The sequence below is a fragment of the Streptomyces sp. NEAU-W12 genome, from assembly GCF_026242095.1.
Classification (GTDB): domain Bacteria; phylum Actinomycetota; class Actinomycetes; order Streptomycetales; family Streptomycetaceae; genus Streptomyces.
This window is the reverse complement of record NZ_JAPJDM010000028.1, coordinates 1-102,144: the sequence shown is the minus strand read 5'-3', so window position 1 is coordinate 102,144 and position 102,144 is coordinate 1. Positions and strand designations below refer to the sequence as shown.

Genomic DNA, 102,144 nt, shown 5'->3' with positions numbered 1-102,144 from the left:
AGTCGGGCAGCCCCTGCCAGTGCGGCTGAGTCCACCCGCACCCTGTTCGCGCTGTTCGCGCTGTTCACATGCACACGCGCCGAGGGCCCCGGCAGGACCCAGACGGTGCCGGCCGCCGACCCGCTCCGGCTTGACGAACCCCGTCACCCCGTCACCCCGTCGGCCCACCATTCACCCACCGGACGGGGGCGACGGCCCACCCGGGGCTTCGATTACGCTCGGACCCATGGCCGACGCACCGTACAAGCTGATCCTCCTCCGCCACGGCGAGAGCGAGTGGAACGCGAAGAACCTGTTCACCGGCTGGGTGGACGTCAACCTCACCGAGAAGGGCGAGAAGGAGGCGGTCCGCGGCGGTGAGCTGCTGAAGGACGCCGGCCTGCTGCCCGACGTACTCCACACGTCGCTCCAGAAGCGTGCCATCCGCACCGCCCAGCTGGCGCTGGAGTCCGCCGACCGCCTGTGGATCCCGGTGAACCGCAGCTGGCGCCTCAACGAGCGCCACTACGGCGCCCTCCAGGGCAAGGACAAGGCGCAGACCCTCGCGGAGTTCGGCGAGGAGCAGTTCATGCTGTGGCGCCGCTCCTACGACACCCCGCCGCCCCCGCTGGACACCGACGCCGAGTACTCCCAGTTCGACGACCCGCGCTACGCCACCCTCCCGCCGGAGCTGCGCCCGCGCACGGAGTGCCTGAAGGACGTCGTCGTCCGCATGCTGCCGTACTGGTTCGACAGCATCGTCCCCGACCTCCTGACCGGCCGCACGGTCCTGGTCGCCGCCCACGGCAACAGCCTGCGCGCCCTGGTCAAGCACCTCGACGGCGTCTCCGACGCCGACATCGCGGGCCTGAACATCCCGACGGGCATCCCCCTGTCCTACGAACTCGACGCCGACTTCAAGCCGCTCAACCCGGGCGGCACCTACCTCGACCCGGACGCGGCAGCGGCGGCCATCGAGGCGGTCAAGAACCAGGGCAAGAAGAAGTAAACCCGCACGAACAAGCCCCCTCCCCTGCAGGTTCTCCGCAGGGGAGGGGGCATCTTCGCACTCTGGGGCCGCCTGTGGGCCCTCAGGGCGATGGGGCCGTGCGCTCTCCGGACTCCGGATCCTGTCTCCACTCCGCTCCGGCGCCGGCGCTCTGGAGCACAGCGACAGCGGACTGGGCGACGCCTGACCGGCTTCCAACCGGGCCCAGGAGGGCCGCATCACGGCCTCGTAGAAGCTGATCAGTGGCTCGGTGACGCGGTACTGCGACTTCCCGGCCCTGAAGATGTCCGCTTCCCGCGCCAGCAGGTGGCTGTCCTCCAGCACGTTGAGAGGGTGCGAGATGTCCACCGCCTTACGGCCGATGTACCCCGCGATCCCGCCCCGCGTGGTGTTGCCCTGAGCCACCGCGGCCAGGACCGAGTGATGCAGCGCGGTGTCCCGGATGTCCGCCTCCTCGGCGAGGAGGTACCGCGCCTCCCGGAAGAGAGGGCGGAAAGGCGACAGGACCGTCGGCCCCGGGCCGGGGTTCCCTCCTCTCCGCTGCGGCATGGACGGCTGCGGGCGGGGCCCGCCCCGCCGGTCGTGGGCGGGGCGGGGCGGGCCCTCTCCCGTCAGCGGCCGAGGGCGTTCTTCAGCTGCGTCTTGGTCATCGAGGAGCGGCCGTGGATGTTGCGTTTCCTGGCCTCCTCGTACAGCTGGTCCTTGGTCGGTCCTTCCGCGCCGCTGTGCGAGCGCTGTCCGCCGCGCTCGTAGGCCGACTTCGGGTCCCGCATGGAGGCTTTGCTCGCGGTCCTGGACTCGCCCGACCTGGCCCGCTCCTTGTTGACCGTCCGGGCCGCGATCTCCTCGGCCCGCTTCGACGACTCGCCGCGGTCCTCGGCGCTCTCCTTGATGTGCTCGTACTGACGTTCGCGCTTGGCGTTGGATCCGGCCGGCATGGTGCTTCTCCCTGTCTCGCGCCGTCGCTGGCTCGCGGTTTCGCGGTTTCGCGGTTTCGCGGTTTCGCGGTTTCGCCCGGCTGGTGTCGGGGCCGGGGCGTCGGGGTGGACGGGTTCCCTGCGGCGACCCGTCCGAACGCGCGGCCGCGGGTGTCAGTCCTGTACGAGTTGGTCGGCCAGGCGGTGTGCCTGGGCCAGCAGGGTTCCGTAGGTCACGAGCGCGGCCGGGTCGTCGGACACCGCCCCCGGCAGCCGTTGGCGGAACACGCGCAGGGTGCGGTGAAGTTCCTCGACCGCCTCGCGCAGCTGCTCCCCGGCGGAGTCGTCGTGGCCGCTCGGGCCGAACCGGGTCCGGCCGTACAGCCGGATGGCGTGCGCTGTCTGGCGGAGGAAGTCCGCGTAGGCACGGGTGAGCTCCGGGGCCGGCTGGGCCGCCTTCCCGCTGTCCGCCGTCTCCCACACGGTCCTGGTCACGCCCGCGGTGTGGACGGCGACGTAGTCGAGTACGTCCACCGCGTCCGTGTACCCCTCGCCGGGCGGGGAGAGGGTCCGCTCGCGGCGTCCGCGTGGATTGACCCGCATGCTTTCGCGGCTCCATCCGATCGCCGACCTGGCCTGGTCGACCAGGCGGCCGAGACGCAGTGCCCGCACGTGCCAGTCCCCGGCCGCATGGGCGTCCCACTCACCGGTGGCCAGCCCGTCGGCCACCGCACCCAGGAGCTCGTGCGCCTCGCGGGTCGCGTCCTCCAGCGCGGAGCGCGCGTCCCGCAGGTACACCGGAGGGCGGATCAGCACGTTGACCGTCACTCCGACCGCCGCGCCGAAGACCGCCTCCAGGACGCGGGCACCCGACGCGGCGACGGTCACGGGGCCACCGGTCAGCACGAACAGAGCACCGGTCGCGGCGTAGACGCCCTGGTTTCCCAGGCGCTGCCACTGCCCGAGGAGCAGAACCGCCGGGAGGACCAGGGCCATCGCGGCCATCGTGCTGTCCAGCAGCAGCGCCACCGCGGTCGCCACCGCCGTACCGACCGTGATGGCCGTGAGCTGCTGCAGGCCGTGCGCGAGGGACCGGTAGACCGTGGACTCCACCAGCACCACCGCGACCCACGGCGCCACGAACGCCATCGGCGCCGCGAGCCACCAGCCCACCACCGCCCACGCCACCCAGGCGGCCAGCGCCCCCTTGCCCGCCTGCACCGCCAGATCCCGCTCGCGGCCCGGCCCCTCCCAGGCCCGCCGCACCGCCGATACGGCTGTCCCGGCCCAGCGCCGGACAGCCCTGCTCACCCTGTGCGTCCGCTCCATGGAACAGCAAGTGCCACACCAGGGACGAGGCTCACCCGCGCGGGCGATACGTCCGAAAAGGTGGTTCCGTTCGCTCTCGTGCATAGGTGGCGGTGAGCCGGATACCCGCACGGCATGGCGCGGACACCGGGATGGCACAGGAAGCACGGCGAGCAGACCTCTGCGGAGAGCAGCAGGGGCGGGGACCGCGGGGCCGGGAGCCGCGCGGTCGGGAGCCACGAGGCCGAGGGTCGCCAGGCCGAGGACGGCCGAGCGGAGGAGTTCCGGGCCGAGGACCGCCGGGCCGAGGACCGTCGGGCCGAGGCAGAGCGCGCTCCTGACGCCGGGCCCGACGAACAGGTGGAGGAACGGGCACCGGACAGCCCGACGGACCTGCCCAAACGCTCCTGGATGGCGGTCCTGAAAGGCACCCTGAAGGAGTTCAAGAAGGACGAGCTGGCCGACCGGGCCGCCGCACTGACCTACTACTCGATCCTGGCGCTGTTCCCCGCGCTGCTGGCACTGGTGTCGCTGCTGGGGATCGTCGGGCAGTCGACCACGCAGACGGTTCTGGACAACATCGAGCAGCTCGCGCCGGGCGCGGTTCAGGACGTCCTGCGGACCGCGGTGCAGCAGATGCAGGGCCAGAGCGGGCTCGGCTCACTCGTGGCGATCGCGGGTCTGCTGCTGGCGGTGTGGTCGGCTTCGGGTTATGTCGCCGCGTTCATCCGCAGCGCCAACGGCGTCTACGACGTTCCCGAGGGCCGTCCGGTGTGGAAGGTGCTGCCGGTGCGGGTCGGTGTGACCGTGGTGCTGATGGTGATGGCCGTGGTCAGTTCGCTGATCGTGGTGTTCACCGGCAGCCTGGCCCAGCAGGTCGGCGGCGCCCTCGGAATCGGTGACACGGCGCTGACCGTCTGGTCGATCGCGAAGTGGCCGGTGCTGTTGCTCCTGGTCACCATCATGATCGCGATCCTGTACTGGGCCACCCCGAACGCGAAGGTCCGCGGCTTCCGCTGGCTCACGCCGGGCAGCTTCCTGGCACTGCTGATCTGGATGATCGCCTCGGCCGGGTTCGCGGTGTACGTGGCGAACTTCGGCTCGTACAACAAGACCTACGGCACATTCGCCGGTGTGATCATCTTTCTGGTGTGGCTGTGGATCACCAACCTGGCCATTCTGCTCGGCCTGGAGTTCGACGCGGAGCTGGCTCGCCAGCGCGCCGTCGCCGGCGGCCATCCGGCCGGCGAGGAGCCCTACGTCCAGCCGCGCGACACCCGGAAGTGGGACGAGGAGGACCGCCGCCGCCTCGGCAACGGAGGCCCGCGCGCGGACCGTCCGGACGATCGGCCCGACACCCGGCGGTGAGCCCGAAATCTCGGGGATCTCGGGGATCTCGGGGATCTCGGGGATCTTAGAGAGCTCGGAGACCGCAAAGGTCTCCGAGCTCTCCGGCAGGAGCCCGATCACCGCATGACGGCGTCGTCCGTGGATCGACCCTGAGGCGGCCCTCGCGGGAGGCGCCCCGTGCCGCCCCACCCCCCGCGAGGGCCTACGAGGGCGGTTCCCCGGCATCGTCGTCGCTCGCCGTGAAGATGCTCCGGACCAGCGCGCGGAGCCCTGTCCGCGGGTCCGTTCCGGGATGGTTGTGCAGGTGTTCCACCAGGTCGCTGCGTACGGCGGCCAGCAGGGCGTGGGCCAGGAAGTCCGCGGCGTCGGCGGTGCCGCGCGCGCGGGTGACCAGCGCCGCGAGGTGCGCGTGCAGCCGGTCGTAGCTGCCGTTCCGGTACGGGCTGCCGGAGCCGTCGCGCTCCAGCGCGAGAGTGAGGACCCGGTTCTGTTCCTTGAACCGCCAGGTACGGAGCAGCAGCTCCAGCGCGATCTCCGCGGGCTCGCCGTCGGCCGCCGCGGGCTCGTCGCCGACCGGGCCGAACGCCCGCGCGGCCCGCTCGTCGTAGAGCGCGCGGAGCAGCCCGCGCCGGTCGCCGAAGCCCCGGAAGACCGTGCCCTTGCCCACGCCCGCGGCGGTCGCGACCGCGTCCATGGAGACGTCGTCCGGGTCCGCGGCGTCGTCGAGCAGGCGGCCCGCCGCCGCCAGCACCACGTCCCGGTTGCGCGCCTTGTCCGCCCGCACGGCATGCCTCCCTCTCGAAACGGACCAGCAGTCCGCTACAGTGAATGCGGACCAGCGGTCCGAATTCTAGTGTGCCGCGTTCCCCGAGGAGGACCCGTGCCCGGACACCCCGAGAACCCAGGACACCCCGAGTGCCCCGAGCGCCCCGAGCGGCCCGGCGGCCCGGTGCCCGTCTTCCGCCGCGCCGTCGAGCACCTGCTCGCCCACGACATGGCCGCGTTCACGGCGCTGTACGCGGACGACGCCGTCATGGAGTTCCCGTTCGCGCCGCCCGGCCGGCCGCAGCGGCTCGACGGCCGGGCGGCGGTCGAGGCGTATCTCGACGGCTACACGGACATGGTCGACATCCAGCGCGTCCACGACGTGACCGTGCACGAGACCGCCGACCCGGAGGTCATCGTCGCGGAGATGGCCGCGAGCGGCCGGGTCGTCGCCACGGGCGCGCCGTACACGGCCCGCTACGTCGCGGTGCTGACCGTCGTCGACGGCCGGATCCGGCACTACCGCGACTACTGGAACCCGTTGATGCTCCAGGAAGTGGCCGCCGCATGACCGTCCTCGTCACCGGCGCGAGCGGGACCACCGGCAGCCGGCTCGCGCGGCAACTGCACGACCGGGGCACCCCGGTCCGCCGGGCCGGCCGGTCCGCGCGGGCCGACGTCCGCTTCGACTGGACGGACCCGGCCACGTTCGACCCGGCGGTACGCGGTGTGCGCGCCGTCTACCTGGTGGCGCCGCTCGGCGTCGCCGACCCGGTCCCGGTCGTGGAACCGTTCCTCGCCGCCGCACGGCACGCGGGCGTGGCACGGGTCGCGCTGCTGGGTTCGTCCGCCGTCCCGGTCGGCAGTCCCGGGTGGGGCGCACTCGGCACACTGCTGCCGCGCTACGTCCCGCAGGCGACGGTGCTGCGTCCGACCTGGTTCGCCAGCAACTTCACCGGCGACCACCTGCACGCCGAGTCCGTCCGCCGCGACGACGAGATCGTCAGCGCCACCGGCGACGGCCGCGTCCCGTTCATCGACCCGGAGGACATCGCGTCCGTCGCGCGCCACGTCCTCACGAGCCCCGCACCACCGGCCCCCGACCTGGTGCTGACCGGCCCGCGCCCGCTCGGCTTCGACGACGTCGCGGCAGCGCTGACCGGGTTCACCGGCCGCACCGTGCGGCACCGGCGGGTCAGCGCGCGGGAGCTGTCCGCCCACCTGCGGCAGCACGGGATCCCGGCCGCCTTCGCGGACCTGCTGGCCGGACTGGACACGGCGATCGCGGCCGGCGCCGAGGACCGGACGACCACCACGGTCGAGCAGATCACGGGCACCGCGCCGCGCCCCTTCGACCGCTTCCTGACCGCACAGCCGGCGGACGCCCTGGAACGCCCCACCGGCCGGCCGAACGGCGGCCCGCCCCGGCCGTCCCCGAACGAAAGCGCAGAGTAAGGGAGTTGACCGGAGGACGATAGAGCACGCGCCCCCCGTACGCCGGGGAAGCAGGGGATCTTCGTCCATTGTTCATCCGGGCGCCCGTCAGTGCGGGCGACCGGGTGCGACGATCCGGCCAAGAAGCCGGACTGCAACGGAGAGAAGATGCCCTCCAAGAGAACCAACGCCGCTCTCGCGGCCCTTGTCGTCGTCGCCGGCACCCTGGCCGGCACGGGCGTGGCGAGCGCGGACCACAAGGCCGCGGACCACAGGGCTGTGGACCACAAGGCCGCGGAGCGCGGGGCTCATGAGCGTCACCGGGCGGTGGCCTTCGAACGGACCGCCACCTACCCGGTCTTCCAGAACCGGCCGGCCGGGGAGGACCCCGCCGCCGAGACCGTCGCCGAGATCTCGGACACCAGCGAGGACGGCCGCACGCTCGTCTACACCGACGCCGCGGGCAAGCGGATCGGCTTCCTCGACATCAGCCGCGCCGACCGCCCGCGCGGACTCGGCACGCTGTCGCTGTCCGAGCTCGGCGACGCCGAGGACGAGCCGACCTCGGTGTCCGTGGTCGGCCAGTACGTCCTGGTGGTGGTGAACACCAGCGCCTCCTTCACCGACCCGTCCGGCCGGCTCGACGTGATCTCGCTGCGCGACCGCAAGCGGGTGGCGAGCCACGACCTCGGCGGCCAACCCGACTCCGTCGCGATCAGCGCGGACGGGCGGTACGCCGCCATCGCGATGGAGAACGAGCGCGACGAGGAGGCGACCCCGCCCGGCGGCGAGGAGGGCGACCTGCCCCAGCTCCCCGCCGGTTTCGTGCAGATCGTCGATCTCCGGGGCACGTCGCCGGCGAAGTGGCGGGTCCGGCCCGTGCCGCTGACCCGGAAGGACGGCAGCGCGCTGCCCGAGCTCGTCGCGGCCAAGATCACCGAACCGACCGACCCGGAGCCGGAGTACGTCTCCGTCAACGGCCGCAACCAGCTCGCGGTGACCCTGCAGGAGAACAACGGCATCGTCCTGGTGGACCTGCCGACGGGCAAGGTCACCAAGGCGTTCGGCGCCGGCACCGTGTCGGTCCACGGCATCGACACGGCCGACGACGGCACGATCGACCTCACCGGCTCGATCACCGGCGTACCGCGCGAGCCCGACGCGCTGAACTGGATCGACGACCGTTACTTCGCGACCGCCAACGAGGGCGACTGGCGCGGCGGTTCCCGCGGCTGGACCGTCTTCGACAGCCGCACCGGCAAGGTGGCCTGGGACGCGGGCAACACCTTCGAACGGCTCGCCGTGCGGTACGGGCTGCACAACGGGGGCCGGGCCGGGAAGAAGGGCACCGAGCCCGAGGGCCTGGCCGTCGCCGAGTACAACGGGGTGCGCTACGCCTTCGTCGGCTCGGAGCGGAGCAACTTCGTCGCCGTGTACGACGTCAGCCGGCCGGCCTCCCCCGTCTTCCGCCAGATGCTGCCCGCCACCAACGGCCCCGAGGGTCTGCTGCCGATCCCCGGGCGCGGTCTGCTCGCGGTCTCCAGCGAGGTGGACGACGCCTCGGCCGGCGTCCGGGCCTCGGTGAGCCTGTTCCGCCTCGGCAAGGGCACCCCGGCGTTCCCGAGCATCGTCTCGGCGTCCGACTCCACCGGCGCGCCGATCGGCTGGGGCGCCCTGGGCGCACTGTCCGCCGTGCCCGGCACGCGGGACCGGCTGGTCAGCGTGACCGACGCGGCGTACACGCCCACCCGCATCCTGACCGTCGACACGGGGCAGGGGGCCAGGCCGGGGTCCAGGAAGCCCGAGGGGCAGCCGGCGCTGATCACCGGTGAGCTGACCGTCAAGGACGCCGAGGGACAGCCCGTCGGCTACGACGCCGAGGGCGTCTTCGCGCGGCCGCAGGGCGGCTACTGGCTTGCCGTCGAGGGCAGGAACGGCGCCGGCAACAAGCTGGTCCGGCTGGACCGTTCCGGTGTCACCCGGCAGGTCGTCACCCTCCCTGCGGCTGTCGCCGAGGGTCTCGGGAGCCAGGGCTTCGAAGGCGTCACCGCCACCACCGACCGCCACGGCCGCGAGATCGTCTGGGCCGCGCTGCAGCGCGAGGTCGCGGGCGACCCGTCCGGGACCGTCCGCCTCGGCCGGTACGACGTCGCGGCCGGCACCTGGAGCTGGTACGGCTACCGCCTCGGCGCCACCACCACTCCCGGCGACTGGATCGGCCTCTCCGAGATCACCGCGGTCGGCGACAGGCTCGCCGTCGTCGAGCGGGACAAACTGAACGGCCCCGCCGCGAAGGTCAAGCGCGTCTACACCGTCGACCTGCCGAAATCGGCCGCGCCGTCGGACAAGCTGCCCGTCCTGCGCAAGAAGCTCGCCCACGACGTCCTGCCCGACCTGAGGTCCACGAACGGCTGGACGCAGGAGAAGCTCGAGGGCCTGACCGTCGGCGGTGACGGCCACGTCTACGCCGTGACCGACAACGACGCCCTGGACGACGCCTCCGGCGAGACCGTCTTCCTGCGCCTCGGCTCCAGCAAGAAGATCTTCGGCCGCGACTGACCCACGACCGGCGCACAGCCGACCCACCGGCATCACCGGCATCACCGGCCAGTCGGCTCCCGGGCGGCCGCAGACCACACCTCTGCGGCCGCCTTCGCCGTACCGGTCGCTGGCGTCACCGTCACCGTCACGGACATGGCCTGATGTGCCTCAGCCACTCCCCCACCGCCGCGAAGTCCTCCTCCGCGGGCCCTCTCGTCGGGTTCATCCGGTGCGGGAGGGCCGGGGCCGGGTGTATGGAGCTGCCTCCCCGAGCCGCCTGCAGAGGCCTGCTGACCGCAGCCGGCATGACCGTCCCGGACAGGAACAGCACGAAGCACGACCAGATCGAGGCGTCCTGGCGGGAGCGGGCCCTGAACGCCGGGACCGGGCCGACCCGCACCCAGAAGGAGGTCTTCGCCCAGCGGCAGCGGATCGGCGACCTCGGGGGACAGTTCCGCGACCTCGACCAGATGGCCCCCGGCGAGTCCGCCCGGCAACTGACCACCGAGAACACCGCCCTCAGACACCGCGTCCACCAGCTCGCCCAGGAGCACCGCAAGCTCCAAGAGCGGCTTGAGGACGCCCGCTCCAGCCTCCGGTCCACCGAGAAACGCATCGCCGACCTCGAAGCCCACCTCCTCGAACGGGGCCTGTCCTGACCGAAGTCCGTTGCCGCGCTACCTGCGCGTCAGCACACGGAACTCGTTGCCGTCGGGATCGGCCATCGCCACCCAGCCGGCCTCGTCGCCTCCCACGGGTTTCCCGCGTTCTCACGGGTTCTTCCGCGTTCTCACGGGTGCATGCGGGCTCCCTTGAGGATCTTGTCGACCGCGTTCCTCGGGCCGTGGACGGCCAGGCCGACCAGGTCCAGGTCCGCCGTCGGGACCGCCCGTACCGCCGCGCGGTTGGCGTCGTCGTGGCCCGTGGCGAACAGGTCGCCGGTGAACAGCGCGCGCGGCAGGGCGCGGGACAGCACACGCGTGTGGGCGGCCGTCAGGGTTTCCTCGGTGCCCTCGAAGACCAGCACCGGCTGGCGGAACATCGGCAGGTAGGCCACGCCGTCCGCGTCTTCGTAGGGCTCGCCGATCAGTTCGGGAACCTGGCTGCCCAGGCCGCTGACCAGGAACGCGGTGACGTTGAGGCGCTGCCAGGTTTCCAGGTCCTCGCGCAGCAGGACGGCGATCTTCGTGTCGAAGCGAGTGCTCATGCCCTGAGACTGCCGATCGGCGTACGTCCCCGTCTTGTACGTTGTTTGCATGGTCGCAGCGCGCGCGGATCGTCCCGAGCGGACCGTCTCCGCCTGGCGCCCCCGTGTCCCGGGGGTCGTCGAGGTGTTCCACGCCCGCTTCACCGGGTACGCCTATCCGATGCACGTCCACGACGCCTGGACGCTCCTCGTCGTCGACGACGGCGCCGTGCGGTACGACCTGGACCGGCACGAGCACGGCACCCCGCACGGCACCGTGTCCCTGCTGCCGCCGCACGTTGCGCACAACGGCGCCTCCGCGACCCCGGACGGCTTCCGCAAGCGGGTGCTGTACCTCGACGGGACGCACCTCGGGGACGAGCTGATCGGGGCCGCCGTGGACCGTCCCGACCTGCGTGATCCGCTGCTGCGGCAGCGCGTGGGGCAGGTGCACGCGGCGTTGTCGGGGCCCGGTGACGAGTTCGAGGCGGAGAGCAGGCTGACACTCGTCGGGGAGCGGCTGCGGGCCCATCTGCGGTCCCGGGCCGGCGCACCGGAGCCGCGGCGGGATCCCGTCCTCGCGCGTCGGCTGCGGGAGTTGCTCGACGAGCGGGTCGTGGAGGGTCTCGGCCTGGCGGAGGCCGCGGGGCTGCTGTCCGCGCATCCCGCCCATCTCGTACGGGCGTTCAGCGGCGCCTACGGCATCGCCCCGCACCAGTACCTGATGTCCCGCCGGGTGGGCCGGGCCCGTCGGCTGCTGCTCGGAGGGCGGTCACCGAGCGAGGTCGCGGTGGCCACCGGTTTCTACGACCAGGCCCATCTCACGCGGCATTTCCGGAAACTGGTCGGCGTCCCGCCGGGCCGTTACCGCACCGGGGCCGGCAACCCCTGGGAGAGCGGGTCACCGGCCCCGGACGGCCGGACGGACGGCGGCTGTACCGCCGCGTCACGTCACTTCACGTCGACGTAGTCACCCGCCGCCGTGGCCCCGCCCGTGGTGGACGTCTGGCCGAACGTCCAGCGCCAGTAGCCGTCGGTGGTGGCCGTCACCGTGGTCTTCAGGTATCCCGTGGAGTTCGCCCGCACGGTCTTGACCGTCGTGTAGGTGCTGGTGCCCGCCTTGCGGAACTGCAGTTTGGCCAGCTTGGAGCCGTAGCCGACGTACGCGTGCCTGACCCAGTCGGCGCGCGTCAGCTTGCCCGTCACGGTGAGCGCCTTGTTCTTGACGACCGGCTCCGGCGAGGCGTTGACCGTGGCCCGCGCGGCGCGCTTGACCTGGACCGTGCCGAGACCGGTCAGGTTCTCCTCGGCCTTGAGCCTGTCGTCGGGGGTCCAGAGGCGGACGTTGACAGCGATCTTCCACGTGGTGGCGTCGTTGTTGGAGTCCAGGGTCCAGGGGGGATCGATGTAGAGCTCGCCCTCGACGTCGGCCGCGCGGGGGGTGTCGTCGTAGTAGGTGACGAAGCCCGTGTAGATGCCGCCCTTGTCCCGGGCCTTGGCGGCCGTGGTGTCGTGGTACAGGTACGGGAAGGCGGTGATGTCACTGGAGGTGTGGCCCGCGGGCCAGGTCATGCGGAAGCTGACGCCGGGGTTCTTCTCCTCGGAAATGCCCACGACGATGGGCTTGCCCTTGTTCACGACCATGTCCGTCACCGTGACGCCGGTGTCGGCCGCGTGCGCGGGCGGGGCGGTGAACACCCCGAGGGCGAGCGCTCCCGTGAGCGCGGCCACGACCGCGGATCTGCCTGTGCGCATGCACATCCTCTTTTACGCAGGGGCCCCGACCTACGGGACCCGGATCGCGGCAGACTAACAGCCCGATCCCGTATGTACGTTCGGAACCCCTGCGGTGACCTGCACCGTCGTCACTTCTCCGGGGACCGCTCGATCAGCCGGGCGAACGCGTCGAGGTTCCGGGTCGATTCGCCGCGCGAGACCCGCCAGGCGTGCTCCTTGCGGATCGCGGTGGCGAACCCGAGCTCCAGGAGGGTGTTGAAGCTGCCGTCGGCGGCCTCCAGGACCTGGCCCAGCAGCCGGTCGACCTCGTCGGGGGTGACGGCGGCCAGCGGGAAACGCCCGGTGACGTAGATGTCGCCGAGCGGGTCCACGGCGTAACTCACGCCGTACAGCTTGAGGTTGCGCTCCAGAAGCCAGCGGTGGACGGCGGCCTCGTTCTCGTCGGGGTGCCGGACGACGAAGGCGTTGAGGGAGAGCGAGTGGCGGCCGACGATGAGGGAGACCGTCGTGGACAGCTTGCGGGCGCCGGGCAGCTTCACGACGTACGTGCCGGGCGCGGGACTCTCCCAGTCGAGCTCGGCGTCCTTCAGCACGCCCTCGACGACCCGGGCCGCCCCCTGCTCCGCCTCCGCCGCCCTGTCAGCCATGGTGCGAGCGTACGTGACGGCGGTGCTCCTGCGTCGCGGCCGTGTAGACGTCGGCCGTGGCGGCGGCCGACCTGTCCCAGCCGAAGGACAGGGCGTGCCGGGCGGCGGCGTCGCCCATCCGGTCGGCGAGGTGCGGCGCGTCGGCGAACTCGCGCAGCACGCGCGCGTACGCGCGCGGGTCGTGGCCCTGGACGAGGAAACCGGTGTCCCCGTCCCGTACGGCCACCGGCAGTCCGCCGACCGAGGCCGCGAGCACCGGCGTGCCGGCCGCCTGCGCCTCTATGGCGACCAGACCGAAGGACTCGCTGTAGGACGGCATGACGAGGACGGACGCGGCCCGGAACCAGTCGGCGAGCTGCTCCTGCCCGACCGGCGGGCAGAACCGCACGACGTCGGCGATGCCCAGGCGGGCGGCGAGTTTCTGCAGTCCCTCGGGCTTGGCGAGGCCGCTTCCGCTGGGACCGCCGACGACGGGGACGCAGATCTTCGAGCGCAGCTCGGGACGCTCGCCGAGCAGGACGGCCACCGCGCGGAGCAGCACGTCCGGAGCCTTGAGGGGCTGGATGCGGCCCGCGAAGAGCGGGATCAGGGCGTCCTGGGGCAGACCGAGGCGGGCGCGGGCCGCGGCCCTTCCGTCGGCGGGGCGGAACCGGGAGAGGTTGACGCCGGGGTGGACGACGGCGACCTTGTCCCGCCCGGCCGCGTAGTGCCGGACGAGTTCGTCCGCCTCCTCGGCGGTGTTGGCGATCAGCCGGTCCGCGGCGGCGACGATCTGGGTCTCGCCGATGACGCGGGCGGCCGGTTCGGGGGTGTCGCCGACGGCGAGGTTGGCGTTCTTGACCTTGGCCATGGTGTGCATGGCGTGCACCAGGGGAACGCCCCAGCGCTGGGCGGCGAGCCAGCCGACGTGGCCGGAGAGCCAGTAGTGGGAGTGGACCAGGTCGTAGTGGCCGGGACGGTGGCCGGCCCACGCCTGCATCACACCGTGCGTGAAGGCGCACAGCTGGGCCGGCAGCTCCTCCTTGGCGAGGCCCTCGTAGGGGCCGGCGTCGACGTGCCGGACGAGGACACCGGGCGCCAGGTCGACGGTGGGCGGGAGGGCGGCGGCGGTCGCGCGCGTGAAGATCTCGACCTCGATGTTGATCGCGGCGAGGCGCTGGGCGAGCTCCACGATGTAGACGTTCATGCCGCCGGCGTCGCCGGTGCCCGGCTGGTGGAGCGGGGAGGTGTGCACGGAGAGCATCGCCACACGGCGGGGGCGGCGGTGCAGGCGCAGCCGCGGGGGTGTGGCGGGGGAACGCCGCCCGAGCCTGGCCATGTACTGGCTCACGTGCCGGTCCTCCTCGCTGCGGGCATGGCGTGCGAGGGCGTGCGGAGCCCTCCAGCTCCCCAACACCGGGGGAGTCGCTCCCATTTCCGGACGGCCTCCCCGGATCGGTTTTTTGCCGGATCATTACCTGATATCGCTCAACCGTTCGAGCGTGAGGTGCGTGGTGGAAAGGGGCCCGGCACGCGGACAGCGGCTCCCGTCGCGGCTCCCTCGGGCCCGCTCGGTGCCGGTTCGGACCCGTCCTGGGCACCCGCATACCCTCGTACGCATGACCGCCCGCGCCACCCCCCTCCCCCACCCTCGACTCGGCTCGAGCGGGAGGGCCCCCATGAGCAAGGGGACCCCATGAGGGGGAGGACCACCCTCGTGGGCGCGGTGACACGCGGAACGACCAACCCGAACCGCCTGCGCCGCATGGACCGCTGGATCGCGGCCACGCACGGCGCCGAACTGCGCCGCGCGGAGACCTCCCTCGCCGTCGACCTCGGCTACGGCGCCGCCCCCTGGACGGCGGTCGAGCTGCTGCACCGCCTGCGCACCGTGGCCCCCCGCGCGCACGTGGTGGGCGTCGAGATCGAACCGGCCCGGGTCGCGGCGGCCCGTCCCTACGAGCGGGAAGGGCTGTCCTTCCGGCACGGCGGCTTCGAGATCCCGCTCCCCGGCCGGCCGACGCTGGTCCGCGCGGCGAACGTCCTGCGCCAGTACGACGAGGCCGAGGTCGCCGCCGTCTGGCAGCGGCTGTGCGGGCGGCTCGCCCCGGCCGCCCCGGAACGGGGCTCGCGCGGGGGACTGCTGGTCGAGGGGACCTGTGACGAGATCGGCCGGCGGCACGTATGGGTCGCCCTCGGCCCCGAGGGGCCGCGCACGGTCACGTTCGCGACCCGCCTCGGCTCCCTGGAACGCCCCTCCGACCTGGCGGAGCGCCTGCCGAAGGCGCTCATCCACCGCAACGTCCCCGGCGAGCCGGTGCACGCCTTCCTGCGCGACTTCGACCGCGCCTGGGCGGCAGCGGCGCCCTACGCCTCGTACGGCGCCCGCCAGCGCTGGATCCGCACGGTGCGGGATCTCGCGGCCGACTGGCCGGTGACGGACGGCCCGGCGCGGTGGCGGCAGGGCGAAGTCACGGTGCGGTGGGAGGCCCTGGCCCCTCGGGCGTGAGACGGCGCTCCGACGCCCCCCTGCGCCGGAACCGGCGCCGAAAACGGCCCGCGTGAGTCGTGCGTCGCACCAGTGGGGCGATCGTCATGACGAGGGGGAGGGAGACGGGGAGTGTCACCTCTGGTCACTTCACGGACCGGCATGGCAGCATCCCCCCGACGACGGGATGTCACTGACGGTTGATCAGTTTGGGGGCGGGGCCATGAGGACGGGCAGGCTCACTCTGACGGCGACGGCGGTGGCCGTGGTCTGCGCCATCACCGTGCTGGGGGCACCGGGCACGGCGTTCGCGGCCCCCGCTCCCCCGCCGCCCCCCGGTCCGAGCACGGGCACGGGCCCGGGCACGGGCACGGGCGCGGGCACGGGCGCGAGCGCCGGAGCGAACCCGGACATTGATCCGGGCGCGGCACCCGAGGCGGCACCCGACGCGGCCCCGTCCAAGGATCTCGAAGCCGTACGCGGGAAGCTCGACACGCTCTACCGCGCGGCGGCCGTCGCCACCGAGGAGTACAACGCCGCCGAGGAGAAGGCGGAGCAGCAGTCCGCCGGGATCGCCGAGCTGGCCGAGAAGATCGTCAGGGGCCAGGAGAAGCTGGACGACCTGAAGGCCCGCGCGGGCGCGTCGGCCGCTTCCCAGTACCGCGGCGGCGGGCTCCCGCCCGAGGCCCATCTGGTGCTGAGCGACACCCCGCAGGACTTCCTCGTCGGCGCGGGCCGGATCCGTCAGGGCCAGCAGGCGGCCAGGGGCCTGCTCGGTGAGATGAGGCGTACCCAGGAGGACCTGGAGCAGTACGCACACGACGCCGAGGCCCAGTGGCGGAAGCTGGAGACGGGGCGCAGGGCGAAGGCCAGGGCGCAGAGGAAGATCGAGAAGCGGATCGCGGCGGCCGAGAAGGTCGAGTCCGAGCTGGAGCAGGACGAGAAGGAGCGCCTGGCCGAACTGGAACGTCGGGCCGCCCAAAGGGCCCAGGACGCCTGGCTGAAGTCCGGCGCCCTCGACGGCGCCGCGGCCGAGGCGACCGGGCAGGGCGAGAAGGCCGTCGCGTACGCCACCGCGCAGATCGGCAAGCCGTACGTGTGGGGTGCCGAGGGCCCGAAGGCGTACGACTGCTCGGGGCTGACCTCGCGGGCGTGGACGTCCGCCGGGCAGGGAATCCCGCGCACCTCGCAGGAGCAGTGGCGGCAGCTGCCGCGCGTGGCCGTCGAGGAGATGCGGCCGGGCGACCTCATCATCTACTGGGACGACGCCAGCCATGTCGGCATGTACATCGGCGACGGCTCCATGGTGCACGCCCCGCGCCCGGGACGGACGGTGACGACCGCCGGTGCCGGTTCGATGCCGGTCCTCGGGGTGGTACGCCCGGGCGGGGACGACGGCGGGGCCGGCGGCGGGAGCACAAGCGGAGACGGGGACGCGGACTGAGCGACACGGGCCCGCCCACCCCGTCCCCGACCCCCACCCCGGACCGACCGCCCCGGACCGACCGCCCCGGACCACCCGACCGCCCCGGGCCGACCGCCCGACCGCCCGACCGCCCAACACCCCCGTGACCTGCGCCATGTGACCCAGTCCACGCAATCGGCCCGGCCGAACCCCCGTGGACGTGACGTTCGTCATCCGGGCTGCATCCGTGAGCCTGTCCAAATGCCGCCTATAACGCGGCATATGACACTGGCGGGTGGCGGAACGGCGTGCTCCACGCCATTCCGCTGCGGCGCCGGCACCCGCTATCGTCCCCGCTGGAAAGGGGCACCCCTGCTCGCGGGCAGTTCGTGAGCACGGGGGACGGGCCGAGATCCCGCACCCCCACCACACCCTCGGGGGGAGGGAAGGAACCCGGAACGATGCCCGTACCCATACCGCGGCAGAGAACGCTCCCGGCCGCGGAAAGCGGTCAGGCGCACGCCGCGCCCATGAACGGCGGCCCCGCCGACGGCGCCCCGGAGGCCGGGACCACGGCGGCCCCGCGCCCCGCGGAGGACACCGCGGACAGCGCCACCGTCCGCACCGAAACCGAAACCAACACCGACACCGGTACCGACACCGAGAACCACACGGAGAAGGCCAGGACCAGGATCACACCGGACAGCGCCGGGGCGACCACGACCGCCCCCACCCACCTCACCCTGCTGCTGATCGAGGACGACCCGGCAGGCTCGCCGATCGTGCCCGCCCTGCTCGACCGGAGCGGCAGGCCGATCCGCGTCCGCACCGCCCGCAACCTCACCGAGGCCGAGCGGTTGCTGACCGACGACGTCCACTGCATCCTCCTGGACCTCGCCCTGTCCGCACCCGGTGGCCGGCCGGCACACGGCGGCGGCAACGGTGACGGCAACACCGGCGGCGAGGACGCCCACGACGAGCTCGCCGTGCTCAAGCACGTGCTGGAGCTCGCACCCCGGCACGCCGTTCTCGCGCTGACCGCGTCCGGCGACGCCGAGCGGGGCGCCGAGGCGGTACGCGTGGGCGCCCAGGACTACCTCTTCCGCGACGAGCTGGACGGCCGGCTGCTGAGCAGGGCGATCCGGTACGCGGTGGAGCGGAAGCGCTCCGACTCGGCCGAGCGCCGGCTCGCCGAGGGCAGGCTGCACGCCCGGGAGAACCGCCGGCTGGAACGCGGACTGCTGCCGACGCCGCTCCTGGCCGGCTCCCCGCTCCACTTCGCCGCCCGCTACCGTCCGGGGCGCTCCCGCGCCCTGCTCGGCGGCGACTTCTACGACGTCGTCCGCACCCCGGACGGAACCGTGCACGCCATGATCGGCGACGTCTGCGGCCACGGCCCGGACGAGGCCGCCCTCGGCGTGGAGCTGCGGATCGCCTGGCGCGCGCTGACGCTCGCCGGCCTGTACGGGGACGAGCTGCTGGGCACGCTGCAGCAGGTGCTGGAACACGAACGCGCGGACGACGAGATCTTCGCGACGCTCTGCGCGGTGGACATCTCCCCCGACGGCCGGGAGGCGGGCCTGTGGCTGGCCGGCCATCCGTCACCGCTGCTCGCCCGCCCGGGACACCCCGCGCGACTGCTGCCGTACGACGACAACGGCCCCGCACTCGGACTGCTGTCCGGCGCCCACTGGCCGCGTACGCAGGTGGGACTGGGCGCCGAGTGGAGCCTGATGCTCTACACCGACGGCCTCATCGAGGGCCGCGTCGGCGACACCGGGGAACGGCTCGGCCAGGACGGCATGGTCGGCATGGTCAGCCGTCGGCTCACCGACGGCCTGCGCGGCGAGGAACTGCTCCAGGCGGCGGTCGACGAGGCCCGCGACCTCAACGGCGGCGAGCTGACCGACGACGTGGCGGTCCTCCTCCTGGACCGGGTACCCCAGCTGCAGCCCCAGCCCCAGCCGTAACCACAGCCACAGCCACAGCCGTAACCGTAGCCACAGCTGTAGCCGCAGCCGCAGTGAAGCCGCTGCTCCCTGCCCGCTTCCGTCCTACCGCCCGCCGTTGTACGGACCGTACGGGCCGTCGCTGCTGGAGCCCTTCCGGCTGCGCCCGCCGCCGGAGAGGCCGCGCAGGGCGGGACGGACGTCGACCATGTAGACGATGGTCGCGATCAGCCCGATGATCGGCAGGAACGACAGGATGTTGAAGATCAGGTTCACCACGAAGGCGAGCCCGAGGATGATCAGCCAGAACGGCTTGGTCTTCTTGTCCGCCGCGCGGTAGGCGTCCTCGCGGCGGGTGGCCGCGTCGATCAGCGCGAAGCCGCTGAACACGATCAGGGCCACGCTCAGCAGCCACATGAACCCAGCGAAGCCCTGCATCAGCACAACGTCCACCACCCGATTCGGCTCGTTCTTACGCGGTTCACCGTACCCACAACCGCCGGCCGGCTATCCGTGGAACGGGCCGGACACCACAAGAGTGCCCGGCCCGTTCGGGTTCATCCACGGCTCACCGCTGCGGCTCCGCTCGCGCCTACTTGGCGGGCGGCGTCGTCTTCTTGGCCGTGGGCTTGCTCACCGGGGCCTTCTTGGCGGCGGGCTTCTTCGTCTCGGCGGACGCGGAGGGAGCCGGGACGGTCTTCTCGCCCCTGGCGCCCTTGGCGTCCTTGTCGTCCGTGACCTCGACGGTCTCGACGGCCTCGAGCTTCGGCTTGGGCTCGCTCTTCGGCTCGACGGCGACGGCGATGTCCTCGATGCCCTCGGCGGCCTCGCCGCGCCAGGTCCGCACGGTCTGCTCGCCGTGCTCGGCGACCTTCTCGTAGGTCTCCCGGGCCCTGACGGCGTACTCGGCGGCGACGCCGACGCCGCGCAGGGCGAGGTCCTGAGCGGTCTCGCCGAACTTCTTCAGGTCGGTGTCGAGCGAGCCGAAGAACTCGCCGACCTTGGTCTGGACGGTCTCCTGCGTCTCCTTGACCCTGATGGTCGCCTTCTCCTGGACGGCCTTCGGGTCGGTCTGGCGGACGGCCTCGATGCGCGAAGGAGCCTCGGCGCGGATCTGCTCCACCAGCCCCGGCACCTTCTTGGCCTGCTGCAGAGCGAGGTCGGCGGTGCCGGCGGCGAAGTAGAGGGGGGTCGGGTGGCTGAAGGTCTTGCGCAGGTCGTCGGTGATGGCCATGGTGGGGGTCCTCCCGGATTCGTTTTCGGCTGAGGGTCTGGATGATCCGCGGCGGCGGCCGGTGCCCTGGTCCGGCTCAGTCGGCCGTCTGCTGCGGATCGGTGTCACTGCCGCCGGCCGTACGGGGGCGGCGCTCGGCGGACGTACCGCCCTTGCGGGTGGAGGGAGCCCGGCGCCCGGCGGACGCGCCGCCACCGCCCTGACGCCCTCGCCGTATCCCGGCACCACCCACGGAACCGTCCGAGGCCTCCGCGACGTCCGGAACCTCCCGGACCTCGGCTCCCCGAGCGGCACCGGCTCCACCGGCATCCCCCGTCGTCCCACCCTCCTCGGGACCCACAAACCCGTTCTCCTTGCGGAAGGACTCGTAGATCTGGAGCAGTACCTGCTTCTGACGCTCGGTCAGGGCGAGGTCGGCGAGGATGACGGCCCGTGTCTCCACGTCGTCGCGGTTCCGCTCGGCGTCGAGGATGCCGGCGCGCACGTACAGCGTCTCGGCGGAGATCCGCAGCGCCTTGGCGACCTGCTGCAGCACCTCCGCGCTCGGCTTGCGCAGCCCGCGCTCGATCTGGCTCAGATAGGGATTGGACACCCCGGCGGCATCGGCGAGCTGCCGCAGCGACAACTGCGCGTTGCGCCGCTGCTCCCGCAGATAGTCACCGAGATTGCCGACGTTGAGTGATGCCATGCCTCCACCCTGCCCCACTCCGCTAACTATTGCAAGCAGGCGCTTGCAATAGTGCGCCACGCCATGAAGCACGGACATGTGACTGAGCACGATGGTTGTCACTTGAGCGGGATAACTGTCACCGCTCGGCTTGGCGGACTCCCGTGCAGGCGAGGACTGGGCCGGCGTCATGGGCGAGGAAGAGCATGAAGGCCCACGTCCGGTCCGGCGAGAAGACGCAGCCGATCCTGACCTGAGCCGCTTCGAGCCGGGTGAGGATGCCGACGGTGGACGGCAAGGCGAGAGTCTCAGTACCTCGCTTCCTCGCCCGTCGGAGACGAGCCGCATAGATGCCGGCAAGCTGCTGACTGGGAACGCTGTCGTCCCATACGACGAAGTCGCCTCCGTCGAGAAGCGCCGTTCTGGCGGGTTCGCAGGCCGCGGTCTGGTCGCCCAGCATCCCGACGAGTTCCGCCCGATCCATCTCCGTCCTCTCGTGTGCTGCTCCGGTGTCCGCTCAGTCGTCAAAGTGGAGTTCGGGCCGGTTCCAGAGAGTGAGGTCGCTGCTGGTGGCGACCGCGAGGGTCAGGCCGGAGGGCGAGAATCCGGCTGCGCGGAGTTCTGAGTACTCGGAGTGGAAGATGTGCCACCACGTCCCTCCCGCCGGGCCTTTATGGGGCCCGCCGTCGGCGGAGAGGATGACGCGGTCGTGGGGCCACTCGGGGCTCACGATATCCAGGGCCCAGCCGTCCGGTGTGGTGCTGTGCAGGCCGCCGCCGAAGAGCCCGGCGATGCGCACCGGGGCGCCTGCGATCGGGCCGGGCCCGGGGCAGGTGAGGTCCGGGTGGGCGTCGGGGGTACTCGTTTCGGGGTCAGGATCCCTGTCGCGAGCGATCTTCTCGCCGGTGACCGCGTTGAAGACTCCATGGCCGTCGCTGGACACGACCATGACGAGGTCGTGGCCGCTGTCGGGATGGACGGTGAATCCGATGCCGAGGAGGCCCCCGATGGGCGTCCTGCGGTCCAGCACCGGCTGCCACGGCTCCGGGGCCGGCAGGACGGGGGCGGCGAGATAGCGCTCGCGCAGCTTCTGCTGGTACTCCGTGATCAACTCGTCTCCTCGATGCGATTCGCGTCGAGGGTCTCTCGCGCAGCAGCCCACGTCGACTCGAATTCTTGGCGGGCAACCTCGGCAACGCCGTCCGCTTCTCGCCAGCCGTGCAGGGTGCCTTCCGCGAGGACGCCGTACTGCCGCTCGTAGGAGGCCATGGCTGCGAGGTCACCGCGGTCACGGATCTCAATGACCTCCGCCAGCGAGGCTGCGGTCACGGGCCGGCGCTGAAGCCCTTGCAGGTCGACGTGCCGTAGCGCCCATTCCTCGTCGTCGAGTTCGAAGTACGACCAGATTTCGCTCTCGTCGTCGTAGGTGCGGATCCAAGTCGTCACGCTCGCATGATCTCTCAGCGGGAAGACGACGCATAAGGACTTCGACCAGGTCGAGCGGGCAATCTTCCAGTGGGTCACCTGGTACAACGAGGAACGGCTCCACTCCGCCCTCGGCTACGTCCCGCCTGCCGAGTACGAACGCGACTGGTGGCGACAACAGGACGCCACCCCGCAGTCCGCCTGAAACAAGATCCGCGGACTCTACGAAACTCGGGACAGCTCACACACTGGAACGGGCGCTGTCCGATCTGGTGCGGCAGAAACGTACGGAACCTGATGAGCCCAAGCGCAGCGTCGCCAAGAGCGCGGACAAGCCCGCGCTCTTCGCCGCGGTCCGAAGGGACGCTCAAGCCGAGCGGCTGCCGGTTTCTCACCTGGCGAGGCGTCACCGCGTCAGCCACGCCACGGTCCGGCAGGCCCTGAAGTCGCCCACGTCACCACCCCGAAAGAAAGGGCCCCCCACCGTGGGTCCTGCCAAGGGACGCGTCGCCCCTACCATCGACGCCGTCCTCCGCTGTCGGCCGTGGACCGGTTCGAGGTCGGGTGGCGGGACGACGAGGGCGGGTGTCGGCGGCCGTTGGCGGATGTGGTCCTGGTGGCGTTCGAGGCAGCAGGGCTGCCGGTGCGGGGGTTTCCGTGTTCTGGTGAACGGCACGCGCCACTACGGTGGTCCGATGGCATCGATCAGGCAGTTCCAAGTCACCTTCGACTGCGCGGAACCCGAGCGCGTCGCTCGTTTCTGGTGCGAGGTGTTGGGGTACGTCGTACCGCCGCCGCCGAAGGGCTTTGCCACGTGGGACGACTTCGACCACTCGCTACCGCCCGGGCGTCAGGGTTCGGCGTTCGCCTGCGTCGATCCCTCGGGGGTGGGACCGCGACTGTTCTTCCAGCGCGTTCCCGAGGGCAAGGCCGTCAAGAACCGGCTTCATCTCGACGTGCGGGTCGGCACCGGGCTCGTGGGCGAGGAACGCCTCGCCGCACTCGAGGCCGAATGCGCACGGCTGGTCGCGCTCGGCGCGGTGCGGGTGCGACTGCTGCGTGCCGACGGCTTCGACGAGTCGTGCATCGTGATGCAGGACGTCGAGGGCAACGAGTTCTGTCTCGACTGAGGGGCTGTGGAGGAGGAGCACGCGACCAAGGTCCTGTTCGAGCTCCTCGGCGGGTCCGCTGCCGAGCGCGAAGCAGCGCAGGGCGCGCGATGCTTTGACAACGGCGCCCCGCCGGGTGGTGCAGCCGGTCGGGGCGCCGGAATCCGCAGGCCGGGGACGACGGCTTCGCCGGTTCGGGAGTCCGGCTCCTCTCGGCGTGGCGCCTCGTGGGTTGTGGGCTGCCGCCTCCACGGAGACCACCAGGGACCTCGTACCGGACTGTGCAACGGTCGATCCCTGCACCACGACGCGGGACGCGACCGCCCCGTTCGGCCGGGACACCGGGCCGCGCCGCGTCCCGCTCCCCATCAGCCGCTGCTGGTCACGGACTCGGCCTGGCGCGCCTTCACCGGGACGGGCCCGTGGCGGCGCCGAACCACCTGGGCAGGTGGGCGAGCAGGTCCTCCTGGTCGTCGCCGACCCATGCCACGTGTCCGTCCGGCCGGAGCAGGAGCGCGGGTACGTCGTCGAGTTCCTCGCTGACGTCGACGACGTGGTCGACCCGGTCGGCCCAGCCCTCCACCGAGAGCAGGCCTCCGGTCTGGTCGAGCAGCAGTCCGCGGCCGGCGTGCATCAGCTCGTACAGGCGTCCCCGCTTCAGCCCCACGTCCCGCAGCCGCCGGCCGAGCAGGTCGTGCCCCTCGCCGAGGTCGTAGCGGACCCCGATCGCGGTGATCTTCTCGATGAGGTACCGGTTCACGTTCTCGAAGTCCATCAGCTCCGACAGCAGCCTGCGCACCGACCGGGGCCCCGGCCCGGGGGACAGCAGGAGCATCTGCGCGCGGGTGTTGTCCAGCACGTCGGCGGCCACCGGGCGCCGTTCGGCCTCGTAACTGTCCAGCAGCCCTTCCGGCGCCCGGCCGCCCACCTCGGCGGCGAGTTTCCAGCCGAGGTTGAAGGCGTCCTGGATGCCGAGGTTGAGGCCCTGGCCGCCGGTCGGCGGGTGGATGTGCGCCGCGTCGCCGGCCAGCAGCACCCGGCCGGTCCGGTAGCGGTCGGCGAGGCGGGTGGCGTCGCCGAAGCGGGAGATGCGGCGCGGTGAGTGCACGCCGAAGTCGGTGCCGGCGTACGCCCGCAGCTGCTGCTTGAGCTCGTCGAGGGTGGGCGGGACCGTACGGTCCTCGGTCACGCCCTCGGCGGGCACGATGACGCGGTACACCCCGTCCCCCTCGGGGATGACGCCGAACCGGAACTGGGTCCTGCGGACCTCGGCCACCACGGCGGCCAGCGTTTCCGGCGCCACGTCCAGCTCCACCTCGCCCAGCAGCGTCTCGACCCGGCTCGGCTCGCCGGGGAAGCCGACGCCGAGCAGCTTGCGCACGGTGCTGCGGCCGCCGTCGCAGCCGACGAGGTAACGCGAGCGCAGCCGTGTGCCGTCCGCCAGTTCGGCGCTCACCCCGTCCTCGTCCTGGCTCAGCCCGGCCAGTTCACAGCCGCGCCGGATCCCGGCACCGAGCCCGACGGCGTGCTCGGTCAGCAGGCGCTCGGTGACCGGCTGCGGAATGCCGAGGACGTACGCGTGCGCGGTGTCCAGCCGTTCGGGCCACCCCTTGTCGATGGCGGCGAAGAAACCACCGACCGCGTACTGCCTGCCCCGAGCGAGGAACCGCTCCAGCAGACCGCGCTGGTCCATCACCTCGACACTGCGCGCGTGCAGCCCGAGCGCACGGGCGTGCCCTGTCGGCTCGGCCTCCTTCTCCAGCACGACCACCCGCACACCCCGCAGCCGCAGTTCGGCGGCCAGCATCAGCCCGGTCGGCCCGCCGCCGACCACGATCACGTCAGTCATGAAAACCCCCACCCCGGACGAACGAAGAGGCCCATACCCGCACGAAGGGACACACATGACGTGAATCCCCGATTTGCACAGGTTCCGACCCAGGGCGACGATTCTGCGGCACGACCGGGGCCTTGCCGCAAGCCCCCCGGTGCGCTATACGTTGAAAGAGGCAGGGAGCGGACACGTTCCTTGCCTTTTGTCGTCCCGCCCCTCGGGCCGGACGCCACGAGCCGCGGTACAGCCGCTCCGGGTCCACGAGCGGGACCTCGCCCCGCGCCGCGGCCTCGCGCAGTTCCGGGGAGAAGCCGACGCCGCTGTAGCAGGCAGGGGTGGCGTGGGTGGTGTCCACGCCCCTTGCGTCGAGCAGGTGGAGGATGCGGCGGAGGCGTTCGAGGTGGCCGAGGTCCATGACCTTCTGCCACGTGACCTCACCGACCGACAGGAGAATGCCCTGGTCCTGGCCGATCGCGCCGTGGACGACGACGTCGGCCTCCAGGCTCGTACGGCTGTCGGGGTCGGGGTCGGGGTCGGCGACGGTGCCGGCCGAGACCTGGATCGGCATGCCGCCGAACGTCTCGGGGGCCGCGTGCCCTTCGGCCCATGGCCGGCCCAGCTGCTCGAAGTGCGGGCCCACCACCTTGCTCAGGAAGGCGCTCCGGCTGTGTCCCCAGACCTGCGCGGCGCGTCGGCGGCGGCTCAGCAGCGCCGCCTGGGGACGTACCACGGCATGGTGGAACGCGATCAGCGGTTCGGCGATGCGGTAGGCGGCGCGGTTCGCACGGAAGGCGTCCGGTTCGAGCATCAGCAGGCCACAGTTCCTGAGGACGGTCAGCGGCAGGGAGATGTCGGTCGCCTTGCGCCCGTGCGGCGACGCCTCACACGGCGACGGCCCCGGCGGTGCGGACACCGGTGGTTGACCTTCACGTCGGGTGAGGCCGCAGCCTCGGGGGGCAGGGCAAAGGGCCCGGCGTCAGGAACAGGGAGGAACGGCATGCGCTTCGCGTTGCACCGGGTTCGTGCTCAGGAACTCGTGCGGGAGGCCGACGCGTACCGGCTCGCCCGGCGGGCGAGGAGCGCGCCGCCGGATCCGGGGCCGCGCCCTCCCGTCGCCCGGCCCGGCCGTTCAGCCCTTGACCGCGCCCGAGGTGAGGCCCTGGACGATGTGCCGGCTGGCGAAGGCGAAGAGGACCATGGTGGGGAGGATGGTGAGGACGGCCGCCGCGGACATCGAGCCCCAGTCGATGTTGAAGCTGGAGATGAAGCCGTTGAGCGCCGTCGGGACCGTCTTGTTGGCGTCGCTGTTCATCAGCGTCACCGAGAGGAACAGCTCGTTCCAGCAGTTGACGAAGTTGAAGATGAACGCGGCCACGATCCCGGGGCGCATCACCGGCAGCAGGACCCTGACCAGCGCCCCGAACCGTGACAGGCCGTCGATCATCGCGGCCTCCTCCAGCGCGTCCGGGATGTTCTCGAAGAAGCCGCGGAGCATCACCGTGCAGAACGGCACGCACACCGCGATGTAGACGAGGACGAGCCCGAAGCGGTGGTCGACCAGCCGCAGATCGGTCATGAGCAGGTACAGCGGGCCCAGCGCGATGAAGGACGGGATCATCTGGGTGACCAGGGCCGCCATCAGCAGCGCCGACCTGCTGCGGAACTCGAAGCGGGCCAGGACGTACGCCGACAGCGTCGAGATCGCCGTGGCCACCACCCCCGCGACGGTCGCGACGACGAGGCTGTTGACGAGGTACGTCCCGAAGTCGGCCTTGCCGAACAGCCCTTGGTAGTTCTCCAGCGAGAACTGCTCGGGCCAGTAGGCGATCGGGAAGGAGAAGATCGTGCCGGGGTCCTTGAGGGACGTGACGGCGATCCAGTAGAGCGGGAAGAGGGAGAAGACCAGCCACAGCCCCAGGAAGGCGAACTTGGTGGCCCGGCCGGCCGTGGTTTCCTTACCGATCACGCCTTCACCCCTCGCTTTCCAGCACCATGGCCCTTGGCGCCCCGGCGGCTGTTCGCTCTCCCGGACGCCTGCTTCTCCCGAGTCGCCAGCAGGAAGAACACCGCGAAGACCAGGAGTACGGCGACCACCAGGAGGCCGATCGCGGACGCCTTGCCGTAGTCGCCCTGCTGGGTGATCTTGATCATCCAGGTGGTCACGATGTGCGTCTCGTTGTTCGGCCCGCCCCCGGTCATGCCGAAGATCAGGTCGGGGAAGTTGAAGATCCAGATGACCCGCAGCAGCACGGTGAGCGCCAGTGTCGTGCGGATGTACGGAATGGTGATCCGGAAGAGTGTGCGCGCCTTGCCGGCGCCGTCCAGGGCCGCCGCCTCGTACAGCTCGTCGGGGATCGACTGCAGCGCGGCCAGGATCATGATCGCGAAGAAGGTCACCCCGTACCAGATGTTGGCGACCAGTACGGCGGTCATCGCGGTCTGCGGATCGGCCAGCCAGGCGATCGGCTCGTCGATCAGTCCCGCCTTCTGCAGCAGGTCGTTGACGACGCCGAACTCGCTGTTGAACATCCAGCGGAACAGGATGCCGATGAGGAATCCGGAGATCGCCCAGGGGAAGAAGATCAACGCCTGGTAGAGGCCGCGGAAGGGGAACCGGCGGCGCAGCCACAGCGCGATCGCGAAGCCGATCACCAGCTGCGGCACGATCGAACCGACCACCCACACCAGCGTGTTGTCCAGCACCGTGGCCCACGCGGGGTCGGCGAAGACGTCCCGGAAGTTCTTCAGGCCGACCCACGAGGTGTCGGTCAGGTCCGTCAGGTTCCAGTTCCGGAAGGCCATCTGACTGCCCGCGACCATCGGGTAGTAGATGAAGACCGCCACGAACACGGCCGCCGGTGCCATGAACCCGGCGATGAGCAGACCGCGGCGGGTGGTGAACTCCCGCCGGCGGCGGCCGGGGCCGTGCCCCCGGCCGCCCTGCGCCCCCACCGCGTCCCGCGTCCGCCGCGTGCCCTTCGAGGCGGCCTTTGACCCGGCCTTTGGTGTGGCCTTCGACGCGGCCTTCGAGGTGGCCGAGGGACCGGTGCCCGGCATGTCCTCTACTTCCACTTCTCGGTCCAGTAGGCGTCCCAGCCCGCCAGCAGGTCCTTCGGCGTCAGCTTGCCGAGGATCATCTTCTGGACGTCCGTGTCGGCCTGCTGCTGCCACTCGGTCCACCAGGCGACACCGCGCGGCTGGGCGACGGCGAGGTACGTGTCCGGCTGCTCCGTCATGGTGACGTAGCTGGCCCACGGGCCGGTCCGGTAGAACTCGTCCTCGGCCGCCGCCTTGAGGATCGGCACCAGGCTGTTCTTCTTGGTGAACGCCGTCGACGCCTCGCCCTCGGAGAGGAACTCGATCAGCTTCACGGCCTCGGCCTTGTTCTTGCTGCCGTCCGCGACACCCCACCCGGCGGTGGCGAGCGGCTGGACGGTCTTGCCGCTCGGGCCGGCCATCAGCGGCGCGGTGCTCCACTGGTCCGGCTCGACCGACTGCGACTCCGATACGGCGGCGATCACTTCGGGGTCCTGCAGCAGGAAGGCCGTGGACCCGTTGGAGAAGCCTTCGACCATCTCCGGGTAGCCCCACGCCACGGACGACTTGGGTGACGCCTTCTTGAAGAGCTCGAGGTACGTCTCCATCGCGTCGAGCGCCTCGGGGGCGGAGAAGATCGTGCTGCCGTCCCGCAGCTTGTAGCCGTTGGCCGGGTCGATCCGGTCGGCGACGTACGCCTCGATGGCGGCGGTGGCGTTGCTGTGCGCGTTGGCCCCGCCGCGGAAGGCGTAGCCGTACTGGCGCTTCGCCGGGTCGTGGAGGGCGGAGGCCTGCTCCAGCAGCTCGTCCCAGGTGGCCGGCGGCTTGTCGAAGCCCGCCTCCTCGATCAGGTCGGTGCGGTGGAAGAGGCTCAGCCCGTAGAAGCCGTACGGGACGAAGTACGTCCTGCCCTCGGCGTCCTCGGAGGCCTGGACGGCGTTCTCGGTCAGGGCGTCCTTGCCCTTCCAGTCCGCGAGGTCCTTCTTCATGTCGTACAGCCAGCCGTTGTTGGCCCAGGGGCCGACCGTGATGTCGCGGACCTCGAGGACGTCCACGCCGCTGCCGGACTGGAGCATCTGCTGGATCTTCTGATCGGCCTGCTCCGTGGGCGGGGAGATCAGGTTGACCTCGACCTCGGGGTTCTTCTTCTCGAAGTCGGCGATCAGTTCCTTGATCAGGTCGCTGCGGGCCGGGTTGGTCAGGCTCTCCACCATGTTGAGGGTGACGGTTCCGTCCGCACCGGGGCTCATGGTGGAACAGCCGGTCACAACCATCGCGGCGGCGGTGCCGAGCGCGAGGGCTGCCGTCCTTCTTCTCATCGTGCTGACCTCTTCCTTGACGGGATGCGGGCGGGACGGGGGAGGGGTGCGGGCGGGAGACGGGATACGGGCGGGACGGGGAGCGAAATACGAGCCGGCCGGAGACGGGATACGGGCGGGACGGGGAGCGAAATACGAGCCGGCCGGAGACGGGATACGGGTGGGACGGGGACGGGATACGGGCCGGCCGGAGACGGGATACAAGCCGACCGGAGACGGGATACGGGCGGAACGGGGACGGGATACGGGCGCCGCTAGGAAGCGCGGTGCGGCGGCCGTGCGCGGGCCGTGCGGGCCCACTCGCCGAGGATCGGAACGCAGTGCTCGGCGAAGTACTCGTAGTCCTCGGCGGTGTTGTAGACGTGGGCGGAGAGCCGCAGGTAGCCGATGCCGTCGAAGCTGGTGAAGGCGGCCTCCACCCCCAGCTCGCCGACCGCCCGGTCGCGCAGCGCGTCGGCCGAGACACGGCTGTCGGCCAGTCCCTCGGGCAGCCGCACCAGCCGCATCCCGGGCACGGGCATGCCGACGTCCACCGGGTCGTCGAAGCCCGTCAGCCCGGCGAGCGCGGCGCCGATGGTCCGCTCGGCGTAACCGGCCAGGTCGTCCATGTACCGGCGGGCGGTGGACCAGCCCCAGGTACTCTCGACGAACCCGAGCGCCGTGGGGGTGGCGAGGTAGCCGGTGGCGTCGACCGTGCCCTGCTGGTCGAAGCGGTCGGGGTAGGGATCCCCGGCGCCCCAGGAGTCGATCAGCGGATACAGGTCGTCCCGCTGCGGGCCACGGGCGACCAGGGCGGCGGTGCCGCGCGGCGCGCAGGCCCACTTGTGCAGGTTGCCGACCCAGAAGTCGCAGGCCGGCCCGGCGAGCGGGTCGGCGATCAGCCCCGGCGCGTGCGCGCCGTCGACGAGCAGCGGGACACCGCGCCGCCGCGCCTCGGCACCGATCCGCTCCACCGGCATGCGGCGGGCGGTGGGCGAGGTGATCTGGTCGACGACGACGAGGTCGGTGGCGTCGCTCAGCTCGGCGGCCACGGCCTCGTACGCCTGCTCCTCGTCCGCGTCCAGGGGCACCACGGCCGTACGGACCCGGCCGCCCCAGCGGCGTGCCAGGCGTTCGGCGCCCATGGTGACGGCGCCGTAGCCGTGGTCGGTGACGACGATCTCCCCGCCGTGGCGGCGCCGGAGGTTGGCGAAGACGACGCTGGCGCCGGCGCTCGCGTTCGGCACCAGGGCGAGGTCTTCGGGGTCCACGCCGAGGAACGCGGCGAGGTCGGTCCTGGTCTCGGCGAGCCGCTGCGGCAGCGCGGGGAACCAGACCACCGGCGCCCCCTCCATCTCCTCCCGCACCCGCTGCTGGCGCTCCTGCGCCACCAGCGGGACCGCTCCGAACGAACCGTGGTTGAGGTGGCGCAGGGCCGGGTCCAGCGACCACGCGTGCAGGGCCGGCCGTCCGTCCGCCAGCAGCAGGGGGCGCGGTGCGGTGGTGACCTCGGTCTCGGTCTCGCTCACATGACTCCCCTCCGGCTCCCGGGCCGTGCCCGGGTACGGCCCTCTCACACGGGAGGTCATCAGACCTCCGACACGAGAAGACGCGAGACGTATGATGAATGGGGATGTTGGCATGCGATTTTCGGCCATGACAAGCCCTCTGCAGCAAGAGAAGTCAGATGACTCGGGACAGATACGTCCCAGACATCTGATGACTCGTCCCGCGGTCGGCGCTCGCTACAGTGCACCGAGGATCGGGGAGGGCCCGTGCCGCGGGCTCTCCGGGGGGAGGGGAAGGAATCGGATGTCCGCAGTCGACAAGGCGTTCCACGGCCTACGGCACATGATCGCGACGGGGCGCCTGGGCGCCGGTGAACGCATTCCCCCCGAGGCGGACCTGTGCGAGGAACTGGGTGTCTCGCGCGGGTCGCTGCGCGAGGCCGTACGCATGCTCGCGGCACTGGGCGTGATCGAGCCACGGCACGGCTCCGGCACCTACGTCTCCCAGCTCAGACCGGAGGACCTGATCGGCAGCCTCTCGCTGACGCTCCAGCTGCTGCCGCTGCCCGGCCTGCTGGAGGTGTACGAGATCCGGCGGGTCCTGGAGGCCCATGTCGCCGCCAAGGCGGCCGCCCGCGCGACGCCCGGGACGCTGGCGACCCTCTTCTCGCTCATCGAGGCGATGGAGGCCACCGAGGACCCCACCGAGGCCTCGGAGCTCGACCACCGTTTCCACGCGGAGATCGCGGCGGCGAGCGGCAACCCGACGCTCGCCTCGCTCCTCGCGGTCTTCCGCGCCCGCTCCCGCAAGTACCAGGTCTTCACCCTCCCGGAGGGCCCGGAGCTGCGCCGCAGGAGCGACGCGGACCACCGCGTCCTGGCCACGGCGATCGCCGACCGCGACCCGGGCGCCGCCGCGGGCGCGGCCGAGGCCCACGTCGCCCAGACGGAGCGGTGGCTGCGCGCCCTGATGCCGCCGGTGGAGGAGGACCCCCTCACGGACGACGCGGAGGCCCACGGGAAGGACGGCACCGCCGCCTGACGACGCGGGTCGGCCTCTGCTGTGCCTACGCTCGTTCCACCACGTTCTGATCACCACCGGCAGCGCCTCGGCACGCCGGATCCGCACGGTCACGGGCGTACCGGCCGCACGGCCGAGCGGCTTCGCCATGGCCGGCGTGACCGGCACGACGTGGTTCAGGTGGTGGTGGCCGCCAAGCGTCTGTCCGGTCCGCACGGCCAGGTCGAAGAACGCGCGGTGCCCCCGGTCGGGCGCGGGGCGTCCCCCGGGGGGCGGGACGGGGAGGGGGCGATGCGCCCACTGGCCCCTCCGGAAGCGGGAGGGGAGTCACGACGGGGCGAACGGTACGGACGAGGCCGGTGTCACGCACCATGAGCGCCGCGCGACGGAGCGGCGCGCCGGGCGGCACACGTGGTGGGCACCACGCCGCGTGAGGGCCGCGCGAGCTCGTTGCAGGTCGGCTCGTCAGTCTCCTGTACGAACGCCGAAGAGTGCTGGCCCAGTCGGTGCGGGCACGGGTCGGAGGCCGGCCCGGGTCCGGCCCGGACATCGGTGGAGAGCAGGTTCCGCACCGAGTCGAGCGCCACCCCCGCCGGGCTGCTGTCCGTCCACGGGTGGACCGTACCGCTGTCGGCTGTCGGCTGTCGGCTGTCGGCTGTCGGTTGTCGGTTGTCGGTTGTCGGCTGCACCGGGGTACCACCACCTCAGCCACTCGGCCGCACCGGACGGTGAGTCGAAGGGCGCCGGCCGGGGTCGGCCGAATCCGGCAGACCGCTTCACGGCAGTCGGGCCCCTGGGCGGGTTCAGGCCCGGGACGCCGTGCGGATCAGTGCGAGGACGGGGCGCAGGGAGGGCAGGACCGCGGTGGCGCCCGCGGCTTGCAGGATCTTTCTCCTCGTCCCGTTGCGGGCGTAGCCGAGGAAGGGCACGCCCGCCGCTGTGGCGGCGTGGAAGTCGGAGGGCGTGTCGCCGATCGCCAGGGCGGAGCCCGGGGCCGCGCCCATGGCGTTCAGGGCCCGGTCGACGCAGTGGGGGTCCGGCTTGAGCCGGCTGAGCTGCTGGGTGCGGCCGTAGACGTGGGGGGCGAAGCAGCCGAGGAGGCCTCGGCCGGCGAGGTACTCGCGGACCACTCGGGGGGAGTTGTTCGTCGCGATGGCCGGCCGGGTGCCCACCGCGGTCCACGTGCGGATCAGCGGGTCGGCGTAGGGGGTGGGCCAGGCCGAGGAGGCGGCCAGCACCTCCTCCTGGGTGAGCCGCGCCTCCAGCTCGTCCACCAGGTCGCTGCCCGGGTGCTCCCGGTCGACGGCGCGGAGCACCACATGTGGGTCCAGGGACTCGCGTTCGGTCTCCGTCAGCAGCCCGTGCAGGCCCCGGCCCTCCAGCCACTCGACGAGTTCCCTCGCCACCCGCTCCGCCGAATGCCCCGCGAACAGGCGGCAGAGGGGTCCGTCGAAGTCCCACAGCACGACACGGGCGCCCTTGACCAGGTCTTCCAGCGTCCTCGGTTCGATCGGTTCGTTCGCGTCCTCGAAGTTCTTCTGGTCGTCCTCGGTCCCATGGGTCACCGGTTCGGTCCGCGCCGCGTCAGAAGTCACTAGGAGAGTGTCAGGTCCGTGGTGATGGTTTCCCAGAGGGCGTCGAACCACTTCTGGGATTCCTCCACGAACGCCTGGTCCCGCCGGCCGGCCTGCTGGGCGAAGGAGAAGAGCAGGGACTGGGAGCCGAGGGCGTCGTACATGTCCAGGGTCTGGGTGCCCCACTCCTCCTCGCGCCTGGCCAGCAGGTAGTAACCGAGCAGCGCCTCCCGGCCGTTGAGCAGGTAGAGCTTCATCGGCGGGGTGAAGGGCAGGGCGCGGAACCTGACGTGGACGTCGATGCCGTGGGTGTGGCGGACGGACTGCAGGTTGTGCCGGAGCACCTGGGCCTGGGCGTTGCGCATCTGCAGCCACCGCTCGTGCACCGGATCGCCGCCGTCGGCGTTCTCGGCGTCCTCGGCGCCCTCGGCGACCAGGACGGGGAAGGCCAGGTGGATGGTCCGGGACGGCAGGAGGACGCGGAACTCGATCGACTCGGGACGGAGTCTGCCCTCGTGGATCAGCCGGACGGGTTCACCGACGGCGACCATCAGCGTTTCGGACGTGTGGGACACGACGTCGATGCGGACGTGCGCCGCGCGGAAGGCGTCGGTGAGGCGGGGGGCGAGGCCGACCATGGTCGGCTGGGGCTCGTCGGACGCCGGGGCCGGTTCGGCGATCCGGGGCGGGCTGCCCTTGCTGACGTTGCTCAGCAGGCCGTCGTCGGCGAGGAGGCGCAGTGCCTGGCGGACGACGCCGCGTTCCACGCCGAACTCCTCGGCGAGTTCGGCCTGGGTGGGCAGGCGCTCGCCGGCCCTGAGCTCACCGGCGCGGATGCGTTCGCGCAGGACGTCGGCCATCCGCTGGGGCGAGTTGCTGCTGTTGCCGTTCACTGCGACGTTCTCCTGGGTCACGACCAGACGCTACAACTTTGATCCATCTGTGGGGAGTTGTTTGGAAGTTGTTTACAAGCACCCACCAAGTGGGGACAACATGAAGAGAGTTGGCAGCCAACTCTACCGAGTTGGCGGAGGTTCCGCTTCCGTCAGCAGGGAAGCACGAAACAGCACGAAGGGGGAAATCGTGCCCGTCATCGCTCTCGTCTCCGCGGTCCTCGTCATCACCCTCGAGCAGTACGTCGAATGGAAGTACGGCATCGCCGGCCTCATCGGCCTGCTGCTGCTCACCCTCGGCATCAAGGCCAACAGCCCGGGCGTCAGCTCCGCCGGGGCCGTCCTGCTCGCGCTGCTGGTGGCGCGGCCCGCACTCTGATCCCACCGCACCGGCCGAGCCCCCGCCCGCGGGGGCTGGGAGACGTCAGCTCGTGAGCAGCAGCTCCGAACTGATCGTCTCCCACAACGCGTCGAACCACAGCCGGGACTGCGTCACGAAGGCGCTGTCCCGCATCCCGGCACCCTGCTCGAACGCGAACAGCGCGGAGCGGGTGCCCTGCACGTCGTACGTCTGGACGTTCTCCTGGTCGATCTGCGCCTCGCTGCGGGACGGCGTGTAGTAGGCGAACAGCGCCTCCACGCCGTTGAGCAGGTACAGCTTCATCGGCGGGGTGAAGGGCAGCGCCCGGAAGGAGACCCGCACGTCGATGCCGTGGGTGGCGCGCAGGGCGCGCAGGTGGTGCCGGAGCACCTGCCCCTGGGCGTTGCGCATCGACAGCCACCGCTCGTGCACGGGGTCGTCGCCACGGTCGCCGGGGCGGCAGCCGCCCCGGCTGCCGTTCCGGTCGTCGTCCGGGTCCTCGACCGCCACCGGGAAGGCGAGGTCGATGTTCCTGCCGGGCAGCAGGACACGGACGTCGACCTTGGCCGGTTTCATCCGTCCGGCATGGATCCGGCGCAGTGGTTCGCCGATGGCGAGGGTGAGGGACGCCGCGGTCAGGCAGACGGCGTCGATCTCGACGTGCTCGGCCTCGAAGGCGGCGGCGATACGGGGCGCGAGGGCCGCCGTGGTGGGCCGCGGCGGCGCTCCCGGGCCGGTCGGCGCGCCACCGGGACGGCCGGCGACGGTCGCCGGGGCACCCTTGGCGACATTGGTGAGCAACTGCTCGGACTGCAGGATGCGCAGCGCCTGGCGTACGGCACCGCGCTCGACGCCGAACTCGTCCGCGAGCTTCGCCTGAGTGGGCATGCGCTGGCCGGGTCGCAGCTCTCCGGACCTGATCCGGGCGCGCAACTCGTCGGCCACCTCGCGATGTGTCCTCTTCCGTCCATGGACGGGGGCGTATTCCGGGTCCACACCGAAACCCTACAACTTCTCGCCAACTTATGGCAGTTCGGCGAAAGGTGGTTATGGGCCGCACTCAGACGGAGATAACTCAGGAGAAGTTGGTCGCCAACTTGAGCACCGTGGTCGATCCTCCGAGGAGGTTGGCCGTCACGGTGACAGCTGGAGCCACTCCTCGAGCCACCGACCGGGCTTCCCCTCCGGAGGGGAGCCGGGAACCCGGCCGGTCAGCACCACCACAACCACAACCGAACAGCAAGAACAGCAAGAACAGCTACGGATGACACGAAGACAGCTGCGGCCACGGGTGCACCGACACCCGCCGGACGAGAGGGAGGGGGAAGGGGAGGAAGCACCGCCGAGGAAGCGCGCCAGCGGCAGCGGCAGCGGCAGCGCTCAGAACATGTCCGGGCACCACGGTCGCCTGGACGTACGCAGCAGGGCGTCGGCCTCACGGGCGGCGCCCGCTCGTTCTTCCCGGACCCGGCCCAGCGCCGTCAGCCGCACCGCCGACTCGTCCCCCAGCCACAGCGGCGCCAACTCTGCGACGTCCAGGGTCAGATCGGCGTCATCGGTGGTCGTCGCGCAGGTCCCGGTGCCGTCCTCCGACGCCCGGAGCCGGTAGCGCCCGCCGGCCAGCCCCGCACCGTCGGTCACCTCCAGCACCAGCGACCCGGCCGCCTCGTACGTCCGCGCCTCCAGCGCCCGTACGACGTCCAGGACCCGCACCCACAGCCAGTCCGCCTGCGTCGTCACGGCGGCGGCGCGCGGGTCCGGCAGGAGGAACGGGAGCAGGTCGTCCGGGGCCCGCCAGCCGCTTTTCACCTTCACGACCCAGTCGATCGAGCACAGGTAGCGCCACAGCGCCCGCTCCGCGGCCGGGTTCACCGCGAGCAGCCAGTTCACCCGCACCGTGTTCAACGGCTGCTTGGAGTCGCCCCACGTGTCGTCCGCGGCGTAGGAGACCATGCCCTCGACCTCGCCGCCCGCCGAGCGGTACACGGCGAAGAAGGGCTCGTTCCACGTCGGGTGGAAGCGCACGGCACCGGTGGCGGTCTTCCACCACACATCGGTCCGGCTGACCGCGCCCGGCTGGAGCGCGCGCAGCCGCTCGTGCAGGTCCGGGCCGAGCTTGCGTACGTCCTCCGCGTCCACGAGGTCGACCCGCCCGCCGCACTCCGGGTGGGACCGGCGCGGGTCGAGACCGGTGCGCGGGACGTCGACGGTCCACTCGGTGGACCAGGTGGCGGGGCCGAAGCCGTAGCGGCCGTAGATCGGGTACTCGGCGGCGATGAGGGTCGCGACGACGTCCCCGCGCTCCTTCGCGGCGGCGAGGTCCTGCGCCATCATGCGGGTGAGCAGACCGCGCCGGCGGTGCGTGGGGGTCACGCTGACGTTCGTGATCGCGTCGGCGGGCACGGCGGCCCCGCCGACCGCGGTGAGCTCCTGCGCGAACGAACGGAACGTCGCGACACAACGGCCGTCGTCGAAGGCTCCCAGCGACCGGCCCGGCGTGAAACACAGACGGCGCCGTGTCTCGAGGTTCTCCTCGGACGAGGTGGGCTCCCGCAGGAACCCGGTGTTCAGGGCCCGGTTCCAGTCGGCGAACTCGGTCTCCGTGATCGGGCGTACGTCGATGTCGGTGCGGGGCGTCGCGGCGCTGGAGGTCATGCCCTCACGGTAGGTCGGCCCCGACGGAGGTGTCGCGCGCTTTTCCGACCGCCCACGGCCCGGCGCCACCGCACGCGGGCCACCCGTCCGGCCCCCCGCCCCGCCCCGCCCGCCTCACACCAGCAGGTCGTCGACCTGGGCCTCCCCCTCGCGGTACCGGCGCGTGATCTCCGCGCTGCAGTCGTCGGCGGCGCGCTGCAGGCCCTGCCGGCTCCGGGACACCTGCTGCTCGCACCGCACCAACCGCCCCATCGCCGCGATCAGCTCCCCGTCCGTACGCGCGCCCAGGTCCGAGAGCTCGACCTCGCCGAGCATCTCCGCCGCCAGCCGCCGGTACCGCTCGCTCTGCGGCGTCCCCAGGGTCACGTGGCGGGCGGACGAACGCTGGCGGGCCGGGGTGTCCCGCAGGATCTCCGCGAGCCGCTCCACCACGGACACCTCGCCCCGAGCGGCGACCGGGGCCCCGTCCTCGGGGGCACGCCGGGCCAGTTCCGCCCGCAGGATGTCGATCCGCCCCTGGAGCAGCCGCCGCACGTAACTGAGGTCGGCCTCGTCGCGCTGGGCGGCGCGGCGCAGGGTGCGCAGCTCGGGCAGGCTGCGTACGGCCAGGGCGGGCTCGGGGCCCGGGTGTTCCCCGGGCAGCGCCGGGCTGTCCGTGCGCTGGGCGGGCGGGCGGTGGAACTCGCGTTCCTCCACCCCCGCCCGGGCCGACGGGACGGGCGGCCCGGACTGCTGCCCGGTTCCTGGTGTGCTCATGTGCCTCGACCGTCCCCTCGACCGGTGTGTGTCAGCATCGTGCCACCCCTGGTGGCCGCTGTGTGACCGAGTGCCCACGATCCGCCCCAGATGGGGGCCAAGGAGTAAAAATAGCCCGCCCGGGACCCCGCACGGACCACCGTCGGTCGTCTGTTCCCCGACCGGCATGATGGACGTATGCGTGCAGTGGTGCAGAGGGTGGACGGCGCGAGCGTCGTCGTGGACGGCGAGACGGTGGGGGCGATCGAGGGCGAGGGGTTGTGCGTCCTGGTCGGCGTCACGCACGAGGACACCGAGGAGAAGGCGGCGCAGCTCGCCCGCAAGCTCTGGTCGGTGCGGATGCTCCAGGACGAGAAGTCGTGCAGCGACCTCGACGCCCCGCTCCTGGTGATCAGCCAGTTCACCCTTTACGGCGACGCCCGCAAGGGCCGTCGCCCCACCTGGAACGCCGCCGCCCCCGGGGACGTCGCCGAACCGCTGGTGGACGAGGTGGTCGCCCGGCTGCGTTCGCTGGGCGCGACGGTGGCGACGGGCCGCTTCGGCGCGCGGATGCGGGTGTCACTGACCAACGACGGCCCGTTCACCGTCCTCCTCGAGGTCTGACCCGCACCCGCTGACGCGGGTCAGGCACCCGGCGCGGGTCAGGGCTCGACCACGGTCTCCTGGGCCGCCGCCGTGTCCCCGGCCATCAGGCGGGCGTCGGCCGGGACGTTCCGCTTGACCAGTGCGAGGGCGACCGGACCCAGCTCGTGGTGGCGTACGGACGTGGTGACGAAGCCGATCCGGCGGCCCTCCGGGCCGTCGTCGGCCAGGCGGAGGTCCGTCCCGGCCGGCGGCAGGTGGACCTCGCTGCCGTCCAGGTGCAGGAAGACCAGCCTGCGCGGCGGCTTCCCCAGGTTCTGGACCCGGGCGACCGTCTCCTGGCCCCGGTAGCAGCCCTTCTGCAGGTGCACCGCGTCGCCGATCCAGCCCAGCTCGTGCGGGATGGTGCGGTGGTCGGTCTCGAATCCGAGCCGGGGACGGTGCTGCTCGACCCGCAGCGCCTCGTGGGCGAGGAGACCGGCGGGCGGCCCGGCCTGCCCCGCGTACGACTCCAGGTCGGCGCGGGGCAGGAACAGGTCACGGCCGTACGGCGTCTCGCGGACGGCGACGCCCTCGGGAACCTCCGCGATGGAACCGGCGGGCAGGTGCACCACCGCGAAGTCGGCGGTGCGGTCGGCGGTCTCGACCCGGTAGAAGAACTTCATCGACTCCAGGTAGGCGATCAGCGCCTCCTGGGTGCCGGGTTCGACGTGGGCCCAGACCGTCTCGCCGTCGTCGACGAGGTAGAGCGCGTGCTCGATGTGGCCGTTCGCGGAGAGGATCAGCGCCTCGGTGGCCCGGTGCGGCGGGAGGTCGCTGACATGCTGGGTGAGCAGCAGGTGCAGCCAGCTCAGCCGTTCCGGCCCGGAGACGGTGACGACCCCGCGATGGGACAGGTCGACGAAGCCGGTGCCTTCGGCGAGGGCACGCTGCTCGCGGAACAGGTCGCCGTAGTGGGCGGCGACTCCTTCGTCCACGCCCTCGGCGGGGACGGCGCCGGGCAGGGTCAGCAGGGGGCTCTTCATGCTCCTAGCCTACGACTCGGTAGTTGAACCCTTCAGGGAGCAGTCCCTGCAGCGGCCGAAGATCGCGAAGTGCTTCAGGTCGGTGTCGAAACCGAAGGTGTCGCGCAGCTTCGCCGTGAACTCGGCGGCCACCTCCACGTCCGCCTCGATGACCTCGGTGCAGTCCCGGCAGACGAGGTGGAGGTGGTGGTGCCGGTCGGCGAGGTGGTAGGTCGGGGCACCGTGCCCGAGGTGGGCGTGGCTGACCAGACCCAGCTCCTCCAGGAGCTCCAGGGTGCGGTAGACGGTCGAGATGTTGACCCCCGACGCCGTTCTCCGCACTTCCACGAGAATGTCGTCGGGGGTCGCGTGCTCAAGCGTGTCGACGGCTTCGAGCACGAGTTGGCGCTGCGGCGTCAGCCGGTAGCCGCGCTGCCTGAGATCGCTCTTCCAGTCGGTGCTCACCACACCACGAGTCTAGGGCCTGCCGTCCGGATCACGCCGGGCTCGCGGGCCCCGCCTTCCGGGCCCGGAGGGCTCACCTGAAGAAGGCGATCCCGTCGTCCGGCATGTCGTCGGGCAGGGCCTTGGCCCAGCGCTCGACGTCCTCGGGGGTGACGACCTTCTTCAGCTGCGCCGACATGTAGGGGCGCAGCTCGACCTCGGGGGTCTGCTTCTCGCCGACCCACATCAGGTCGCTCTTGACGTAGCCGTACAGCCGCTTGCCGCCGCTGTAGGGCCGGGAGGCCGCGGTGCGCGCCACGGCGTCCGTCACCAGGTCGATCTGCGGCTTCTGGTGGGCCAGCTCGCCGTACCAGATCTCGATGACGCCGTCGTCGCGGGTCATCGTGACCTCGACCTTGCGGTGGGCGTCGATCCGCCAGAAGCCGTGCTCGGACTCGAGCGGCCGGGCCTTGCCGCCGTCCTCGTCGAGCACCCAGGTGCGGGAGGAGTACTCCAGGAAGTCCCGGCCGTCGTGGGTGAAGGAGACCTCCTGCCCGAAGTTGCACTTCTCGGCGCCGGGGAAGTCGTGCACGCCTGCGCCCGCCCAGTCGCCGAGCAGAAAGGCGAGCGGTACGAGGTCCTTGTGGAGGTCGGACGGGATCTCGATCATCAGTGGCAGTTCCTGGAGTGGGCGGTCAGCGCTGACCCTGGTACAGCTTCTTCACGGCGAGCCCGGCGAAGGCGAGAACGCCGACGGCGACCAGAACCAGCAGGGCTTCGTAGAAGAGAACCACGGGATGCTCCTTGAGCGGGGTGCGGTGCATGACGTGTGCACAGGGCAGCCCCCAGCTTACGCGGCCGGCCCCCGGCCCCGCCGTGCACCCACCCGGCGGCGGAGGACGAGGGGACCGGCGGCCGGGCGGCGGGCCCGCGGGCACGGGCGCACGGGCGCACGGGGTGACTACGATGCGCGCATGGCGAAGAAGCTCGTGATCAAGGTGACCGCGGGGGCCGATGCCCCCGAGCGCTGCTCGCAGGCGTTCACGGTGGCGGCGGTGGCGGTGGCCAGCGGGGTGGGCGTCTCGCTGTGGCTCACCGGTGAGTCGGCGTGGTTCGCGCTGCCGGGCAGGGCCGCGGAGTTCGAGCTGCCGCACGCGGCGCCGCTGCCCGACCTGCTGGACTCGATCGTCGCGGGGGGCCGTCTCACTCTGTGCACCCAGTGCGCGGCGCGCCGGGACATCACGGAGAAGGACGTCATCGAGGGCGTGCGCATCGCGGGCGCACAGGTGTTCGTGCAGGAGGCGCTGGCGGACGACACGCAGGCGCTCGTCTACTGACCGGCCCGTGTCCACCGGCAGGAGGGGCGTCCCGAGAGGTCGGGCAGGACGGGTACGCCGCCCTGGGGCTGCTGCCCGGCGCACCGGGCACCCTCGGTCACGGCCCCGCGCGGGGCCGTGCGGGCAGGGCGGCCCGTGCGGCCCGTACCACCAGGTCGTCGACCTCGATGTGGAGGCGCGGCACCATCGTCGGCCGCCCGGATTCCCGGACGGGCGGGCGGGTGGACGGGCTGCCCGCCCCCGGGTTCCGTCCCGAAGGCCGGTGCCGTCCCCTCCGTGCCGGGCGGCGGGCCGCCGAGGAACCGGTGCGGTTCCTCGGCGCGTACCTCGTGACCCGGTAGCCGCAGGTGGAGACCGGCAGGTGCGGGGCGTCGGGCACGACGGTGGAGGACGGTGGAGGACAGCCTTGCCGGGGGCATGGCCGCTGTCCTAGCGCGGCCGTTTCTTCCCGTCCAGCTCGTCCCACCACGCGTCGGACTCGGGGTCGCCCGAGGGGTCGTCCCACCAGCGGTCCTCGGGGCCGCGCCGGTTGGCGACCACGGCAGCGAACGGCGGGATGACCATGGCCACCACGCACATGCCCACGGCCACCGGCACCGACCAGAGCCGCACGAGACCGCAGGCCAGGAGGAACAGTGCGAGGCACGTGCCCATCATGACGAAGTAGACATGCCGCCTGCGCGCGTACATGCCTCCAGCGTAGAACCGGGTCCGCGGGCGTGCAGGTACACGGGGGTGTGCAGGTACGCGGGTGTGCCGAAGGGCCGCGTTCCCCGGTGCCGGTGTCCGGCCCCCGGGGTACGCGGCCCTGCGACGAGCCCTCACACCGCGATGGCGACCTCGGCCAGCCCACCCTGCTGGGCGACGACGGTGCGGTCCGCGGTACCGCCGGGCACCAGGGCACGGACGGTCCAGGTGCCCTCCGCCGCGTAGAAGCGGAACTGCCCGGTGGCGGAGGTCGGGACCTCCGCGGTGAACTCGCCGGTCGAGTCCAGCAGACGGACGTAGCCCGTCACCGGCTCGCCGTCACGGGTCACGTGACCCTGGATGGTGGTCTCGCCGGGCTTGATCGTCGAGGCGTCCGGGCCACCGGCCTTCGCACCGCACATGGCGTACTCCTGAACTCGTCTAGTGGTCTGGCGGGGTCGTGGTCGTGGTTCGGACGAGGCCTACTTGCCGGAGCCGAGCTCGATCGGCACGCCGACGAGGGAGCCGTACTCGGTCCAGGAGCCGTCGTAGTTCTTGACGTTCTCCACGCCCAGCAGCTCGTGCAGCACGAACCAGGTCAGCGCGGAGCGCTCACCGATGCGGCACAGGGCGATGGTGTCCTTGGAGAGGTCGACCTGCTCGTCCTCGTAGAGGGCCTTGAGCTCCTCGTCGGACTTGAAGGTGCCGTCGTCGTTGGCGTTCTTCGACCACGGGATGTTGCGGGAGCTCGGCACGTGGCCGGGGCGCTGCGACTGCTCCTGCGGCAGGTGGGCCGGCGCGAGGAGCTTGCCGCTGAACTCGTCGGGCGAGCGCACGTCGACGATGTTCTGCGCGCCGATGGCGGCGACGACGTCGTCACGGTAGGCGCGGATGGACTGGTCCTGGGGCTTGGCCTTGTAGTCCGTCTTCGCGCGCTCGGGGACCTCGTCGCCGGGGACCAGCTCGCGGGCGTCCAGCTCCCACTTCTTGCGGCCGCCGTCGAGAAGCCTGACGTTCTCGTGGCCGTACAGCTTGAAGTACCAGTACGCGTAGGAGGCGAACCAGTTGTTGTTGCCGCCGTAGAGGACCACCGTGTGGTCGTTGGAGATGCCCTTCTCCGACAGGAGCTTCTCGAAGCCCGCCTGGTCGACGAAGTCGCGGCGGACCGGGTCCTGGAGGTCCTTGGTCCAGTCGATCCGGATGGCGTTCTTGATGTGGTTCTTCTCGTACGCGGTGGTGTCCTCGTCCACCTCGACGAGGGCGATCGTCGGGTCGTCCAGGTGCTCCTGGACCCAGTCTGCGTCGACCAGTACGTCGTTGCGGCTCATGCGCTGTCTCCTCCGGGGCAGTTACGGCAGGGCGTGCGAGGGCGAGGGTGCGCGGCCACTCCGGCGGGAGCGGGCGCACGGGTGCCCCTCGGCGGGGCGAGGCGGGAACGCGGACGGCGGGGCGTCCGCTCAGAAAGGCCGACAGAGCATGGCGGCGACGCGGCAGAGGTCCACTGCCCGCCGCTTCGTGAGATCCGCTTGTCCCCGCGCTCGGAGGACGCTCGTCTGACACTGCATGCCGTCGATCGTAAGGAGGGCGGGACGAACATGTCACCGCCGTGTCGCATACTGAGACAAGATTGTCCGCGATATGGGACCGCAGGGGCGCCGAGCCCGATCCCGTCCGACCCGGACCCGACCGCGCCCCCGCTCACGGCTGCTCTACGGACTCCCCCGTCTCACCTGCCGGACATCCCAGGTCCACCGGGCCCGGGGGACCGACCGCCTACCTACCCGGCGAGCCGGACGTCGGAACCCTGCACGGTGATGTCGACGCCGGACTTCCCCGCCTCGACCTTGTCGAGCTTGATCCCGCCGGGCAGGCCGTCGATCCTCTGCTCGAAGTCGGTGATCTCCCGCACCCGCGCCTCGGCCGTCTCGATGCCGCCGAACGACGGCAGGGTGTCCGCCTGGACCCGCACGGTGTCGCCGTCCACGACCGTCACGGAGCTGAGGACGGTGACCGGCTCGGGCAGCTTGGTGCCGAGCACGGTGGCCTCCACCGCGACCTTGATCTTCCCGTTGCCGCCGTCGGACAGGCCGGCCACGGAGGCGGTGACACCGGGGCCCACGTCCGTGGACTCGGACGCGGCGGTCTTGAGCAGCTCGTCGTAGGTGACGCTCGCGGTGCCGGTCGCGTCGGCGGCGGTGGCGGAGCCGAAGTCGCCGGAGAACTCGACGCCCCTCATGTCGGCGCGCAGATCGTCGATCCGGATGTTCTGCCCGCCGTCACCGGTGCCGGCCTCGTACTCATCGATCCCGATCTGCACCTCGTCGAGGGAGCCGCCGGCGACCTGGGTGAGGAAGGGGAAACCGTTGATGGACACGTCAGGGGTGGTGGCGAGGTTCTCGGTCGACTTGAGCCGGTCCGCCACCTCCCCCTCCGCGAAGTTGACCGCGAGGCGGTCCACGATCACGAAGATGCCGCCCAGGATCACGACGATGATCAGCAGTATTCGCAGTGCGCGCATGCGGTTGAATCCCCACCTAGGTGCGTTTCGACGGCAGTCCCCCGACAACCGGGTTGACGGCCGGTCAGCCGTCCTGCGCGAGGGTAACCCTCCCGGCCGGGGGAGCCCCGGAATTGTCGATCACCTGTGACAGGCACCCGCCGGGGGACACCCGTCACCGGCCCCGCTCGCCACGTCAGCCGGCCACGCGGCCCAGTGCGTACACCGCCGGTGCCGCCGCGGCCAGGGGCAGGGCCACTCCGGCCGTGAAATGGACGAACCGGGACGGGTAGTCGTAGCTCGCGGCGCGGTGGCCGATCAGGGCGCAGACCGCGGCGCCCGCGCCGACCAGCGCGCCCGGGACGCCGCCGACCCCCGTCATCAAACCGGCCGTCACACCCGCACCGGCCGCCACGAGCAGCGCCGCCACCACGGACGCCTGCGTCGGCAGGGGCAGCGCCCGCGCCACGACCGCCGCCGCCACGGCGATCCCGCCGACGGTCACCGCGTCGACGTCGGCCGCCAGGTAGCCACTCGCCACGATCGCCAGCGCGGCCGCGGCGACCGTCGCCGTCAGGCCGTACATCCGCTCGTCGGGATCGGCGTGCGACCGGAGCTGGAGCACCAGCGACAGCAGCACCCACACGCCGAGCGTGCCGAGAACGGCCGTCGGCGACCGGTCGGACGCGAGCAGCGCCACGTCCGCGACCAGCGCCCCGAGGAAGCCCAGCGCGATGCCCTGCCGCGCGGGCCACATGCCGTTCAGCCGGAACCAGCCGGCCGCGGTGAGCCCCTGGAGCGCCACCAGCGGCACGAGCAGGGCGTACGTGCCCAGCGCCGCCCCGCCGGCGAGCAGCAGCCCCAGCAGCGCGGTGAGCGCCGCCGGCTGCACACCGGGCTCGATGATCGGCGAACGCCCCTCCGCGCGGGCCCGCTGCGCGTCCGTGACCCGGGTGTTCCCGGCGAGGGTGGCGGGCCCGTACCCGGGACCGCCCGGGGCGTCGGGAGGAGGAGTGGAAGCGGGAGGGGGGGTGGAAGCGGGAGGGGGAGCGTCGGGGGCCGAGGGTGCGGCAGGCGGGGCGGAGGCGGCGATCGGCGCCCCGTAGGTGGAGGCCACCCCGTATCCCGCGTACACCGCGGGCCCGCCCGGCACGCCGCCGTCGCCCCGACCCGCGTACCCGGCATGTCCCGGAGGGGCCTGCGGGGTCTGAAAGGCCTGCGGGGCGGCAGGGGGCTGCGGAGCCTGTCCGGTCTGCGGGGGCAGGTACGACGTCTCCTCCGCAGCCGTCGGCGGGACCGGCGGCTGCATCCGCGTCTCCCACGTCTGCCCCTGCCACTGCTGCGTGTACTGCTGGGCGGCGTGCGGATCGTCGTACGCCTGCTGCCCACCGGGCCACGCCTGCGCCTGCCCCTGCCCCTGCTGCCCACCGGGCCACGCCTGCGCCTGCCCCTGCTGCACCTGCTCCTCAGGTCTCTGCTGCTGATGCTGATGCCGGGGCCGGCCATAGGGGTCGTAGCCCTCGTGGCCCTCGTAGACCTCGCGGTCCTCGTGCCCCTCGCGGGATCCGTCGTACCCGTCGTAGCCCTGATACGGCTGGTTGGTCATCGCTCACCCTCCTGCGAACGGCGGGAGCACCTCGACCGTGCCGCCGTCGGCCAGCCGTACCGTCTCATGCTCGCGGGTGCCCACGGGGTCACTGTCGACGAGGAACGAGCATCGCCGCAGGACACGTGTGAGTTCGCCGGGGTGTCGCTCGCGCGCCGCGGCGAGCGCGTCGGCGAGCGTGACCGCCTCGTACGACTCCTCGGCCACCCCGGCCGCGGCCTTGGCGGCGGCCCAGTACCGCACCGTGACCTTTGCCATCAACAGGTTCCTCATCGTTTGACAGTGAACACGTTCAGGCTAGCCCGCCCGGATCGCCACCCAGTCACCTATCCGGTGCAGCAGGCCGTCGGGGGCCGCGTTCTCCGCGTGCCCCATGCCCGGCTCCACCCACAGCTCCCCGTGCTCGCCGGCCGCGGCCGCCAGCGTGCGCGGATGGTCGAGCGGGAAGTAACCGTCGCGGTCGCCGTGTACGACCAGCAGCGGCGTCGGCGCGATCCTCGGCACCGCCTCCACCGGGGACAGCGGTACGGGGTCCCAGTCACGGTGATGGATCCGGGTCCGCAGCCCGTAGCGCCCCACGAGCCGGCCCGAGGGCCGGGTCACCAGCCAGTGCAGCCGACGCATCGGAGCCGTACCCCGGTAGAACCACCGGGCCGGACCGCTCACCGACACCACGGCGTCCGGACCACCGGCACCGGCACCCGCGAAGAGCCCGTTGTCCCCTTCTTCTCTCTCCCGCTCCCGCTCCCCACACAGCGCCGCGTGCCGCAGCACCACCGAGCCGCCCATCGAGAAACCGACCGTCGCCACGCGCGCGTGCCCCAGTTCCCGGGCCCACGACACCGCCGCCGCCAGGTCCAGCACCTCACGGTCACCGACCGTGGACCGTCCGCCCGAGGCACCGTGGCCGCGGAAGGAGAAGGTGACGACGGCCCCGTACCGTGCGAACACGCGCGCAACCCGCCGTACATGCGGCCGGTCCACATGCCCCGTGAACCCGTGTGCGATCACGAACACGAGGTCGCGGGAAGGTGGCCGCGAGGTGTCCGTCACGATCATCTTTTCGGGTGCCGACGGATTGTATACGGAATCGATTCGTACGCCGTCCGCCGTGTGCAGGAACATCCGAAAAGACGTACCGCCACCTGTGACTTCGCGCGTCACACCATGTTTCCTGACATGCGGCCCCGGGAGGGGACGCGCCCCATGACCTGCCGAACCGGTGCTCATATCGGCTATTCTCCTGGGGAGAGGACTCGGGCAGTGAAGCCCCCGGGTCCTTTTGTGCTTTCGGAAGCGTTGTATACGACGCGGGAAACCGCCGGTGTACGGGCCGTCGAAACGCACGAAGCAGTGCCGTAAACGTCCTCGCAGGGACCGAGGAGGAACCAGACGTTATGGGCGAGCGAACCGTGCACGTACGAATGACGGCCCGGTCGTGGGCGGTACCACGGCCCGACCACCGGGGCCAGGACCGTGTCCTCGACGGACTCGACGGACTCGACGAACGTGAAGGACGCGAAGGAGGGGTGCGATGAGCTCACTGCTCCTGCTGACGAACGCTCTCCAGCCGTCGGCCGAGGTGCTCCCCGCCCTCGGCCTGCTGCTCCACCATGTGCGCGTGGCCCCCGCCGAGGGCCCCGCCCTGGTGGACACTCCCGGCGCCGACGTCATCCTCGTCGACGGCCGGCGCGACCTCCCGCAGGTCCGCAACCTGTGCCAGCTGCTGCGCTCCACGGGCCCCGGCTGCCCCCTCGTCCTCGTGGTGACCGAGGGCGGCCTCGCCGCCGTCACCGCGGAGTGGGGCATCGACGACGTCCTCCTCGACACCGCCGGACCGGCGGAGGTGGAGGCCCGGCTGCGCCTCGCCATGGGCCGGCAGCAGATCGTCAGCGACGACTCCCCCATGGAGATCCGCAACGGCGACCTGTCCGTCGACGAGGCGACCTACAGCGCCAAACTCAAGGGCCGCGTCCTCGATCTCACGTTCAAGGAGTTCGAGCTCCTGAAGTACCTCGCCCAGCACCCCGGCCGGGTCTTCACCCGCGCCCAGCTGCTGCAGGAGGTCTGGGGCTACGACTACTTCGGCGGCACCCGGACGGTCGACGTCCACGTGCGGCGGCTGCGCGCCAAGCTCGGCCCCGAGCACGAGTCACTGATCGGCACCGTGCGGAACGTGGGTTATCGATTCGTTACGCCGGAGAAGGTCGAGCGGGCCGCCGAGGAGGCGAAGGCCAAGGCCGACCGGCAGGAGGCCGGGGCCGACCGCCAAAAGGCGGCGGATGCGGACGAGACGGCCGCCCTGGACGCCACCGAGGCACCGACCCAGGCGTGAGCGGCACCCGCACGAGCGCCGCGCCCGCACCCGCGAGCCGTTTCCGTGCTGTTCACAGGGGCGTTCACGCCCTGCCCCGGCCGGTTATATCCGCGTAGACTCCGCGCGTGGCCAAGGTGACTAGGGATGACGTGGCTCGGCTGGCGGGTACCTCCACCGCCGTCGTCAGCTATGTCATCAACAACGGACCGAGGCCGGTCGCCCCGGCCACGCGCGAACGCGTACTCGCCGCGATCAAGGAACTGGGGTACCGCCCGGACCGGGTCGCCCAGGCGATGGCGTCGCGGCGTACGGACCTCATAGGCCTGATCGTGCCGGACGCGCGCCAGCCCTTCTTCGGGGAGATGGCGCACGCGGTCGAACAGGCGGCGTCCGAGCGCGGGAAGATGGTGCTCGTCGGGAACTCCGACTACGTCGGCGAACGCGAGGTCCACTACCTGCGGGCGTTCCTCGGCATGCGCGTCTCCGGGCTGATCCTGGTCAGCCACGCGCTGAACGACCTGGCCGCCGCGGAGATAGACGCCTGGGACGCCCGGGTCGTCCTGCTGCACGAGCGCCCCGAGGCCATCGACGACGTCGCCGTCGTCACCGACGACCTCGGCGGCGCCCAGCTCGCCGTCCGTCACCTGCTGGAACACGGCAACGCGTACGTGGCCTGTGTCGGCGGCACCGCCGAGACCCCCTCCGTCGGCGACCCGGTCTCCGACCACGTCGAGGGTTGGCGGCGAGCCATGGAGGACGCCGGCATCCCGACCGAGGGCCGCCTCTTCGAGGCCCCGTACAACCGCTACGACGCCTACCGCGTCGGGCTCGACATCCTCTCCGGGCCCGACCGCCCGCCCGCGATCTTCTGCTCCACCGACGACCAGGCGGTCGGCGTGCTGCGCGCGGCCCGCGAGCTGCGCATCGACGTGCCCGGCGAGCTGGCGGTCGTCGGGTTCGACGACATCAAGGAGGCGGGACTCACCGACCCGCCGATGACGACGGTCGCCTCCGACCGCCCGGCGATGGCGCGCGCGGCGGTCGACCTCGTCCTCGACGACGGTCTGCGGGTGGCCGGCTCGCAGCGCGAGCGGCTGAAGATCTTCCCGTCCGAACTGGTGATCCGGCGCTCCTGCGGCTGCGGGTAGCGCGACACTCCGGGCACCGGGCACCGGGCTCTGGACTCCGGGCTCCGGGCTCCGGGCAACTGGCCACCGGCCACCGGGCTCTGGACTCCAGGCTCTGGGCACCGGGCTCCGGGCTCCGGGCTCCGGGCTCCGGGCAACTGGACTCCGGCCACTGGACTCCGGGCTCCGGGCTCCGGGCAACTGGGCACCGGGCTCCGGGCTCCAGGCACCGGGCAACTGGACACCGGCCACTGGACTCCGGGCTCCGGGCTCCGGGCTCCGGGCTCCGGGCAACTGGGCACCGGGCTCCGGGCTCCAGGCACCGGGCAACTGGACACCGGGCTCCAGGCAACTGGACACCGGCCACCGGGCTCTGGACTCCAGGCTCCAGGCTCCGGGAGAGGGGGGCCTCTCCTTCTTTATATCGGGCATACGAGGTTCTGTCGGGCTTCTCAGCGGGCACTCAGAGGGCTCTCATCGTCGGGCGACAGGCTCGTCGACATGACCGAGAACCTTCGCCGCAGCAGCGAGTACGAGAGCCCTCGGACGGGCGGCCCCCAGTCCTGCTCCTCCCCCGTGAACCCGGAGTGGCCGGCACCGCCGGCGTACGCACCGGATCAGCGGTCGGGACAGCAGCCGGAGCAGCAACCGGGACAGGCGGACGGCACGGCCGACTCCGGTTCCGGGGCCCCGACGGGCCCCGACGGTTCGACCGGTTCGACCCACGCGACCGATCCGGCCGCCCCGAAACCCCGCCGGAAGCGGAACCGGGGCCCGGTCGCCCTGCTCGCCGCCGTGGCGATCGTCGCGGCGGCCGTGGGCGGCGGCACCGCCTACGGCGTCCAGGAGCTGGTCGGCGGCACCGTCGCGTCCTCGAGCCCGGCCGGCACCAGCGTGGTGCCGGCCGGTCAGAAGGGGACGGTGTCCGGCGTCGCCGAGGCGGTGAGCCCGAGCATCGTCGAGATCAACGCCGAATCCAACGCGGGGTCCTCCACCGGTTCCGGCGTGATCATCACGGACGACGGCGAGATCATCACCAACAACCACGTCATCAGCGGTGCCTCCTCGGTCGAGGTGCGGACCGGCGACGGCAGGACGTACACCGCGGACGTCGTCGGCACGGAGAGCTCGAAGGACCTCGCGCTGATCAAACTGCGGGACGCCTCGGGTCTGACGGCGGCCGCCCTCGGCGACTCCGACGGGGTGCAGGTCGGCGACGAGGTCGTGGCGATCGGCTCCCCCGAGGGCCTGACCGGCACCGTCACCAGCGGCATCGTCTCGGCGCTCGACCGCGACGTGACCGTCTCCACGGACGAGAGCCAGGGGCAGCAGCAGGGGCAGCGCGGCGGCGGCTGGCCGTTCGAGTTCGGCGGCCAGGAGTTCAACGGCGACACCGGCGGGTCCACGACGACGTACAAGGCGATCCAGACCGACGCCTCTCTGAACCCCGGGAACTCCGGCGGCGCGCTGATCGACATGAACGGCAACGTCATCGGCATCAACTCGGCGATGTACTCGTCGAGCGGCAGCGACTCCTCGGCCGACGCCGGCAGCGTGGGACTGGGCTTCGCCATCCCGGTCAACACGGTCAAGGCGGACCTGACGGACCTGCGGTCCGGCGCCACGAACTGACGCGGCACGCACCCGGCCGACGAGATCCTCACCCGAGGGGTCCGACATGATCACGCAGACCAGGCAGAGCAAGCAGACCAAGCAGGTCAAGCAGGTCACCCACCGGACCCCCGGCGCCGGCACGGCCGGTCTCGCGCTCGCGCTGGAGGTCGCGGGCGAGCTGCACACGCCGGTACGGCGGGCCCCGGAGGTCGCCCCGGCGGTCCTCCCGGAGGCGGCCCCGGCCAAGGCCCGCCGCAGGACCGCCCACGGGCGCGGACGCCGCCGTACCGTACGCGGCTGATCCGCACCACCCCCGCCACCCACCGGCTCCCCACCGGATCACGGCCGGCCCGTGAAGGACCGCGCCTCTCCGCGCCCCGGACAGTCGTGCGAGCCTGGGATCCTGAGACCCGGCGAGCCCCCGGCCGTACTCTCCTCCCAGTCCAGCACACCGGCAGACCAGAGGAACCACGCCCCCATGAGCCCCGCAGAAGGCGACCGCGACCCCCAGCGCATCCTGATCGTCGACGACGAGCCGGCGGTGCGCGAAGCACTCCAGCGCAGCCTCGCCTTCGAGGGGTACGGCACCGAGGTCGCCGCCGACGGTGCGGACGCCCTGGAGAAGGCGGCGGTGTACCGGCCCGACCTGGTCGTCCTCGACATCCAGATGCCCCGGATGGACGGCCTGACCGCCGCCCGCCGCATCCGCGCCACCGGCGACACCACGCCCATCCTGATGCTGACCGCCCGGGACACGGTCGGCGACCGGGTGACGGGACTGGACGCCGGGGCGGACGACTACCTGGTCAAACCGTTCGAGCTGGACGAACTGTTCGCCCGGATCCGCGCGCTGCTGCGCCGCAGCTCGTACGCGGCCGCCGTGGCCGGCGCCGACGAGGAGAACGACGTCCTCAGCTTCGCCGACCTGAGCATGGACCTGTCGACCCGCGAGGTGACCCGGGGAACGCGTCGGGTGGAGCTGACCCGTACGGAGTTCACGCTGCTGGAGATGTTCATGGCGCACCCGCGCCAGGTGCTCACGCGGGAGCAGATCCTGAAGGCGGTCTGGGGCTTCGACTTCGAGCCGTCGTCGAACTCCCTCGACGTGTACGTCATGTACCTGCGCCGCAAGACCGAGGCGGGCGGCGAGCCGCGTCTGGTGCACACGGTGAGGGGTGTCGGCTACGCCCTGCGGCAGGGCGGCGCGGAGTGAACAGGCTGGCCCGCAGGTTCCGTTCGCTCCCGATCCGGGCGCGGCTGTCGCTGCTGGTGGCGGCGGCGGTGGCGTTCGCGGTGGCGGCGGTGTCGGTGACGTGCTGGTTCATCGTGCAGGGGAAGCTGTACGAGCAGCTCGACAGCGACCTGGAGCAGGCGACGGTGCTCCAGGGGCCGCAGCGGGTCGACGAGATCCGCAGTGCGCTCAACAACTGCACGGACACGCCCCGGGACAGCAGGGGCGGCGGCTTCGGGGAGACGTTCTCCCAGGTGGTCGGGGAGGACGGCACCGTCTGCCTGTTCCCCAGCTCGTCGGGCAGGATCAAGGTCACCTCGTCGGACCAGGACGTCATCGCGAGCGCCGGGGACGGCTCCCCGGGCCGCTACCGCGACGGCACCGACCAGGACGGCTCCGAGGTACGCGTACTGACCCTGCCGCTGGTGATCAACGACCCCAGCACGCTGACCCGTTCGAAGGCCGCCGTCCTCGTCGCCGTACCGCTCAAGGGCACCGAGGAGACGCTCAACGACCTCGCGCTGGTCCTGCTCCTCGTCTCCGGCGTGGGCGTCCTGGGCGCCGCCGCCGCCGGCCTCGCGGTCGCCCGCGCCGGCCTGCGCCCCGTGGACGAACTCACCGGGGCCGTCGAGGAGGTGGCCCGCACCGAGGACCTGGGCATCCGCATCCCCGTGGCGGACGACGCCGAGGACGAGGTCGCCCGCCTCTCCCGCTCCTTCAACTCCATGACGTCCGCCCTCGCCAGCTCCCGCGACCTGCAGCAGCAGCTCATCGCGGACGCCGGCCACGAGCTGCGCACCCCGCTCACCTCCCTGCGCACCAACATCGAACTCCTCACCCGCAGCGAGGAGACGGGCCGCCCGCTGCCCGCCGGGGACCGCAAGGCCCTCCTCGCCTCGGTCAAGGCGCAGATGACCGAGCTGGCCGCGCTCATCGGCGACCTGCAGGAACTGTCCCGCCCGGACACCGGTCAGCACGAGGGACGTGCCCAGATCGTCGCCTGGCAGGACGTCGTGGAGTCGGCGCTGCGCCGCGCCCGGCTGCGCGGGCCGGAGCTGACCATCACGGCGGACGTACAGCCGTGGTACGTCCGCGCGGAGCCCTCCACGCTGGAGCGGGCCGTGGTCAACATCCTCGACAACGCGGTGAAGTTCAGCCCCCGGGGCGGCACGGTCGAGGTCCGTCTCGCCGACGGCGTCCTCACCGTCCGCGACCACGGGCCGGGCATCCCCGCCGACGAACTCCCCCACGTCTTCGACCGTTTCTGGCGCTCCCCGACCGCCCGCGCGCTCCCCGGTTCGGGCCTCGGCCTGTCCATAGTGGCCCGTACGGTCCAGCAGGCGGGCGGCGAGGTGGCCCTGACCCGCGCGGAGGACGGCGCCGGGGGCACCACCGCCACGATCCGCCTCCCCGGAGCCCCGACCCCGCCCCCCGAGGTGCCGTAGCCGGAGGGGGGCCGACCGGGACCAGAGGGGCCGACCGGGGCCGGAGACGCCGGAGGGGCCGGAGACGCCGTCGCCCTCTGACGCCTGCGCAGCCGTCTCCGGCCGCAGGCTTTCATGCGGCCGGGACAGTCCGGACTCCTCAGTGGAAGCCGAGCATCCCGGGGGAGTCGATGTCCACGGTGACCACACCGGGCGGATAGCTCTCCTCGCGGTCCGTCAGCAGGATGGACATGCCGGTGAACTCGGGACGCGGCAGGGAGCAGTACAGGGCGTGACACGTGTCCGGGCCGCCGTGACCGTCCCGGACCACGGACGGGTGGCGTGGCCACCTCGACGGTCGGCAGGGTGCGTGCGACACGCTTGGGCCATGAAGGCACCGCCGGATGGGCTGCCTGTGTACCGCGTGCTGACCGGTCCCGATGACGTGGCGTTCCGTCGTCGCGTGGGCGAGGCCCTCGCGACGGGTTGTCGGCTCCACGAAGGACCGTCGGTCACGTTCGACGGTGACCGGGTGGTCGTCGCACAGGCAGTCGTGTGGCCGAGGGCGGGAGACGCCCCCTCAGCGTGACGGGTCCGCGCTGGCACCTGAGGGCTTGGGACCTGAACCGCCGAGGGGTCCTCGCAGTCGGCCGGGCCGGGCACCGTGTCTCCCCCGATCGGGTGAGCCGAAGCCGTTTCCCCGGTCCGCCGTACCGCCGCGGCTACCGTGATCGCGTTGCTTGTGCCCTGGGCACGCTCAGCCCACACTTGAGGAGGTGACGTCACCATGACCGCTCTTGCGTACGAGAGGCCCGAGACCATGTCTGAGATCAGGACAGCGGCCGGGCCGGAGAACGGAACCGAGAACGGGCCCGACCTGGACGAGGTCGTGTGGCAGGCGTGGAAGACTGTGGAACTCCCGGAGGGCTACCGCGCCGAGATCATCGAGGCAGCCATCGAGGTGTCGCCCACCGGCCGCCTGTTCCATGCCCAGATCGCCAACCGGCTGCGCAACGCGCTGGTGCGGTTCCTGGGAGACGGCGAGTACTCGGCGTACCAGGACGCCAATGTCATCTTCCGGCGCAAGGGATGGATCCCTGATGTCTTCGTCGCCCCGGAGGACCTGGAGCCGTACGCGGACGAGGACGGGCTCGGTGTCGATGCGGCGGCGGTTCGCCTGGTGGTCGAGGTGGTCTCTCCCGGGAAGCGTCACGAGGACCGCGACCGGGTCAGGAAGCGCCGTGAGTACGCCCGCGCCGGCATTCCCGTGTACGTGATCATCGACGACCATGACGCACAGGGCACCGTCACCGTCCTCACCGAGCCACGGCCCGACAAGGCCGACTGGCTGGGCGTCGTACGGGTCCCCTACGGAACCGACGTCGACATCCCGAAGGGCCCCGCCATGGGCTTCGTGATCGGAGAGGCGATCGCTGGCCCCAAGCGGGCCTGACCCGGGGCGGGGCCGGCACCCGGACGTACCGGGCGGCCCGCAGGCCGGTGGGCGGATGGCAGGTGCCACGTTCAAGCAGCCCCGCCCGGCACCTCCCGCGTTCTGCTGTGGCCCCGCCCTCTGCCACACCCTGGCCGGAGGAGAGGAGAACTCCTCCTGCCCGGCGTCTCTCTGCTGGACAGGACCAACTCCTGCGTGAACAAACGTTCTCGGCGACGGATCCACGGCATGGCGACGACTCGTCTTTGGACCTTCACCTTCCTGGCGGTCCGGTCATCCGGGATCATGAAGTATGCGCCCGGACGACTGGCACCTCACCGAAGACGTCGACGGCTTCCTCGCCCGAGCCGGAGACTTCCTGCGCTTGCGGCCCGCCCTCCACAACACGCCGCTGACGGACATCGAGAAACTGCGTACCCGCGGGGCGGACGCACACGCACACGGTGCCGAAGCCGCCGTCTTCGGCCGACTGAAGTCAGGAGGTGAGGTCCGCGCCATCTTTTATCACACTCCGCGTGGCCGTCTGGGGCTCACACCCCTCTCTGCCCTGCAGGCCGGTCACCTCGCCGCTCATCTGGCCGAGCTCGGCCACTTCCCCTCCCACGTCATCGCGGACCACGACACCGCCACCGCTTTCGCCGAGGCGTGGCAGCAGCACGCGGGCGCAGCGCCGGAACCCTTCTGGCGGACTCATCTGTACCGTCTCGGCACGCTCACCCCACCGCAGCCGCGCCCAGAAGGCCAGGGGCGCATCGCGGGCGGGAGGGACCATGAGCAAATCGTGCGCTGGTGCCGTGAGTTCTGCGTCGACGTCGGGGAGCGGCCTTCCATCGACTTGATCGACTCCGGCTCCTGGGCCGACTCGCGCTTCGGCGACAGACACTTCACGTTCTGGGAGACCCCGGACGGTACTCCCGTCTCCATGGCGGCCGCGACCTCGACCGTCGGCGGCATGGTCCGGGTGGACCCCGTCTACACCCCGGCCCGCCTCCGGGGCCGCGGCTACGCGGGTGCCGTGACGGTCGAGGTGAGCCGTGCCGCGCTGGCCGCGGGCGCGACGGACGTCGTCCTGTTCACGAACCCGGCCAACCCCACCAGCAACGCCCTCTACCAGCGCATCGGATACGTCCACGTCGCCGACTTCGCCGGGTACAGGTTCTCCTACGACGCACCGGAAGCCGGTTGAGAACACGACGGCAGCCGGAGCCGGTCGTCGCTGCTCGCCGACGACGTCGAGGCGGACCGACTGGACTCGGGCGAGCAGGTGCTCGCGGGCGCCAGGGCCGTGCCCGGTGATCCGGGGGCCGGTGAGCGGGCGGTGCGTTTCGCGCCGACCAGGGCGACGGGATCGCTGGAGGACGTGCTCCGTGTCGCGGTCGGCCGGGGAGCACGCGTCGGGGCAGGTGACAGGCGGCAGGGGACACGCACGACCGGAGCCGCCCGGCGCCCCTCGCGTTCTACCGTGGACCTCCGGCGCACAGGTCACACCCCGGCCGGAGAGAAGGAGCCGACCATGGCCCACGAGGTGGATCCGAACTCCTGCGAGAAGACACCCGAGGCGATCCGGGCCGCCCTGCAACGGCGCCGGGACTGGCTGCGGGCCTTCGAGCAGGAGTGGCTGAGCGCTGCCGCCGACTTCGACCGGCCGGCGCTCGACGCCGCCGTCGACAGGTGGTTCCCGTTCGCCTGCGCCTGCGCCACGCCGGGGTACCTCGACGACGTCGAGCACACCGCCAGGCGCATGGCGGAGGACGACACCGAGGGCCTCGTGTTCCGTGACGCGGACGGCCACGCCTACGACGCGGACGGCCGGTCCGTCGATGCGGGAGAGCTCCGGTGAGCGCCTACGTCATCCGGTACGTGGACCGCGCGGCACAGCGGAAGGCCGCCTTACCGGCCTCCCGGCGGACCTCGCTCGAGAACCTCGAGAAACTGCTCGTTCTCAACCCGTTCGGACCGCCGGCGGTCAGCAATCGGGACAACAGCTGGTCCGCGGGCTTCCAGGACGGCTTCGTCACCTACGTCGTGTCCAACCGCCACGTCGTCATCAACGTCATCGACCTGGTCGCCGTCTGACCTCTCGGGCAGGGCGTGGGCAGGAAGGCGGACAGGAAGAAGGGGCCCGGCGTCGGCAGACCTCACGCGGCTGCCGGGGGCACCGGGCCCCTCCTCGGGAAACGTCCGGCGGCTACCGGACGATCGTGATGCGGTCCGCTGCCGGCGGTGCGATCGGGTGCGTCGCCGAGGAGTTGGCCGTCAGGTACTGCTCCAGGGCCGTCAGGTCGTCCTCGCCGACCAGGTCGCCGGTGCCCTCGCCGAGGGTCGTGAAGCCGTCGCCGCCGCCCGCGAGGAAGCTGTTCGTGGCCACGCGGTAGGTGGCGGTCTCGTCGATCGGCCCGCCGTTCAGCCTGATGGAGTCCGTGACCACCCGGTCCGCGCCGGACTCGGTCAGGTCCAGGGTGTAGGTCAGGCCGGCGGAGACCTGGAGGATCTTCGGCGAGGCCTCGTTCGCGCCGCTCACCTGCTCCTTGAGGGCCTGGACCAGCTGCGCGCCGGTGAAGTCCTGGAGGTTGACCGTGTTGGCGAAGGGCTGGACGGTGAAGCCCTCGGCGTAGGTGACCACGCCGTCGCCCTCGCCCGCGCTCGCCGCGTGGGTGAGGGGCGCGCGGATGCCGCCCGGGTTCATCAGGGCCAGGTCGGTCTCCGGGTCCAGCGTCCTGCCGTACGCCAGCTGGGCGTCGGCGATCAGGTCGCCGAGCGGAGACTCGGTGCCGTCCTTGACGATGTCACCGGAGATGTAGCCGATCGCGCGGTTGCCGATGGGGGCGGCGAGGGTGTCCCACTTGGCGATCAGCCGGGTCATGTCGGGCGCCTTCGGGACGTCCCGCGTCACCACGTGGTTCGCCGACTTCACGGCCGTACGGGCGATGTCACCCGTGCGGCGGTCGTACGTCAGCGTGGTGTCCGTGTAGAGGCGGCCGAAGGACGCCGCCGAGGTGACCATGCGGGGCTTGCCCGCCGGGTCCGGGATCGTGCAGACGTACGCCGCGTGGGTGTGGCCGGTGACCAGCGCGTCCACCTGGGGCGACACGTTCTCGGCGATGTCCGCGATCGGGCCGGAGATGCCGTCGCCCGCGCCCGGGGAGTCGCAGTCGTAGTTGTAGGAGGACGAGGCAGGGAAGCCGCCCTCGTGGACCAGGGCGACGATCGACTTCACGCCCTTGCGCTGGAGCTCCTTGGCGTACTTGTTGATGGTGTCGACCTCGTCCCTGAAGGACAGGCCCTTGACGCCCTCGGCGGACACGATGTCCGGGGTGCCCTCCAGCGTCACGCCGATGAAGCCGACCTTGACACCGTTCTGCTTCCACACCCAGTACGGCTTGAGGACGGGCTTGCCCGTCCTGTCGTCCAGGACGTTGGCCGCCAGGTAGGGGAAGTCGGCGCCCTTGAACTTCTTGTCCGTGGAGCAGCCGTCGGTGGGGTGGCAGCCGCCGTTCTGCAGCCGGGCCAGCTCCTGGGCGCCCTCGTCGAACTCGTGGTTGCCGACGGACGTGACGTCGAGGTCGAGCTTGTTCAGCGCCTCGATGGTGGGTTCGTCGTGGAACAGGCCCGAGATCAGTGGGGACGCGCCGACCATGTCGCCGCCGGCCGCGGTGACGGAGTACCGGTTGCCCTTGCGGGCCTCGCGCAGGTGGGTGGCGAGGTACTCGACACCGCCCGCGTCGATGGTCTCCGTCGTGCCGTCCTCGTGGAGGTGGGTGACCCGGCCCGAGGAGCCCGTCGGGGGTTCGAGGTTGCCGTGCAGGTCGTTGAAGGACAGCAGCTGCACGTCCTGGTAGCGGCCCTTTCCGCCCTTGTGGCCCTCGTGGTGGCCGTGCGACGTGCCGCCCCTGCCCCCGTCGGCACTCGCCGCACCGGCGGGCAGGGCGGCCGCGGTCAGCGCGCCGACGGTGAGCACACCGGCAGCGGCCGCGAGAAGACGGTTCGTACGGCGTCTGCGGCGCTGGGCCGACAAGGCCGAGGAGGTGGGTGTGGCTGGCATGTGCCCCCCAATGGGTGTGCGTGGGCGTTCACGGGTGTGCGTGTACGTGGTGCGGGATGTGTCCGGGGTGGCCGGGGCCGGTCTGCGTGAATCCGGGCGGGACCCTCGCGAGGCGCGCCGGCCGCCCCGCAGCCTAAAGTCAACGCGCGTAGCGCGACAGGGGTTTCGCGGTTACATCCTGGTTGTGTTTCGCGCCGTGACTGGCTGCCGGACCCGATCGGCCGTCACGGTGTGCTCCGTGTCCCGTCCGTTTTCGGCGGGCTCCGCTTACCCTCGTACGCATGACCAGCGACGACATCGCACGCTCCGGCCGCACCCGCTCGCTTCGGACCTACGCCGCGCTCTCCCCGGAGCGGGTCGAGGCGGTCCTCGCCCTGCTGGACGAGGCCGCCGGGACCGACGGACAGCAGGCGGTGTCCGAGCAGGGGCGGTTGCAGCTGCGCGGCGGGGAGCGGGCGGGTGTCTCGCACCTGCTGCTCTTCCTGACAGGCGGGGACGACGGGGACGACGGGGGTGAACTCGTCGGCTACGCCCAACTGGAGGACACCGACCCGGTCGAGCCCCCCGCCGCCGAACTCGTCGTGCACCCGTCGCGCCGTGGGCAGGGGCACGGGCGGGCGCTCGGGTCCGCGCTGCTCGCCGCCTCCGGCAAGCGGCTGCGCGTCTGGGCACACGGCGGCCACTCCGCCGCCCGGCACCTCGCCCAGGTCCTCGGGCTCACCCTGTTCCGCGAACTGCGTCAGATGCGTCTGCCGTTGGCCGGCCTGAACCTGCCCGACCCGGTGCTCCCCGAGGGGGTGACCGTGCGCGCCTTCGTCCCCGGTCAGGACGACGCCGCCTGGCTCGCGCTGAACGCCGCCGCGTTCGCCCACCACCCCGAACAGGGGTCCCTCACCCAGCGCGACCTCGACGACCGCAAGGCCGAGCCGTGGTTCGACCCCGAGGGCTTCTTCCTCGCCGAGCGGGACGGCCGCCTCGTCGGCTTCCACTGGACCAAGGTGCACCGGGCGGAGGGCCTAGGCGAGGTGTACGTCCTCGGGGTGAGCCCGCAGGCCCAGGGCGGCGGGCTCGGCAAGTCCCTCACGACGATCGGGCTGCGGCACCTCGCGGAGCTGGGGCTGCCCACCGCGATGCTGTACGTCGACGCCGACAACAAGGCGGCGGTGGCCGTCTACGAACGGCTGGGCTTCCTCACCCACGAGACGGACCTCATGTACCGCACCGAGACCTGAGAGACCGGCAGGACCGGAACCCGGAACCCGGGGAGGCCGGGAGGTCCGCGGCTCAGGATCCCAGCGACCGGAGAGCCGCTCTCCCCCTCCACCTCCGTACCGGTTCCGCCCCGCACACCGCCCACACCGCCAGCGCCGCGCACAGCAGCACCGTCCACCGGTCATGGGCGGCCGCCCACCTCTCGTCGTCCGGCGCCACGAACAGCGCCCAGCGCTCCGGCCACAGCAGGCACGCCAGCACCGCCGACGCGAACAAGGCACCCGCGACCGCCTGCCCCGGCCGCGTGCTGTCCGACCGGCGGACGGCGAACGCCGCTCCCGCCAGGGCGAGGGCGAGGACCGCCGCCGCTTCGAGGGTGACGCCGGCGACCGGGGGACGTATGCCCGCGGGGACGAGCAGCAGCGCGGCCGTCCACCACGAGACCGCGACCGGGAGGACGAGAACGAACCGCAGGGTGTGCCGGACCGCACGCCGGGCCGGTACGGCGGCGGTGGTGTGCCGGGCCGGGTCGTCCAGCAGGAAGGCCGCGCCGAGTGCGAAGGCGACGGCGGACACCCGCAGCACGTTCAGCGCCAGCCGGCCGGTCGCGTCCTCCCCCACCAGCCGGGGCGCGGTGGCGAGCAGCAGCCCGAGTCCGCCCGCCGCCCCGATCGCCCGCCACGGCACCGTCCGCGCCACCGGCCGCGCCAGCGCGCGCCACAGGCCCGGGCGGCCTTTGCTCACTCCAGGCACTCGTCCGCCTCCTCCGGCGCGTCCAGACCCAGCAGTTCGGCGGTGCGGTCCGTCGTCACCTTCGGGGACGTCAGCCCGGCCCAGTTCGCCCGGACCTTCGCGCCGGCCTCCTCCCGCGGCAGGTCCAGCAGTTCGCGGACGAGTTCGGTGTGCGCGGCGGTCATGTACAGCGGCTCCGTCTCCGAGACGACGACCGCCGAACCGGACGTACTGTCGTCGAGGCGGATGCCGCTCAGGTCGGACAGCGGGTCGGGCCGGCCGGCCAGCGCCAGCCACATCACGGTGACGAGCCGGCCGTCGCACATCGCGCCCGCCCCCGCCTCCTTGCCGGTGACCAGCACACCGGCCACGGCGACGGCGAACTCCGGGACGCGGTCGCCGCCCCACCTCGTACCGACGCTCACCTCGTCCGGGTCGGTGAGCGGGGGCATCGCCGCGTCGCCGCTCAGTCCGTAGCGCGCCTCGACCCGCTGCCGTACGACGAGCGACCGGTCCCGCACGGCGTCACCCGCGAGGGAGCGCACCCGGTCCACGACCTCGGCCCAGTCACCGGTGCGCGGGGTCCACTCCGGGAAGGCGCAGTACGACGTGCCGTCCCGTTCGACGCACTTCTGCAGCTCCTGCGGGACGGTCGAGTACCGCGTACGGGCCTCCTCCGTCTGCGCCGGCACCCCTCCCGTCTGCATCACCGCGCCCAGCAGCGTCAGCGCCACCGCACCGGCGAGTCCGGCGTGAACACTCCGGTTGCCGACGAACCGGCCTCGCACGCCCCGTCCGCCGGCGGGCCCGGAGCCCTCACCGGAGACCAGCACCGCCGCCAGCGCCGCGCTCAGCGCGAACCCGGCGAGGTAGAGGGCGTGCCAGGCAGCCGGGCGGCCGAGCAGCTCGGACGGCAGGGTCCCGGAGCCGTACTCAACGACCACCGGCATCAGCCACCGGGTCGCGTCGCCCTCCCGGGGCGCCGTGCTGAACATGGCGAGGAAGACCAGGACGACGAGCAGCAGCGGCACCGCGAAGGCGGAGGTGAACAACCGGGCGAGCAGCACCCCGAACGCCCCGAGCAACAGCACGGACAACGGCCCGACGAGGAGTTCGCCCGGCGAACCGTTGCCGACCGCGCCGGACTTGAGCGCCTCCCACCCGAACTGCCCGCCCACGCAGACCGCGACGAGCAGCACCGCAGGCAGAAGGGACAGCAGGTGCGCGACGGTACAGTGCCACGGCGGCAGCACCAGCACGGCGAAGTGCCGCTCGGTGTCGTACCGCCGCGAACGCAGCACGGCCTGGTTGACGGAGAACAGCACCGCGAGTCCGACGAGCAGGGGCGCGCTCTGGGTGGCGCGGTCGGCGTCCTGGAGGGCGGGGAAGCCCTCGAAGGAGGTGCGGGTCCGCCACACCGTCCAGCCGGTGTACACGGCGAAGGCGACGAGCACCGGCAGCCGGGTCAGCAGTCCGCGCGCCTCGAAGCGGGCCAGGGCGAACACGGCCGCCCCGGACGTACCCGGACCGTCCGGCGCGGTCGCCGCGGGCGGAGGCACGGTCGCGGTGGTCGTCGTGTTCATGCCGCCACCTCCGCGCCGACGCCACCGACGCCGTCGAGAGTGAGCAGGTAACCGTCCTCCAGGGTGGGTTCGAGGAGGTCGGCACCGTCGGGCGGATCGCCCACGTTGCGGAAGGTGCCCAGCCCGGTGCGCCACCCCGCCCGCGCGCCGGGGTCGCGTTCGGCGCTGGCCCACACCCGTCCGTCGGCCTGCGCGGTCAGTTCGGCGGGAGTGCCGTCGAAGCGGACGCTGCCGGCGGCCATGACCACCACCCGGTTGCAGAGCATCGCCACGTCCTCGGTCTGGTGGGTGGACAGGAGCACGGTCCGCCCCTCCCCGGCCCGCGCGATCAGCTCGCGGAACCGCATGCGCTGTTCGGGGTCCAGTCCGACGGTCGGCTCGTCGAGGACGAGGAAGGCGGGGTCGCCGACCAGGGCCGCGGCGAGGGCGGTCCGCTGGCGCATCCCGCCGGACAGCTTCCGCAGCCGCTTGCCGCGTACGTCGGTGAGCCCGACCTCGTCCAGCAGACGCCGCACCTCGCGGTGCCGGGCGGTGCGGTCGGTCAGCTCCTTGAGGATCGCCACGTAGTCGACGAACTCGAAGGCGGTGAAGTCGGGATGGAAACCGGGTGCCTGCGGCAGATAGCCGAGGCGGCGCCGGACCTCCCGGCGGCCGCGTGAGGTGCCGGGGTCGTGGCCGAGCACCGTGAACCCGCCCCGGTCGGCCGGTACGGCGGTGGCGAGCACCCTCAGCAGGGTGGTCTTGCCCGCGCCGTTGGGCCCGAGCAGCCCGGTGACGCCGGTGGACAGCCGCAGCGACACGTCGTCGAGGGCCCGGGTGCCACCGAAGCGGAGACTCAGCCCGGAGGCGGAGACGGTCGGGGTCATGCAGAACTCCCGTACAGGTCGTGGAATAAGCAGAGGAGGAGATGAAGGAGAAGGAGATGAGGCGGAGGGGACGAGACGTCACAGACGATGAAGGCGGACGGCGAAGGCGGACTTCAGACCGCGCCGGCGCCGCCCGTGCCACCCGCCCGGCTGAGGTCGAAACGGTCGCGGAGCAGGAAGAGCAGCCCGGCGGCGAGGACGGCGACCAGCGCCGACACCCCCTGCCCGGCAGCGGTGAACGGAGCGAGCGGGTCGGTCACGGCGTCCCGGCCCGCCTGTGCGACGAGCAGCAGTGCGACCCAGCCGCCGCCGACGAGGGAGGGGGCCAGCACAGGTCCCACACGGGCCGTCAGCGCGAGGCCGGTCGCGGTGAGCGCGAGGGCGGGCAGCAGCCACGCCAGCGCGGCCGCGCCGTACCCGGGCAGGGCGAGCGTCGCCAGGCCGTTGAGACCGAACACGGCGCCGAGTACCGCCACCGTGCGGATCATCAGCAGCCGGAACCCGTGGGTCGGGGAGACGACCGCCATCTCGTACGTGGGGTCCATCGCGGGCCCGTACGACAGCGCGACCCCGACGAGCGGCAGCAGCGGCGCGAGGGCGAGGAAGAGGAGGGGCGAACCGGTGGCCGGGGCGCCGGAGTGGCCCGCGGCCACGGTCAGCAGCAGCACGGCGACGACCGCGCCCAGCCAGGAACGGCGCAGGACCGGCGTGGCCGCGAGGAGGCGCACGGTGTGGTCGGCGACGCCGAGGCGCAGCAGCAGGGACTCCAGGAATCCCGGCTTGGGCGCGTCCAGCTCGGCGTCGAGCCGTTCCCAGCCCGCGTCGAGCGCGACGGGGTCCCCTGCCTCGGCGAGGACGCCCCGGCAGTGCGCGCAGGTGGTGAGGTGGGTGTCGGCGGACCACAGCGTGGGCGCCGTCAGCTCACCGCGCGCGTACGCCCGCAGGTCCTCCCGCGGCACGTGCCACCGCGAGCCGCCCCCGGCCGGCTCCCCGGCACGGCCAGCAGCCACACCCCCGACCGCGCTCCCGGTACGCCCCTTCGCCGGACCCCCGGCCGAACCCCCGGCCGCACCACCATGCGCCCTTTCCCCCGAGCTACCGGCGGCGCCGTCCGTCACGCCACCGTTCGCGCCCTCTGCCGTGTCCCCGGCGGTGCCGTCCGTCGAGTCGTCCGTCATGCCAGTGCCTCCCGCAGTTGCTTGCGGGCCCGCATCGCCCGCGTCTTGACCGTCCCCGGCGGTATGCCGAGCAGTACGGCCGCCTCGCGGGTGGTCAGCCCGTCGACGACGGTGGCCTGGAGCACCGCGCGCAGCTCCGGCGACAGCCGGACCAGCGCGCCGGCCAGGTCTCCGTGCTCCACCCCCGCGAGCACGCGTTCCTCCGCCGAGACCTCGTCCCGGTGCCGCAGCCGGGCCAGTGTCTGCCGCAGCCGGCCGCGCGCCCCGGCACCGCGCAGCGCGTCGATCAGCCGGCGCGAGGCGATCCGCCACAGCCACCCGGCGGCGTCCCCACGAGCACCGCCCGCCGCGCTCGCCGCGTCCTCCCGGTACCGGGCCGTCCCCCGCCACACCGCGAGAAACGTCTCCTGGACGACGTCGTCGACGATCCCCGCGTCGGCGCACCGGCTGCGCATCCGGGCGGTCAGCCACGGGGCGTAGCGCCGGTACAGCTCCTCGAAGGCGCGCCGGTCGGCGTCCTCGGCAACGGCACGCAGCAGCTCACCGTCGCTTCTCGTTTCGCTCACGTCCCCTCATCGCACGAGCCCCGCGCATCGGTTCACACGGCCCCCACCGGACTCCGAACCCCCACCCCCACCGCCCCTGCCCCCGTCCCCTCTCCTCCTCGGCACATACGGTCGACCCGAGCACACCCGATCGAGGCAGTACCCGCCGTGTGGGCCTCCGCTCCGCGCGCCGGGGCCCGGCGCGCGGAGCGGACGCCCGTCCCGACCCCCGCGGGCCGCCCCCCGATATCCCGCACGTCATGTCTTCGTAACCGTTGATTCAGACTGTCTTGCGACGCTCGGCGAATGCATCCCGCCGCGCCAGAGCCGCCGCCCCGCAGGGGGAACGGGGACGTCCCACGGGCACGATCGCTCCCGCCCGCGCGCTCCGACGCGCTTGTGAAGCCCGTGGCGCGGAACAATGGATTTATGAGCCAGTCGAACGCCGCAAGTGGCGCCAAAGCCCAGGGTCAGGTACAACACGCGCAGCCCTCCGTGGGCTCCATCGCCGCCCACCGGCCGCACACCGTGGCCGGGACGGTCTCCGACCTGGAACCCGACATCGACTCGGATCTCGACGCCTACGAGGAGGCGGACACGGGCGGCGAGCCGCTGCCCCACGGCAGGTTCCTCGACCGGGAGCGCAGCTGGCTGGCGTTCAACGAGCGGGTCCTGGAGCTCGCCGAGGACCCGAGCACGCCCCTCCTCGAGCGGGCCAACTTCCTCGCGATCTTCGCCAGCAACCTGGACGAGTTCTTCATGGTCCGGGTGGCCGGCCTGAAGCGCCGTATCGCCACCGGTGTCGCCACCCGCTCCGCGTCCGGCCTCCAGCCGCGCGAGGTGCTGGAGATGATCTGGGCCCGTTCGCGCGAGCTGATGGCACGGCACGCCGCCTGCTTCCACGAGGACGTCCTCCCCGGGCTGGCGGACGCGGGCATCCACCTGGTCCGCTGGAGCGAGCTGACGGAGAAGGAGCAGGCCCGCCTGTTCACCCTCTTCCGGCACCAGATCTTCCCCGTGCTGACCCCCCTGGCGGTCGACCCGGCGCACCCCTTCCCGTACATATCGGGCCTGTCGCTGAACCTGGCCGTGATCGTGCGCAACCCGGTCACCGGTCACCGGCACTTCGCCCGGGTGAAGGTGCCGCCGCTGCTGTCCCGCTTCCTGGAGAGCTCCCCGGGCCGCTACGTCCCCGTCGAGGACGTCATCGCCGCCCACCTGGAGGAGCTGTTCCCGGGCATGGAGGTGCTCCAGCACCACGCCTTCCGGCTCACCCGCAACGAGGACCTGGAGGTAGAGGAGGACGACACCGAGAACCTGCTCCAGGCCCTGGAGAAGGAGCTCATGCGGCGCCGCTTCGGGCCGCCGGTGCGTCTGGAGGTCGAGGAGAACATCGACCGCGACATCCTGGACCTCCTGGTGCGCGAGCTGAAGATCGGCGAGGCCGAGGTGTACCCGCTGCCGGGACCGCTCGACCTCACCGGCCTCTTCCGGATCCACGGAATCGACCGGCCGGAGCTGAAGTACCGGGCGTTCATCGCCGGCACGCACCGCGATCTCGCCGAGGTCGAGTCGGCGTCCGCGGCGGACGTCTTCGCCGCGCTGCGCAGCCGGGACGTGCTGCTGCACCACCCGTACGACTCGTTCTCCACGTCCGTGCAGGCCTTCCTGGAGCAGGCGGCGGCCGACCCGGACGTCCTCGCGATCAAGCAGACCCTGTACCGGACGTCCGGCGACTCCCCGATCGTCGACGCGCTCATCGACGCGGCCGAGTCCGGCAAGCAGGTCCTCGTCCTGGTCGAGATCAAGGCCCGCTTCGACGAGTCCGCCAACATCAAGTGGGCGCGCAAGCTGGAGGAGTCCGGCTGCCACGTCGTGTACGGCCTGGTGGGCCTGAAGACCCACTGCAAGCTGTCCCTGGTGGTCCGCCAGGAGGGCGAGACGCTCCGGCGCTACTGCCACGTCGGCACCGGAAACTACCACCCGAAGACGGCCCGGCTGTACGAGGACCTCGGCCTGCTCACCGCCGACCCGCAGGTCGGCGCGGACCTCTCGGACCTGTTCAACCGCCTCTCCGGCTACTCGCGCCGCGAGACGTACCGGCGGCTGCTGGTCGCCCCCAAGTCCCTGCGCGACGGGCTGGTCTCCCGGATCAACAAGGAGGCCCAGCACCACCGCGCCGGACGCCCCGCGTACGTCCGCATCAAGGTCAACTCGATGGTGGACGAGGCGGTCATCGACGCCCTGTACCGGGCTTCGCAGGCGGGCGTCCCGGTGGACGTGTGGGTGCGCGGCATCTGCGCGATCCGGCCGGGCGTCGAGGGGCTGTCGGAGAACATCCGGGTCCGTTCCGTCCTCGGCCGGTTCCTCGAACACTCCCGCATCTTCTCCTTCGGCAACGGCGGCGAGCCCGAGGTGTGGTTCGGCAGCGCGGACATGATGCACCGCAACCTGGACCGCCGTATCGAGGCGCTGGTCAGGGTCACCGACCCCGGCCACCGGGCCTCCCTGAACCGGCTGCTGGAGTCCGGCATGTCCGACGGCACCACGTCCTGGCACCTCGGTCCGGACGGCGAGTGGACCCGGCACGCGACGGACGCGGACGGCCAGCCCCTGCGACATGTCCAGGAGATGCTCATAGACGCCCGGAGGCGCCGGCGTGGCACAGCAACACCTTGACCCGACGGACCCGGGGACCGGCCCGAAAACCGGCCTGACCACCGGCCCGCCGACCGGCCCGACGGCCGGTCCGACGGCCGGTCCGGTGTCCGCGGAGGCCCTGGCGGGCTATCTACGGGCCCAGGCCACCGAGTTCCTCCGCGCGCTGCGCCTCCACCGGGAGGCGGGGGCGGGCACGGCCTCGGAGGGTTCCGCCGAAGCGTCGCTCGCGCTGCGCCGCTCGGCCCGCCGGATCAGCGGCAGCCTGCACACCTTCCAGGCGGTCCTGGACCCCGGCTGGTCCGAGGCGATGCGCCCGGAGCTGGCCTGGGTCTCCGGCACCCTGGCCCTGGAACACGCCTGCTCGGCGCGGTTGGAGCGCCTGCTCCAGGCGCTGTACCGGCTGTCCGGCACGGCGGCGCTGCCGGCCCAGGGAGCGGCCGGGACCGGTCCTGGGGGCGGAGCGGGCGGAGCGGTCCGGCCCTCCGCCCCGGCCGCCGTCGCCGCCAGGGGCGAGGCCGCCTCCTCCACCGTCAGAACCGGCTCCACCGGAGCCGGACCCGCCACCGCCGCCCCCGAGCGCGGCAGCCTCACCGTGGGTGCCGCCAAGGCCGGTGCGCTGCTGGACCGGCAGCTCACCCTGGCCCGGACCAGGGCGCACTCCACCGCGCTCCAGGCTCTCGGCTCCTCCCGGTTCCACGCGGTCGCCGACAAGGTCGCCGTGCTGGCCAGCGAGGTTCCGCTGCTCCCGGGCGTCGGCGGAGCCGACCTGCGCCCGCCGGCCGAGGCCGCGCGGGAGCGGCTGGTCGACGCCGTCGCGGCGCTGCCCCTGCTCACCGCGGGGAGCCCGTACAACGCGGAGGCGCTGGTCCACGGGCTGTCCCCGGACCTGGCCCCGCATCCGCAGGACGCACCCTGGCACCAGGTCCGCCTGCTCCTGCGCCTGCACCGGTACGCCCGCGAAGCGCTGCACCACACCACCGCCGGTGCGGACGGCACCGCCCCGGCCCCGGAGTCAGCCGCCACCGCCCCGCCCCCCGACGTCCGTCTGCTCGCCGCCGGTGAGGCCCTCGACCGGCACCGGGACGCGTCCGAGGCGTCGGCGGCCGCGGCGAACGCCGCCCGGACCCCGCGCATCGCCCCGGCCACGGCGTACGCGCTCGGGGTGCTCCACGCGGACCAGCGGCACGAGGTGGAGGCGGCGCGGTACGCGTTCCAGCTCAGCTGGCAGAAGGACGTCCTCGGCTCGCCGTAGGCCGTGCCGTTGCGCTCCCGCCCGCCCCGCCCCGGCAGCGTGCCCGCTCCCTGGGCTCTCCGCTTCCCCCGAGCGGGGGGACCCCGTGGGTGGGGGACCCCGTGGGTGGGGGACCCCGTGGGTGGGGGACCCCGTGGGTGGGGGACCGCCATGGCCCCGCAAGGCGCACCCCGCGGGCGGACGACAGGTATGCGACGACAGGACCCAGGAGGCCCCGGTGGGCTCGACCCCGCTCGACCACGACTCCGGCCGCACCCGCGACCGCACGTCCGGCGGCCCGCGCACACCCGGCCGGCCCGGCCGCCTGACCGTCCAGGCGGCCGGATGTGTCCTGTGGCGCCCTTCCCCGGTCACGCGCACGCTCGAACTGTGTCTCGTCCACCGCCCCAAGTACGACGACTGGTCCTGGCCCAAGGGGAAGCTGAAGCGCGGCGAGGACGCGCTCGCCGGTGCGCTGCGCGAGGTCGCCGAGGAGACGGGCCACTCGGCCGTGGCGGCGGCCGAACTCCCGTCGGCGCACTATCTGGCGAACGGCCGCCCCAAGCGCGTCCGCTACTGGGCCGCCGAGGCGGTCTCCGGCACGTTCACGCCCAACGACGAGGTGGACCGGATCCTGTGGCTCCCCCCGCACATGGCCCGCCGCCGGCTCACCGAGCCGAGGGACGCGGACCTGGTGGACGCCCTGCTCGCCACCTTCCGCACGACGGCGGCGACAGCCACGGCGGTGGCCACGGCTGCCACGATGACGGCGGCGGACCCGTCCGCGCCCCGTAGGAACGTGCCCACTGCCCCGTTCCCGCCCGGTATCCGCCCGTGTCCTTGACGTAAGCGTTCCGTGACCTCACCGCACCGTCCACAGGGGTTCACCTCCCGTTCATTTACGACGATGGGGTGCTTCACCTCTTCTGCCTAATTTCGGCCTTACGGGATGCGAACCGCCTACCGAACGGGCACTCGCACCCCCCGGACTCCGACTTAAGACTCCGCACGCCGCCGGAATTCAGGACGGCGGCTCCTGGAAGGAACTCAAGTGAAGCTTCAGCGCAAGAACCGGCGGGCCCTCGCTCTCGGTGCTCTCGCCGTCTCCGGCGCCCTGGCCCTCACGGCGTGCGGCTCGGACGACACCAGCGGCGGCGGCAGCGGCAGCGGCGCCGGCGACAGCTCGGCCACGGCGCAGGCCGGCAACATCGACTGCTCCGACGCCTCCGGCCAGCTCCAGGCCTCCGGCTCGTCCGCGCAGAAGAACGCGATCGACGCCTGGGTCAAGAACTACGCGGCCGCCTGCAAGGACGCGCAGATCAACTACCGCCCCGACGGTTCCGGCGCCGGTATCACCGCGTTCCTCCAGGGTCAGACCGCGTTCGCCGGTTCCGACTCGGCCCTCAAGCCGGAGGAGATCGAGGACTCCAAGAAGGTCTGCACCGACGGTCAGGCCATCGACCTGCCGATGGTCGGCGGTCCGATCGCCGTCGGCTTCAACGTCCCGGGTGTCGACACGCTCGTCCTGGACGCCGCGACCCTCTCGGAGATCTTCGACAGCAAGATCACCAACTGGAACGACAAGAAGATCGCGAAGCTGAACCCCGACGCGAAGCTTCCCGACCTGAAGATCCAGGCCTTCCACCGCTCGGACGAGTCCGGCACCACGGACAACTTCACCAAGTACCTGAAGGCCGCCGCGCCCGACGCCTGGCCCTACGAGCCCGGCAAGTCGTGGGAGGCCAAGGGCGGCCAGTCCGCCCAGGGCTCCTCCGGTGTGGCGCAGCAGGTGAAGCAGACCTCGGGTGCGATCTCGTACTTCGAGCTCTCCTACGCCAAGGACGGCATCACGACCGTCGACATGAAGACCGAGGCCGCCGAGCCGGTCAAGGCCACGATCGAGAACGCCACGGCCGCCATCGGCGCCGCCAAGGTCGTCGGCACCGGCAAGGACCTCGCGCTGGAGCTGGACTACACCCCGGACGCCGAGGGCGCCTACCCGCTCGTCCTGGTGACGTACGAGATCGCCTGCGACAAGGGCAACAAGGCGGAGACCCTGCCCGCCACGAAGTCCTTCCTGAACTACATGGCCTCCGAGGACGGTCAGGGCCTGCTGGCGGACGCCGGCTACGCCCCGATGCCCGAGGACATCATCACCAAGGTTCGCGAGACCATCACGAGCCTGAGCTGACCCCGAGTGCGGTCCGGCCCCGGCACCCGGGGCCGGACCGCACCGTCCGGTGCACCGCCGCCAGGAGCCCCCGAACAGCGGGAGGCCCCGCAGACCGGAGACCCTGATGGACATATCGACACAGCAGACCGCTCCACCCCCCGTTCCTCCGCCGGCCACGACGGAACAGAAGCGTGCCGCACGCGGCGCCACCCGTCCCGGCGACCGGGTCTTCCTCGGGCTCTCCCGGGGGTCCGGCATCCTCGTTCTGGTGATCATGGCCGCGATCGCGGCCTTCCTCACCTACCGCACCGTTCTCGCGCTGAGTGAGAACGAGGCCAACTTCTTCACCTCGTTCGACTGGAACCCCAGCGGCAGCCCGCCGGAGTTCGGCATCGCGGTCCTGGCCTACGGCACCGTCGTGTCGTCGATCATCGCCATGGTCATCGCGGTCCCGGTCTCGGTGGGCATCGCGCTGTTCATCACGCACTACGCCCCGCGCAGGTTCGGCGGCACCATCGCGTACGTGATCGACCTGCTCGCCGCCGTGCCCTCCATCGTCTACGGCCTGTGGGGCGCCCTCGTCCTGGTGCCGCACATGGACGGCCTCTACGGCTGGCTGGACGACTACTTCGGCTGGACCGGGATCTTCGAGTGGAACGGCGGCGCCGCGCGCTCGCTGTTCACCGTCGGCGTCCTGCTCTCCCTGATGATCCTTCCGATCATCACCAGCGTCAGCCGTGAGGTCTTCCGGCAGGCGCCGCTGATGCACCAGGAGGCGGCGCTCGCCCTGGGCGCCACCCGCTGGGAGGTCATCCGCATGTCGGTGATCCCCTTCGGCCGCTCCGGCGTGATCTCCGCCTCGATGCTGGGCCTCGGCCGCGCGCTCGGCGAGACGATGGCCGTGGCCATGGTGCTCTCGCCGTCCTTCGACATCAACGCCAGCCTGCTCGACCCGGGCGGCGGCACGTTCGCGCAGAACATCGCCAGCAAGTTCAACGAGGCCACCGTGATGGGCCGGGACGCGCTGATCGCGTCCGGTCTGGTGCTCTTCGTGATCACCCTGCTGGTCAACGGCGGCGCCCGCCTGATCATCGCCCGTCGCAAGGAGTACTCGGGGGCCAACGCATGAGCCACTCAACGATCACCCCCAAGTCCGCGCACTCCCTGCACGGCGCCCGGCTCCCCCAGTGGTTCGCCTGGGCCGTCGCCGCGGGCTCCGTCGCCCTGGGCCTCGGCATCAGCACCGTGGCCGGCCTGGACAGCAGCATCCAGTGGGCGCTGATCGCCGCGGTCCTCTTCGTCCTCGGCTCCTACGCCGTCTCGGCCACGGTCGAGGGCCGGCGCCAGGCCAAGGACCGCACCGCGACCAGCCTGGTCTGGGTCGCCTTCCTGATCGCCGTCATCCCGCTGGCCTCCCTCATCTGGGAGACCCTCAAGCGCGGTGTGAAGGTCCTCGACGGCTACTTCCTCACCCACTCCATGGGCGTCGTCGCCGACAGCGAGCCGGGCGGCGGCATCTACCACGCCATACTCGGCACCCTGGAGCAGGTCGGCATCGCCGCGCTGATCTCGGTCCCGGTCGGTGTGCTGACCGCGATCTACCTGGTCGAGTACGGCCGGGGCAAGCTCGCCAAGGCCGTCACCTTCTTCGTCGACGTCATGACGGGTATCCCGTCCATCGTCGCCGGTCTGTTCATCCTCAGCCTGTGGATCGTGATCCTGGGCATGGGCTACTCCGGCTTCGCCGGGTCGCTCGCCCTGTGCATCCTGATGATCCCGGTGGTCGTCCGCTCCACGGAGGAGATGCTCAAGCTCGTCCCGAACGAGCTGCGCGAGGCGTCCCTCGCGCTCGGCATCCCGAAGTGGCGCACCATCCTGAAGGTCGTCCTGCCCACGTCCATCGGTGGCATCACCACCGGTGTCATGCTGGCCGTCGCCCGCATCACCGGTGAGACCGCCCCCGTGCTGCTGCTGGTCTGGGGTACGAGCGTGATCAACGCCAACCCCTTCTCCGACCCGCAGGCGTCACTGCCGATGTACATCTACCTGCAGTACGCCAACAGCGGCGGCTCCGGCGCGGCCTACGACCGTGCCTGGGCGGCAGCCCTGACGCTCATCGCGTTCATCATGATCCTCAACCTGGTGGCCCGCGGCATCGCCCGCTGGAAGGCCCCGCAGACCGGTCGCTGACGCGGCCCTCGGCGACTCGGACCCGAAAGAAGCAGTGATCCACATGGCCAAGCGCATCGACATCAGCGGCCTCAACGCCTACTACAGTTCCTTCCTCGCCATCGAGGACATCTCGATGACCGTCGAGCCCCGCTCCGTGACGGCCTTCATCGGCCCGTCCGGCTGCGGCAAGTCGACCTTCCTGCGCACGCTCAACCGCATGCACGAGGTCACGCCGGGTGGCAGGGTCGAGGGCAAGGTCATGCTCGACGACGAGAACCTCTACGGTCCCGGCATCGACCCGGTCGCCGTGCGGCGCGAGGTCGGCATGGTCTTCCAGCGTCCCAACCCGTTCCCCACCATGTCGGTCTACGACAACGTGGCGGCCGGGCTGCGCCTGAACGGCAAGTACAAGAAGTCCGAGCTGGACGGCGTCGTCGAGAAGTCCCTCCGGGGCGCCAACCTCTGGAACGAGGTCAAGGACCGCCTGAACAAGCCCGGCTCGGGCCTCTCCGGCGGTCAGCAGCAGCGTCTGTGCATCGCCCGCGCGATCGCGGTCGAGCCGAAGGTGCTCCTGATGGACGAGCCCTGCTCCGCCCTGGACCCGATCTCCACCCTCGCCATCGAGGACCTGATCGGTGAGCTCAAGGAGCAGTTCACGATCGTCATCGTGACGCACAACATGCAGCAGGCCGCGCGCGTCTCGGACCGCACGGCGTTCTTCAACCTGGCGGCCGTCGGCCAGCCGGGCAGGCTGATCGAGATCGACGACACGGAGCGCATCTTCTCCAACCCGTCGGTCCAGGCCACCGAGGACTACATCTCCGGCCGCTTCGGCTGACCCGAACCCCTCGCGGTGCTGCATGGCGGTGCCACCGCGAGGACACAGAAGAGGCCCGCCCCCACTACCGGGGGCGGGCCTCTTCGTCTGCCCTACGGTGCCGGGCGCTGCAGGATGCCACCAGGTGCGGGGCGCCGGACGCCACGCGGCACGCGGCACGCGCGGCACACGGCACACGGCAGAGGTTCTGGACACCGGGCGGCGGACACCGGACGCGTGCGCCACCAACTGCCGGACGCCGGACACAGGGCTGTCGGGCCCAGGGCGTCGAATGCCGGCCGTCGGGCCCAGGACCGTCGAATGCAGGGCCCTCGGACGCAGGGCGTCGGACGCAGGGCGTCGGACGCAGGGCCCTCGGACGCCGGACACCGGACACCGGACACAGGGCCGTCGGACGCAGGGCGTCGGACGGCCACGTGCCATGCACCAAATTCCGGGCGCCGGGCGCCGGGTACCACACGCCAGGCCCCGGGCGCCACGCACCGCGCGGCACACGCCGTACGCCCGGTTTCGGGCGGTACACGTCGGTGTCACGTGTCAACCGCCGACACCGGCACCGGGACCGGCTAGAGGAACGCCAGGTACACGAGCCCGTACGAGACCGCCGCCACCAGGGCCGCCGCGGGCATCGTGATGAACCAGCCCAGGATGATGTTCTTGGCGACGCCCCAGCGCACCGCGTTCACCCGCTTCGTCGCGCCGACGCCCATGATCGCCGAGGTGATCACGTGCGTCGTCGAGATCGGCGCGTGGAACAGGTACGCCGACCCGAACATGATCGTCGCGCCGGTGGCCTCGGCCGCGAAGCCCTGCGGCGGGTCCAGCTCGATGATCTTCCGCCCGAGCGTCCGCATGATCCGCCAGCCGCCGGCGTAGGTGCCCGCCGACAGCATCAGCGCGCAGGCGATCTTCACCCAGACCGGGATCGGGTCGCTGTACTCCTCGATGTCGGCGATGACCAGGGCCATCACCACGATGCCCATGGTCTTCTGCGCGTCCTGCAGACCGTGGCCGAGCGCCATGCCGGCCGCCGACACGGTCTGCGCGATACGGAAGCCCCGCTTGGCCTTGTGCGGGTTGGAGTTCCGGAAGATCCACATGATCGCGGTCATGACCAGGTAGCCCGCGAGCAGGCCCACGATCGGCGAGACGAACATCGGGATGACGATCTTCTCGAGCACCCCGCCCCAGTACACCGTCGTCCCGCCGGCCAGTGCCGCTCCGACCATGCCGCCGAACAGGGCGTGCGAGGAGGAGGACGGCAGGCCGAAGTACCAGGTGATGAGGTTCCAGGTGATCGCGCCGACCAGCGCCGCGAACAGGATCCCCATGCCCTTCGAACCCTCGGGGGTCTGGATCAGCCCCTCGCTGACGGTCTTGGCGACCTCGGAGCCCAGGAAGGCGCCGACCAGGTTCATGACGGCGGCCATGGCGAGCGCCGCGCGCGGGGTGAGCGCACGGGTCGACACCGAGGTGGCGATGGCGTTCGCCGAGTCGTGGAAGCCGTTCGTGTACGTGAAGAAGAGCGCGACGCCGATGGTCACGACCAGAGCGAAGGTGTCCATGGACGGTTTCAGGACTCCTTGACGGCGATGGTCTCCACCGTGTTCGCCACATGCTCGAAGGCGTCGGCCGCCTCCTCGAGGACGTCCACGATCTGCTTCAGCTTGAGCACCTCGATGGCGTCGTACTTGCCGCTGAAGAGGTGGGCCAGCAGTTTGCGGTGGATCTGGTCGGCCTGGTTCTCCAGGCGGTTGACCTCGATCCAGTACTCGGTGAGGTGGTCCATGGTGCGCAGGTTCGGCATGGCCTCGGCCGTGAGCTCGGCGGCCCGCGCGAGCACCTCGATCTGCTGGTCGACGCCCTTGGGCAGTTCCTCGATGTTGTAGAGGACGACCAGGTCGACGGCCTCCTCCATGAAGTCCATGATGTCGTCGAGGGACGAGGCGAGGGTGTAGATGTCCTCGCGGTCGAAGGGCGTGATGAACGAGGAGTTCAGCTGGTGGAAGATCGCATGGGTGGCGTCGTCACCCGCGTGTTCCGCGGCCCGCATACGCTCGGCGATCTCACCCCGGGCAGGGGTGTCCGCCCCGAGCAGTTCCATGAGGAGTTTCGAGCCCGTGACGATGTTGTCCGCGGATGCGGCGAACATGTCGTAGAAGCTCGTCTCCCTGGGGGTCAGACGAAAGCGCACGTGGGGTCCTCGGGGTGCATCGGTTCGGTGTGGCTGATGCTAGGTGCACCATCCAGCCACGGCTACGGGCCGCCCACCAGTGTCACCCATCAGGCAGGAGGACGGGCACGGGGGCGGCCCGACGGCTGCGCCACGGCCGGCGCCCGCGGTACCGGCCACAGTGCCTATACCCAGCAAAGTTCGGTACGATATACCCACCAGGGGTATATGTCGCCCGCCATTGCACCAGGAGGACGCGATGACGACCACCGAGGCCGGCGCGGACGCGCCCTCCTCCCCGGACGCAACGGACGGGACGGATGTGACGGACGTGACGGACGTGACGGAGGCAAAGGCCGCAACGGGAACGAAAGACACCCCCACCGCGACGAATGTGATCGATTCAACCGCCCCTGCGCCCACCGGAACAGCAGGGACGGCGGGGACGGCGGGGACGGCGGGGATCGTGACCGACCATGACCGGGGCATCCACGGCTACCACCACGAGAAGCAGGAACACCTCAAGCGCCTGCGCCGTATCGAGGGCCAGATCCGGGGCCTGCAGCGGATGGTCGACGAGGACGTCTACTGCATCGACATACTCACCCAGGTGTCCGCCTCCACCAAGGCGCTGCAGTCCTTCGCCCTGCAACTGCTGGAGGAGCACCTGCGCCACTGCGTCGCGGACGCGGCCCTCAAGGGCGGCGACGAGATCGACGCCAAGGTCAAGGAAGCCACCCAGGCCATCGCCCGCATGCTCCGCACCTGACCCCTACGGACGCGCCCCGACCGCCGTCTCCGCACGCACCTCGGCCACACGCAGCACCTGGTCGATGCTCTCCAGGCTGAGTGGCCCCTGGGCGGCGGAGGCGGCGATGATCAGCTCCCCGCACAGCTCGATCTCGGCGAGGGCCACATGGTCCTGAACCAAACCACCCCCGAGCGGAGCCACGCACGTCACCTCATCCATACGGTCATACGGTCATAGGCTTCCTAGGGTAGGCAGCACCCGACTCCCCGCGCATGGCACGTAAGGGCTAGTTCACGCCGGTCAGTCCCGGCCCGGGCCCCCTCCTTCCTCGGCCGGCTCATGGCCCGGCTGCTGGGCGATCCGCCCCGCATAGATGTCGTCGGCCTCCGGGAGGCGTACGTCGGCGGGGGTGCCGAAGGCGTAGAGGAGGGTGGTGGAGGCGACCGCGACCGGGGCGGACTCCTCGTCGTTCACGAAGCTGAAGCGGTGGCGGACCTTGCGGATGCGTCCCTGGTCGTCGAGGTAGACGTCGAAGGGGACCTCGGCGGTGGCGAACCCGGCCGCCGCCGCGCCGAGCGGCCCCTTGTTCGCCGCCGAGGCGGCCTGCGCGGCCTCGTGCAGATCCGCGGTGCCCCGGTAGTGCCGCACCGCGGCGCCCGCGAGCTCCGTCTTCCCCACGTACGTCGCCGTCCGCGCCCCGCGCAGCAACTCGGCGGCGGTGAACGGGTCGGTGGCGCCGCCGGTGACGAGGTTCCCGTCGGACAGGGTCCCGGTGTCCACCCGCACCCACTTGTCCGCGGGCACTCCGGCCCCCCGGTTCTTCATGAACAGCGCGCCCGGCGCGAGCAGTTCGGTGATGGGCCGGCGCACCGGCGCCCCGGACGGGTCCTGCGGCAGCAGCACCTCCAGCCGGCCGATCCGCTTCCGGTAGTCGTAGACGCCCTCACCGCGGATGGTCACGCGGGTGCCGCCGGTGGCCATCTCCATCGACGTACGCGCTTTGGAGCTGCCCGCGTCCACCAGCGCGTCCGCGGCCTCCCGCACCACCACCGCCGCCTCACCGGCGGCCGTGCCGCCGTCCCCGCCGCCGGTCGCCGCCCCGCTGCGGCCGCACCCCGAGACACCGCCGAGGGCCAGCCCGCCCGCCACGCCGAGCACAACGACCGCACCACCGATCCGCGTACGCCGCGGTTGCCGTCCAGCCATGGTCCGCCTACCCCCGCTCCATCCGACACGGGCCATCCCTTTTCCAGGGTTAACGACCGGTAGGGAACGCCGTCACGGACCCGGTCACACGGCCACGCGCGGGCGGTACCGTGGTGACGTGGAAGAGCAGGACGACACGGAGCACTCCCAGGAGCACCGGATCACCACCGCCGAACTGGGACCTTTCTGCTTCGCCCGCTGCAGTTGCGGCTGGCGCGGCCCCGCGCGAAGGGCCAGAAGCCTGGCCCGCGCCGAGGGCCAGAAACACGCGATGGGGTGACCTTCCCGGGAATCCACCCGGGGGCCACCCCATCGGTCTGCCGCCTGCGGTCCGCGGCCGCGTGCGGACCGCGCGGCCTACGCCGCCAGGTCCCGCCTGCCCGTCTGCGAGGACCGCGCCTCACCGGGGATCACCCGCGCCCGGGCCTGCCGTCCTTTGATCAGCCACGCCCCCCGCCGCGACTGCTCGACCGCCCTCATGAGCGGTGTCAGCAGCGCCATCGCGGGCGGCGACAGCAGCAGGGCGACGGCCGTGCCGAGCGCGAGCCCACCCACGACGTCGGTCGGGTAGTGCACACCCATGTAGACCCGGATGAACCCGCCCAACACCCCGATCACCAGGGCGACGAGCCCGAGCCGCCGGTTGGCCAGGAACAGCCCCACCGCCAGCGCCATGGTGAGCGTCGCGTGGTCGCTGACGAACGAGAAGTCGGTCTTGCCGTCGACCAGGACCTCGAGCCCCTCATGGTCGTGGAACGGTCTGCGCCGCTCCACGAAGCCGCGTATCGGCACGTTCACCAGGACCGCGACGCCCGCCGCGAGCGGAGCCCACACCAGGGCCGCCACGGTCGGGGCCGCGTCCTCGCCGCCCCGCCGTCTGACGCCCCACCAGCACCACACCACCATCCCGATCAGGGCGAACAGCAGGCCGAACTCACCCATGAATCCCATGATTTCGTCGACCCAGGGAGGCGCGGCCTTCGCCAGGCCGTTGATGTCGTACAGCAGGTCGACGTCGGGATTCGACCCGGAGTCGGCGAGTCCAGCCATGGTGCTGCGGCTCCTTCGTCGGTTTGTCTCGGCGCACAGGGCGATACGCCGCTCCGCCACCCCCGTGGTGTGTAGGTCCGCTGACTGTTCGGGCTACGACAACAGGAACGCACGACCCTTGCCCGTACGTTCCAACATCCACTGAATGAGCACGCAGACGTTATCGAAGAGAGATACGTCTTCGCAGCTCAGGGGGTGGGTTCACCGACCGCTCAGACCGTCGCGGGGAGCGCTTTCGCGCCATCTTCGGTGACGCGAGTGGCACCGAAGTAGTCAGGTGTGTCGATCGGGTCGAACCGGATCACAGCACCCGGACGCGGCGCGTTGATCATGTACCCGCCGCCGACGTAAATGCCCACATGCCGGATGGCCCGCGAATTGGTGAGGTCGTCCGAGAAGAAGACCAGATCACCGGGGAGCAATTCCTCCCGCGCGGGATGCGGTCCCGCGTTGTACTGGTCGTTCGCCACCCGCGGGAGTGTGATCCCCACGCTCTCGTACGCGGCCTTCGTCAGTCCCGAGCAGTCGAAGCGTCCTCCCTGGTCAGCGGTGCCGTTACCGCCCCAGAGGTAGAGCGTGCCGAGCTTCTCCTGCGCGTAGTGGATGGCTCCGGCCGCCTGCTCGGACGGGTCGACCCGGCCGACCGGCGCGGCGAAGCTCTTCTCCAGGGAGAGGATGCGCTTGACGTAGTTCTGCGTCTCCTCGTAGGGCGGCACACCGCTGTACCTGATGACCGCATAGGCCCCCGCGTTGTAGGAGGCCAGCATGTTTTCAGTCAAATTACCCGGGACGTCCTTCACATAGCCCGCGAGGGCGCAGTCGTACGTCGCCGCCGACGGAATCGCGTCGTTCGGGTCCCACACGTCCCGGTCGCCGTCGCCGTCCCCGTCGACACCGTGGGTGGCCCAGGTGCCGGGGATGAACTGGGCGATGCCCTGCGCCGCCGCGTGGCTCTGCGCCTTAGGGTTGAACCCGCTCTCCTGGTACAACTGGGCGGCGAGTAGCGCCGGGTTGATGGCCGGGCAGAGATTGCCCCAGGTCGCCACGAGCTTCTGGTACTCGGCCGGCACCGCGCCCTTGGCCAGCGTCTTGGCGGCCCCGCCACCGGCCCCGCCCGCGAGGCTCCCCGCGACGACGTAGACCCCGACGGCGAGCAGCATGACGAAGGCGATCGCCGAACTTCCCGCGACCCCCACCGCGATCCAGGCCTTACGCACCGTCAACCGCCCCTCGCCGTCCAGAAGTACGCCGTCCACTGCCCACGTCCGTGGTCAGTGTAGAGGCGGGCGTCCCCCTCCGGAGTGATCATGTGAGGGGAGCAACGGACGCGCCGCACGGGCCGGAACGCACCACGGGGTACGGCGTCAACCGCCGCACTCCGCCCACAGGACCTTCCCTCCCTTCACGGCCCCCACACCCCACGCGGACGCACACGCCCGCACCAGCGGCAGCCCCCGCCCGCTCTCGGACTTGTCCGGCGGGGCGGCGAGCGGCACGGCGAGCGGTGCGGTGCCGTCGAAGCCGGGCGGCACCCGCGGGTCCGTGTCCCACACCCCGACCCGCAGCCGCCCTGCCTCGGCGGCCCGCAGCCGCAGCGCGCAGGGACCGGTGGTGTGCAGATGGGCGTTGGCCAGCAGTTCCGCGGCCACCAGTTCGGCGGTGGGCACGAGCTCCCCGAGCCCGCGCGCCCCCAGCACGGTCCGCAGCGTGACGCGGGCGATGCGCGGAGCGCGGGGGTCGTGCGGGAGCTGGAGGGTGTAGGACCAGGGCGGCGTTACGGTGGGCATGGAAGTCTCCGGTCACCGTGGGCAGTTGGAAGATTGCGTACGGTTGCTCCCCAGTGGCGTGCCGATCCGTCGACCAGTGCACTTCTGAGGTGGGGCGCCACGAAGGAAGCCGGCAGTCAGGGACTATTTTCTTTGCCCCATCGGAGCTATAACTACTCTTTCCACCTGTGTGGGTGACGAGTAGTACGGAGGAGCGACGGGCATGCCCGTGAGAACCAACCCCACGGCCCGGCAGCGCCGCTTCGGTGTCGAGCTGCGCAAACTGCGCGAGCGTGCCGGCCTGACCTCGACGGAGGCCGCACGACTCCTCGGCACCAAGCAGGCACAGATCAGCAACATGGAGTCAGGCCGCCAGCCGGTCAGCGCCGATCGCGTCCGCACCCTGGCCTGCCAATACGACTGCCCCGACGAGGACCTCGTCGAAGGGCTCGCCGCGATGACCGGCGAACGCCGACGGGGCTGGTGGGAGGAGTACCGGGACATCCTGCCGACCGGACTGCTGGACCTGGCCGAACTGGAGCATCACGGCACCTCGCTACGCACCGCCCACACCTCCGGCATTCCCGGCCTCCTGCAGACGAGGGACCACGCCCGCGAGGTGTTCCACCAGGTCGTGCCGGACCTCTCACCTCCGGACCTGGAACACCGAACCTCGTTCCGCGTCAAGCGCCAAGCCGTCATCTTCCGCAAGCAGCCCATCCCCTACCGGGCGGTCATCCACGAGGCTGCCCTCCACATGAGGTTCGGCGGTCGGGATGTGGCGAAACGACAGCTCAAGCACTTGCTGAAGATGAGCGAGTACCCCAACATCTCGATCCACGTCATCCCCTTCGACGCGGGCGGCTTCCCCGGAGCCGGACAGCCCATCTACTACGTGCGCGGCCCCGTACCGGCACTCGACACCGTCCAGCTCGACCAGTCCCACGGCATCGCCCTGCTGGACGCCGACGCCCAGCTGGAGAAGTACCGCAAGGTCCTCGACCGACTGCTGGCCATCAGCCTGATCGAGATCGAGAGCCGGGCCCTCATCCACCGGATCATCCAGTCCACCTGAGAGGCAGGCATGCGCACACCTCACTGGCAGAAGTCCTCGTACTGCGGCGAAGGCGAGTCCTGCGTCCACGTAGCCGCAACCGCCCGGGCCATCCACATAACCGAGTCCGCCGACCCCAGCGGAGCGATACTCACCACCACGCTCGACGACTTCCTGACCCTTGTTCAGGTCCTCAAGGAGGAACGGGAGGTGGCCGACGGCCGGCCGGCCGGCATCGAGGTGGTCCTCGGCGAGGACAACACGGTCCGTATCCGTGCCGCCGCAACCCCCGGCACCGCCGTCACGACGGACCGGCCCAGGTGGGACACGTTCGTCCGGGGTGTGCGTGCGGGTGAGTTCGACCATTTCTTGGCCCGAACGTGATACACAGAGTGATGATACGACTCCTCACCCATCGACCCGCGCCCCTCCCGGGGACCGGCGCGCGCCGGTGACAGCGATTATTCATACAAAACCCGCCAACTAATGACGCCGAGTCGGCATGCGACGGCGCCATCGTCGGCGACAATGGGCCCTGACCTCTGCGCCAGCAGAGGCCTGGAACGACCCGACAGGGGCGGTGACTTACATGTTCTTCGCGGCCGACGAGGGAGACATCAACACCATCATCGGTGGGATCGCTCCCGACTGGGGTCCTTTCGGCAGCCTGGGCAACGAGGCCAAGGTCATGATCGAAGTGGTCATGGCGCTCGCCATCCTGATCTGCCTCGGCATCGCCATCTGGGGCGCGGCGAAGCAGCGCATCGGTGCGACGGCGCTGCGGGACACGTTCAGCGCGGAGCAGGGCAAAGGCCTGATCATCGCCGGTCTCACAGGCGTGTTCATCATCGGCTCACTGGGCACGGTGTTCACCATCGTGTACGGAATGGCCGTTTAGGGCCCCGCCCCATGCGTCCGACCGGGCACGCCCGGCCTCCCCTCAACCCCACCCGCCCGTCGCGCCCACCGCCCGAGGTTGCGTTTCCCTGATGTCGACTCATAACACCGCGCCCGCGCGGGGACCAGCACGGCTACCGTCGTACCAGGAGTACGCGGGGTACGAGGTGTTTCCGCACGACGCTGAGGGGGCGCAGGCGGTATGAGTCTCGGGGACGAGTACGAGAACACCGGCGGGTACGGCGGCTCGGGCCAGACCCGTACCCGCATGCCGGACAGCGGCGGCCAGCACGGCGGCGGGCGCAGAGGCGGCGGCCGTACGTCGTCCCGGAGCCTGGTCACGGTGGTCGGCGTGGTGGTGCTCCTGATCGCCGCGATCGCCTTCGCGAACCGTGGAGGAGACGATTCCGCATCGGGCGGGGGCGACGACTCCCCGAAGGCGGAGGCGACGGCCCCCTCGGGGGAGAAGCCGGTCCGGTCGGCGAACGCCGGCATCCCCTCAGGCTTCGCCCGGGACCGTCAGGGGGCGGAGAGCGCGGCGGCTAACTATTCCGTCGCGCTGGGTTCAGCCGACTTGTTCAACACGGACCGTCGACGCGAGATCATCACGGCCGTCTACACCCCCGAGGTCGCTGCCGCTCGGCAGGCGGACCTTGACCGGGCTTACTCCAGCGAAGAGTTCTTGGCGAACATCGGCCTCGACAAGGACGGCAAGGCTCCCGCCGGACAGACTTTCATCTCACGTGTGATCCCGGTGGGAACCAAGGTCACGAAGTCGACCGAGAACGATGCCACTGTCGAGGTCTGGTACACGTCCCTGTTCGGTCTCTCCGGCGAGAGGTCGACCAACCCGGTGACGGAAAGCTGGTACACGACCACGTACCAGCTGAAGTGGGTCGAAAACGACTGGAAGATCACGGACTTCCAGCAGAAGGACGGTCCCGTTCCAGTCGGACGCGACCAGCAAGCCTCCACCGCCGAGGACATGACGAAGGCTGTTGAGGAGTTCGGAGGGTTCACGTATGCGCGCTAACCACCACTTCCTCAAGCTCACAGCCGCTGTCGCCGTCGTACAGGCCACTGCGGTCCTACTCGCCACCCGGGCTGTCGCTGCGCCCACACCCACGCCGACCCCTGAAGACAGCAACGATCCCTGCGACCTGATCCGCGGCCCCGCCCTGGCACGCTGCGAGGAAGAGACCGACGGCGGCTCCGGAGGAGCCGGCACCCTCGACAGCCCCACCTCCGCCCTGGACCCCCTCGCCTCCCTCGCCCAGGGCTGCGCCGACGCCGCCTCCTGGACGATCAAGAAGCTCAGTGCCGCCGTCGACGAGACCGCGGCCGTGGACTACACGAACCCGACGTTCCTCAAGCAGTACGCGGTCGTCTTCGCCGCGTCGACGATCCTGACGCTGCTGCTGTGGCTGATGGCGGTCGCCAAGCGGGCCGTGCGGGGCGTCCCCCTCACGACGGCCCTGTCCGAGGCGATCGGCTTCCTGTGGCTGACGGTGCTGGCCTCGGCGTTCACCCCGCTGATCCTCTACACGATCGTGTCGGCCACGGACGGCGTCACCGACGTGCTGGCGAAGGCGACCGGCGATCAGACGAGCACGTTCTTCGGCACGTTCGCCGGCGCCCTGGAGAAGGGCGAGGACATCGGCGGCGGCCCGATCATGCTGATCGTCGTCTCGCTGGTGTCGATCGTCGCGGCCGGTGTGCTGTGGCTGGAGCTGGTCATCCGTGCCGCGCTGCTCTACGTGGGCGCGCTGCTGGGCACGGTCGTGTACGCGGGTCTGGTCGACAAGAACCTGTGGGGCCACGTCCGGCGCTGGGCGGGCATCATGATCGCGGTGATCCTGGTGAAGCCGGTCATCGTGATAGTGCTGGGCCTGGCGGGCGCGCTGTCCAACGAGGACGGCCCGAACGCGTTCTCCGCCGTGGTGTCCGGCCTGGCGATCATCCTGCTGGCCATCTTCGCCAGCGCGATGATCTACCGCTTCGTGCCGGGCTTCGGCGACGAGATCGCGAACTCGCGCGGCAACCGCCTCATGCAGGGCGCCGAAGGCAAGGCCGCGGCGGTCATGGCCTCCCCGGCGACGATGGTCGCGCAGGGCATCAAGACCCACAGCACGCGCGCCGACAACAACGGCGGCGGGGGCGGCCAGTCGTCCGGCGGGGCCCGCCCGTCCAACCCCGTCTCCGGCGGAGTCGCCGCGCACAGCGCGCGCACCTCGAACGGCAGCGGCGGAGCTGTCCCCTCCGCCGCGCCCGCCCCCCGCCGGGGCAGCCCGGTGAGCACGCCCCACGGGAACCGCAACAGCAACAACAGCACGGGAGGTGAAGGGCGTTGACGACCGAAGCCCATGTGTCCCATCCGGTCACGCCCCGCCGTACGTATCTGATCGGCCGCGCCCGGCCGAACGCGATCGTCGGCCGCAATCGCGAGACCGGTGAGATCGCGCTGATCGTCGTCGGCGCGTTCTTCGGCATGATGGCCGGTCTGCTCGTGCCCGTCCTGACCCTGCGGATCGTGCTGCTCGCGGGCCTCCCGATGATCGCGCTGGCGGCCGTGTACGTCCCCTACCGGGGCCGCACCTTCTACAAATGGTTCGAGATCAACCGCAGTTACAAGCGGACCCTGCGCCAGGGCACGACGTACCGCTCGGGTGTCGTCGAGGCGGGCACCCGGCTGGACGGCCGGGAGGTCGAGGTCGGCCCGCCGCCGGGGATCGGCCGGATCACCTGGCTCGCCGCCCCGTTCGGGCCCGACGAGATCGCCGTGCAGCTGCACGCGGACCGCAAGACGGTGACCGCCGCCATCGAGATCGAGGGCCCCGGCGTGGGCCTGCGCGACTCGGAGGACCAGGAGGCGCTCGTCGACCGCTTCGGCACGCTGCTCAAGCACGTGGCCAACGGCGACGGTTTCGTCACCCGCATCCAGATGCTCGCCCGTACGCTGCCCGCCGACCCCGACGCGCACGCCAAGGACGTCTCGCAGCGTGGGGACGACAAGGCGCCGCCGTGGCTCCAGCAGTCCTACGACCAGCTGCAGTCGATGGTGTCGACCAGCAGCGAGCAGCACCGCGCGTACCTCGTCGCCTGTATGCACTACACGCGCGACCTGGCCGCCGAGGCCAACGCGATGGCGCGCGCGATGCGCGCCCAGGGGCGCGGCAAGGTGGACCGGGACGCGGGGCTGGCCGTCGTCATGGCCCGTGAGCTGACCGACATCTGCTCCCGGCTCCAGGAGGCCGACATCCGCGTCCGGCAGCCGCTCGGCCAGAGCCGCCTGTCCTCGCTGATCCACTCCATGTACGACCCGGACCACCCGATCGACCACATCCAGGCGATGACCAAGCGCAACGCCTGGCCGGCCGAGCTCGACGCCATGGAGCCCACCTACCTCCAGGCCAAGACCCGCGAGTCCTCCACCCGCGCCCCCTGGTGCCACGCCACGGCCTGGGTGAAGGAGTGGCCGATGACCCCGGTGGGCGTCAACTTCCTGGCGCCGCTCCTGGTCCACACCCCGGACGTGATCCGCACGGTCGCCGTGACGATGGACCTCGAGCCCACCGAGGTCGCCATCGAGCGCATGCTGACGGAGAAGACCAACGACGAGGCCGAGGCGTCCCGCGCCGCGAAGATGAACCGCACGGTCGACCCGCGCGACATCGCCGCCCACGGCCGCCTCGACCAGCGCGGCGAGGACCTCGCCAGCGGCGCGGCCGGCGTCAACCTGGTCGGCTACATCACCGTCTCCTCCCGCACCCCCGAGGCGCTGGCCCGCGACAAGCGGACCATCAGGGCGTCGGCGGGGAAGTCGTACCTGAAGCTGGAGTGGTGCGACCGCGAGCACCACCGCGCCTTCGTGAACACACTCCCGTTCGCCACCGGCATTCGAAGGTAGGGGCTGAGTCCTGATGCGGGATCCGCTGTCCGTCGTCACCGACGCCTTCACGTCGTTCCTGTTCGGCAAGGTCGAGACGACACGGCTGCCGGTGCGCACCTCCACGGGCCAGGCGCAGGCCGTCTACCTCCCGACCGCCGCCCCCGGCCTCGGCGACTCCGGCGTCATCATCGGCCGCGAGGTCTACTCCGGCAAGGGCTACATCTACGACCCGTTCCAGCTCTACGGCCAGCAGCTCCCCGCACCGCACTGGCTGGTCCTCGGCGAGTCCGGCAACGGCAAGTCGGCGCTGGAGAAGACGTACGTCATGCGCCAGCTGCGCTTCCGCGACCGCCAGGTCGTCGTCCTGGACGCGCAGGGCGAGGACGGCGTCGGCGAGTGGAACCTCATCGCGCAGGAACTCGGCATCACTCCCATCCGGCTGGACCCGAGGGCCGCCCTGGACCACGGCATCCGGCTCAACCCGCTCGACCCGTCGATCACCACGACCGGCCAGCTCGCCCTGCTGCGCACCATCATCGAGGTCGCGATGGGGCACGGTCTGGACGAACGCGCCGGCTTCGCGCTGAAGGTCGCGCACGCCTTCGTCACCGAGACGATCGTCGAACGCCAGCCGGTCCTCACCGACATCGTGGAGCGCCTGCGCCACCCGGAGGCGGAGTCGGCGGAGGCGATGAACGTCGCCATAGACGACGTACGGGCCTGGGGCCTGGACGTCGCCCTGGTGCTCGACCGGCTCGTCGACGGTGACCTGCGCGGCATGTTCGACGGCCCGACGACGGTCGGCATCGACCTGGACGCGCCGCTGATCGTCTTCGACCTGTCCCACATCGACCGCAACTCCATCGCCATGCCGATCCTGATGGCGATCGTCGGTGTCTGGCTGGAGCACACCTGGATCCGCCCCGACCGCAAGAAGCGCATCTTCCTGGTCGAGGAGGCCTGGCACATCATCAACAGCCCGTTCGTGGCGCAGCTGTTCCAGCGGCTGCTCAAGTTCGGGCGGAGGCTCGGCCTGTCGTTCGTCGCGGTCGTCCACCACCTGTCCGACGTGGTGGACGGGGCGGCGGCGAAGGAGGCGGCGGCCATCCTCAAGATGGCGTCGACCCGGACCATCTACGCCCAGAAGGCCGACGAGGCACGGGCGACGGGCAGAGTGCTGGGGCTGCCCCGGTGGGCGGTGGAGATCATCCCCTCGCTCACCCCGGGCATCGCGGTCTGGGACGTCAACGGCAACGTGCAGGTGGTCAAGCACCTCATCACCGAGACGGAACGCCCGCTGGTCTTCACCGACCGCGCGATGACCGAGTCCTCCGTCGAACTCGCCGCCGCGGACGACGCCCTGCGCGCCGCCGAGCTGGAGGCGGAGCAACGGGCGGCGGCCTTCGTGGAACAGCACATCGGCGACTCCGAATCGACGGTGGCGTAGGGGGAAGGGAACCGACGTGGGACCGGACGGTCACGGCGGCGGACAGGGCCAGCCACGGAACGGCCAGGGCGGCGTCCCGGACGGGCTGCTGGTCGGGCTGCTCGCGTTCCTGCTCGGCATCACCCTGATGGTGTGGACGGCCACGGGCCTCGCGGGCCTCTTCGCCCGCGGCTCCTGGCCCCCCGGCGTCACCTTCACCCGCACCCCGGTCGCCATACGCCACCTCGTCTCCCAGCCCCACGACATCCCGGGCGCCTGGCCGGACGCCCCGGCCTCCGCCCTCTCGGGGTACGGGCTGTTCTGGGGCCTGTTCATCGGCCAGTTGATGCTGCTGGTCGTCCTCACCGTCTTCGTCCTGGGCACGGTGGCCCGGTGGCGGGCGGTGCGGGCCCGGCAGAAGGCGGAGCGCGCGGCGGGGCGCGCGGCGTCGAGGGCTTCGACGGTCTCCACGGCGAAGCCGGAACCTTCGCCGGAGTCGGTCCGGCACGAGGTACCGACCCCGAGAACGGCACCCGAGCCCGCACGGGAACCGGACCGGAGCCGGGGCCGGGACTCGGGCCGAGGCCTGGAACGGGACCGGGGCCTGGACGAGGGCCGGGACCGGGACGGGGGCCTGGAACGGGACCGGGCTCCGGTCCGGGACCGGGAACGGGCGGTGGAACCGCTCCCCGTCACGGCCCCGCCGCAGGAAGCGCGAGCCACCCCCGCCGAAGCCCTCCCGCCCCTGCCGCCGACTTTCCACGCCCCCTCCGACCCGGTGTTCTACGGTCCCCCGGAGACCCGCCGTACCACCGCCGCCACGGCCGTGCGGGACGCCGAGGGCCCCGCCCTCGTCCTCACCTCGAACCCCGCCCTCTGGGAGGAGACGAAGGACGCGCGGGCCAAGCTCGGCCCCACCCACCTCTACGACCCGACCCACCGCTGCGACACCCCGGCCCGCCTCCACTGGTCACCCACCAGCGGCTGCGAGGACAGGGACACGGCCGTCGCGCGCGCCGCCGCCCTGCTGGCCCCGGTCCGCCCCGCCTCCCGGCTCGACCAGGCCGTCAGCGACACCGCGCAGACCCTCCTGCGCTGCTACCTGCACGCCGCCGCCGTCGACGGCCGTACCGTCCGCCACGTCCACCGCTGGGCGCAGGGCACCCGGGTCCAGGACGCGGTGCGCATCCTGCGCACCAGCCCGAAGGCCGCCCCGGGCGCCGCCGGCGAACTGGAGTCGACGCTCACCGCCCACCCGGAACGCCGGGACATCGCCCAGCAGCTGACGACGCGTGCGCTGTCGGCCCTGTCGACGGTCAACGTCCGCGAGGCCTGCACACCCGACCGAACTGATGCGCTCGCCCTGGATTCCTTCGTCCACGAAGGGGGCACACTTTATGTGGTGGGTGAGTCCGTCGAGGACCCCCGCACCCGTCCGGGTGCGATGCCGCTGCTGACAGCCCTCACCGCAAGCGTGGTCGAGCACGGCCGGCGCATGGCCGAACGGTCATCCTCCGGTCGGCTCGACCCACCATTCACGCTGGTCCTGGACGACGTGGCGGCCGTGGCCCCGCTCCCCCAGCTCCCGGACCTGCTCGCCACCGGCCCGGACCGGGGCATGCCCGTCCTGGCCCTCCTCCGCTCCCGCGAACAGTCCCGGGCCCGCTGGCCGCACGACGGCCTCGGCCTCGAGGAGAACCGGTACAGCGGTTACCGATGAAGACGATCGGTTTCGCGCGACGCCTGCGGCGAGGTGCGTTCTGACGCCCGGTGCGTTCTCCTCGCCGGAGAGGTCCGTGATCCCGGTGGTGTCCACCGGGCACCGGTCATCGTGCTGTCCGGCCAGCGCGAGGGCGGGCCGGTCCGGTACTCCGGGCTCTCCCCCGGTCCTGCGGGGCTCTCCCCCGGCCCCGCGGGTCCGGGCCCGAGTTCGCTGAAGCACTCCCGGCAACGTCCGTCATCGCCCTCGGCGGCACCCTGCCGGACGGTCTCGACAGCACCGGCGCCCTCGTCGCCCCGCTCGCCGCCACCACCACCACAGCCGGCCTCATGTGCCCGCGCCCGGCAACCGGCGCCCGCGTCGACCGCGCGGGCGGGGACTCCCCCGGCATCAGCGAGGCCGCGGAGCGACCGCGGTCCGCGTGACCGCGGTGTGGTCAGCCGGTCCTGGCGGCGAAGGGGCCGCCGTCGCCGAACACGAGCCGCGCGAAGTTCTCGCCGATGCGGCGGTGTCCTGCGGGGTCGGGGTGGATCTCGTCGGGCAGTGGCAGTTCGGCGTAGTCCTTCTCGCCGTAGAGGTCACGGCCGTCGAGGTAGTGCAGGTTCGTGTCGTCGGCCGCCCGCTGTCCGACGATCCGGGCGATTTCGTCACGGATGACGTTGAGCGTCAGGCGCCCGGCGGCGCGTTCGGCGGGGTCGCCCGTGGCCTTGAACCGCAGGGTCCTGCCGTCGAAGTCGGGCACGAGGGGGCCGGGAGTGTCCTCCTGGACCGGGCACAGAGTGGGGGACACGACCAGCAGCGGCGTGGTCGGATGCCCCTCGCGGATGGTGTCGAGGAAGCCGTGGACCGCGGGGGTGAAGGCGCGCAGGCGCATCACGTCGGCGTTGACGATGTTCGTGCCGATCTTGAGGCTGATCAGGTCCGCGGGGGCGTCCCGCATCGCACGGGCGGTGAACGGGTCGAGCAGCGCGCTGCCGCTGAATCCCAGGTTGACCAGTTCCACGCCGCCCCGGGCCGCGGCCAGGGCCGGCCAGACAGCGGTCGGGTGGGAGGCGTTCGAGCCGTGGCTGATGGAACTGCCGTGGTGCAGCCACACCCTGCGCCCGCGGTCCGGTGCCGGCTCCACCGGGGCATCGGTGCGCAGGGCGATCAGCTCGGTGATCTCCGTGTGCGGAAGCCAGATCTCGACGTCCTTGTCGCGCGCCGGCAGGCCGGCGAACCGGGCGGTACCGGCAGGGCCCTCGCGCAGTTCGGCGGACTGGGTGACCATGTCGACAACCGTGCGGACGTTACCACCGGCCACTGTGGCCTGGGCGGCGAGTCGGCCCTCGACCAGCAGGTCGTACACGCCGTCCGCCGGAGCCGGGAAACCCTGGTAGACCCGCTTGGTGGGCAGCGTGTCCAGTTCGATGGTGGTGGCCCGGGTGCGGAAGGCCAACCGCACGCCGGAGGGCTGGGCCTCGGCCACGGCCAGTTGCTCGTCAGGGATCTGCCGACGTGCCCGAGCGGGCAGCCGATGCGGCAGCAGGCCGTGCGCGGTCGGTTCCACGTCGAGGAAACCGCGCAGCATGTCCGCGGTGACGGGTGTGATGACCCAGTCGTGCTCAGCGCTCATTGCTCATTGCCCCAGCCTGTTGATCAGGATTTCCGGATGGGTTCGGGTACGCGCCGGTGCGCGGCGCGGTGGACCGCCTGCGGCGGCACGGCCCCCGCCGGTCAGGGCGTGGTCCGGTTTCGCAGCAGGGCGTCGAGGGAATCCAGGATCCAGGCCCAGGATTCCTGCGAGTCGACGGCGGTGTGGCTGAAGCCCCCGGCCGCCTCCAGGCTGACGTAGCCGTGGAAGACGCTGCCCAGCATCCGGACCGCGTGCGTCTGGTCCGGCTCCGCCAGGTCGTAGCCGCGCAGGATCGCCCGCGTCATCTGCGCGTGCCGCACCCCCGCACTGGCGGCCGCCGTCTCGGGATCGAGCCTGAGCCGGGCGGCGGCGTAGCGACCGGGATGCTCCCGGGCGTAGTCGCGGTAGGCATCCGCGAAGGCGGCCAGGGCGTCCTTGCCGGCTCGCCCGGCCAGGGCGGCGGCGACCCGGTCGGCGAGTTCCTCCAACGCGAACAGGGCGATCCTGGTCCTGAGGTCCTGGGAGTTCTTCAGGTGCGAGTACAGACTCGCGACCTTGACGTCGAACCGCCGGGCGAGCGCCGAGACGGTCACCTGGTCGAAGCCGACCTCGTCGGCCAGTTCCGCCCCCGCCCGGGTCAGGCGCTCCGGGGTCAACCCTGCTCGAACCATGATCTTCCTCCCGGTCGACGACAAGCATTATGCATTTACCTAATAGCTTTAGGCAAATGGCAGATGCCGAGATCGGCCCGGGGACTGGTGAGCTCGCACGGGGAGGTGTCGCGTATGCCTTGGGGGCGCAGCCCGCTTGGCACCGTGGGTGTTCGTCGGGCTGCGTCGCCGGCCTCGAGGCCGGGTCGGCCCTCGCTGCCGGGATGTCCGAGGTCCTTCACGGGGGGGAACGCCGTGGCGAGCCACCGAACGCATCGTCCCGCCGGCCGCACCCTCCGGCGACGAGGTCTGCCGGGCGTGCCGCTCACGGCGAGGTCCAACGTGGACATCATCGGCCGGACCGTCGTGCGGCGCGCGTACGACGCGCTCGCGGACGCTGTACATGGTGACGACTCGGGACAAGTCGTGCGGCGCGCGTACGACGCGCTCGCCGCGGTCACGACTGCCGTGGACTCACCAGCCCGGGCCGGTGCGCGAGTGCGTCTTCGCACAACGGCCGAAGACTTGTTCCTTGCGAAACGGCCCATCGGCCCGGACGAGGCAGCCGCAACGGAGTACGTGCGCCGACGTGCCCGCCTTCCCGTCCTCCCCGCACGTCGTCCCCCGGCCCTTTCGTACGTCAGCCCGTGACCGGAGCAGGAGAGCGGCGTCAGCCCGTGACCGAGGCGGGAGAACGGCGCGACGGGTCCGCCGTGCCGAGGGCGACGGCCGAACCGGGCAGGGCGGCGCCGCGCAGTGCACCGCCCAGCGACTCCGTGCGGAGCGCGGCCCGCAACAGCGCCCAGCCGATCAAACCGCCGAGCGTGTTGGCGATCAGGTCGTTGATGTCGACCGACCGGCCGTTGTTGAAGACGACGTACGAGAGCATCTGCGCACTCTCGATCGCCGCGCTGGCTATCGCGGTCAGCACGGTGACGCGCCCCGCCGAGGCGGCCCGCGACGAGACGAGGGGGAACAGCAGGCCCAGCGGGACCAGCATGACGACGTTGGGCAGGGCACTGACGTCCATGGTGAGCAGGGGAAGCCAGTTCACCTGGCTGTACCAGGGCATCAGGTTCGCGTATTCGCCCCAGGTGACGTTCAGCGGGAAGACGGTGATGGACAGCACCGCCGCCGCGTACAGCACGACGGTGAAGCGGAGCACCGCGTACCGCCCGGTGCTCCCCGCCGTCCCGCGCCGCGCACGGAGGGCGAGGACGACGGCGTATGCCGCGAGCAGCGGCCCGAGCACGAGGGGGGCGCCGATCTGGAATGACACGTTCATGGTGGGGTCCTCGCAGGCTGGGCGACGGGGGCCGTCGGGCGACGACGGGTTGACGATGACGACTCTGCCGCCGGCCACACGCCTGCCGTATCTGCTGAAAGGCCGGTCCGTCGTCGTGCGGCTATGACTTTCGGCCGAGGCCGGACCGCCCGGCCTGCGGATATCTTCGGGGCATGCTGTGCTCGCCCCTCTCCTCCAGTCGTGCGGCGGCCCTCGCCAAGGCGGGGGGCGTCATCACGGCCTGCGCCGCGGTGGCGGCGGTGCTGCTGGACCTGCGGATGGGCACGTTCCGGCAGCCGGTCACCGGCACCCCGCTGCTGATCTCGGCCGCCGTGGCCGCGGTCGCCCTGGTGCTGCTTCCGCGGCTGTCGGCGGCCGGCGTCGCATGGGCCGCCTGCGGGGCGGGGGCCGTCTCGCTGGGGTGCTCGTCGGCTCTCCGCCTCCGTTCGGACGGGGCGGGGGACCTCGGCCCGGCGGCCTCGTCCGCGTACGGGGCTTTCGAGCCCGTGGCCCTGCTCGTCCTGCTGCTGTTCTCCGCGCGCCGGGTCACACCCCTGGGAGCCGGGCTCGGGGTGCCCCTGCTCACCGCCGCCGTGGTGCTGCGACCGCTGGCGATCCGGGTACAGGAGGGCAGTACGACCGTCGCGCTCTTCCTCACCCTGCTCACCAGCGCCGCGCTCGCCGCAGGGCTCACCGCCCGGCTGGTGGTGGCCGCCCGGGAGCAGCGGGACGAGCGGGTCCGGCTCGACCAGCGGGTGGACTTCGCCCGGGACCTGCACGACTTCGTCGCCCACCATGTGACGGGCATCGTCGTCCAGGCCCAGGGCGCCCGGGCCGTCGCGGCGAAGAACCCCGAGCTGGTGGAGCCCGCCCTGGAACTCATAGAGCGGACCGGCGCCGAGGCACTGGAGTCCATGCGGCGGATGGTGGGCGCCCTGAGAGAGGAATCCGGGGTCGGGGCGGGAGCCGGCGCGGGGGTTCCGTTGCCTGTGGACAGCGGGCTCGACGGGGTCCGGTCCCTGGTCGGCGGCTTCGCGTACCCGGGGGCGCGTATCCGGCTCGTCGAGCGGGGCCCGCTCGACGGCATACCGGCGGAGGTGGCGAGCAGCATCCACCGGGTGGTGATGGAGGCCCTGACCAATGTGGCCAGGCACTCCCACGGCTGCGGCACGGTCGAGGTGCTGTTGACCGCCGGGCCCGAAGGAGCGGTCGACGTCGAGATCCGCGACGACGGAGACGGCCGACGCGCCCCGGGCGGTGGGAGCGGCAGGAGCGGCAGGAGCGGGAACGGCTACGGACTGCGAGGGCTGCGCGAGCGGGTCGCCCTGGCCGGCGGAACTTTCCGGGCCGGTCCCGGGGGTGGCGACGGGGGCGGGGGCGACGACAGGGGTGGTTGGACGGTGGCTGCCTCGTTCCCCGGCGCTTCGGCCGCGTCCCACGGCGATGCGGGTGACGGCCGTGCCGCAGGCCTCCGCGCCGGGAGAGGCGGGACCGGATGACGACGATCCGTGTGCTGATCGCGGACGACCAGGCCATCGTCCGTACGGGCATGGCCATGATCCTCGCGGCCGAGGACGGCATCGAGGTCGTCGCGCAGGCCCGGGACGGCCTGGAAGCGGTCGAGCAGGTGGCCCGGCACCGCCCGGACGTCGTGCTGATGGACATCCGGATGCCCCGACTCGACGGCCTGGAGGCGCTGCGGCTGCTCACCCGCCCCGGGGTGGTTCACGTGCCGAGGGTGGTGATGGTGACGACCTTCGACGACGACGAGTACGTGCACCACGCGCTGCGGGGCGGTGCCTGCGGCTTTCTGCTGAAGGACGCCGGGCCCCGGCTGCTGGCGGAGGCCGTACGGTCGGCAGCCCTGGGCGAGGCGCTGATCAGCCCGTCCGTCACGGTGCGGCTGCTCCAGCGGTTCACCGAACCGGCCCGGCAGCGGGCCCGGCCACCCGGCGGGGCGCTGTCCCAGCGGGAGGAGGACGTCGTCGGCCTGGTGGCCCGGGGACACACCAACGCGGAGATCGCCGCCGGGCTCCACATCAGCACCGGTACGGTCAAGGCGCACCTCAGCAACATCCAGAGCAAGCTCGGCGCCCGCAACCGTGTGGAGATCGCGGCGTGGGCGTGGGAGTCGGGCCTGGTGCGTTGAACTGCTCCCCGCCCGTCGGTCGGCTCCGGTCGGCCGGCTCAAGAGCCCACGGACGACGAAGCCGGAACGACCTCGGTACTGCACTGGACTTCACGGCGTCCACGTTGAGGACGAGCGAGGCTCAACGGACCCGGCGTGAGCACCCGCGCTCCACCGCTGGTGACCGCCGAGGGCGTACCCGCTCCAGGGCCCGCCGGCTTCGGTGACCAGGTGAGGGGCGGTTCCGTCGTGACAGCCGAGTGCCTTCGCGATGACGGGGGCCGGGGCCTGGAGAACGAGCTGACGGATCGCGGAGGTCCTGCCGCGCTGCGCAGGGACGCCGATCTCGCGCCCGTGGACTCGAAGGCCGACCGGGTCCACGGGCTGTCCGGGCTGACAGCCGGGGAAGAAGAGCCACTGTGAGCTTCTGCTGTGCCCGCCCGCTTGCGTCAGGAGCCTCACGCAAGCGGGCGGGCACCGCGCAGGAACTGCTCGACGGCGGTCTCCACCAGCCCGTCGAGCAGTTCCGGCCGGACGATGTTGCCGTTGGTGATCGAAGCGATGCCCTGGAGGGTCGCGAACAGGACGATCCCGATCCGCTCGGGTTCGCCCGCCTGGAGCGCCCCCTGCTCCTGGCCCTGGATGATCAGGTCGTTCATGAGCCCGAACGGCGCTTCCGCCGCCTTGACGATCCGCTCCGCACCCGGCCGGTGCTTGCTGGTGTACATCAGCTCGAGGAGCGCCGCGTTCTCGGTGGCGAAGCGGGTGTAGGCCGTCATGACGGCCCGTACGCGCGACGGGAAGTCCTCGTCCGGGCCCGTCGGCGGGGTGCGCAGCGCTGCGTCCAGCCGGGCGAACCCGTCCTCGGCGAGCGCGTCGAGCAGTGCCTGGCGGTCCGGGAAGTGCCGACGCGGCGCGGCGTGGCTGACGCCGACCTCCCGAGCCAGGTCGCGCAGCGACAGCTGGTCCGCGCCACGCTCCCGCAGGCCGCGCGCGGCCGCGTCGAGCAGGGCGGCCCGGAGGTTGCCGTGATGGTAGGGCCTCTCTTCGGCGGCATCCGCGGTCACGTCTGACATGACCCCACCCTAACAGCGTGTATCCATTGACTACTTTGTTGTCAGCGTCTACTTTGTGGCTCATGGCACCCTCAGCGTTCTCCACCGCGGACATTCCGGCCATGACGGGCCGCACGATCGTCGTCACCGGCGCGAACAGCGGAATCGGCCGCGTCGCCGCCCGCGTCCTCGCCGCCAAGGGCGCACGCGTCGTGTTCGCCGTACGCGACACCGGGAAAGGGCGCGAGGCAGCCGCCGGGGCATCCGGCCACACCGAGGTCCGCCGGCTCGACCTCGCCGACCTCTCCTCGGTGCACGCGTTCGCCGAGGACTTCCCCGACCCCGTCGACGTGCTGATCAACAACGCGGGCGTGATGATCCCGCCCTTCTCCCGCACCGCCGACGGCTTCGAGCTGCAGTTCGGCACCAACCACCTGGGCCACTTCGCGCTCACCAACCTCCTCCTGCCGCGGATCCGGGGCCGGGTCGTCACCCTCTCGTCCAACGGCCACAAGATGGGCTCGATCGACTTCGACGACCTCAACTGGGAGCGCAGGCCGTACCGGGCGATGCCCGCGTACGCCCAGTCCAAGCTCGCCAACCTGCTGTTCACCTCGGAACTCCAGCGCCGGCTCACCGAAGTCGGCTCCCCGGTCATCGCCACCGCCGCACACCCGGGCCTCGCGGCCACCAACCTGCTGAGGTACGACGGCCGGGGACGGATCCGCCACCGTGTGAAGACCGCGGTGGCAGGCCTCCTCACACAGAGCGAGGACACCGGCGCCCTCCCCACCCTCTACGCGGCCGTCGCCGACCTCCCCGGCAACAGCTACGCGGGCCCGAGCGGCTTCATGGAGACCCGCGGCACCCCGGAACTGGTCGGCCGCTCGGCGAAGGCGCAGGACGCCGAGGTGGCCCGCCGCCTGTGGGAGGCTTCCGAAGACCTGACGGGAGTCACCTTCCCCCGCCACGCCCTCCGGACCACCTGACCCGTGCCGACAGCGGCCGTCCCGGCACCGGGACCGGTGCCGGTGTCCGGTGCCGGTGTCCGGTGCCGCTCAGCACTCGACGACCATCCCGATCTCGCGCTCGCCCGGTCTCCCCTCCAGCGGCACGGCCACCTCGGCAAGACACCACTTCACCCAACACCCTTCTGGATCAAGGCAGTTGCAGCAACGAGGCCGACGGGCAAGAACTTTCGGTCACGGTCCGGCCGCGCGGCGATCCTGTCCGGAGCCGAGAGACCTGGTGGGTGCATGGGCAGGATGCACGCGGACGAAGCCGAGGCCGATGCCGGCCTGGTCCGGCGGCTGCTGCGCGCCCGGTTCCCCGGTGGGTGGACCCGCCGATCATCCGGCCCGCCTCCGGAGGCACGGTCAACGCGATCTACCGGCTCGGCGAGGACCTGACGGTCCGGCTGCCACTGCGCCGGGGCGGCGCCGGGGCCATCGCGAGGGAGGCACGGCTGCTCCCCCGGCTGGCGCCGCTGCTACCGCTGCCGATTCCGGAGGGGGTGGCGACCGGCGCCCCGGGCGGAGGGTGCCTCCTGGCCTGGGCGGTGCACCGGTGGATCGAAGGCCGCGACCCGGTGGAGGGTGCTCTGGTCGAGCCCGAGATCGTGGCCCGTGACCTCGCAGGGTTCGCGGTGGCCTTCCGCGGAATCGTCCTCCCCGACGGTCCGCCCGCGCACCGGGGCAGGCCACTGGCCACCCAGGACCAGGAGGTGCGGGCGGCGATCGAGGTGCTGCGCCACACCGACGAACCCTTCGACGCCGACGAGATCACCGCGGCCTGGAACGAGGCACTCGCGGCACCGGCGTGGACGGGCCCGGCCCGCTGGACGCGCTCCGACCTCATGCCGAGCAATCTGCTGCTCACCGGCGACCGCGCCCCGGCCGTCATCGACTTCGGCACCGTGGGCATGGGCGAACCCGCCACCGACCTCGTCCCCGCCTGGAACCCGCTGCCGGCCCCTGCGCGGCGGACCTACCGCGAGGCGGTGGACGTGGACGACGCGACCTGGGCCCGAAGCCGGGGCTGGGCGCTGTCCATGGCGGTCATCCAGCTGCCGTACGACCGGACGACCCATCCGGTCGTCTCAGCCAACGCCCGGCACGTCATCCGGGAAATCCTCGGGCCCTTCGGCACCTCCGCACAGGAGAGGACGGGGTGCGCGACGCGCCCACACCGACGGCCCGGATGAACCGCCGGCCGGCCGGGCACCCGTAGTACCCGGGTACGACCACCCTCGCCCGGGACACCCCCCGCGGTCCGACGCCCACCGTCCTCGCGCGGACGAACATCGAAGCATGACCACGGCACAGGGACGCACCGGACACCACGGCCGCCGGCCGTGGGGGACGCGGGCGGCGGCCCCCTCGCGGCAGCGGCGGTGCCCCCGTCCCGCCGGGGCGTCTGACACCGCGGCACCCGACGTGTCCCGCCCGGTCCTCCAGTCGGTGGCCGGCTCACTTGTCCCCCTCACTCTCCCGCCCGGCGGACGGACCGACCACCATGGACCACGTGGCGACGGATACGACGAGGACGACAGCACCGGGGACGAGGGAGGCGGGGGAGGACAAGCCCACCGGCGAGCAACGCGTCGCAGAACCCCTCACCCGGTACGTCCAACGCGTCACCCGGCGGGTGCGCGCCTTCGACCGGCGGCACCCGCTGCTGTGGGACCTGCACTTCACCGGCTTCTGGGTGACAGCCGCCCTCGTCGACTACGCGGGCGACGGCTGGCGCAACGTCACCCACAACCCGGACACCCCCGGCCGGCTCCTGCTCGTCCTGAGTCTCGGCCTGTCCGTCCCTCTCCTGCGGCGCCGCACCCACCCCGCGGCGGTCCTGCTCGCCATGGCCCCGTTCGCCCTGGTCAACGCCTGGACCGGCGCCGCCCTCCAGGCGGCCCATCTGCAACTCGTCGTCGTCCACCACATCGCCCTGCGCCTCCCGCTGCGCACCCTGTGGTGGGCGACCGTGCTCGTCCTCACCCCGGTCGCGGTCTCCACGGTCCGTTACGGGGAGGGCGAATGGAGTCAGCAGATCGGCTCGCAGCTGACGTCCGTCGTCGTGGCGGCCCTCATCGGCGTCACGGTCCGCACCCGCCGGAACCACACCGAGGCCCTGGAAGACCGCGCCCAACGCCTCGAAACCGAACGCGACCAGCAGGCCCAGCTGGCAGCCGCCGCCGAACGTGCCCGCATCGCCCGCGAGATGCACGACATCATCGGCCACAACCTCTCCGTCATCACCGGCCTGGCCGACGGCGGCAAGTACGCGGCCACCAAGTCCCCACAACGCGCCGCCCAGGCCCTGGACGCCATCGGCACCACCAGCCGCCAGGCCATGAGCGAACTCCGCCGCCTCCTGGACGTCCTCCGGGACGAGGACCAGCCGGCTCACGCCGCCGAGCTGGCTCCCCAGCCCACGCTCACCGACCTCGAGCAGCTCATCAGCGGCGTCCGCGCCGCGGGCCTCCCCGTCCACACCACCGTCGAAGGCCGCCCCGGCCTCCCCGCAGGCCGCCAGCTCACCGTCTACCGCGTCATCCAGGAAGCCCTCACCAACACCCTCAAGCATGCCGGCCCGAACGCCATCGCCGAGATCGCCCTCGCCTACGGCGACCGGGGCGCCGTCACAGCCACGATCACCGACACCGGTACCGCAGCGCACCACGCTCCCGCCGACGGCCGCGGTCTCCCCGGAATGCGCGAGCGAAGCTCCCTGTACGGCGGCACACTTGAGGCCGGTCCACGCCCCCACCCCGAACAGGGCTGGCGCGTCCACCTGCACCTTCCGGAGGAACCCCCGCAGTGACCACCGTCCTCATCGCCGACGACCAGCCCCTCCAGCGCTTCGGCTTCCGCATGCTGCTGGAGAGCCAGGACGACATGACGGTCCTCGGCGAGGCGGCGGGCGGCAGCGAAGCGATCCGTATGACCGCCGAACTGCACCCCGACGTCATCCTGATGGACATCCGCATGCCCGGCATGGACGGCATCGAGGCCACCCGCCGCATCGTCGCCTCCGGCGACCGCACCCGCGTCCTCATCCTCACGACGTTCGACCTCGACGAGTACGCCTACGCAGGCCTCCGCGCCGGCGCCTCCGGCTTCCTCGTCAAGGACGCCCAGCCGGAGGACCTCCTCTCCGGCATCCGCTCCGTGGCCACCGGAGACGCGGTCGTCGCGCCCGGCCTGACCCGCCGTCTCCTCGACGCCTACGCCCACCACTTGCCGGCACCGACCGGCCAGGACCCTTCCACGCCCACGGCCCCGCTCACCGACCCCCGCCTGGGCTCCCTCACCGAACGCGAACGCGAGATCCTCACCGTCATCGGCCAGGGCTGGACCAACACGGAGATCGCCACCCGTCTCCACCTCGCCGAATCGACGGTGAAGACCCACGTGGGCCGCATCCTCGCGAAGACGGGTTCGAGGGACCGCATCCAGGCAGTCATCCTGGCCTACGACACCAAGCTGGTGGAGCCGTCATAAAACCGGCCCCAAACGCAGAAAGCCCCGTGCCGGATGGCACGGGGCTTTCCCCTCAAGAATTGTTCGGCGGCGTCCTACTCTCCCACAGGGTCCCCCCTGCAGTACCATCGGCGCTGTAAGGCTTAGCTTCCGGGTTCGGAATGTAACCGGGCGTTTCCCCTACGCTATGACCACCGAAACACTATGAAACAGACAACCGCACCGCACCCCGCCGGCACACCGACGGAACACGGGGTTGTTCGTGGTTTCAGAACCAACACAGTGGACGCGAGCAACTGAGGACAAGCCCTCGGCCTATTAGTACCGGTCAACTCCACACGTTACCGTGCTTCCATATCCGGCCTATCAACCCAGTC

General features: G+C 71.7%; 103 protein-coding genes, 2 rRNA genes and 3 pseudogenes. 52 read left to right on the top strand and 56 right to left on the bottom strand.

Going from position 1 to position 102,144, the window contains the following annotated elements; translation table 11 throughout:
• The first annotated feature begins 226 nt into the window (after positions 1-226).
• Positions 227-988: a phosphoglyceromutase gene (locus ORI94_RS29520; RefSeq protein WP_042168901.1), complete on the top strand. Its 762-nt coding sequence runs from the start codon at positions 227-229 to the stop codon at positions 986-988.
• Positions 989-1,165: 177 nt separating this feature from the next.
• Here the strand turns inward: ORI94_RS29520 and ORI94_RS29515 are convergent.
• The 3 genes and pseudogenes from ORI94_RS29515 to ORI94_RS29505 form a co-directional block, all read right to left on the bottom strand.
• A pseudogene (locus ORI94_RS29515) lies at positions 1,166-1,498 on the bottom strand (ATP-binding protein); the annotation flags it as partial.
• Positions 1,499-1,599: 101 nt separating this feature from the next.
• Positions 1,600-1,926, bottom strand: coding sequence for a plasmid stabilization protein (locus tag ORI94_RS29510; RefSeq protein WP_266081355.1), 327 nt, complete (start codon positions 1,924-1,926; stop codon positions 1,600-1,602).
• Positions 1,927-2,079: 153 nt separating this feature from the next.
• The gene (locus tag ORI94_RS29505; protein WP_266081353.1) at positions 2,080-3,234 is read right to left on the bottom strand and encodes an FUSC family protein; all 1,155 of its coding nucleotides are present in this window, start codon (positions 3,232-3,234) and stop codon (positions 2,080-2,082) included.
• Positions 3,235-3,348: 114 nt separating this feature from the next.
• Between ORI94_RS29505 and ORI94_RS29500 the strand changes: the two genes are divergently transcribed.
• Positions 3,349-4,581 (top strand): YihY/virulence factor BrkB family protein, encoded by a 1,233-nt coding sequence (locus ORI94_RS29500; RefSeq protein WP_266081350.1) that lies wholly within the window; start codon positions 3,349-3,351, stop codon positions 4,579-4,581.
• Positions 4,582-4,765: 184 nt separating this feature from the next.
• Here the strand turns inward: ORI94_RS29500 and ORI94_RS29495 are convergent, their stop codons facing one another.
• Positions 4,766-5,347, bottom strand: a complete 582-nt coding sequence (locus ORI94_RS29495; protein ID WP_266081348.1) for a TetR/AcrR family transcriptional regulator — start codon at positions 5,345-5,347, stop codon at positions 4,766-4,768.
• 96 nt (positions 5,348-5,443) lie between these two features.
• On the opposite strand from ORI94_RS29495, the gene ORI94_RS29490 reads away from it, so the two are divergent.
• The 4 genes from ORI94_RS29490 (at position 5,444) to ORI94_RS29475 (ending at position 9,962) form a co-directional block, all read left to right on the top strand.
• Positions 5,444-5,899: a nuclear transport factor 2 family protein gene (locus ORI94_RS29490; protein WP_266081346.1), complete on the top strand. Its 456-nt coding sequence runs from the start codon at positions 5,444-5,446 to the stop codon at positions 5,897-5,899.
• Positions 5,896-6,783, top strand: a complete 888-nt coding sequence (locus ORI94_RS29485; protein WP_266081344.1) for an NAD-dependent epimerase/dehydratase family protein — start codon at positions 5,896-5,898, stop codon at positions 6,781-6,783. The genes ORI94_RS29490 and ORI94_RS29485 overlap by 4 nt, the downstream gene beginning before the upstream one ends.
• A gap of 147 nt (positions 6,784-6,930) precedes the next feature.
• Positions 6,931-9,321: an esterase-like activity of phytase family protein gene (locus ORI94_RS29480; protein WP_266081342.1), complete on the top strand. Its 2,391-nt coding sequence runs from the start codon at positions 6,931-6,933 to the stop codon at positions 9,319-9,321.
• 287 nt (positions 9,322-9,608) lie between these two features.
• Positions 9,609-9,962, top strand: coding sequence for a hypothetical protein (locus ORI94_RS29475; protein WP_266081340.1), 354 nt, complete (start codon positions 9,609-9,611; stop codon positions 9,960-9,962).
• A gap of 131 nt (positions 9,963-10,093) precedes the next feature.
• On the opposite strand, the gene ORI94_RS29470 is transcribed toward ORI94_RS29475, so the two are convergent.
• Positions 10,094-10,510 (bottom strand): DUF2000 domain-containing protein, encoded by a 417-nt coding sequence (locus tag ORI94_RS29470; RefSeq protein WP_266081338.1) that lies wholly within the window; start codon positions 10,508-10,510, stop codon positions 10,094-10,096.
• Positions 10,511-10,559: 49 nt separating this feature from the next.
• Here ORI94_RS29470 and ORI94_RS29465 point away from each other — a divergent pair, with 49 nt between their 5' ends.
• Positions 10,560-11,459: a helix-turn-helix domain-containing protein gene (locus ORI94_RS29465; protein ID WP_266081336.1), complete on the top strand. Its 900-nt coding sequence runs from the start codon at positions 10,560-10,562 to the stop codon at positions 11,457-11,459.
• Here ORI94_RS29465 and ORI94_RS29460 read toward each other — a convergent pair.
• The 3 genes from ORI94_RS29460 to mshA all read right to left on the bottom strand — a co-directional run bounded on the left by ORI94_RS29460 (position 11,441) and on the right by mshA (position 14,203).
• Positions 11,441-12,244, bottom strand: a complete 804-nt coding sequence (locus ORI94_RS29460; protein ID WP_266081334.1) for a hypothetical protein — start codon at positions 12,242-12,244, stop codon at positions 11,441-11,443. The genes ORI94_RS29465 and ORI94_RS29460 overlap by 19 nt on opposite strands.
• A gap of 110 nt (positions 12,245-12,354) precedes the next feature.
• A complete protein-coding gene (locus ORI94_RS29455) occupies positions 12,355-12,873 on the bottom strand; it encodes a YbjN domain-containing protein (protein WP_266081332.1) in 519 nt (172 codons plus the stop codon).
• Complete coding sequence (gene mshA, locus ORI94_RS29450; RefSeq protein ID WP_266081331.1) at positions 12,866-14,203, bottom strand: D-inositol-3-phosphate glycosyltransferase; 1,338 nt, start codon at positions 14,201-14,203, stop codon at positions 12,866-12,868. Before mshA ends, ORI94_RS29455 begins: the two co-directional genes overlap by 8 nt.
• A 366-nt stretch (positions 14,204-14,569) precedes the next feature.
• On the opposite strand from mshA, the gene ORI94_RS29445 reads away from it, so the two are divergent.
• The 3 genes from ORI94_RS29445 (at position 14,570) to ORI94_RS29435 (ending at position 18,715) form a co-directional block, all read left to right on the top strand.
• Complete coding sequence (locus ORI94_RS29445) at positions 14,570-15,361, top strand: class I SAM-dependent methyltransferase (RefSeq protein ID WP_266081365.1); 792 nt, start codon at positions 14,570-14,572, stop codon at positions 15,359-15,361.
• Between the two features lie 202 nt (positions 15,362-15,563).
• Entirely contained in the window at positions 15,564-16,784 is a 1,221-nt protein-coding gene (locus tag ORI94_RS29440; protein ID WP_266081329.1) for a C40 family peptidase, read from the top strand.
• 422 nt (positions 16,785-17,206) lie between these two features.
• Positions 17,207-18,715 (top strand): PP2C family protein-serine/threonine phosphatase, encoded by a 1,509-nt coding sequence (locus ORI94_RS29435; protein ID WP_266081327.1) that lies wholly within the window; start codon positions 17,207-17,209, stop codon positions 18,713-18,715.
• 84 nt (positions 18,716-18,799) lie between these two features.
• On the opposite strand, the gene ORI94_RS29430 is transcribed toward ORI94_RS29435, so the two are convergent.
• The 6 genes from ORI94_RS29430 to ORI94_RS29405 all read right to left on the bottom strand — a co-directional run bounded on the left by ORI94_RS29430 (position 18,800) and on the right by ORI94_RS29405 (position 22,041).
• Positions 18,800-19,132 (bottom strand): DUF2516 family protein, encoded by a 333-nt coding sequence (locus ORI94_RS29430; RefSeq protein ID WP_176726109.1) that lies wholly within the window; start codon positions 19,130-19,132, stop codon positions 18,800-18,802.
• A 154-nt stretch (positions 19,133-19,286) separates the two neighbouring features.
• On the bottom strand, positions 19,287-19,928 hold the full coding sequence (locus ORI94_RS29425; RefSeq protein ID WP_266081324.1) for a hypothetical protein: 642 nt from the start codon (positions 19,926-19,928) through the stop codon (positions 19,287-19,289).
• 76 nt (positions 19,929-20,004) lie between these two features.
• The gene (locus ORI94_RS29420) at positions 20,005-20,616 is read right to left on the bottom strand and encodes a helix-turn-helix domain-containing protein (protein ID WP_266081322.1); all 612 of its coding nucleotides are present in this window, start codon (positions 20,614-20,616) and stop codon (positions 20,005-20,007) included.
• A gap of 118 nt (positions 20,617-20,734) precedes the next feature.
• Entirely contained in the window at positions 20,735-20,893 is a 159-nt protein-coding gene (locus tag ORI94_RS29415; RefSeq protein ID WP_266081320.1) for a hypothetical protein, read from the bottom strand.
• 219 nt (positions 20,894-21,112) lie between these two features.
• Complete coding sequence (locus ORI94_RS29410) at positions 21,113-21,706, bottom strand: hypothetical protein (protein WP_266081318.1); 594 nt, start codon at positions 21,704-21,706, stop codon at positions 21,113-21,115.
• Positions 21,703-22,041 (bottom strand): hypothetical protein, encoded by a 339-nt coding sequence (locus ORI94_RS29405; RefSeq protein ID WP_266081316.1) that lies wholly within the window; start codon positions 22,039-22,041, stop codon positions 21,703-21,705. Before ORI94_RS29405 ends, ORI94_RS29410 begins: the two co-directional genes overlap by 4 nt.
• A 37-nt stretch (positions 22,042-22,078) precedes the next feature.
• Here ORI94_RS29405 and ORI94_RS29400 point away from each other — a divergent pair.
• Both ORI94_RS29400 and ORI94_RS29395 read left to right on the top strand, forming a co-directional pair.
• Positions 22,079-22,225, top strand: a pseudogene (locus tag ORI94_RS29400) (integrase core domain-containing protein); the annotation flags it as partial.
• A 490-nt stretch (positions 22,226-22,715) separates the two neighbouring features.
• A complete protein-coding gene (locus ORI94_RS29395) occupies positions 22,716-23,150 on the top strand; it encodes a VOC family protein (RefSeq protein ID WP_266081314.1) in 435 nt (144 codons plus the stop codon).
• A 385-nt stretch (positions 23,151-23,535) separates the two neighbouring features.
• Here the strand turns inward: ORI94_RS29395 and rox are convergent, their stop codons facing one another.
• The 6 genes from rox to ORI94_RS29365 all read right to left on the bottom strand — a co-directional run bounded on the left by rox (position 23,536) and on the right by ORI94_RS29365 (position 30,826).
• Positions 23,536-24,978, bottom strand: a complete 1,443-nt coding sequence (gene rox / locus ORI94_RS29390) for a rifampin monooxygenase (RefSeq protein WP_266081312.1) — start codon at positions 24,976-24,978, stop codon at positions 23,536-23,538.
• A complete protein-coding gene (locus tag ORI94_RS29385; RefSeq protein ID WP_266081310.1) occupies positions 24,971-25,876 on the bottom strand; it encodes a hypothetical protein in 906 nt (301 codons plus the stop codon). The genes rox and ORI94_RS29385 overlap by 8 nt, the downstream gene beginning before the upstream one ends.
• Before the next feature lie 216 nt (positions 25,877-26,092).
• Positions 26,093-26,929 carry a carbohydrate ABC transporter permease gene (locus ORI94_RS29380; RefSeq protein ID WP_266081308.1) on the bottom strand — a complete coding sequence of 279 codons (837 nt, stop codon included), beginning with the start codon at positions 26,927-26,929 and terminating at the stop codon, positions 26,093-26,095.
• A complete protein-coding gene (locus ORI94_RS29375; protein ID WP_266081306.1) occupies positions 26,926-28,020 on the bottom strand; it encodes a carbohydrate ABC transporter permease in 1,095 nt (364 codons plus the stop codon). The genes ORI94_RS29380 and ORI94_RS29375 overlap by 4 nt, the downstream gene beginning before the upstream one ends.
• A 5-nt stretch (positions 28,021-28,025) precedes the next feature.
• On the bottom strand, positions 28,026-29,318 hold the full coding sequence (locus tag ORI94_RS29370; protein WP_266081304.1) for an ABC transporter substrate-binding protein: 1,293 nt from the start codon (positions 29,316-29,318) through the stop codon (positions 28,026-28,028).
• A 254-nt stretch (positions 29,319-29,572) separates the two neighbouring features.
• On the bottom strand, positions 29,573-30,826 hold the full coding sequence (locus tag ORI94_RS29365) for an aminotransferase class V-fold PLP-dependent enzyme (protein ID WP_266081302.1): 1,254 nt from the start codon (positions 30,824-30,826) through the stop codon (positions 29,573-29,575).
• A gap of 283 nt (positions 30,827-31,109) precedes the next feature.
• On the opposite strand from ORI94_RS29365, the gene ORI94_RS29360 reads away from it, so the two are divergent.
• A complete protein-coding gene (locus tag ORI94_RS29360; RefSeq protein WP_266081300.1) occupies positions 31,110-31,847 on the top strand; it encodes a FadR/GntR family transcriptional regulator in 738 nt (245 codons plus the stop codon).
• 782 nt (positions 31,848-32,629) lie between these two features.
• Here the strand turns inward: ORI94_RS29360 and ORI94_RS29355 are convergent.
• Positions 32,630-33,421, bottom strand: a complete 792-nt coding sequence (locus ORI94_RS29355) for an HAD family hydrolase (RefSeq protein ID WP_416237923.1) — start codon at positions 33,419-33,421, stop codon at positions 32,630-32,632.
• Positions 33,421-34,320: a winged helix-turn-helix domain-containing protein gene (locus ORI94_RS29350; RefSeq protein ID WP_266081363.1), complete on the bottom strand. Its 900-nt coding sequence runs from the start codon at positions 34,318-34,320 to the stop codon at positions 33,421-33,423. Before ORI94_RS29350 ends, ORI94_RS29355 begins: the two co-directional genes overlap by 1 nt.
• A gap of 163 nt (positions 34,321-34,483) precedes the next feature.
• Here ORI94_RS29350 and ORI94_RS29345 point away from each other — a divergent pair, with 163 nt between their 5' ends.
• Positions 34,484-34,672, top strand: coding sequence for a hypothetical protein (locus ORI94_RS29345; RefSeq protein WP_266081296.1), 189 nt, complete (start codon positions 34,484-34,486; stop codon positions 34,670-34,672).
• 45 nt (positions 34,673-34,717) lie between these two features.
• Here ORI94_RS29345 and ORI94_RS29340 read toward each other — a convergent pair whose 3' ends face one another.
• From ORI94_RS29340 to ORI94_RS29330, 3 genes are all read right to left on the bottom strand, one after another.
• Positions 34,718-35,599: a winged helix-turn-helix domain-containing protein gene (locus tag ORI94_RS29340; protein WP_266081294.1), complete on the bottom strand. Its 882-nt coding sequence runs from the start codon at positions 35,597-35,599 to the stop codon at positions 34,718-34,720.
• A 435-nt stretch (positions 35,600-36,034) separates the two neighbouring features.
• A complete protein-coding gene (locus ORI94_RS29335) occupies positions 36,035-37,309 on the bottom strand; it encodes a GNAT family N-acetyltransferase (RefSeq protein ID WP_266081291.1) in 1,275 nt (424 codons plus the stop codon).
• Positions 37,310-37,423: 114 nt separating this feature from the next.
• Complete coding sequence (locus ORI94_RS29330) at positions 37,424-38,065, bottom strand: aerial mycelium formation protein (protein WP_266081289.1); 642 nt, start codon at positions 38,063-38,065, stop codon at positions 37,424-37,426.
• A 177-nt stretch (positions 38,066-38,242) separates the two neighbouring features.
• Between ORI94_RS29330 and dtd the strand changes: the two genes are divergently transcribed.
• Positions 38,243-38,668 carry a D-aminoacyl-tRNA deacylase gene (dtd, locus tag ORI94_RS29325; RefSeq protein WP_266081287.1) on the top strand — a complete coding sequence of 142 codons (426 nt, stop codon included), beginning with the start codon at positions 38,243-38,245 and terminating at the stop codon, positions 38,666-38,668.
• Between the two features lie 38 nt (positions 38,669-38,706).
• On the opposite strand, the gene ORI94_RS29320 is transcribed toward dtd, so the two are convergent.
• The 3 genes from ORI94_RS29320 to ORI94_RS29310 form a co-directional block, all read right to left on the bottom strand.
• Positions 38,707-39,672, bottom strand: coding sequence for a YgfZ/GcvT domain-containing protein (locus ORI94_RS29320; RefSeq protein WP_266081286.1), 966 nt, complete (start codon positions 39,670-39,672; stop codon positions 38,707-38,709).
• 9 nt (positions 39,673-39,681) lie between these two features.
• Complete coding sequence (locus ORI94_RS29315; protein ID WP_266081283.1) at positions 39,682-40,119, bottom strand: Fur family transcriptional regulator; 438 nt, start codon at positions 40,117-40,119, stop codon at positions 39,682-39,684.
• Between the two features lie 70 nt (positions 40,120-40,189).
• Positions 40,190-40,765 (bottom strand): FABP family protein, encoded by a 576-nt coding sequence (locus ORI94_RS29310; RefSeq protein WP_266081282.1) that lies wholly within the window; start codon positions 40,763-40,765, stop codon positions 40,190-40,192.
• A gap of 304 nt (positions 40,766-41,069) precedes the next feature.
• Here ORI94_RS29310 and ORI94_RS29305 point away from each other — a divergent pair, with 304 nt between their 5' ends.
• Positions 41,070-41,432, top strand: a complete 363-nt coding sequence (locus ORI94_RS29305) for a DsrE family protein (RefSeq protein ID WP_266081280.1) — start codon at positions 41,070-41,072, stop codon at positions 41,430-41,432.
• 429 nt (positions 41,433-41,861) lie between these two features.
• On the opposite strand, the gene ORI94_RS29300 is transcribed toward ORI94_RS29305, so the two are convergent.
• The 8 genes from ORI94_RS29300 to ORI94_RS29270 all read right to left on the bottom strand — a co-directional run bounded on the left by ORI94_RS29300 (position 41,862) and on the right by ORI94_RS29270 (position 47,452).
• On the bottom strand, positions 41,862-42,122 hold the full coding sequence (locus ORI94_RS29300; protein ID WP_266081278.1) for a DUF3099 domain-containing protein: 261 nt from the start codon (positions 42,120-42,122) through the stop codon (positions 41,862-41,864).
• Positions 42,123-42,253: 131 nt separating this feature from the next.
• Positions 42,254-42,541 carry a DUF1416 domain-containing protein gene (locus ORI94_RS29295; RefSeq protein WP_042174833.1) on the bottom strand — a complete coding sequence of 96 codons (288 nt, stop codon included), beginning with the start codon at positions 42,539-42,541 and terminating at the stop codon, positions 42,254-42,256.
• 60 nt (positions 42,542-42,601) lie between these two features.
• Positions 42,602-43,447 carry a sulfurtransferase gene (locus ORI94_RS29290; protein WP_062191370.1) on the bottom strand — a complete coding sequence of 282 codons (846 nt, stop codon included), beginning with the start codon at positions 43,445-43,447 and terminating at the stop codon, positions 42,602-42,604.
• A gap of 129 nt (positions 43,448-43,576) precedes the next feature.
• A complete protein-coding gene (locus ORI94_RS35640; RefSeq protein ID WP_350849312.1) occupies positions 43,577-43,684 on the bottom strand; it encodes an Ms5788A family Cys-rich leader peptide in 108 nt (35 codons plus the stop codon).
• A 212-nt stretch (positions 43,685-43,896) separates the two neighbouring features.
• Positions 43,897-44,637: a DUF2993 domain-containing protein gene (locus ORI94_RS29285; protein ID WP_266081271.1), complete on the bottom strand. Its 741-nt coding sequence runs from the start codon at positions 44,635-44,637 to the stop codon at positions 43,897-43,899.
• A 175-nt stretch (positions 44,638-44,812) separates the two neighbouring features.
• Positions 44,813-46,222 carry a hypothetical protein gene (locus tag ORI94_RS29280; protein WP_266081269.1) on the bottom strand — a complete coding sequence of 470 codons (1,410 nt, stop codon included), beginning with the start codon at positions 46,220-46,222 and terminating at the stop codon, positions 44,813-44,815.
• Between the two features lie 3 nt (positions 46,223-46,225).
• Positions 46,226-46,480: a MoaD/ThiS family protein gene (locus tag ORI94_RS29275; protein WP_266081267.1), complete on the bottom strand. Its 255-nt coding sequence runs from the start codon at positions 46,478-46,480 to the stop codon at positions 46,226-46,228.
• Positions 46,481-46,519: 39 nt separating this feature from the next.
• Positions 46,520-47,452: an alpha/beta hydrolase gene (locus ORI94_RS29270; RefSeq protein ID WP_266081265.1), complete on the bottom strand. Its 933-nt coding sequence runs from the start codon at positions 47,450-47,452 to the stop codon at positions 46,520-46,522.
• Positions 47,453-47,756: 304 nt separating this feature from the next.
• Between ORI94_RS29270 and ORI94_RS29265 the strand changes: the two genes are divergently transcribed.
• The 6 genes from ORI94_RS29265 to ORI94_RS29240 all read left to right on the top strand — a co-directional run bounded on the left by ORI94_RS29265 (position 47,757) and on the right by ORI94_RS29240 (position 53,956).
• On the top strand, positions 47,757-48,557 hold the full coding sequence (locus tag ORI94_RS29265; RefSeq protein ID WP_266081264.1) for a winged helix-turn-helix transcriptional regulator: 801 nt from the start codon (positions 47,757-47,759) through the stop codon (positions 48,555-48,557).
• Positions 48,558-48,664: 107 nt separating this feature from the next.
• Positions 48,665-49,687 carry a LacI family DNA-binding transcriptional regulator gene (locus ORI94_RS29260; RefSeq protein ID WP_078878549.1) on the top strand — a complete coding sequence of 341 codons (1,023 nt, stop codon included), beginning with the start codon at positions 48,665-48,667 and terminating at the stop codon, positions 49,685-49,687.
• Between the two features lie 480 nt (positions 49,688-50,167).
• The gene (locus tag ORI94_RS29255) at positions 50,168-51,298 is read left to right on the top strand and encodes a S1C family serine protease (RefSeq protein ID WP_266081261.1); all 1,131 of its coding nucleotides are present in this window, start codon (positions 50,168-50,170) and stop codon (positions 51,296-51,298) included.
• A gap of 46 nt (positions 51,299-51,344) precedes the next feature.
• A complete protein-coding gene (locus tag ORI94_RS29250) occupies positions 51,345-51,581 on the top strand; it encodes a hypothetical protein (RefSeq protein ID WP_266081260.1) in 237 nt (78 codons plus the stop codon).
• Positions 51,582-51,758: 177 nt separating this feature from the next.
• The gene (locus tag ORI94_RS29245; protein ID WP_266081258.1) at positions 51,759-52,493 is read left to right on the top strand and encodes a response regulator transcription factor; all 735 of its coding nucleotides are present in this window, start codon (positions 51,759-51,761) and stop codon (positions 52,491-52,493) included.
• Positions 52,490-53,956: a sensor histidine kinase gene (locus ORI94_RS29240; protein ID WP_266081255.1), complete on the top strand. Its 1,467-nt coding sequence runs from the start codon at positions 52,490-52,492 to the stop codon at positions 53,954-53,956. The genes ORI94_RS29245 and ORI94_RS29240 overlap by 4 nt, the downstream gene beginning before the upstream one ends.
• Positions 53,957-54,095: 139 nt before the next feature.
• Here the strand turns inward: ORI94_RS29240 and ORI94_RS29235 are convergent, their stop codons facing one another.
• Entirely contained in the window at positions 54,096-54,266 is a 171-nt protein-coding gene (locus tag ORI94_RS29235; protein WP_266081367.1) for a hypothetical protein, read from the bottom strand.
• 57 nt (positions 54,267-54,323) lie between these two features.
• On the opposite strand from ORI94_RS29235, the gene ORI94_RS29230 reads away from it, so the two are divergent.
• From ORI94_RS29230 to ORI94_RS29210, 5 genes are all read left to right on the top strand, one after another.
• Positions 54,324-54,524: a DUF1737 domain-containing protein gene (locus ORI94_RS29230; RefSeq protein WP_266081253.1), complete on the top strand. Its 201-nt coding sequence runs from the start codon at positions 54,324-54,326 to the stop codon at positions 54,522-54,524.
• Between the two features lie 198 nt (positions 54,525-54,722).
• Positions 54,723-55,388 carry a Uma2 family endonuclease gene (locus ORI94_RS29225; RefSeq protein ID WP_266081251.1) on the top strand — a complete coding sequence of 222 codons (666 nt, stop codon included), beginning with the start codon at positions 54,723-54,725 and terminating at the stop codon, positions 55,386-55,388.
• 292 nt (positions 55,389-55,680) lie between these two features.
• A complete protein-coding gene (locus ORI94_RS29220; protein WP_266081249.1) occupies positions 55,681-56,574 on the top strand; it encodes a GNAT family N-acetyltransferase in 894 nt (297 codons plus the stop codon).
• A gap of 327 nt (positions 56,575-56,901) precedes the next feature.
• Positions 56,902-57,228, top strand: coding sequence for a hypothetical protein (locus ORI94_RS29215; protein ID WP_266081247.1), 327 nt, complete (start codon positions 56,902-56,904; stop codon positions 57,226-57,228).
• The gene (locus tag ORI94_RS29210) at positions 57,225-57,464 is read left to right on the top strand and encodes a hypothetical protein (RefSeq protein WP_266081245.1); all 240 of its coding nucleotides are present in this window, start codon (positions 57,225-57,227) and stop codon (positions 57,462-57,464) included. Before ORI94_RS29215 ends, ORI94_RS29210 begins: the two co-directional genes overlap by 4 nt.
• Before the next feature lie 112 nt (positions 57,465-57,576).
• Here ORI94_RS29210 and ORI94_RS29205 read toward each other — a convergent pair whose 3' ends face one another.
• Positions 57,577-59,430, bottom strand: a complete 1,854-nt coding sequence (locus ORI94_RS29205; RefSeq protein ID WP_266081243.1) for a bifunctional metallophosphatase/5'-nucleotidase — start codon at positions 59,428-59,430, stop codon at positions 57,577-57,579.
• Positions 59,431-59,711: 281 nt separating this feature from the next.
• On the opposite strand from ORI94_RS29205, the gene mshD reads away from it, so the two are divergent.
• On the top strand, positions 59,712-60,662 hold the full coding sequence (mshD, locus tag ORI94_RS29200) for a mycothiol synthase (RefSeq protein WP_266081241.1): 951 nt from the start codon (positions 59,712-59,714) through the stop codon (positions 60,660-60,662).
• Between the two features lie 52 nt (positions 60,663-60,714).
• On the opposite strand, the gene ORI94_RS29195 is transcribed toward mshD, so the two are convergent.
• The 5 genes from ORI94_RS29195 to ORI94_RS29175 form a co-directional block, all read right to left on the bottom strand.
• Positions 60,715-61,395 (bottom strand): ABC transporter, encoded by a 681-nt coding sequence (locus ORI94_RS29195; RefSeq protein ID WP_266081239.1) that lies wholly within the window; start codon positions 61,393-61,395, stop codon positions 60,715-60,717.
• Positions 61,383-62,957 (bottom strand): ABC transporter permease, encoded by a 1,575-nt coding sequence (locus ORI94_RS29190; protein WP_266081237.1) that lies wholly within the window; start codon positions 62,955-62,957, stop codon positions 61,383-61,385. The genes ORI94_RS29195 and ORI94_RS29190 overlap by 13 nt, the downstream gene beginning before the upstream one ends.
• Positions 62,954-63,823: an ABC transporter ATP-binding protein gene (locus ORI94_RS29185; RefSeq protein ID WP_266081235.1), complete on the bottom strand. Its 870-nt coding sequence runs from the start codon at positions 63,821-63,823 to the stop codon at positions 62,954-62,956. Before ORI94_RS29185 ends, ORI94_RS29190 begins: the two co-directional genes overlap by 4 nt.
• A 113-nt stretch (positions 63,824-63,936) precedes the next feature.
• Positions 63,937-64,833, bottom strand: a complete 897-nt coding sequence (locus ORI94_RS29180; RefSeq protein ID WP_266081233.1) for a zf-HC2 domain-containing protein — start codon at positions 64,831-64,833, stop codon at positions 63,937-63,939.
• Positions 64,834-64,997: 164 nt separating this feature from the next.
• Positions 64,998-65,567: an RNA polymerase sigma factor gene (locus ORI94_RS29175; protein WP_266081231.1), complete on the bottom strand. Its 570-nt coding sequence runs from the start codon at positions 65,565-65,567 to the stop codon at positions 64,998-65,000.
• 285 nt (positions 65,568-65,852) lie between these two features.
• On the opposite strand from ORI94_RS29175, the gene ORI94_RS29170 reads away from it, so the two are divergent.
• The 7 genes and pseudogenes from ORI94_RS29170 (at position 65,853) to pstB (ending at position 74,621) form a co-directional block, all read left to right on the top strand.
• On the top strand, positions 65,853-68,225 hold the full coding sequence (locus tag ORI94_RS29170) for an RNA degradosome polyphosphate kinase (protein WP_416237922.1): 2,373 nt from the start codon (positions 65,853-65,855) through the stop codon (positions 68,223-68,225).
• Positions 68,206-69,459: a CHAD domain-containing protein gene (locus ORI94_RS29165; protein ID WP_416237921.1), complete on the top strand. Its 1,254-nt coding sequence runs from the start codon at positions 68,206-68,208 to the stop codon at positions 69,457-69,459. Before ORI94_RS29170 ends, ORI94_RS29165 begins: the two co-directional genes overlap by 20 nt.
• A gap of 304 nt (positions 69,460-69,763) precedes the next feature.
• Positions 69,764-70,159: pseudogene (locus tag ORI94_RS29160) on the top strand (NUDIX hydrolase); the annotation flags it as partial.
• A gap of 330 nt (positions 70,160-70,489) precedes the next feature.
• Positions 70,490-71,629: a phosphate ABC transporter substrate-binding protein PstS gene (gene pstS / locus ORI94_RS29155; RefSeq protein ID WP_266081227.1), complete on the top strand. Its 1,140-nt coding sequence runs from the start codon at positions 70,490-70,492 to the stop codon at positions 71,627-71,629.
• 106 nt (positions 71,630-71,735) lie between these two features.
• Positions 71,736-72,740 (top strand): phosphate ABC transporter permease subunit PstC, encoded by a 1,005-nt coding sequence (gene pstC / locus ORI94_RS29150; RefSeq protein ID WP_266081225.1) that lies wholly within the window; start codon positions 71,736-71,738, stop codon positions 72,738-72,740.
• Entirely contained in the window at positions 72,737-73,801 is a 1,065-nt protein-coding gene (gene pstA, locus ORI94_RS29145; RefSeq protein ID WP_266081223.1) for a phosphate ABC transporter permease PstA, read from the top strand. The genes pstC and pstA overlap by 4 nt, the downstream gene beginning before the upstream one ends.
• Positions 73,802-73,844: 43 nt before the next feature.
• Entirely contained in the window at positions 73,845-74,621 is a 777-nt protein-coding gene (gene pstB, locus ORI94_RS29140; protein ID WP_042174892.1) for a phosphate ABC transporter ATP-binding protein PstB, read from the top strand.
• A gap of 566 nt (positions 74,622-75,187) precedes the next feature.
• On the opposite strand, the gene ORI94_RS29135 is transcribed toward pstB, so the two are convergent.
• Complete coding sequence (locus ORI94_RS29135) at positions 75,188-76,186, bottom strand: inorganic phosphate transporter (protein ID WP_266081220.1); 999 nt, start codon at positions 76,184-76,186, stop codon at positions 75,188-75,190.
• 8 nt (positions 76,187-76,194) lie between these two features.
• The gene (locus ORI94_RS29130; RefSeq protein ID WP_266081218.1) at positions 76,195-76,815 is read right to left on the bottom strand and encodes a DUF47 domain-containing protein; all 621 of its coding nucleotides are present in this window, start codon (positions 76,813-76,815) and stop codon (positions 76,195-76,197) included.
• Positions 76,816-77,053: 238 nt separating this feature from the next.
• Here ORI94_RS29130 and ORI94_RS35635 point away from each other — a divergent pair, with 238 nt between their 5' ends.
• Positions 77,054-77,563: a metal-sensitive transcriptional regulator gene (locus tag ORI94_RS35635; protein ID WP_416237920.1), complete on the top strand. Its 510-nt coding sequence runs from the start codon at positions 77,054-77,056 to the stop codon at positions 77,561-77,563.
• A gap of 3 nt (positions 77,564-77,566) precedes the next feature.
• Here the strand turns inward: ORI94_RS35635 and ORI94_RS29120 are convergent, their stop codons facing one another.
• Both ORI94_RS29120 and ORI94_RS29115 read right to left on the bottom strand, forming a co-directional pair.
• The gene (locus ORI94_RS29120; RefSeq protein ID WP_176726119.1) at positions 77,567-77,755 is read right to left on the bottom strand and encodes a hypothetical protein; all 189 of its coding nucleotides are present in this window, start codon (positions 77,753-77,755) and stop codon (positions 77,567-77,569) included.
• Positions 77,756-77,845: 90 nt separating this feature from the next.
• Positions 77,846-78,751: a hypothetical protein gene (locus ORI94_RS29115; protein ID WP_266081212.1), complete on the bottom strand. Its 906-nt coding sequence runs from the start codon at positions 78,749-78,751 to the stop codon at positions 77,846-77,848.
• Between the two features lie 118 nt (positions 78,752-78,869).
• On the opposite strand from ORI94_RS29115, the gene ORI94_RS29110 reads away from it, so the two are divergent.
• Complete coding sequence (locus ORI94_RS29110; RefSeq protein WP_266081210.1) at positions 78,870-79,031, top strand: hypothetical protein; 162 nt, start codon at positions 78,870-78,872, stop codon at positions 79,029-79,031.
• A gap of 77 nt (positions 79,032-79,108) precedes the next feature.
• Here ORI94_RS29110 and ORI94_RS29105 read toward each other — a convergent pair whose 3' ends face one another.
• The 3 genes from ORI94_RS29105 to ORI94_RS29095 form a co-directional block, all read right to left on the bottom strand.
• A complete protein-coding gene (locus tag ORI94_RS29105) occupies positions 79,109-79,801 on the bottom strand; it encodes a phosphatase PAP2 family protein (RefSeq protein WP_266081208.1) in 693 nt (230 codons plus the stop codon).
• 212 nt (positions 79,802-80,013) lie between these two features.
• Entirely contained in the window at positions 80,014-81,024 is a 1,011-nt protein-coding gene (locus ORI94_RS29100) for an NlpC/P60 family protein (RefSeq protein WP_266081358.1), read from the bottom strand.
• A gap of 141 nt (positions 81,025-81,165) precedes the next feature.
• Complete coding sequence (locus ORI94_RS29095; RefSeq protein ID WP_266081206.1) at positions 81,166-81,588, bottom strand: ATP-binding protein; 423 nt, start codon at positions 81,586-81,588, stop codon at positions 81,166-81,168.
• Between the two features lie 202 nt (positions 81,589-81,790).
• On the opposite strand from ORI94_RS29095, the gene ORI94_RS29090 reads away from it, so the two are divergent.
• From ORI94_RS29090 to ORI94_RS29055, 8 genes are all read left to right on the top strand, one after another.
• Positions 81,791-82,642, top strand: coding sequence for a helix-turn-helix domain-containing protein (locus ORI94_RS29090; protein WP_266081204.1), 852 nt, complete (start codon positions 81,791-81,793; stop codon positions 82,640-82,642).
• A gap of 9 nt (positions 82,643-82,651) precedes the next feature.
• Positions 82,652-83,005 carry a DUF397 domain-containing protein gene (locus ORI94_RS29085; RefSeq protein WP_266081202.1) on the top strand — a complete coding sequence of 118 codons (354 nt, stop codon included), beginning with the start codon at positions 82,652-82,654 and terminating at the stop codon, positions 83,003-83,005.
• Positions 83,006-83,210: 205 nt separating this feature from the next.
• Positions 83,211-83,519 (top strand): hypothetical protein, encoded by a 309-nt coding sequence (locus ORI94_RS29080; RefSeq protein WP_042174769.1) that lies wholly within the window; start codon positions 83,211-83,213, stop codon positions 83,517-83,519.
• A gap of 201 nt (positions 83,520-83,720) precedes the next feature.
• A complete protein-coding gene (locus ORI94_RS29075) occupies positions 83,721-84,551 on the top strand; it encodes a hypothetical protein (protein ID WP_266081199.1) in 831 nt (276 codons plus the stop codon).
• Positions 84,541-85,869: a hypothetical protein gene (locus ORI94_RS29070; protein WP_266081197.1), complete on the top strand. Its 1,329-nt coding sequence runs from the start codon at positions 84,541-84,543 to the stop codon at positions 85,867-85,869. The genes ORI94_RS29075 and ORI94_RS29070 overlap by 11 nt, the downstream gene beginning before the upstream one ends.
• Entirely contained in the window at positions 85,866-87,425 is a 1,560-nt protein-coding gene (locus tag ORI94_RS29065; protein WP_266081195.1) for an SCO6880 family protein, read from the top strand. Before ORI94_RS29070 ends, ORI94_RS29065 begins: the two co-directional genes overlap by 4 nt.
• A 13-nt stretch (positions 87,426-87,438) precedes the next feature.
• On the top strand, positions 87,439-88,854 hold the full coding sequence (locus ORI94_RS29060; protein WP_042174762.1) for an ATP-binding protein: 1,416 nt from the start codon (positions 87,439-87,441) through the stop codon (positions 88,852-88,854).
• Positions 88,855-88,870: 16 nt separating this feature from the next.
• A complete protein-coding gene (locus ORI94_RS29055) occupies positions 88,871-90,553 on the top strand; it encodes a type VI secretion protein (RefSeq protein ID WP_266081191.1) in 1,683 nt (560 codons plus the stop codon).
• Between the two features lie 436 nt (positions 90,554-90,989).
• Here ORI94_RS29055 and ORI94_RS29050 read toward each other — a convergent pair whose 3' ends face one another.
• The 3 genes from ORI94_RS29050 to ORI94_RS29040 form a co-directional block, all read right to left on the bottom strand.
• Entirely contained in the window at positions 90,990-92,168 is a 1,179-nt protein-coding gene (locus tag ORI94_RS29050) for a GDSL-type esterase/lipase family protein (protein WP_266081189.1), read from the bottom strand.
• A 101-nt stretch (positions 92,169-92,269) separates the two neighbouring features.
• Positions 92,270-92,839 (bottom strand): TetR/AcrR family transcriptional regulator, encoded by a 570-nt coding sequence (locus ORI94_RS29045; RefSeq protein ID WP_266081187.1) that lies wholly within the window; start codon positions 92,837-92,839, stop codon positions 92,270-92,272.
• Between the two features lie 649 nt (positions 92,840-93,488).
• Entirely contained in the window at positions 93,489-94,103 is a 615-nt protein-coding gene (locus ORI94_RS29040; RefSeq protein ID WP_266081185.1) for a VanZ family protein, read from the bottom strand.
• A 173-nt stretch (positions 94,104-94,276) separates the two neighbouring features.
• On the opposite strand from ORI94_RS29040, the gene ORI94_RS29035 reads away from it, so the two are divergent.
• The 3 genes from ORI94_RS29035 (at position 94,277) to ORI94_RS29025 (ending at position 96,654) form a co-directional block, all read left to right on the top strand.
• On the top strand, positions 94,277-95,602 hold the full coding sequence (locus ORI94_RS29035; protein ID WP_266081183.1) for a sensor histidine kinase: 1,326 nt from the start codon (positions 94,277-94,279) through the stop codon (positions 95,600-95,602).
• Positions 95,599-96,252, top strand: a complete 654-nt coding sequence (locus tag ORI94_RS29030) for a response regulator transcription factor (protein ID WP_266081181.1) — start codon at positions 95,599-95,601, stop codon at positions 96,250-96,252. Before ORI94_RS29035 ends, ORI94_RS29030 begins: the two co-directional genes overlap by 4 nt.
• A 135-nt stretch (positions 96,253-96,387) precedes the next feature.
• Positions 96,388-96,654 (top strand): hypothetical protein, encoded by a 267-nt coding sequence (locus tag ORI94_RS29025; protein WP_266081179.1) that lies wholly within the window; start codon positions 96,388-96,390, stop codon positions 96,652-96,654.
• A gap of 35 nt (positions 96,655-96,689) precedes the next feature.
• On the opposite strand, the gene ORI94_RS29020 is transcribed toward ORI94_RS29025, so the two are convergent.
• Positions 96,690-97,307: a TetR/AcrR family transcriptional regulator gene (locus ORI94_RS29020; protein ID WP_266081177.1), complete on the bottom strand. Its 618-nt coding sequence runs from the start codon at positions 97,305-97,307 to the stop codon at positions 96,690-96,692.
• Positions 97,308-97,369: 62 nt separating this feature from the next.
• Here ORI94_RS29020 and ORI94_RS29015 point away from each other — a divergent pair, with 62 nt between their 5' ends.
• The 4 genes from ORI94_RS29015 (at position 97,370) to ORI94_RS29000 (ending at position 101,788) form a co-directional block, all read left to right on the top strand.
• The gene (locus ORI94_RS29015; protein WP_266081174.1) at positions 97,370-98,275 is read left to right on the top strand and encodes an oxidoreductase; all 906 of its coding nucleotides are present in this window, start codon (positions 97,370-97,372) and stop codon (positions 98,273-98,275) included.
• 347 nt (positions 98,276-98,622) lie between these two features.
• Positions 98,623-99,489 (top strand): aminoglycoside phosphotransferase family protein, encoded by an 867-nt coding sequence (locus ORI94_RS29010; protein WP_323056098.1) that lies wholly within the window; start codon positions 98,623-98,625, stop codon positions 99,487-99,489.
• A gap of 311 nt (positions 99,490-99,800) precedes the next feature.
• Positions 99,801-101,108, top strand: a complete 1,308-nt coding sequence (locus ORI94_RS29005) for a sensor histidine kinase (RefSeq protein ID WP_416237919.1) — start codon at positions 99,801-99,803, stop codon at positions 101,106-101,108.
• Positions 101,105-101,788: a response regulator gene (locus ORI94_RS29000; RefSeq protein ID WP_266081170.1), complete on the top strand. Its 684-nt coding sequence runs from the start codon at positions 101,105-101,107 to the stop codon at positions 101,786-101,788. The genes ORI94_RS29005 and ORI94_RS29000 overlap by 4 nt, the downstream gene beginning before the upstream one ends.
• A gap of 61 nt (positions 101,789-101,849) precedes the next feature.
• Here ORI94_RS29000 and rrf read toward each other — a convergent pair.
• Positions 101,850-101,966 (bottom strand): 5S ribosomal RNA (rrf, locus tag ORI94_RS28995).
• A 99-nt stretch (positions 101,967-102,065) separates the two neighbouring features.
• A 23S ribosomal RNA gene (locus ORI94_RS28990) occupies positions 102,066-102,144 on the bottom strand; the annotation flags it as partial.

Bases quoted from the DNA above. Each gene is read 5' to 3' on its own strand.
- ORI94_RS29205 (WP_266081243.1), bottom strand. From the start codon at position 59,430: ATGCCAGCCACACCCACCTCCTCGGCCTTGTCGGCCCAGCGCCGCAGA.
- ORI94_RS29115 (WP_266081212.1), bottom strand. From the start codon at position 78,751: ATGGCTGGACGGCAACCGCGGCGTACGCGGATCGGTGGTGCGGTCGTT.
- ORI94_RS29460 (WP_266081334.1), bottom strand. From the start codon at position 12,244: ATGCGCACAGGCAGATCCGCGGTCGTGGCCGCGCTCACGGGAGCGCTC.
- pstA (WP_266081223.1), top strand. From the start codon at position 72,737: ATGAGCCACTCAACGATCACCCCCAAGTCCGCGCACTCCCTGCACGGC.
- ORI94_RS29050 (WP_266081189.1), bottom strand. From the start codon at position 92,168: ATGAGCGCTGAGCACGACTGGGTCATCACACCCGTCACCGCGGACATG.
- ORI94_RS29035 (WP_266081183.1), top strand. From the start codon at position 94,277: ATGCTGTGCTCGCCCCTCTCCTCCAGTCGTGCGGCGGCCCTCGCCAAG.
- ORI94_RS29070 (WP_266081197.1), top strand. From the start codon at position 84,541: ATGCGCGCTAACCACCACTTCCTCAAGCTCACAGCCGCTGTCGCCGTC.
- ORI94_RS29500 (WP_266081350.1), top strand. From the start codon at position 3,349: ATGGCGCGGACACCGGGATGGCACAGGAAGCACGGCGAGCAGACCTCT.
- ORI94_RS29040 (WP_266081185.1), bottom strand. From the start codon at position 94,103: ATGAACGTGTCATTCCAGATCGGCGCCCCCCTCGTGCTCGGGCCGCTG.
- ORI94_RS29090 (WP_266081204.1), top strand. From the start codon at position 81,791: ATGCCCGTGAGAACCAACCCCACGGCCCGGCAGCGCCGCTTCGGTGTC.
- ORI94_RS29370 (WP_266081304.1), bottom strand. From the start codon at position 29,318: ATGAGAAGAAGGACGGCAGCCCTCGCGCTCGGCACCGCCGCCGCGATG.
- ORI94_RS29465 (WP_266081336.1), top strand. From the start codon at position 10,560: ATGGTCGCAGCGCGCGCGGATCGTCCCGAGCGGACCGTCTCCGCCTGG.
- ORI94_RS29085 (WP_266081202.1), top strand. From the start codon at position 82,652: ATGCGCACACCTCACTGGCAGAAGTCCTCGTACTGCGGCGAAGGCGAG.
- ORI94_RS29215 (WP_266081247.1), top strand. From the start codon at position 56,902: ATGGCCCACGAGGTGGATCCGAACTCCTGCGAGAAGACACCCGAGGCG.
- pstB (WP_042174892.1), top strand. From the start codon at position 73,845: ATGGCCAAGCGCATCGACATCAGCGGCCTCAACGCCTACTACAGTTCC.
- ORI94_RS29105 (WP_266081208.1), bottom strand. From the start codon at position 79,801: ATGGCTGGACTCGCCGACTCCGGGTCGAATCCCGACGTCGACCTGCTG.
- ORI94_RS29440 (WP_266081329.1), top strand. From the start codon at position 15,564: ATGAGGACGGGCAGGCTCACTCTGACGGCGACGGCGGTGGCCGTGGTC.
- ORI94_RS29300 (WP_266081278.1), bottom strand. From the start codon at position 42,122: ATGTACGCGCGCAGGCGGCATGTCTACTTCGTCATGATGGGCACGTGC.
- ORI94_RS29480 (WP_266081342.1), top strand. From the start codon at position 6,931: ATGCCCTCCAAGAGAACCAACGCCGCTCTCGCGGCCCTTGTCGTCGTC.
- ORI94_RS29505 (WP_266081353.1), bottom strand. From the start codon at position 3,234: ATGGAGCGGACGCACAGGGTGAGCAGGGCTGTCCGGCGCTGGGCCGGG.
- ORI94_RS35640 (WP_350849312.1), bottom strand. From the start codon at position 43,684: ATGCAGTGTCAGACGAGCGTCCTCCGAGCGCGGGGACAAGCGGATCTC.
- ORI94_RS29275 (WP_266081267.1), bottom strand. From the start codon at position 46,480: ATGGCAAAGGTCACGGTGCGGTACTGGGCCGCCGCCAAGGCCGCGGCC.
- ORI94_RS29220 (WP_266081249.1), top strand. From the start codon at position 55,681: ATGCGCCCGGACGACTGGCACCTCACCGAAGACGTCGACGGCTTCCTC.
- ORI94_RS29290 (WP_062191370.1), bottom strand. From the start codon at position 43,447: ATGAGCCGCAACGACGTACTGGTCGACGCAGACTGGGTCCAGGAGCAC.
- ORI94_RS29005 (WP_416237919.1), top strand. From the start codon at position 99,801: ATGGACCACGTGGCGACGGATACGACGAGGACGACAGCACCGGGGACG.
- ORI94_RS29510 (WP_266081355.1), bottom strand. From the start codon at position 1,926: ATGCCGGCCGGATCCAACGCCAAGCGCGAACGTCAGTACGAGCACATC.
- ORI94_RS29520 (WP_042168901.1), top strand. From the start codon at position 227: ATGGCCGACGCACCGTACAAGCTGATCCTCCTCCGCCACGGCGAGAGC.
- mshD (WP_266081241.1), top strand. From the start codon at position 59,712: ATGACCAGCGACGACATCGCACGCTCCGGCCGCACCCGCTCGCTTCGG.
- ORI94_RS29330 (WP_266081289.1), bottom strand. From the start codon at position 38,065: ATGAGCACACCAGGAACCGGGCAGCAGTCCGGGCCGCCCGTCCCGTCG.
- ORI94_RS29020 (WP_266081177.1), bottom strand. From the start codon at position 97,307: ATGTCAGACGTGACCGCGGATGCCGCCGAAGAGAGGCCCTACCATCAC.
- ORI94_RS29185 (WP_266081235.1), bottom strand. From the start codon at position 63,823: ATGACCCCGACCGTCTCCGCCTCCGGGCTGAGTCTCCGCTTCGGTGGC.
- ORI94_RS29030 (WP_266081181.1), top strand. From the start codon at position 95,599: ATGACGACGATCCGTGTGCTGATCGCGGACGACCAGGCCATCGTCCGT.
- ORI94_RS29335 (WP_266081291.1), bottom strand. From the start codon at position 37,309: ATGACCTCCAGCGCCGCGACGCCCCGCACCGACATCGACGTACGCCCG.
- ORI94_RS29430 (WP_176726109.1), bottom strand. From the start codon at position 19,132: ATGCAGGGCTTCGCTGGGTTCATGTGGCTGCTGAGCGTGGCCCTGATC.
- ORI94_RS29285 (WP_266081271.1), bottom strand. From the start codon at position 44,637: ATGCGCGCACTGCGAATACTGCTGATCATCGTCGTGATCCTGGGCGGC.
- ORI94_RS29280 (WP_266081269.1), bottom strand. From the start codon at position 46,222: ATGACCAACCAGCCGTATCAGGGCTACGACGGGTACGACGGATCCCGC.
- ORI94_RS29245 (WP_266081258.1), top strand. From the start codon at position 51,759: ATGAGCCCCGCAGAAGGCGACCGCGACCCCCAGCGCATCCTGATCGTC.
- ORI94_RS29455 (WP_266081332.1), bottom strand. From the start codon at position 12,873: ATGGCTGACAGGGCGGCGGAGGCGGAGCAGGGGGCGGCCCGGGTCGTC.
- pstC (WP_266081225.1), top strand. From the start codon at position 71,736: ATGGACATATCGACACAGCAGACCGCTCCACCCCCCGTTCCTCCGCCG.
- dtd (WP_266081287.1), top strand. From the start codon at position 38,243: ATGCGTGCAGTGGTGCAGAGGGTGGACGGCGCGAGCGTCGTCGTGGAC.
- rox (WP_266081312.1), bottom strand. From the start codon at position 24,978: ATGACTGACGTGATCGTGGTCGGCGGCGGGCCGACCGGGCTGATGCTG.
- ORI94_RS29225 (WP_266081251.1), top strand. From the start codon at position 54,723: ATGACCGCTCTTGCGTACGAGAGGCCCGAGACCATGTCTGAGATCAGG.
- ORI94_RS29395 (WP_266081314.1), top strand. From the start codon at position 22,716: ATGGCATCGATCAGGCAGTTCCAAGTCACCTTCGACTGCGCGGAACCC.
- ORI94_RS29305 (WP_266081280.1), top strand. From the start codon at position 41,070: ATGGCGAAGAAGCTCGTGATCAAGGTGACCGCGGGGGCCGATGCCCCC.
- ORI94_RS29045 (WP_266081187.1), bottom strand. From the start codon at position 92,839: ATGGTTCGAGCAGGGTTGACCCCGGAGCGCCTGACCCGGGCGGGGGCG.
- ORI94_RS29230 (WP_266081253.1), top strand. From the start codon at position 54,324: ATGAAGGCACCGCCGGATGGGCTGCCTGTGTACCGCGTGCTGACCGGT.
- ORI94_RS29250 (WP_266081260.1), top strand. From the start codon at position 51,345: ATGATCACGCAGACCAGGCAGAGCAAGCAGACCAAGCAGGTCAAGCAG.
- ORI94_RS29485 (WP_266081344.1), top strand. From the start codon at position 5,896: ATGACCGTCCTCGTCACCGGCGCGAGCGGGACCACCGGCAGCCGGCTC.
- ORI94_RS29435 (WP_266081327.1), top strand. From the start codon at position 17,207: ATGCCCGTACCCATACCGCGGCAGAGAACGCTCCCGGCCGCGGAAAGC.
- ORI94_RS29425 (WP_266081324.1), bottom strand. From the start codon at position 19,928: ATGGCCATCACCGACGACCTGCGCAAGACCTTCAGCCACCCGACCCCC.
- ORI94_RS29265 (WP_266081264.1), top strand. From the start codon at position 47,757: ATGAGCTCACTGCTCCTGCTGACGAACGCTCTCCAGCCGTCGGCCGAG.
- ORI94_RS29310 (WP_266081282.1), bottom strand. From the start codon at position 40,765: ATGATCGAGATCCCGTCCGACCTCCACAAGGACCTCGTACCGCTCGCC.
- ORI94_RS29015 (WP_266081174.1), top strand. From the start codon at position 97,370: ATGGCACCCTCAGCGTTCTCCACCGCGGACATTCCGGCCATGACGGGC.
- ORI94_RS29075 (WP_266081199.1), top strand. From the start codon at position 83,721: ATGAGTCTCGGGGACGAGTACGAGAACACCGGCGGGTACGGCGGCTCG.
- ORI94_RS29470 (WP_266081338.1), bottom strand. From the start codon at position 10,510: ATGAGCACTCGCTTCGACACGAAGATCGCCGTCCTGCTGCGCGAGGAC.
- ORI94_RS29170 (WP_416237922.1), top strand. From the start codon at position 65,853: ATGCATCCCGCCGCGCCAGAGCCGCCGCCCCGCAGGGGGAACGGGGAC.
- ORI94_RS29295 (WP_042174833.1), bottom strand. From the start codon at position 42,541: ATGTGCGGTGCGAAGGCCGGTGGCCCGGACGCCTCGACGATCAAGCCC.
- ORI94_RS29190 (WP_266081237.1), bottom strand. From the start codon at position 62,957: ATGAACACGACGACCACCGCGACCGTGCCTCCGCCCGCGGCGACCGCG.
- ORI94_RS29375 (WP_266081306.1), bottom strand. From the start codon at position 28,020: ATGCCGGGCACCGGTCCCTCGGCCACCTCGAAGGCCGCGTCGAAGGCC.
- ORI94_RS29360 (WP_266081300.1), top strand. From the start codon at position 31,110: ATGTCCGCAGTCGACAAGGCGTTCCACGGCCTACGGCACATGATCGCG.
- ORI94_RS35635 (WP_416237920.1), top strand. From the start codon at position 77,054: ATGACGACCACCGAGGCCGGCGCGGACGCGCCCTCCTCCCCGGACGCA.
- ORI94_RS29475 (WP_266081340.1), top strand. From the start codon at position 9,609: ATGACCGTCCCGGACAGGAACAGCACGAAGCACGACCAGATCGAGGCG.
- ORI94_RS29080 (WP_042174769.1), top strand. From the start codon at position 83,211: ATGTTCTTCGCGGCCGACGAGGGAGACATCAACACCATCATCGGTGGG.
- ORI94_RS29320 (WP_266081286.1), bottom strand. From the start codon at position 39,672: ATGAAGAGCCCCCTGCTGACCCTGCCCGGCGCCGTCCCCGCCGAGGGC.
- ORI94_RS29420 (WP_266081322.1), bottom strand. From the start codon at position 20,616: ATGGCATCACTCAACGTCGGCAATCTCGGTGACTATCTGCGGGAGCAG.
- ORI94_RS29060 (WP_042174762.1), top strand. From the start codon at position 87,439: ATGCGGGATCCGCTGTCCGTCGTCACCGACGCCTTCACGTCGTTCCTG.
- ORI94_RS29255 (WP_266081261.1), top strand. From the start codon at position 50,168: ATGACCGAGAACCTTCGCCGCAGCAGCGAGTACGAGAGCCCTCGGACG.
- ORI94_RS29270 (WP_266081265.1), bottom strand. From the start codon at position 47,452: ATGAGCACCGGTTCGGCAGGTCATGGGGCGCGTCCCCTCCCGGGGCCG.
- ORI94_RS29095 (WP_266081206.1), bottom strand. From the start codon at position 81,588: ATGCCCACCGTAACGCCGCCCTGGTCCTACACCCTCCAGCTCCCGCAC.
- ORI94_RS29135 (WP_266081220.1), bottom strand. From the start codon at position 76,186: ATGGACACCTTCGCTCTGGTCGTGACCATCGGCGTCGCGCTCTTCTTC.